Here is a 115,343-nt window from a genome sequence, read left to right as displayed (position 1 = left end):
GGCCTTCCGGGCCGGCTTCGGTGTAGTGGAAGGTCTGGCCGGCCACGGCGATGCGGTCGATCCAGGCTTTGAGCTGAGTCGGGATGGTGAAGTTGTACATCGGCGCGCCCACCACGATGGCGTCGGCGGCAAGAAATTGCGCCAACGACGAGGCACTCAGCTCGGCTTCGTGCTTTTGCGCGGCATCGCGCAGCTCAGCGGCGGTGCCCAATGCACCCAGCGTGGCGCCGGAAAAGTGGTTGATAGCGTCGTCGGCCAGGTCGCGGTAAGTCACTTCCACACCCGGTTCGGCCGCCTGCCAGGCTTTGACAACGCCGGCGCTGAGCTGACGGGAAGCCGAGTTGTCGCCGAGGATGCTGGAATCGATGTGCAACAGTTTCATGGTAGGTCTCCGAATGGGATCGACGGTGGCGATCAGATGGTGGTGATACTACGTATGAAACCAATGTTCGATAAGCCGTCTGAAATGCGATAGTTTGTCCCACTGACAGGACAATAGGCTCCACCATGCAAGACCTTAACGACCTCTACTATTTCGCCAAAGTTGTCGAAGCCGGCGGTTTCGCGGCCGCCGGTCGGCTGTTGGGCATTCCCAAGTCACGGCTGTCGCGGCGCATTGCCGAGCTGGAAGAACGCCTGGGCGCGCGCCTGCTGCAACGCACTACCCGGCAGTTGACCCTGACCGCCGTTGGCGAGCGCTACCTGCGTCACTGCCAGGCAATGCTGCTGGAAGCCGAGATGGCCGATGAGGCCGTGGCGAGTATGTCCAGCGAGCCGCGCGGGCGGTTGCGAGTCACTTGCCCGGTGGGCTTGGCACAAAACATGATGCCCGACGTGGTTGCCGGGTTCCTCGCCGCCCACCCCCAGGTGCAATTGGAAATGACCCTGGTCAATCGCCGTGTCGACCTGGTGGCCGAAGGCATCGACGTGGCCCTGCGCGTGCGCGAATTGGGCGACGAGGACCCGCTGTTGGTCACCAAGCGCCTGCGTCCGGCCCAGACCGTGCTGGTTGCCAGCCCCAACTTTCTAAACGGCCGCCAGGTCAGCACCCTCGACGACCTCAAGCACTTGCCGATACTTGGCGCATTGGAGGCCGACCGCATGGTGCACCAGCGTATGCTCGACCCTCGGGGCAACCCGCACGACCTGGTGATGGAAGCGCGGTTGGGCGTGGATGACTTCAACGTACGCAAGGCCAGCGCGATCATGGGCCTGGGCTTTACCGTGCTGCCGATGATGTATTGCGAGGAAGAGCTGGCCAGCGGTCGCTTGGTGCAACTGCTGCCCGAGTGGTCGTTGCCCGGCGGCTGGCTACAGGCGGTGTACCCCCATCGACGTGGCGTACTGCCGGCCATTCGCGCTTGGATCGATTATCTGGAAGAAGGCTTTAAAAGCTGCGGAGACCGCCTGCTATGAAGATGACCGAAGAACACGTCGCCACGTTCTGCCTGAGCCTGCCCGGCGCGCGGGAGGACTACAAATGGGGTGGCGTGCGGGTGTTTTCGATTGCCGGCAACAAGATGTTCGCGTTACAGAACCTGCGCGGCGACTCGCTGGCGTTCAAGGTCGATAAAGCCTTGTTCCTGGGCCACGTGGACCGCCCCGGCATCCACCCCGCGCCGTACCTGGCGCGTGCGCAGTGGGTGATCATGAACACGCCCTACCCGCTCGGCGCCGAGGAGCTGCGCGGCTTGTTGCGGCGTTCCCACCAACTGGTGGTGAGCAAACTGCCCAAGCGCACGCAGATCGGCTTGCTGCTAGAGGACTGACAGCCAGCTGCCGCCCAGGAACAACTGGTCCAGCCAGAATACTTGATGCAGCAGCACGATCACCCAGAACAGCACCTGGTAAGACACTTTGCGCGTCTTGTGGCGCAACACCTGCTGGGCAATCAACGCGCCTGGCCAACCGCCTGCCAGTTCCACCGCATGCAGGATGTTTTCCGGGGTGCGCCAACTGTCGGTGCGCGCCTTGCGCTTATCGCTCCAGTACAGCAAAAACGCGACCACACTGACCAGGCCGTAGGCCGCCAGCGGGATCACGGTTTCACCGCGCCGCCACACCCCTATCGAGCCCAGCAGCGGCGCCGCGCACAACAGCGCAAAGATCGCCGCCTTCAAGCGCGGATGCTGGATGCTCATGCCTTGGCCGCTGCCCAGTCGATCCAGCCGAACTGCCAGGTCGCCAGGATCAACAGGCCAAACCCGATGCGGTACCAGGCAAACGCCGCATAGCTATGGCTGGCGATGAACTTGAGCAGCCCCTTGACCGCGATCATCGCAAAGATGAACGAGGTCACAAAACCGATGGCGAACACCGGCAGGTCCGCCGGTTGGAACAGGTCGCGGTACTTATAGCCCGAGTACACCGCCGCACCGACCATGGTGGGCATGGCCAGGAAGAATGAGAACTCGGTGGCGGTCTTGCGCGACAGGCCGAACAACAGGCCGCCGATGATGGTGGAGCCGGAGCGGGACGTACCCGGGATCATCGCCAGGCACTGGGCGAAGCCGACCTTGAGTGCGTCTTTCCAGGTGATGTCGTCGACACTCTCGGCGTGCACCTCATGCTCGCGGCGCTCGGCCCACAACATGATGATGCCGCCCACCACCAGCGCCGTGGCCACGGTGATCGGGTTGAACAGGTAATGGTGGATCAGGTCGGCGAAAATCACCCCCAGCACCACGGCGGGCAAAAACGCGATCAACAGGTTGAGTGTGAAACGCTGGGCGTTGCGCTGGGTGGGCAAGCCGGTGACCACATCCAGAATCTTGCGACGGAACTCCCAGACCACCGCCAGGATGGCGCCGAGCTGGATGATGATATTGAACGCCATCGCGCGTTCGCCGCCGAAGTCGAGCAAATCGGCGACGATGATCTGGTGACCGGTGCTGGAAATCGGCAGGAACTCTGTAAGCCCCTCTACTACGCCAAGAATCAATGCCTGAATGGCGGTCCAAAAATCCATGCTTCCCCCAAAGGTCATGCGCGGTGGCATGCCTTATCAATCTTTTTTAATGGTTCACTGACCGAGCGCGCGAAAGGCCCGGCGTTGATGGCGATCAATGCCGGCCTGCAAAATTTCGTGAAAAATCAGACAGTACTCAGGTTTTGCGACTTCAGGCCGAAAGCCTATCAGACAAGGCGTAAAAGTCGATGCGACGCCCACAATTATAAAAAGCCCGGAGTGACAGGACGATGAACAGTTTGCGCAATATGTCGATCAGCCGCCGCCTTTGGCTGATCCTGATAGTCGCCGTGCTGATGCTGCTGGCCTTGGGTTTGCTGATGCTCAAGCAGATTCATGACGATCTTTACCAGGCCAAAAGCCAACAGACCCAGCACGTGGTCCAGACCGCCAGCGGGATACTGACGTTTTATCACAGCCTCGAAACCACCGGCGTGATGACCCGCGAAGCCGCGCAAAAACAAGCCCTGAGCGCAGTGCGTGGGTTGCGTTATAGCCATGATGATTATTTCTGGATCAACGACCTCACGCCCGTGATGATCATGCACCCGACCAACCCCAAGCTCGACGGCCAGAACCTTTCGGCTATCCGCGATCCGGACGGCTTTGCGATCTTCAACGAGTTCGTCAGCCTGGCCAAGGCCAAGGGCGCCGGCATCGTCAACTACCGCTGGCCCAAGCCCGGCTCCGAAGCGCCGGTGGCCAAGACCTCGTATATCCAACTGTTTGAACCCTGGGGCTGGATCATCGGCTCCGGCGTATACGTGGACGATGTGCAAGCCGAGTTCAGCGCCCAAGTGTGGAAAGCGTCGTTCATTGTGCTGGGCATCGCGCTGCTGATGGGTTTGCTGGTGGCGTTGATTGCCCGCAGCATCGTGCAACCGTTGCAGGCCGCAGTGAACGCCATGGGCAATATTGCCAGCGGCGAAAGCGATCTGACCCGCAGCCTCGACACCCACGGCCGCGACGAAGTCACCCAACTGTCCCAGCACTTCAACAGCTTTACCGCGAAGCTGCGCCAGGTGGTGAGCCAGTTGCAGTCGTGCGCCAACGCCCTTGGGCAATCGTCCACGGAGATGGGCAATAACGCCAGCCAGGCCCATGACCGCAGCCAACAGCAGTCGCAGCAGATGGAACTGGTGGCCACCGCCATCAATGAAGTCACCTACGGCGTGCAGGACGTGGCCAAGAACGCCGAACATGCCGCCAGCGAAATGCGCGAAGCCGAAGCACAGGCCCAACAAGGCCAGGTCAATATCGACGGCAGCCTGCAGCAGATCGATCAGCTGTCCCATACCATCAGCCAGGCCGTTGAAGTGATCCGCACCCTGTCCAGCGAAAGCACACAGATCGGTGGCGTGCTGGAAGTGATCCGCTCCATCGCCGACCAAACCAACCTGCTGGCCCTGAACGCCGCCATCGAAGCGGCACGTGCCGGCGAGCAAGGTCGCGGGTTCGCCGTGGTGGCCGACGAAGTGCGCCTGCTTGCCCAGCGCACGCAAAAATCCACCGCCGAAATCCAGGTGATGATCGAGCGCCTGCAAGGCCACTCGGAAGCGGCGGTCAAGGTGATCAGCGACAGCCACAGCGCCTCGCAACTCACCATCGAGCAAGCAGGCCAGGCCGGCGCCAGCCTCACGGCCATCGGCCAGGCCCTGCGCAACCTCAACGGCCTGAACGCCTCGATTGCCAGCGCTACCCTGCAACAAGCGCACGTGGTGGAAGACATCAACCAGAACGTTACCGAGGCTGCGGGCTTGTCTCACAGCACGGCGATAGCCGCAGAGCAGTCGAGCCTGGCCAGTACCCAGTTGCGCGGTTTGAGCGACCAACTCGACGGCCTGCTCCGCCAATTCAAGGTCTGACGTACATATCAAGATGTGGGAGGGGGCTTGCTCCCACATTTGCCCTTCAGTGTTTTGAAGATTGCTTACCTCTGGTTACAATCACCGCCCTCTCCCACTCCCCCAAGGATCCGCCATGTCCGGGCTTGAACTGATCGCCGCCGCCCTGGGGGTGATCGCTGTCTGGCTGACGGTCAAGCAAAACCCGTGGTGCTGGCCCATCGGCCTGGTGATGGTGCTGCTCTATACCTGGGTGTTCTACGACGTGAAACTCTATTCCGACATGCTGCTGCAAGTGGTCTATGCGGCGCTGCAGGTGTATGGCTGGTGGCAATGGACCCGCGCCGGCGAAGTCAAGCACGGCCGCCAGGTCACCCGGCTGGGAGTGCCTGCGGTGATGGCCAGCCTGGCCGTGGGCGCAGTGGGCAGCCTGTTGCTAGGCGCCGCCATGGCCCACTGGACCGACGCCGCGCAACCGTGGCTGGACGCCGCCCTCACCGGCTTCAGCCTGGTCGCCCAAATGTGGATGGCGCAAAAGCGCGTGCAATGCTGGCCGTTGTGGATTGCGGTGGATGTGATCTTCGTCGGGCTGTTCCTCTATAAAGGCCTCTATCTCACCGCCGCGCTCTATGCGCTGTTCACTGTGATCGCCGTGCAAGGCTGGCGTGAATGGCGAGCCGACCCGGCGTTGCAGCCATGAAGGTAGTGGTGCTGGCCGGCCCCGAATCCAGCGGTAAAAGTTGGTTGGCGGCGCAGCTGCACGCGCATTTCGGCGGCTTGATGGTCGGCGAATATGTGCGGCATTTCATCGATGTTCATCAACGCGACACCTGCCTGGCGGATATTCCCGCTATCGCCCACGGCCAACTGGCCTGGGAAGACGCCGCGCGCGCAGCAAAGCCGAGGCTGCTGATCCTCGACACTCACCTGCTCACCAACAAGCTCTGGAGCCAGACCTTGTTCGGCGATTACCCCGCCTGGCTCGATGACGAGTTGCTGGCGCGCCACTACGACCTGCACTTGCTGCTCTCGCCCGAAGATGTCGAATGGACCGCCGACGGCCAACGCTGCCAACCGGAGCTGGCGGACCGCCGCGCGTTTTTCCAGGCCAGCCTGCACTGGATGCAGCAGCATCGCCAGCCCGTAGTGATGATTCGCGGGGATTGGGCCGCGCGGCGTGCCCAGGCGTTCGCCGCCGTGACGCAGTTGCTCGCCACGCCCTCACCCGCCTGACGGCAGGCCGGATGCTGATCGGCGCGGGCATCAGCGCTTTTTACGCGTGCCCAGTTGAATCCAGGTCGGCGCATGGTCACTGGCGTGGGGCTCGTTACGCACCCAGGCGTCCACGCCCGCGTCTTTCAAGTACGGCTTGAGTGCCGGGTTGAGCAGCAGATGGTCGATGCGCAGGCCGGAATTTTTCTGCCAGTGCTGACGGAAATAATCCCAGAACGTATACACACGCTCCTCGGGATACAGGTGCCGCAGGGCGTCGGTCCAGCCTTGGTCGAGCAGCCGCCGGTAACAGGCGCGGCTCTCGGGTTGCAGCAAGGCATCCTTGAGCCAGGAGCGCGGGTTGTAGATGTCCAGGTCAGTGGGCACCACATTGAAATCCCCCGCCAACAGCACGGGATGCTTGCTGGCTTGCAGCGCGCCCGCGTAGTCGATCAAGCGCTCGAACCAGGCCAGTTTGTAGTCGAATTTCGGCCCCGGTTGCGGGTTGCCGTTGGGCAAATACAGGCAGCCAACCAACACGCCGTGCACGGCTGCCTCGATATAGCGGCTTTGGTTGTCGTCGTCATCGCCGGGCAAACCACGTCGGCTTTCCAGCGGCTGGGCGTCCCGCGCCAGGATCGCCACACCGTTCCACGCCGCCTGGCCCAGGCAAATCGCACCGTAGCCGGCGCTTTCGAAGTCGGTGTAGGGGAACAGGCTTTGCGGTGCCTTGAGTTCTTGCAGGCAGACGATGTCGGGCTGCTCGCGCGCCAGCCATTGCAGCAGGTTGGGCAGGCGCGCCCGCAGACCATTGATGTTGAAGGTGGCAATTTTAAGCGCTTTCATGGAACGGGCTCCTTCCAGGGCTCTTTGGGTAGAGCCTGGAAGGTGGGTCGATGTTCCGTCTTAGTAACCCAGCGACAGCCCGGTATTGCGACGCGGGTCATTCGCGCCGTAGAAGCGGTTGTTACCCACCGGTTTGCCCCCCAGGGATGGCGCGCCTACCAGGATCGCCGCCAAGTGGTTGGCATCCTGCGGGCCCGCGAACTGATGGCCCCAGCTTTCGAGGATCTTTTGCGTGTCCGGGCTGACCGCGAAGGTCTCCAGATTGGTGGTTTGCGGCATCCACTGTTGGTGGAAACGCGGCGCGTCGACCGCTTCCTGGATGTTCATCTTGTAGTCAATGACATTCAGGATCGTCAGCAAGGTCGCCGTGATGATACGGCTGCCGCCCGGCGTGCCCACGACCATCACGGCCTTGCCATCCTTGGTAACGATGGTCGGGCTCATCGACGACAGCGGCGCCTTGCCTGGGGCGATGGCGTTGGCTTCACCCTGCACCAGGCCATGCATGTTCGGCACGCCGACCTTGACGGTAAAGTCGTCCATTTCATCGTTGAGGATCACGCCGGTCTTGCTCGCCATCACGCCCGCGCCGAACCAGTCGTTCAAGGTGTACGTGACGGAAACCGCGTTACCCCACTTGTCGACGATGGAGTAATGGGTGGTGTTGTTGCCTTCATGGGGCGACACGCCCGGCTTGATCGCCTGGGAGTCACCGGCCTTTTGCGGCTCAATCGCGTCGCGCAGCTTGGTCGCATAGTTTTTGTCGAGCAGATGCTCGATCGGGTTCTTCACAAAGTCCGGGTCGCCGAGGTAGCTGTTGCGGTCCACGTAGGCGTGGCGCATCGCTTCGATCTGGTAGTGCAGGCCCTGGGCCGAGTGATAGCCCAGGTCGGCCATCGGGTAGCCTTCGAGAATGTTCATGATCTGGCAGATCACTACGCCGCCCGAGCTTGGAGGCGGCGCCGAGACCACGTGGTAGCCACGGTAGTCGCATTCGATGGGCGCCAGTTCGCGGGTCTTGTATTTATCCAGGTCCGCCTGGGTGATGATGCCCTTGCCGGCCTGGCTGGAATCCACCAGCGCCTTGGCGACCCAGCCTTTATAAAAGCCGTCCGCGCCCTTGGCGGAGATTTCCTTGAGGGTCTTGGCCAGGTCTTTCTGTACCAGCTTCTGGCCCACCTGCATCGGTTGGCCGTTGTGCAGGAAGATACCGCGCAGGTCCTTGTCTTTTTCGAACTCGCCGGTGGCGGTGTGCAACAGGTCGATATCCCCTTGCTCCAGGGCGAAGCCGTTTTCCGCCAGTTTGATCGCCGGGGCGATCACCTGGGCGCGCTTGAGCGTGCCGTATTTGCTCAGGGCCAGCTCCATGCCGGAAACCGTGCCGGGTACGCCGACGGCCAGGTGGCCCTTGGCGCTGAGCCCTTCGATGACGTTGCCGTCCTTGTCCAGGTACATATTGGCGGTAGCCGCCAGCGGCGCTTTTTCGCGGAAGTCGAGGAAGGTCTTGCGCCCATCCGCCAGTTGCACGGTCATGAAGCCGCCGCCGCCCAGGTTACCCGCCGCCGGGTAGACCACCGCCAGCGCGTAGCCCACGGCCACCGCCGCATCCACCGCGTTGCCGCCCGCCTTGAGCACATCCACGCCCACATGCGTTGCCAGGTGCTGGGCCGTCACCACCATGCCATTTTCACCGGCCACCGGGGCCTGGGACGCGGCGTGCACGCCACTGACCGTCAACACCAGCGCGGTGGCAATCAAGGTACGGCTGAAGGGTTGGTATTTCATCCATGGCTACTCTGGTTATTGAGATGCACCAAAATAGCCCGTGGCGGGTTTAATCCCCAGCGCAATGGCGTTTTTATTACAGAACTTGTCGGTCACAGAACGGCCATCAAAACACCCATGCTATATTTCGCGCCACTTTCCGCCGCCTCCCAGACACGAGCGCCTCCATGAGCTTTGATTTCGACACGATCCACCCACGCCTCGGCACCGGCAGCACCAAGTGGAACCGTTACCCGGCCGATGTATTGCCGATGTGGATCGCCGACATGGATATCGCCGCGCCGCCCGCCGTGCTGCAAGCTCTGCATGCGCGCCTGGACCAGCAGATCCTCGGCTACAGCGTGGCCGGCCCGGAGGTACGCGACGCCATCGTGGCCGACCTGTGGGCCAAGTACGCCTGGCGCGTGCTGCCTGAAGAACTGCTGTTTTTGCCCGGCGTCGAACCGGGGTTCAACATGGCGCTGCACGCGTTTGTAGCGCCTGGCCAGCCGGTGGTGCTGCAAACCCCGAACTATCGCCCGATTCGCCTGGCGCCCGGGCACTGGAATTTGCCGCGTATTGAAGTGCCGTTTCAATTGGTCGACGACGACTATGTCACGCCGATGTCCACCATGAACGAAGCGCTGAATGGCGCCGGCGCCCTGCTGCTGAGCAATCCGCACAACCCGATAGGCAAAGTGTTCCCGCGTGAAGAACTGCTGGCGCTCGCCAACGCGTGCCTGGAGCAAGGCGCGCTGATCATCAGTGACGAAATCCATGCCGAACTGTGCTTCGATGGCCGCCGCCACATCCCTACCGCCAGCCTCGGCCCAGAGATCGCGCAGCGCACCATCACGCTGATGTCGGCGAGCAAGGCCTACAACGTGGCTGGCTTGAAAACCTGTTTTGCCGTGATCCAGAACGCCGAGATCCGCGAGCGTTTCAACAACGCGCGTTGCGGCATGGTCGACAGCGTCAGCCCACTGGGCCTGGAAGCCACCCGCGCCGCCTACAGCCAGTGCGGCGAATGGCTTGAAGCGCTCAAGCACTACCTGCAAGCCAACCGCGACTACCTGCTCGATGCCGTGAACACTCGCCTGCCCGGTGTGGTGATGCATGCGCCGCAAGGTACCTTCCTGGCCTGGCTCGATTGCACGGCCCTGGGCCTGGAAGACCCGCAGCAGTTCTTTCTGGACCGGGCCAAGGTCGGCTTGAGTGCGGGAATTGAGTTCGGCGATGACAGCCAACAGTTCGTGCGCCTGAACTTCGGCTGCCCGCGGGCGATGCTGGAAGAAGGCTTGCAGCGCTTGGAGCGCAGCTTGCAAAACCGCTAAAGCACGCCCCAAGAACAGCCCCCGCCGGTACGCGGGGGCCTGCGCCTACAACTTGGCGATAGACACTTCGGTCGACTTCACGAAGGCGATCACTTCACTGCCCACTTTCAATTCCAAGTCACGCACCGAACGGGTGGTGATCACCGACGTCACGATGCCGGACGCGGTTTGCACGTCGATTTCCGACACCACTTCCCCCAGCAGAATCTCTTTGATCACGCCCTTGAACTGGTTGCGCACGTTGATCGCTTTAATGGTCATGTCGGCTTTCCTTTTGGCTGTTGGGTCAATCCGCACGAATGCGCAGGCCCCCAAAGTGCGCCATCGGCACACACATTAAAAGAAATATATAACTCTTTATTTATTCATTTTAGATATATGCATGACAACCGATCAAGCCGCTGCCGTCCTCGCCACCCAACAGGTATCACGCCAATTTTTTGCGCAAGCTCACCCAATACCGCGTCCGCGCTTGCACCTCCAGGCCCAGTGTCGAGGCCAGCAGGCTGAGGATGCGGTCGGTGTCGTCCAGGCGGAAACTGCCGGTTACCCGCAAGGTTTCAAGGCCCGGCTCCCAGCGCAACACGCCGGGACGATAGCGCTCCAGTTCGCGCAAAAAGTCGCCGAGCGTTTGGTTCTGAGCGCTCAGCACACCATCGCGCCAACCGAGTTGCAGTACATCAAATGGCGCCGAGGAGCCGAGCCCACTGGCCTTTAACGGCGCTTGCCGCCCTGCCTGCAAGGTCGTGCTGTTGCCGTTCAAATCCCGCACTTGCACCGCGCCCTTGAGCACCGACACCCGACAGCCGGCGGCCAGTTGGCGCACACAGACTTCAGCCTGGCTGACCAGCAACTCGCCATAGCGGGTTTGCAGCGTCATCGGCGCCATGCCGGGTACATTCAACGCCAGTTCGCCATCGACCAACCTGATACGCCGCTGCGCCACGTCTACGTCAGCCGCCGTAGCGGTGTTGAGTTGCAGGCTGGCACCGTCGGCCAGCGGCAGGCGTTTGCGTTCGCCGGTGGCGGTGTGCAGGTCGGCGCGCCAGGTGTCGACGGGCAACTGACGGCTGATCAACCAGGCGGCCGGCAGCAACGCCGCCACACCCAGGGCGCGTTTGAGCACCGCGCGGCGACCGGGTTGCGGGCGATCGAGGCTGGCCATGGCCAAGGCTTGAGGCAAATCGCTGAAACGTCGGCGCAGGGATTGGGCTTTCTGCCAGGTGTGCTCATGCTGGGGATGGCTGTCGCGCCAATGCTGCAACGCGGCGTGGTCACGCTCGGTGGCGGCACCGGATTCCAGCAGCGCCAGCCACTGAGCGGCGGCACGCGCCACCTCGCGGCTCACAGGTCCACCAGCAGGCAGTGTTCGTAGGCTTGGGCCATGTAGCGTTTTACCGTGCGTTCGGAAACCTGCAGGCGCTCGGCAATCTCGCGGTACCCCAGGCCTTCCAACTGGCTCCACAAAAACGCACGGCGTACCAGCACCGGCAAGCCATCGAGCAATTCGTCCAGGGCTTGCAGGGTTTCCAGCACCAGCCAGCGCTGTTCGGGCGATGGCACGCAGGCTTCAGGCAAATTGGCCAGCGCGTTCACGTAGGCCTGTTCCAGGCTGCGGCGCTGATGAAAATTCACCAGCAGACGCTTGCCCACTGTCACCAGGTAAGCGCGGGGTTCGTGCAACTGCGCCAGCGGCTGGGCACTGGCCAACACGCGCAGGAACGTATCCTGGCTCAGGTCCGCCGCGTCCCAGGCGTTGCCCAGGCGCCTGCGTAGCCAGCTTTCCAGCCAACTGCGGTGGTCACGGTACAGGCTCGATAGCGTCGGTTCAGGGGCGTGCGTCGGGGCAACAGCATCATTCATGGCAAGCAACCTGCGCGGCGCGAGTGAGTCTCAAATGAGATTCATTCTATTTAATATCGCGCCGTTGCACCATGGTCTTTTCAACGCTGCGTTTATAAGGTCGTCTCAGCGTCCTTCACAAAATTGAAATGAGCCCGCTTGCTGCCACTGAACAAAAAGCTGGTTTTCAACTCGGCGCCCGGACCGATAATGCAGTGCGCATCCACCCCGCAACCGCCACGCAGCAGTGAGCCGCCGGCAATAAAACAATGGGCGCCGATGATCAGCGGGGTTTGGGCAACGTTGGCGATGTAGTCGGTGAGTCGGATCAAGCTCCAAACCTTCAGTGCTCAGAGACCGCGCTTGCGCAGCCATTGCATAAAGCCCTTCTTCACCGGCACCACCGGCGACTCCTGGGTCAGGGCCTGCGCGGCGTGCAGGCGGAAATCCAGCAGGGTTTTCATCGCGTCGGCGATGTCTTTGCGCGCGTCCAGGCACGGGGTCAGGTATTCCTTTTCGATGCGGTACAACGTGCAGAAGGTCTTGGCGGTAAAGTCCGCCAGGGCCGCCTGCTCCGTCAAAATACCCGCCTCGCCAATCACCTCGCCCGGGCCCATGCGCCCGGCCTCGAACGCGTGCCCGCCCTTGATCAGCATCACCGAGACCACGCCGGACTCGACGATAAACAAGTGGTCGCTCACCTCGCCCGCCGGCAGGATCATCTCGCCGGCGCGGTAGGCATGCAGGGTCATGTTCTGGCTGAAGGTTTCCTTTTCTTCTTGGCGCAACGTGGAGAAAATCGACGAACTGTCCAGCAGCGCCCGTGGCCGTGAAGTCGCTACCGGCGTGGCGCTTTCGACCGCCGACAACAGGCTCACGCCCGCCGCCTGCAAATGCCGGAAGGCCAGGTCATAGAGTTGGTTGCGCACCTCGCGCTTGAGGGGCATGGCGGGCACGAACCCACTGATTTCATACTCCACTCCGCCACTGGCCGAGGTCTTGAATGCCACGCTCGGCGCCGGTTTGGCCAGCAACGGTCGGCAGCCCTGCATCGCGCGCTCCAATGCTTCGATCACGGTTTGCGGGCGCGCGTGGGGGCTGACCTGCAAACTGACGGCCAGGCCGAACATATCCGCCGGGCGCGAAAAGTTGATGATCTTGGCCTTGGCCGCCAGGGAGTTGGGGATCACCGCCATGCTGCCCTGCGAGGTCTGCAAGCGCGTGGCGCGCCAGTCGATATCCGTGACCCGGCCTTCAGTACCATCGATGGAAATCCAGTCATCCAGCTGATAAGGCTTGGTGGTGTTGAGCACGATCCCGGAGAACACATCGCTCAAGGTGCTTTGCAACGCCAGGCCCACAATGATCGCCACCGCCCCGGACGTGGCCAGCACGCCTTTGACCGGCAGGTCGAGTACGTAGGCCAGCGCGGCGATGATCGCAATCAGAAAAATCACCGCGCCGATCAGGTCCTGCAACAACCGCCCGGTATGCCCGACCCGCTGCACCATCAGCGCACCGAGCAACACCGTGAGCGTACGCGCCGCGAACAGCCACCAGCCGATCTGCAAGGCCGTGGCCGCCATATGCAAGGCGGTGTTGTCGGCATACGGCGGGACCAGCATGGGGTTCATGCCGTCGTTGAACAGTACAGCGCTGAACACCGCAAAAATGACCAGGCGTGCGACGAGTTTCCAATTGGCGAGCCTGACCGAAATCAAGCGCCACACAGCGATGTCGATGAGGATCAACGCCAGGGCGCACAGCATCGGGTGATCAGAGATAAATGAGGGCATCCAGGCGACTCCAGGGCGAATGGCGTGAAGATCGCATGAATCGGGGGTGGCGGGTATAGCATGGAAAAAAAAGGCGGACGCTTCCACAGCGATTAAACAACCGCGCCCAGACAGGATGCTTAATGAAGAAGTGCACGTGAGGATAACGTCCTTCAGACAACTCCGAATAAGCGTCGGAATAGGCCCCAAACACCTTGGATAATTCAAGCACTACAAGCCAAGACGCAAACAACCAAAACACCAAAGAAATGTACTACACATTTTTAGGACGTGATTGATTTGAAAAATCTCCGAATTGATATGAGGCTTAACGCAATCGCCTCTATCTAATAGGACACTCATCTTATGAAAGCGATAGATATTATAATTATTGGCGCAGGCCATATGGGTTATGCAATCGCAATGGGCCTAACGAAATCTTCCTCGACGCTTTCGATAGCAGCTATTGACCTCGAACACACATATGAAAAAGAACTGAAAGCTGCAGGCATTCAGGTAATGAATACACTGCCGCAACATACAACCTCAAAGACTATGATCCTAGCTATCCCACCCCAATCTTTTGCAACGCTATTGGAAAGTATTGCACAGATTAAACAGCATGCCGATATAATAATTTCGGTTATGGCCGGAATTAACCTAGCCGAACTAACAGGTCGCCTAAAGACCTCACAAGTATGTCGTTCAATTCCAAATCTGCCTTGCGCAGTCAACCAGGGAATGTGTGTATTGATGTATGCACCACATGCAACACAGAAAAACAGGCGCCTGGTCAACGAATTGTTTTCGAAGCTCGGCAGTTTACTCATCGTGCAAGAGGAGTCCCTCATTGATGACGCCACAGCGCTGGTAGGCGGCGGTCCGGCATATGTTTCTTATTTTGCACAGGCTCTTATTGAATACGCTTTGTTAGCGGGTTTCGATAAGGCTGACGCCGGCGCCATGGTAGTTCAACTACTGCGAGGGTCCCTAGCGCTTCTTGATACCTTTCAGGAGTCGCCAACCCAGCTATGTGAAAAAGTCATGACGCCCAACGGGACAACAGAACAAGCGATAAGGTATTTTAAAAGCCAACAGATGCAAGCAATCATTATTGATGGGCTTAAACGCTCCTGCGCGCGCTCAAGAGAGCTGGGAAGGAGAACGTAGACATGCGTGGATTAATTGACCACGGCATTGCTGGCCGGCTTCTCTCCAAAAATGACTACCAAAACCGTCGTGAGGATACATATAAGATTTATTTTGGCCTCGGTCAAAGCGTGAGCCTGGCTCACGCGCCCGGCGTATTCGAAGTTAGTCTTGCAGGCATAAGGTTTGGCAACCACTTGGTACAACTGTTAACGTCAAATTCAAGCGCCTACAACCGTAGCTTTTTGGATATTGGCACAGGAAGTGGCGTCCACGCTCTATTGTTACGCAAGCTTGGTGGCAAAGACATTACCGCTACCGACGTCTGCGAAAAGTCTATTACACAGGCAAAGATCAACGAAAGCATCAACTTTAAACAGCACGCTATTTCTTTCCTCGTAAGCGATTTATTCGACGGTCTTCCCGAAAGAAAATTCCAAACTATTGTCTTCAACCCTCCTGGCTGGCGAACCCCCTCTCACGCATTGACTAAGCGATTGGAAAGACAAAATCATGAAGACCAACTGCCTATACGCGCCATGTTTTACGGGGAGGAGGTCCTCGGTCGTTTTCTTGAACAGCTCCCAAACTATCTTGACGCAACAGGCATGGCAGTTGTCGGGTTGAATTCACTGGTGGGAATACGTGACGTGCTAAACAGGTACGACCGGAATTACAACAACCAACCTCCATTAACTTACAAACTAGTTGAGCGGCATACATTCCCACTCATTCATTATTCAGAGCAATGGAAATCACTGGACAAATACCTAAAACTAGAATTCGAAAGCTGGAGCGATTTCGACGTGGCTGCCTACTCTATCGATCAAAGCGGAAATATTTACTGGTCATATGAAATAATCGTATTTTCGCTTCGTAACGAATGAACAGTCATGACCTCACTTCAAACACTCCATTCCAACTATGCCTTCCCAATAGTTTTGTCTGGATTGGCAAATTTTCTCCTCGGTATATCCTCCCTTTATTGGAAAGAACTCAGCGACCTCGCAACCTTAACATTGGTTACTTATAGAGTCATTCTATCCGCAGCCATACTCGCGCTTTTCGTTTTTGTTTTTCGCCAAGCAAACCAGCTTAAAAAAATCACGATAAAATCAATTCGTCTACACTGCGTTGCTTCGTTGCTCATCGCGGCAAACTGGGCCGCCTTCATCTGGTCGTCTGTTAATCAGCGGTTTCTGGAGAGCGGGCTTGGCTATCTATTAGCCCCCTTCTTTTCTGTTGCGCTGGGAATAATAATTTTTCATGAGCCCATCAGCCGAAAAAAAGCCGTTTCAACATTGCTTGCATTCGGCGCGGTGATCGCCCTGATCATCTTTTCCAGTCATTTAAACCACTGGACCTACTTTATAATTTCTACCACATGGGGAGCCTACACCTACGTCAAAAAATCCACGTCTTTGGGCGCCGTAAGCGGGCTACTTATAGAAACCCTGTTCTTAACCCTGTGCCTGACAGTAGCCACCCTCGCATTCAATCTTCCAGCCCTATACCCCGGCGAGATTTTCGCCCCTTCCAATAATCTAATCTGGCTAGCGGGCGCAGTGTCCACTGCGCCTTTATTAATGCTGTCTTATTCAGCCGGCAAAATACCGCTATCCCTTACTGGCTTTCTCCAGTTCATATTACCCGCCACACTGATAATACTGTCGTTATTTACGCACGACCAAAAACCATCAGGCACACCACTCGCCTTGACCATCCTAATTATTGCCTTATTAATATCCCTTATTTTTTATGAACTCGTAGACACCCAACGAACCAAAAACAAGAGCACTCATAAATGAACAATCGATACGACGTTATCATTATCGGCCTCGGCATTATGGGTGCAGCTGCCTTGTGGAGGACCGCCCCCAAATGCACTAGATTATTAGGAATTGATGCTTCTGGCCCCAGCCATTGCTATGGCTCCTCACACGGGACCTCGAGAATATTTCGCCGTGCTTATTGGGAAGGCGATAAATATCTTCAACTGCTTAACCACGCTGACGTGCTGTGGAACGAACTGGAATACGTGACCCAAAAACAACTTTTGTTTCGCACAGGTGGAGTCTTTATTGGGGCTCAATCCAGCCGGATAGTGGCCGGAAGCATTGAAACCGCGAGACAGGGAAGAGTCGAACACGAAGTATGGAGCGCTTCCGAGGCTAGAAAGCGTTTACCCGCATTTACCCTGAAGGATGAGATGCAGGTTGTATACGAGCCTGGCGCATATGCGATTTCAGCCAGCGACGCGAGACTGGCGATGCTGAATGAAGCTGTTAGAAATGGTGCTATTACCCAATTTGGCGATACCGTCGTACAGTTGGAAAACGAAGGGACTGGCATGCGCGTGACAACCAAAAGCGGAAGTACGTATTTTGCCGGATCGGTAATAATCACATCAGGACCTTGGATCACAATCAGCTTTATGCCGGAGCTCACCCGCCATCTAGAGCCACGCCGAGTGCCGGTCTATTGGTTCAAGCCCAAAGCGGGTTCCGAAACCCTTTTTACTCAAGAACACTTCCCCGTTTTCCTTTACGAGCGGGAAGACGGTGGGCTTCTATACGGCGTCCCTTCAATTGTTAATAGTGAGCCCGGCGTAAAAATCGGATTCCATAATAGGCAGCAATGTCCTTCGACTCCCGATTGGACAGACGCATCCGTGCCACCCAGCTACATAACCGAAATGCCGCCAATTATTGGCTCCCTATTCCCCAAGCTTGAGCGCACCCCCACGCGAGCAAAGAATTGCTTTTATACGATGAGCCAAGATGATTCTTTCTTGATAGGAAAATCTGAAGCGCTGAAATCAACTTATTTCGCATCTGCCTGCTCGGGACATGGCTTTAAATTTGCGCCGGCTATTGGTGACGCCTTGGCCCACATGGCTACCGGACAGCCAGCAAGCCTTTCGCTATCAGCTTTTTCAGTCGATCGATTCAACTGAACTTCGTCTGGTACCCAAGACGAGGCTTCATGCACCCATACGCCCAAACTTTCCCGACTGGAAGTCCGCAAACGCTTGGTGAATCTCCTGTTCGGTATTCATCACGAACGGCCCATGCCCGACGATGGGTTCGTCGATCGGTTCGCCGCTGAGTAGCAGCACCATGGCGTCATCGTTGGACTCCAACACCAGTTGCCTACCGTCACGTTCGAACAATGCCAGTTGCCCTTGACGTGCCACTTCTTCGCCGTTGACCAGCACGGTGCCGCGCAGGATCACCAGGGCGGTGTTACGTCCGGCGTGCAGGTCTAGCGTGACGGGCTTACCGGCGTTTAGGCGCATGTCCCACACGTCGATTGGCGTGAAGGTCCGTGCAGGCCCTTTGACCCCGGCGAACTCTCCGGCAATCAAGCGCAGGTTGCCGGCGCCATTGGCCAGCGGCAGTGCGGGAATATCACCGTCGACAATCGTCTGGTAGCCGGCCTCGGCCATTTTGGACTTGGCCGGCAGGTTGACCCACAGTTGCACCATCTCCATTGCGCCGCCTTTACGGGCGAAAGCTTCGGAATGGAACTCTTCATGAAGAATGCCTTTGGCGGCGGTCATCCATTGCACATCGCCTGGGCCAATGGTGCCGCCGGCGCCGGTGGAGTCGCGGTGTTCGACTTCACCGGCGTAAACGATGGTCACGGTTTCGAAGCCGCGATGGGGGTGTTGACCGACACCACGACGTTGTTCGGTCGGGGTGAAATCGACCGGGCCGGCGTGGTCCAGCAATAGGAACGGGCTGATGTGTTTGCCAAGGTTGTCGTAGGAAAACAACGTGCGCACCGGGAAACCGTCGCCGACCCAATGGGCGCGAGGGCTGGTGTAGATGCCGATGAGTTTTTTCATGGTAATCCTCCAAAGTGCATACACCTTATAGCTGATACCAATTCAGCGCTAGATGGCATAAACAGCCTTGAGTGTTCCATGCATAGAACGATTAACCGTCGCCTCACGCCGCTGAGACCAGGGCCCCGCGCCGGTTACGCAACAGGTGAAACGCGACAAACGCCATCAGCGCAAAACCCGCCTGGATCATGATCATCGGTGTCGCACTTGCATCACGCAGTTGGCTCAGCAACAGGCCGCTACAGGTGGCGCCGAACATCTGCGCAAAACCCATCAAGCCCGCGGCCAGGCCGGCGCGGTGCGCGTTGGGCATGACCCCGCCGGTGACCGCGCCAGGTAACACCAAGCCGCCGCCCAAGGTGGCCAGGGCAATTGGAATATCCAGGCCCAGCACCGACAAACCAAACAGCGCGTAAATCAGCGCGGCCGATACCCCGCCGATGGCGACCAGCGTCACCCCCATCGCCACAATCCGTTGCGGCCCCAGGCGCAGGATATTGCGTCGGGTGTAAGTAGACCCAACGATCAGCATCGACACGATCAGGCCAAAATTGATGCCGTACTCCAGGCTGCTAAAGCCCAGCAGGTTGATAAAGACCGCCGATGACCCGGCAATTACCGCGAACATCGCGCCATAGGTGCACGCCAACGCCACCGCGAATGCGCGATATTGGCGACCCTTGAGCAAATCCAGATAGTGCCCGCCCAGGGTGCGCCAGTGGCCGGCCTTGGGGTCCAGGTAGTGATTGCTTTCTCGAAAGAACAACAGCGCCAGCAGCAACACCGCGCTGCCGATCGCCAGCGCAAGCATGATCGGCGCGCGCCACCCCACCAGCTTGATCAGCAGGCCGCCGACCATCGGCGCAACCACGATGGCATAGAGCATGCCGATCATGGTCAACGCCAATGCCGGCCCCGCTTCGGCCTTCCACACATCCCGCACCACCGTGCGCGCCAACACCAGCGCCGCGCAGGCGCCCAGGCCTTGCAGTACGCGAGCCGCAATAAACTGATGAATATCGTTGACCAACAGCATCGACAAGGTCGCCACCCCATACAGCACCAACCCGCCGAGCAATACCGGGCGGCGGCCGATGCGATCCGACAGCGGCCCGAACACCAACTGCCCCAGGCCAAAAGCCGCGACAAACGCCGACAACGCCATCAAGGCCGAACCCGGCGGCGCCACCAGCGCCTGCTCGATAACGCCAAGACCGGGGATGATCAATTGGGTCGAGACTTCGCCGAGTGCCGTCAGGGCCACCAATAAACACAACAAGCTGCGTGAGGGCGCCGGGGTATTGAGCATGGGGATCATCCGGGGGGCTGGATTAATTTATATTTCGACCATAATATGCGTAAAAAATTATGTCCATAATTTTTTGCCCACTGGTTACCCCGGAGTCCGCCATGCCCCCTCTCTCCCTGCGTCTTCTCACGCCCCTGGCTTTGTTGATCATCCTCAGTGGCTGCAACAGCAAGGCGGATACCGCCGCCCAAACGCCACAGCCGCGCCCGGTACTTGCCACCCATGTCGAAGCCGCCGGCAGCCAGCAAAGCGCCTATACCGGTGTGGTCGCGGCCCGTACGGAAAGTGACCTGGGCTTTCGCGTCAGCGGCAAGGTGATCGAGCGCAAGGTCGATCCCGGCCAGCATGTGTCCCGTGGCGACACCCTGCTGGTGTTGGATATCGGTGACTTCGAACTGGCCCTGCGCTCGGCCAGGAACCGCATCAACGCTGCCCAGGCGCAATTACGCCAACGCCGCGACGATGCAAACCGCTACCAACGCCTGGCCAGTACCGGCGCCGTGTCGCGGCAGATCTTCGACCAGTCCGCGACCAACCTGCGGGTTGCCGAGGCCGAGTTGGCCGCGGCGCAATCGGACGCCAGCCAAATCGACAACCGCCGCACCTACTCAGTGCTCAAGGCCGATGGCGACGGCATCATCACCGATGTGCGGGTAGATCGCGGCCAGGTGGTCGCCGAAGGGCAAATCGTCGCGCGGCTGGCCCATGACGGGGCCCGTGAAGCCATCGTCAACCTGCCGGAAAACCAACGCGACCTGGCCGCCCAGAAAGCCCTGGCGTTCCCCTTCGGCGCTCCCGACCAAACCGTGACGGCGACCTTGCGCGAGCTGTCCGCCAGCGCCGACCCGACCACCCGCACCTACCGCGCCCGGTATGTACTGCATGGCAATGTCGAGCGTTTCGCCCTCGGCTCCACCATCACCGTGCGCCTGCAAGGCAACGGCCAGGCCCAACAGACCAGCGTGCCCATCGGTGCGTTGCATGACGCCGGGCAGGGAACTGGCGTGTGGCTGATCGGCGAGGACAACAAGGTCAGTTTTGCCCCCGTCAAAGTTGCCGGCCTGGGCCAGGAAGACGCCCTGCTCGACAGCGGCGTGAGCCCGGGCGCTACCGTCGTCGCCCTCGGCGCGCACCTGCTGCACAACGGCGACGTTGTGCGCCTTCAGCCCGCCCAGGCGCTGGCCCTCAACCGCAAACAGGACCAATGATCATGCGCGGCATCAACCTCTCTGAGCTGGCGGTCAAGCATCGCGCGGTCACCTTGTTTTTGATCATCGCGATCCTGGCCGCCGGGATCTTCTCGTTCGGCAAACTGGGCCGCGCCGAAGACCCATCGTTCACCGTCAAGGTCATGACCATTACCGCCGCCTGGCCCGGCGCCACCGCCCAGGAAATGCAGGAACAGGTGGCCGACCGCCTGGAAAAGCGCCTGCAGGAACTGGACTACTACGACCGCGTGGAGACCATCGCCCAACCAGGTTTTGTGTCGATGCGCATGACATTTCTCGAATCCACGCGCCCCAGCGAGATCCAGGACCTGTTCTACCAGACCCGCAAAAAACTCAGCGATGAAGCCGCCAGACTCCCCAAGGGCGTGATCGGGCCGTTCTTCAACGATGAGTATTCCGATGTGTACTTTGCGCTGTATGCCCTGGAAGCCGAACACCTGCCCCATCGCCAACAAGTGCAGATGGCCGAGGAACTGCGCCAGGGTATGCTCAACCTGCCGGGCGTGAAAAAGGTCAATATCCTCGGCGAGCAGGCCCAGCGCATCTTCGTCGAATTTTCCTATGAGCGGCTGGCAACCCTGGGCATCAAGCCCGATCAGATCTTCGCCGCCCTCGCCGCGCAAAACGCGGTGGCGCCGTCGGGCTTTGTGGAAACCGCCGGTGCCCGCGCCTATATCCGTATCGACGGCGCATTTGACAGCCTGGCGCTGATTGAAAACGTGCCGCTGGTGGTCAATGGCCGCGTGCTGCGCATCGCCGACGTGGCCAGCGTGAGCCGTGGCTATGAAGACCCGCCCAGCTACCGCATCCGCCACCAGGGCGACCCGGCGCTGATGCTCGGGGTGATCATGGAAAAACACTGGAACGGCTTGGAGCTGGACAAAAGCCTCCAGGCCCAGGAAGCCAGGATCCAGGCTGACCTGCCTTTGGGCGTGAACTTCGCCAAGGTCTCCGACCAAGCCAAGAACATCAGCCTGGCGGTGAATGAATTCATGCTCAAATTCTTCGTCGCCCTGGCGGTGGTGATGGTCATCAGCCTGCTGGCCCTGGGCTTTCGCGTGGGGTTGGTGGTGGCGGCTGCGGTGCCGCTGACCTTATCCATCGTGTTTGTGATCATGCTGATGACCGGCCGCGAGTTTGACCGCATCACCCTCGGTGCGCTGATCATCTCGCTGGGCTTGCTGGTGGATGACGCGATCATTGCCATTGAAATGATGGTGGTGAAACTCGAAGAAGGTTTTGATCGGATTCACGCCGCCACCTTCGCCTGGAGCTCCACCGCCGCGCCCATGCTCACCGGTACGCTGGTGACCATCATCGGTTTTCTGCCGGTGGGCTTTGCGCGGTCGGGCGCTGGGGAATACGCGGGGAATATTTTCTGGATCGTCGGCTTTGCGCTGATCTCATCCTGGCTGGTGGCGGTGGTGTTCACGCCGTATCTGGGGGTGAAGTTGCTGCCGCAGATCAAACCAGTGCCGGGTGGCCACGACGCAATTTATGCCGGGCGCTATTACCAGAAACTGCGCAGCCTGGTAGACACCTGCGTGCGCCGGCGCTGGCTGGTGACCGGCCTGGTGGTCGCAGCATTTGTGCTGTGCGGGCTGGGCATGGGCGTGGTGAAGAAGCAGTTCTTCCCCAACTCCGACCGTTCCGAACTGATCCTTGAGGTGTACATGCCGCCCGGCAGTGCCTTCAAAAGCACCGAGGCGGTGGCCGCGCAGCTGGAGAAAGCCCTGCTGCAAGAGCCGCAGACATCGATGGTCGACACCTATGTGGGCGGCGGCGCTCCGCGTTTTTTCCTGTCGCTGAACCCTGAGTTGCCCGACCCGGCATTCGCCAAATTGATCGTGCAAACCCCGGACTCCCACGCCCGCGACGCCCTGAAACTGCGGATGCGCGAGCGTATCGCCGCCGGTGAGTTTCCGGCGGCGCGGGTACGTGTGACGCAGTTGTTGTTCGGCCCGCCGGTGCCGTTCCCTGTGGTGTTCCGCGTGTCCGGCCCGAACGTGGACGTGCTGCGCAGCCTGTCCGAAGACGTGCGCAAAGTGGTCGCCGCCAACCCACTGACCAAGGACGCGTTTCTCGATTGGGGCGAGCGCACCAGCAGCTATCGCCTGGTGCTGGACCAAGACCGCCTGCGCCTGCTGGGTTTCACCCCCGATGAGGTCAAGTCCCAGCTCAACGCCTTGCTCAGCGGCAACCCCATCACCGAAGTACGCGAAGGCAACCGCACCGTCTCGGTGGTCGCTCGCGCCCAGGGCAACCAGCGCGAGAACCTCGGCAACCTCAACAACATGACCCTGACCAACAGCGCCGGCACCTCGGTACCGCTGGCCCAGGTCGGGCATTTCCAGGCGGTGATGGAAGAGCCGATCCTCAAACGCCGCGACCGCGCAACCACCGTGGAAGTGCGTGCCGACATCATCGACGGCGTGCAACCACCCGATGTGGAAATGGCCGTGTACAAAGACCTGCAACCGCTGATCGCCAGGCTGCCTGCCGGCTACCAGATCGACATCGGCGGCCCGGTGGAAGAAAGTGCCAAGGCCAACGTGGCCCTGGCGGCGCTGTTCCCGATCATGATCCTGCTGACCCTCACCGTGATCATGTTCCAGGTACGCTCCTTCGGCGTGATGTTCATGGTCTTCGCCACCGCGCCACTGGGCTTGATCGGCGCGGTGCCGACCTTGCTGCTTTTCAACCAGCCCTTTGGGTTCAACGCGATCCTGGGGCTGATCGGCATCGGTGGGATCCTGATGCGCAACACGCTGATCTTTACCGACCAGATCCGCCAGAACCAGGACCACGGCATGCCGATTCGCGAGGCCATCATCGAAGCCACGGTACGGCGCGCACGGCCGGTGATCCTGACCGCGCTGGCGGCCGCGTTGGCGTTCATTCCGCTGACGTTGTCGGTGTTCTGGTCGTCCCTCGCGTTTGTGCTGATCGGCGGCGTGCTGGTGGGCACCGTGTTGACGCTGTTGTTCCTGCCGGCACTGTGCAGCCTGGTACTGGGGCGTGAGAAGACAAAGGTTGTCGAAACCTCCCACGTAAGCGCCGGATAAGCTCTACTCCCCTCCCCTGAGAACCTCTGCAAAGTCCCTCGCCTGAATACACAGCGCGAGGGAGTGCAGATGGTTTTTTTCGTGATGGCCCAGGTTGATGGGGCCGTGTTTTGAACCCGGCCATAGGCCGGTTGGCCCTGACCCCAATGGACGTCAAGACAGTCGATATCGACGGCGTCTTGCGTGATTTTCGTGAATGCCTGAATACGTTTGACGACTGGGCCGCGCGCTTTTGGAGCTTCTCGACACTGGACGTCGAGCAGGTATTCAAGGTGGGCGATCAGGTGGCATTGGCCGCCCCCATCAATCGTTCGATTATTCCCAACAGCACCGTCGCCACGTGCCCGGCCAACGGCACCTTGACCCTGGTGCACCTGTTTCAAAGCACGCAGTTTGTGCCCATCGGCAATACGCCGGTGGTACTGCAACGCATCGACCCAAACGGTGGCCCGCTGGGCGAACCGATCCACAAGACCATCGGCCCCAGCGGCATCCTCGAAGTCACCGAGTGTGATCGCAACCAGCAGTACCGGATCAATTTTTACCCCAACGTTTCCAGGGATCACGTCAAGGCGCTGTATGCGTCTTATCAGTCGGTGATCGCGGGGTTGGACATCCGTCTGCGTGAAGCGTGGACCACTACCTTCCAGGCCCAGTGGCAAGACTATGCCGAGGCCAAGCCACTTGATCGGCGCCGGATGCTGGAAGCGGCGTTTATCAGCGGTCTCGGAAAAGCCCTCTTCAACCTGTGGGACAACGTCACGCAGTTGTATGAGCTGCTGGCGGACCTCAAGGCCAACAGCGAGAAGCTGTTGGCCTACCTCTCCCAGGCAGAACTTGATGCGCTGCTGAAACTGGGCAACGAAAAGATTGCCAACGGCTTACTGGTGCTCAGCGATGAGCCGCTGCTGTTTATCTACCTGTCGGCGATAGTCAGTTGGACGCGCATGTTGCCGCCGCCGCAGATGAATGAACTGTGGGGTGAGATCACCGGCGAGGTGCTGATCAATCTGCTGTTGATGCGTGTAATGGGTGCGATGGGCATCGCAGTGCGGCTGGGGGCTCAGGTGCTGGGCTCGATCAAGTCCGCCCGGGCGCGCGAGTTATTGGAACTGCTGGCCAAGCAGATGGTAGGGCCGGGTCTGGAACCGCATGTCGCAGTGGCCAGGCCATTGCTGCTGGGCAGCGCGCCAACGCCGATCAAGACGATTCCGGTTGCGCCGTTGAAGGCTGGGGATCAGGTGGTTTCGAACCCTGTTCCGTTGGTTCGTAACAAGTCCCAGCGGACGGTATTGGTTCGGCAGGAGCATGTCGATGATGTGCCGGTCGTGGCTACGAATCCCAAGGGTGACGCGGCGACTTCGGCGGACAAAACAGCGACCAATGGCTGCCCGGTGTCGATGGTCACTGGGGAGGAATTGCTCACGCTCACCGACGGCACGTTGGATGGGATTTTGCCGTTTGAGTGGACACGGTTGTACCGCACCAGCGCGGTGGAAGTGGATGTTGGGCTGGGGTTTGGCTGGAGTCATTCGCTGGCGCAGCGGCTTTCTGTTTCGGGCGATTCGGTGGTGTGGACCGACCATGAAAACCGGTCGACTGAGTTTCCGCTGCCTACCGAGGCGCGACCGGCGATCACCAACAGCCTGGCCGAAGCGGCGATCTATTTGGGGGCTTCGCCGGATGAGTTAGTGCTGGCCCAGGCCTCACGGTTTTATCACTTTCGCGACGGGGTGCTGGTCTCGATCAGCGATGCGTATGACAACCGCCTGCGGATTGCGCGGGATGTGTTGGGGCGTATTGCACGGTTGGATAACGGCGTCGGGCGCTCGCTGTTTTTGCGTTATGAACTGGGCCGCATGGTGGCGGTGGATTACCAGGTTCAGCGGGCCAAGGGGTATGAGCCTTACGAATGGGTGACGGAACAGAACGTTGTTTCCTACGCCTATGACGACGTGGGCCGACTGGTTTGCGCGACCAACGCCGTCGGCGAAAGCGAGGTTTATCGGTACGACGAGCAGCACGTCATTCTGGAGCGGGGCTTGGCCGGTGGGGCGAGTTTCTTCTGGGAATGGGAACGCTCCGGCAAGGCGGCCCGCTGTGTCCGGCACTGGGCCAGTTTTTCGCAGATGGATACGCGGTATGTCTGGGAGGACAACGGCCGCGTGGTCGTGCAGAACGCCGATGGCAGTCAGGAAGAGTATGTCCACGATGACCGGGCGCGGTTGGTGCAGCGTATCGACCCGGACGGCGCTCAGCACTTCAAATCCTACGATGACAAGGGTCGACTGACGGTCGAGCAGGATCCGCTCGGGGCGGTGACGGCGTATCAGTACGACGATGCCGGACGCTTGGTGGCGTTGTTTCCGGGAGATGATGAACCGACGTTCTACGAGCATGACAACGGCTTCGTACGGGTTGTGCGGCGTGGTGAAGCGGTCTGGAAGTACGAGCGTAACGACCAGGGCGACCTGACGCGTAGGACCGATCCCGATGGTGAGGTGACGGACTACAGCTACAACAAGTACGGGCAACTAACGGGCGTTTGGTATCCCGACCACAGCTGTCATCGGCTGGTGTGGAATGAACGCGGTCAGCTCATTGAAGAGCAACGGCCCAATGGCGACACCAAGCGTTATCGCTACGACGATCTGGGCCGCCAGATTGCCCGCGAGGATGAACAAGGCGCGCTGACCCAATACCAATGGGACAGCGTCGGCCGATTGATTCGCATCGTGTTGCCAGGCGGTGCCACGCGAGAATACAGCTACAACCCCTACGGAAAAATCACCGCCGAACGCGACGAACTCGGCCACGTCACCCGCTACGAATACGCCAACGGCCTGCACCTGATCAGCCGCCGCCTCAACGCCGATGGCAGCCAGGTCAACTACCGCTACGACAACGCTCGACTGCTGCTGACCGAAATCGAAAACGAAGTCGGCGAAATCTACCGATTGGATTACCACCCCAACGGCCTAATCCAGCAGGAAATCGGCTTCGACGGCCAGCGCACCGCCTACGTCTACGACCTTAACGGCAACCTTCAGGAAAAAACCGAACACGGCGACGATAGCAGTCAGCTAGTGACTTGTTACGAACGCGACCACGCAGGCCGCCTCGTACGAAAAACCCTACCCGACGGCAACATGGTCGATTACGCCTACGACCGCCAAGGCAACCTCCTCAGCGTCGACGACGGCCACTGGGCGCTGGCGTACGAGTACGACGCCCAAAATCGCCTCACCGGTGAACATCAGGGTTGGGGCACCTTGCGCTATGGCTATGACGCGTGCGGCCAGCTGCAACACCTGCGCCTGCCGGACAACAACCGACTGGTTTTTAGTCACGGTAGAGGCGGCGACCTCGCTACCGTCGAACTCAACGGTGCACTACTGACTTCTCACCTCTTCAAATCCGGCCAAGAACACCAACGCCAACAAGGCCAACTCCTCAGCCACTACCACTACGACGACCAACACCGCCTGCACGCCCACACCGTCACCCAGCAGGAAAATTACTTCTACCAACGCCACTACGACTACGACAAATCCGGCAACCTCACCCGCCTCAACGACACCCGCAAAGGCGAACACCACTACCGCTACGACCCGCTCAACCGCCTGACCCGCGCCGATCACTCACAAGACCTGCAGGAACGCTTCGCCCACACCCCCGCCGGCAATCTGCTCATGCAAGACCGCCCCGGCCCTGACATCGTGGCGGGCAATCGGTTGATGATTCAGGGCGACCGACACTACGACTACGACGCCTTCGGTAACCTCATCCGCGAACGGCGCGGCAAAGGCCATCAACTCGTTACCGAATACCGATACGACTGCCAGCATCGGTTGATCGGTATTACCCAGCCCAACGGCCAAACCGCCAGCTACCGCTATGACCCGTTCGGGCGGCGCATCAGCAAAACCGTCAACGACATCACCACTGAATTTTTCTGGCAAGGCGACAAACTGATCGCTGAGCATCACGCGGATCGGCATCGCAGCTATCTCTATGAACCGGACAGTTTCCGGCCGTTGGCGCTGCTGGAAGGCTTTGGCCCAGACGAAACAAAACCCTACCACTACCAACTCGACCACCTCGGCACGCCCCAAGAACTCACCGCTCCAGACGGAGAAATCGTCTGGTCCGCCCATTACCGCGCCTACGGCCAAATCAGCCGACTCGACGTCGGAAAAGTCGACAATCCGCTGCGCTTCCAAGGCCAATACTTCGACCCAGAAAGCGGGCTGCACTACAACCGCCATCGCTACTACAATCCAGATATTGGTCGTTACCTGACGCCGGACCCGGTGAAGCTGGCAGGTGGGATCAACGCCTACCAGTACGTGCCCAACCCTACGGGATGGGTGGATCCATTGGGATTAAGCTCGTGCCCAGGTGAAAATGGATGTAAGACGGTTGTCGAAAGCGAAAATCCGCCTCATACAATTAAAGTTAAATCCAATGACCCTGCCACGCCACAGCCGGGCATCACAGCAAGATCGGCGAGAATTGAAGAGCTAACCGAGGCCAACGCAAAGCGCAGGATTCTAGAGTATGAAAAAAAATACGATATGCATATGGTAGGCAAACATGGTCCAGAAGTAGAAACCGTCAAGGTGCACCGGCGCTCGATTGATGGAACGGACCCAGTAACCGGCAAGACGCCGAAAAACAACAAGGGTGTCCCAAGCTCACAATTTAACAGCTGGAAGTTGCAACTACAGGCATGGACTAAGGCTACAACGAGAACCGAAAGGGGTTTAACCCGCTACACGGGCGTTGATGACAAACAAAACGATATAGTACGTTTAGAGCTCCCTGGGGCAGGTCGTGGTTACAGGCCCAACAAGCACGACAAAAAAAATCCTATTTTCAACCCATCCATGAACGGTGCAGAGATGAAATTTCGGGACGATGGCACACCGTTCACTCTATTCCCTATTAAGGAGTAAAAATGCTATTTCATCCCTCTTCAAGCCACATACCCTTCGACGCCAACCTGATGTACTTCGTAGGCGTTTTTGACATTTACGACAGAGAGGAAACCAAAGGAGAAGAGCTCGCCAAATACAACCCGAACGACCAAAAAGATAGAGAAAACCTTATTCGAAAATATTGCCTAGATCCAAATAACAGGTTTTCTTATCGCCACAAATACAAACTGATGGAAACGTTGTTTCTTGCACTAAACAATGAACACTTCAACTTTAATTATTTTTTCAAAGACGACTCTGAAAGTTACTCATTAATGGCCTGGGATGAAACAGAAATAGACGATCCAAGAGGCTTCTTCGCTGACATCTACCGACTGGCCAATGAGGTCTGGAGAGACGACCTCCAAAAAGCCAGCCTCGAAGATCCAGCAACGTGGTAGCAACACTCCTACACCCACAATCCCCTGTAGTGAGCGAGCTTGCTCGCGCTGGGCCGCGAAGCGGCCCCCGTCAGGGCGATACGGTGTATCGGTTCAATCAGCGATGTCAGGTTTGGGGCTGCTTCGCAGCCCAGCGCAGGGCAAGCCTGCTCACCACAGGGCCTGCTCACTACCCACCGGGCCTGCTCACCACAAAGGCTCACTCATCAGCGTGAGCCCGGCCCAATTTCGAATCACCGCGTCGAAAGCTCCATAATCATCCGGCTAAGCAGGTAAACCCGCGGCACCACGCTCTCCACCTCCGCATACTCTTCGGGCGTGTGAATATTGCCGCCCACAATCCCAAACCCATCCAACGTCGGCGTCCCTACCCCGGCCGACAGGCTCGCATCCGCCGCGCCGCCGCTGCCTTCAATGGTCAATGTCTTGCCCAATTCCCCATAAATCCCTTGGGCAATCGCAACCAATTTGTCCGACTCGGGCGTTTGCGGCATCGGTGGCAGGCCGCGCTTGAGGCTGGTGGTCACTTCGGTGTCCGGGATCAGTTTGTTCGCTGACACGCGCACCAGGTCTTTTTCGATGCGATCAAACTCTTCCGGCAATGCCGCGCGCACATCCGCCTTGACCGTGGCTTGGTCAGGAATCACGTTGGTGCGGTCGCCGGCTTTGATCACGGTGAAGTTGATGGTGGTTTTCTTCTCTTCATCGCCCAACTTGCCCAATTGCAGGATCTGGTGCGCGGCTTCCATGGCGGCGTTGCGCCCCAGTTCCGGGGCGACGCCGGCGTGGGCGGCTTTGCCTTTGACGTCGACCACTGCGGTGGCGCTGCCTTTGCGCCACACCACCAGGCCGTCGGCCGGGCGGCCGGGTTCGAGGTTCAGGGTCACGTCGTGAGCCTTGGCGGTGTTGCGGATCAGTTCGGAGGCGATGTCGGAGCCGGTTTCTTCGCTGGCGTCGAGCAGGAAGGTGATCTGTGCGTAGTCTGTGAAACCCTGGTTTTTCAGGACTTTGAGCGCATAGATGCCGGCAACGATGCCGCCCTTGTCATCCATCACGCCCGGGCCGTAGGCGCGGCCGTCCTTGATATGGAACGGGCGCTCGGCGGCGGAGCCTTCCTTGAATACCGTGTCCATGTGCGCCATCAACAGGATTCTGGCCTTGCCGGTGCCCTTGAGGGTGGCGATCACATGGCTGCTGTTGGCGGCGGCGTCCGGCACGCGTTCGATACTCAAGCCCAACTGCTTCAACTCATCTACGGCGATGTCGCTGACCTGGGTCAGGCCCGGCCCGTAGCCGGAGCCCGAATCGATATTGACCAGGCGCTCCAGCAGTTTCAACGCCTCGGCCTTGTACTGCTCGGCGTGCGCCTGGATCTGCTTGTGGGGTTCGGCGCTGTAGGCCGGGAGTGCGAAGGGCAAGGCCAGGGTGGCGGCCAGAAGGGTACGCGGGAAGATGAAGCGCATAAACCGATCCTTGTTTGGTGTAGGGCCGCCACACCCTACCCCACTAGACAGACCGCAACCAAGCCCCTGGACCGCGCTGACGCGGTTGCGCCCGCTGCTTTTGGCTTCATACAAGGCCAGGTCGGCGTCGTTGAGCCAACCGGTGGAATCGGCGTGCCCGGGTTGATACGGCGCCAGGCCGATGCTCAAACTGGCGCGCAAGGCCGGGTCCTGGGCATAGGCCAACGCGTTGAAGCGATCGCGCAACGCCTCCATCACGTCGGTGGCGTGGTTGAGCGGCATGCCCGGCAGGATCACACAAAACTCATCGCCGCCGTAGCGCCCGGCCAGGTCCGTGACGCGCAGGTTCTGGCGCAGTATTTTGCCCAGTTGACGCAGCACGATGTCGCCGGTGACGTGGCCGTAGGTGTCGTTGATCAGCTTGAAATGGTCGATGTCGATCAGCGCAATCGTCGCGCCCTGATGATCGCGACGGCAGCGTTGGAATTCAATTTCCAGGTGATCTTTCCACGCGCCATGGTTGAGCAGGCCAGACAAACTGTCGGTGCGGCTCAGGGCCAGCAATTCGCGTTTATGGCGCGCCAGGGTCACGGCCTGGCGATAGCAGATCCAGCCGAGCGCCAACGGGTACAGCATTAGAATCGGCAAGCAGGCATACAACTGCGCCTGTGTGGTCAAGGCCATGAACGCCGGAGCGAAGATCAGCAGCGCCGTGCCGATGCCCAGGGTCTGCGCCATTAAGCCGGCGAACATGAAGCGCGGCCCACCGATGGCGACATTGTTCATGGTCATCATCGACAAGGTGGTGACACTCGGCAGCGGGTTGAAATGCATCGCGCCCACCCAGAACCCGCCGCAAAACGAATCGAACAACAGGTTGCGGCGCTCACTGCGCAGTGCCTGGGTGGTGCGCAAAGACAGCTGGAAGGCCAGATGAGGCCAGGCAAAGGCGTTGATCACCATCCACGCCCAGACCCACATGGGAGGATTGAGCGGGTACATGCCAAATACTACGCACACAAAACCGAGCGTCAGCCCCAGGGAGCGGGATTTGTAGAGGCGCAAAGCGAGCGGAAGTCCTTTTCCTCCGTTGGCTGGCATGGTGGGGTGTCATCCAGGAAGAATACTCGGAGTCTATCAGCATACGGGCATATCGCCACCATCGCTCGTGCGCCCTTCGTCCAAAACACTCAGTGGGAAAACCCGCGCGCCAGCATCAACGCCACCCCCAACAGCAACACGGCCGCGATCCGCTGCAACAGCACCCGGCGCCTGGGGGTTTCCAGCACATGCTTGATGCGCTGGCCGAAATAGCAATACAGGCACCCACTGGCGAATTGCAGCAGCAGAAAGGTCGCCCCGAGGATGGCGATGTCGGCCGCCGAACTCTGCTCCCCTGCCCCGGCGAACTGCGGGAACACGGCACTGAACATGATGAGGGCCTTGGGGTTGGAAAACCCGGTCAACAAGCCCTTGCCGAACAGGCTGCGCGAACCCTGTGCGGCAGCGCCCTGGTCGATCGACACACCGCTGCTGGTCCACTGTTTGTAGGCCAGGTACAGAATGTAGGCCACGCCGACGAACTGGATGCCCTGGGCGATGGCGACGTTACCCTTGATCAATTCCGAGAAGCCCACGGCAAAGATCAGGATTGAAATCAGGTACGACACACTGGCGCCGATCTGCGCCGGGATCGACCTGCGCAGGCCGTCCTTCAAACCCAGGCTCAGCAGCAACAGGGTCATGGGGCCGGGGCTGAAGGTCATGGTGGCGCAAAACAGCAGGAAATAGAGAAACGAAGACAGCGTTAACGCACTTGTCATGGCCTGTGACCTAGGGAAACGGAGCGTGCAGTCTAGGCAAGCAGCATTGCGCAAGGCAGGTAAAGTAATGCCTAATCCGGCCATACTTCACCGGTAAAAGCACCGGCAAACACAAGGAAGATTTATGTTTGTATCCGCTATTGCCTTCGTGGAAGGCACGCCGAAGGTGCAGCAGATCGTCGAAGCGTTCAGCCAGGCCATCGAGCACGGCGAATGGGCACCCGGCAGCAAGTTGCCCTCGGTGCGTGAACTGGCCCAGACCCTGGGCGTCAGCAAGTTCACCCTCAACGAAGCGCTGGACCGCCTGCGCGGGCGCAACCTGCTCACCTCAAGCCAGGGCCGTGGTCACTTTGTGACGATGGACAGCCCACGTCCGGCGTCGGTGGCGTGGGTCGACCTGCTGCCCCAGGACCTGCTCAGCGTATTGCGCCGACCACTGGCCACCGCCGATGGCGACCTGCGCCCCGGCGGCGGCCATCTGCCGGAAGCATGGCTGGACGCCGAGCCCCTGCGCCAGGCGATGCGCAGCGTGGTGCGCGCGCCGTCGCTGCGCATCGCCGGGCTGGGCACGCCGGCGGGCTTCCTGCCATTGCGCCAGGCCCTGCAACAGAAGCTGCATGGCGAAGGCTTGTCGGTGCCGGTGGAACAGGTCATCACCACCCCCAACACCGTGCAGGGCCTGGACATGCTGATGCGTCTGCTCGTAAGGCCCGGCGACACGGTACTGCTGGACGCGCCGTGCTATTTCAACTTCCACGCCAACCTGGCCTTGCATGGCGTCAAGGTGGTGAGCATTCAGCGCCGTCCCGACGGCTTGGACTTCGCCGCGCTTGAACACCTGCTGGCCGAGCACCGCCCCGGCCTGTACCTGACCACCAGCGTGCTGCAAAACCCCACGGGCCATTCCTTCAGCCCCAGCCAGGCGTTTCGCCTGTTGCAACTGACCCAGCAGTACCACTGCCATATCGTCGAGGATGACCTCTACGGCGACCTGCACCCCAACCCACCGCCACGCCTGGCCGCCATCGCCGGCCTGGACCACGTCACCTACCTGTCGGGTTTCTCCAAGATCCTCAGCGCCAACACCCGCGTCAGCTACGTGGTGGCCGCGCCACAGTTGGCGGCCAACCTCACCAACATGAAGTTGATGAGCGGCGGCGTGACCTCGGAGCTGTTCGAGCACATTGTGTATCGCATGCTCAGCGAAGGCAGCTACGCCAGGCATCGCAAGCGCATGGTCCAGCGTTTGATGGAGGCTGGCGGGCGCGTCGAACAATGGCTCAGGCGCTGTGGCTGCGAACTGCCGATGGCCTACGAAGGCGGGATGTTTATCTGGGCGCGCCTGCCGCCGGGGGTGGACGGCGAGTGGCTGGCCCAGGAGGCGTTGAAACGCGGCATGGTCCTGGCGCCGGGTGCGCTCTTCGGCTACGACACGGCCCATCGCGATTCGATGCGTTTCAATGTGGCCCATAGTGATGAGCCACGGGTGCAGCAAGTGTTTGAAGCGCTGCTCAAGGCCGCCCGCCTCGCGGGCTGCTCAGCGTCGATGGGCCAATGAATGCACACAACGATCGCCCAGGCTTTGCACGCCTTGCACCAGCAGCACCAGCACGATCACCGTGACCACCATGATCTGGTTATTGAAGCGCTGGTAACCATAGCGAATCGCCAGGTCACCCAGCCCACCGCCGCCGATCACCCCGGCCATGGATGAAAAACCGATCAGCATCACCAGGGTCAAGGTCACCCCGGCGACCAGCGCCGGCAAGGCCTCGGGCAACAACACCTTGAGAATCACATGGCGGATATCCCCGCCCATGGCCACGATGGCTTCGATGCGGCCCTTGTCCACTTCGTCCAGCGCGGTTTCGACAATTCGCGCAAAGAACGGAAAGGCGCCGATGGTGATCGGCACCACGGCGGCGGTGCTGCCCAGGGTGGTGCCGACGATCAAGCGGGTCAGCGGGATCAGTGCGATCAACAGCACCACAAAGGGCAATGAACGCCCCAGGTTGATCACCGCGCCCACCGCCCGATTGAGGCGGGGCAGCGGCAATAAGCCATCGCGTCGACTGATAAACAGCAGCACGCCCAGGGGCAGGCCGATCAGCAAGGTGAAGAGCCCGGCCAGCAGCACCATGTATAAGGTTTCGCCGGTGGCGTTGAGCAGCAATTGCAGGATGTCGTTCCAATCGGTCTTCATACGGCCCTCACCACGTGCAGGCTGTGGCCCAGCGAACGGCCCAGGCGCGACGACGGGTCGCTCTGCAGTTGCAGCAACGTGCCGCTTTCCACTACGCGGCCGTCGGCCAGGGACACCGCGCTGTCGCAGATCGCCTTGACCACCTCCAGCTCGTGGGTGATCAACACGATGGTCACGCCCAGTTGCCGATTGATGTCGCGCAGCAGTTCAAGGATCGACGCCGTCGTCTCCGGGTCCAGCGCGCTGGTGGCTTCATCCGACAGCAGGTACGCGGGCCGCGCGGCCAAGGCGCGGGCGATGCCTACGCGCTGTTTCTGCCCGCCCGATAACTGCGAGGGAAACGCCTGGGCCTTGTCGCTGAGCCCCACCAGTGCCAACAACTGCGACACCCGCGCCGCGCGCTCGGCCTTGGGCACATTGGTGATCTCCAGCGGCACCGCCACGTTATCCGCCACATTGCGCGAATGCAGCAGGTTGAAACCCTGGAAGATCATGCCGATACGCTGGCGGTGCTGGCGCAGCTGTTTGTCGTTCAGCCGGGTCAGGTCCTGGCCATCCAGCAGGATACGCCCGGACGTCGGTCGCTCCAGCAGGTTCAAGCAGCGCAGCAAGGTACTTTTACCCGCGCCGCTGCGCCCGACAATGCCGAAGATCGCCCCATCGGCGATCTGCAACGACACGTTATCCAATGCCGACGGCTGGCCGTTTGCGTAGGTTTTGCTGACGCCCTCGACAACGATCATTCGACCGCCACCGGGATCACAGAGCCGGCGTATTTCTCACTGATGAACTTGGCCAGTTCCGGTGAGCGCAAGTCCTTGGCCAACTGCCGAATACGCGGGTCATCCGCCAGCTTGGGGGTTGTGACGAGGATATTCGCATACGGGTTGCCCTTGGCCTGCTCCAGGCCCAACGCATCCTTGGCCGGTTCGAGCCCGGCTTCCAGGGCGAAGTTGCCGTTGATCACCGCAAGGTCCACATCGTCCAAGGCCCGGGGAATTTGCGGGGATTCAATTTCCAGAATCTTCAGGTGCCTGGGGTTTTCGGCGATGTCCTTGGGCGTGGCCTGTTCCTTGGCGGCGTCATTGAAGCCGGGTTTGAGTTTGATCAAACCGTTGGCTTGCAACAGGTACAGCGCGCGACTGAGGTTGGTGACGTTATTCGGGACGGCGACGGTGCCCTTGTCCGGCACTTGAGCGAAGCGGGTGTGCCGACGCGAATAAATACCCAACGGCTCGATATGCACCGTGGCCGCCACGGCGAACTTCTGGCCGAGGGCCTGTTCCTGGGAGTGAAGGTACGGCAGGTGCTGGAAGTAATTGGCGTCGACATCACCGTGGGCGAGCAACTCGTTGGAATTCACGCCGCTGGGGATCTCGATGATCTTCAGCTTCAGGCTCGGGTCGAGCTTTTGTACGTATTCGAGGATCTGCGCATGGGGAATCGGATCAGCGGCCACGCGCAACGCGTCGGCGGCCGACACGCTGAAGGAGGCCAGCAATGCCGCCAGGGTAAGGGTGGTGGTTTTCAACATCGGTGATCTCCTGATCAGGCGGACAGTGCTTCGGGCAACGTGGCGTCGGCGTAGAAACGTTGAGCCACATCGGGGTGGGAACGCAGGCGCCCCTTGAGGTAGTTCCAGCCCACATCGCGCAGCAATGGGTTGCGCGGGTCGCTCTCGGGGCCATGGGCATCGCGCAGCAACTCGGGCGCCAATTGGTATACCGGCACCACCGCGTCCAGTTGCGCCCCGAGGAAAAACGCCAGCGACAACCGCTCGCTGCCCACCGGCGGCGACACCACGCGGTGAACGGTCGCGCGCAGGTAGCCATTGCTGGCCAGTTCAAGCAGTTCGCCGATATTCACCACCAGCGTGTCGGGGCGCGGCACCGCATCAATCCAACGGCCCTCCTCCACTTCCACCTGCAAACCGGCCTGCTGGTCTTGCAGCAAAAAGCTCAGGAACCCGGAGTCCTTGTGCGCGCCGACGCCCTGGCGACTTTGCTGCGCATGACGGCCGGGGTAGCGGATCAGCTTGATATGTTCGTTGGGTTTGTCGCCATACAGCGCATCAAAGGCGTTTTCCGGCAGGGACAGGGCCTGGGCGAACGCGCGTAGCAGGCGCAGGGCCATTTGCGTCATCGCCTGCTGCCAGCCGAGCACCAGGGGTTTGAGTTGTGGCAGAGCCGGCGGCCATTGGTTGGGGCCTTGCAAGCGTGCCCAGGCGGCCGGGTATTGCGCCGCGGGCAAGGGCTCGCGCTCGGCGCCGACGTCGAATTGTTCGCGCAGGTCGGGCTGGCCTCGGGTGATCTCCGAGGCGGCGCGGTTGTAGCCGCGAAAGTGGGGGAGTTAAGCATGCCCACCGCCCGTTTATCGGCCTCGGGCAAGGCAAAAAACGCGCGTGCCTGTTGCTGCACCTGGGCCAGCAAGTCACGGTCGATGCCATGCCCGGTGAGGTAGAAAAAGCCGATATGGCGCGCCGCCAGACGCAACTCATCGAGAAACTGCCGACGCTGCTGCGGGCTGCCGTCGAGCTGCGCCAGGTCCAACAGCGGCAAGGCGGTAATTGACTGTACGTGGGCCATCGGCGGCTCGCTCCTTGAATAACATCCTGGGGAAGCGTCCAAGCTAAACGATCTTAAAAACTGCTAATAAATACCTTTTTAGCATTAGCTTAGGCATGCACACCCACGCCGCACGCGCTTGGCCCCTGCGACAGTCGAGCCGCTCTTGTGCGTTGACCAGAGGTGTTACACCCCATATAGTGTGCCGACCTACAAGACAGACCACTACATAGTGTGCAGAATCGGTATTTACCGACCACACTCCGCGCAATATTTCAATGCCTAGCAGTCTGCAAAATCACCTATTTTTAGACCGGGTTCACACCCCGCCGAAACAGATCAGGAAGGAGTATTTCAATGCTGAGTTGGGATGAAGTCGACAACGAAGACACCGGTGCAGCGGTAGTCAAGGGCGCCAACGCCGGCCACGCCAGCGAAGCCAACATGGACCGCCTCGACGGTGCCGGCGCCGCTGCCGCCGTCGAAGCCCGCGCCGTCACCGCCAACGACTCCGCCGCCATCATCCGCGCCAAGGCTGCCCTGGACAAACTCGACGTCGCCGAAGGCCTCGCCGAACTCGAAGGCGCCTCCGCCCGCGTCGCCGTTGACGAAAAACGCATGATCAACTGCCGCGCCGACCTCAACCAACTCGTGCCCTTCAAGTACGACTGGGCCTGGCAGAAGTACCTCGACGGCTGCGCCAACCACTGGATGCCGCAAGAGGTCAACATGACCGCCGACATCGCCCTGTGGAAAAACCCCGAAGGCCTCACCGACGACGAACGCCGCATCGTCATGCGCAACCTGGGCTTCTTCTCCACCGCCGACTCGCTGGTCGCCAACAACCTGGTGCTGGCCGTGTACCGCCTGATCACCAACCCGGAGTGCCGCCAGTACATCCTGCGCCAGGCCTTCGAAGAAGCGATCCACACCCACGCCTACCAGTACTGCATCGAATCGCTGGCCATGGATGAAGGCGAGATCTTCAACATGTACCACGAGATCCCATCGGTGGCTAAAAAGGCCGCGTGGGGCCTGAAATACACCCGCTCGATCTCCGACCCCAAGTTCGAAACCGGCACCGTCGACACCGACAAAGAACTGCTGCGCAACTAGGTCGCCTACTACTGCGTACTGGAAGGCATCTTCTTCTACTGCGGCTTCACCCAGATCCTCTCCATGGGCCGCCGCAACAAAATGACCGGCGTGGCCGAGCAGTTCCAGTACATCCTGCGCGATGAGTCGATGCACCTGAACTTCGGTATCGACGTGATCAACCAGATCAAAATCGAAAACCCGCATTTGTGGGATGCCGAGATGAAGGAAGAAGCGACCCAGATGATCCTGCAAGGGACTCAACTGGAGATCGAATATGCGCGCGACACCATGCCGCGTGGGGTGCTGGGGATGAATGCGGCGATGATGGAGGATTACCTCAAGTTCATCGCGAATCGTCGTTTGTCGCAGATTGGGCTGAAGGAAGAGTATCCAGGCACGACCAACCCGTTCCCGTGGATGAGCGAGATTATGGATTTGAAGAAAGAGAAGAATTTCTTTGAGACCCGTGTGATTGAGTACCAGACCGGCGGCGCGCTGAGCTGGGATTGATCAGCATCACACACCACAATGTGGGAGGGGGCTTGCTCCCGATGACGGTAGTTCAGTTAAAGCCTCTGTGACTGATGCGCCGCTATCGGGAGCCCCCTCCCACATTGGGAACGCGGTGTTCCGTAAACTTTGCAAATTGCCCTTTATGCCCAACCAAACCATCAAGACCCCGTGCATCGGTCTGTGTTCCACCGTTTACGGTGACCTGGTCTGCCGGGGCTGCAAGCGTTATCACCATGAAGTCATCCAGTGGAATGGCTACAACGCCGAGGAAAAACAGGCGGTGTGGCTGCGCCTTGAGCAACTGCTGGTGCAGGTAATGACCAGCAAGCTGGAAGTGTTCGACCCGCAACGCCTGCGCCGGCAGTTGGAAGAGCGCAAGATCCGCTTTATGCCGCACCAGTCGCCGTATTGCTGGGCCTACCAACTGATTGCCCGAGGTGCGCGGGTGATTTCCAAGCTGGATGCCTATGGGTTGGCGCTGTTGCCGGAGTTTCGCGAGCGCAACCTCACAGACCTGCGTGACGCGATCGACCGCGAGTTCTTCCTGCTCTCCGAGGCGCATTACGAGCGGTACATCGCCCCCGGCTTTCTGCGTGAGTCCTTTGGCCCAGCCTTGATCGCCACGCTCTGAGCAACAACCGCGCTCGATTGTGTTTAAAATGCCGCCCGCTCAACGACCGACGCTCAACGATGAACCCAGACGCACTCGCTACCCTGCACACCCACCTGCTCACCGCCCTGGCCAGCGCGCCGGCCGAGACCCGGCGCCTGTTTCATGGCCGGGGCCGCTGCTGGCCAGGGCTGGAGCAGGTGACGGTGGACTGGCTGCAAGGCGTCGTGCTGGTCGCCCTGTTCAAGGAAACCGAACATCTGCAAGCCTTGAAGCACCAATTGGCGCAGATCGACTGGGCCGGCTTCGGTGCACGCCGTGGCCCTGCAACACCGTTATCTGCCGCAAAGCACCACCGAATGGCTGGTGGGCGACGCCATCGAGGAACGGGTCATCACCGAAGGCGGCCTGCGCTACCTGATCGACCTGGGTAAAAAACAGAACAGCGGGCTGTTCCTCGACATGCGCTACGGCCGCAACTGGGTGCGCGAACAGGCCCACGGCCAGCGCGTGCTCAACCTGTTTGCCTACACCTGCGGGTTCTCGGTGGCGGCCATCGAAGGCGGTGCCGACCACGTGGTCAACCTGGACATGGCCCGCGGCGCCCTGAGCCGTGGCCGCGACAATCATCGCCTGAATGGCCATGACCTGAGCAAAGTGACCTTCCTGGGCCACGACCTGTTCAAGTCCTGGGCCAAAGTCACCAACAGCGGCCCCTACGACCTGGTGATCATCGACCCGCCGTCCTTCCAGAAAGGCAGCTTCCTGCTGACCAAGGACTACCAACGCGTGCTGCGCCGCCTGCCCGATCTGCTCACGTCCCAGGGCACGGTGCTGGCGTGCATGAACGACCCGGCCTACGGCGAGGACTTCCTGATCGACGGCGTGACCCGCGAGGCCCCCGGCCTGCGCTTTGTCGAGCGCCTGGAAAACCCGCCGGAATTTCCCGATATCGACGCGCAAAGTGGCTTGAAAGCACTGGTGTTCCGTCAGGGTTGATGTCGAAACGTCCTACGCTTGCTACGCTTAGCGATACACCGGGCGGTGAACCTTATAACCCCCTTCCCGGTCGATACCTGCATTCCCCGGCCAGACTCGACCGCGTCACGTTGTCGGCTGCCCCGTTTGACCTTTTGGAGAACCGCCCGTGATATCGACCCTGCATGTAGCCAGAATCAAAGCCTGGGGCGCCCACGGCTTCACCGCCACCGGCGTGGTCCTGGCCTTCTTGGCCACCCTGGCGTTGCTGGAAAACTCACCCAAGGCCTGCCTGCTCTGGCTGGGCTTGGCGCTGGTAGTGGACGGCGTCGACGGTTCACTGGCGCGACGACTGAATGTCAGCACGGTGTTGCCCAGCTTCGACGGTTCGGTGCTGGACCTGGTAATCGACTACCTCACGTATGTGTTCATTCCCGCACTGTTTATCTACCGCTACATCGACCTGCCGGACTTCACTCACCTGTTCACGGTGTCGGTGATCCTGGTGTCGTCGCTGTTCTGTTTCTGCAACGTGAACATGAAGAGCAAGGACAACTACTTCGTCGGCTTCCCCGCCGCCTGGAACGTAGTTGCCTTATGCGTATACATCATCCAGCCGCAGGCCTGGGTGACGCTGCTGACCGTGATCGGCCTGGCGCTGCTGACCGTCACGCCGATGAAGTTCCTGCACCCGTTCCGGGTCAAGCGGTTCATGCCGATCAACATCGCGGTGACCACGATCTGGTTGCTGTGCAGTTTTCTGATGGTGGTCGACTACCCCAACACCAACCCGTGGACATTCGGGTTGTGGTCGCTGATGTCAGCGTACTTCTTGGGGATTTGCGTGTGGCGCACGGCGCTGGAGTGGCTGGGCACCCACAAGTAGCCAAACATACACAGATCAACTGTGGGAGCGGGCTTGCTCCCACAGTTGGTTCTGCGCACATCAGGCAGGTAAGATGGCGACCCTCACCCGCCCCGCCAACAATAAGCCCATCCCATGCCCTTCGAACTCAGCGTTGACCTGACCACCCTCGCCATTCTCGCCTGCGTCGCGTTTATCGCTGGCTTTATCGATGCCATTGCCGGCGGTGGCGGCCTGCTCACCACGCCCGCCCTGCTCACCGCCGGCATGCCGCCGCACCTGGTACTGGGCACCAACAAGCTCAGTTCCACCTTCGGCTCGGCCACCGCCAGCTTTACCTTCTACCGCCGCAAGCTGTTCCACCCGCGCCAGTGGGTGCATGCCATCGTCGGCACGCTGGTCGGCGCCCTCGCCGGTGCGGTGGTGGCGCACTACTTGCCCGCCGAAACCCTGAACAAGATGCTGCCGGTGATCGTATTCGCCTGCGGCGTCTACCTGCTGTTTGGTGGCACGCCCAAGACACCGTTGGACGCCGAGGCGCCGATCAAGAAGAAATGGCAAGCCACCCAGGGCTTCGGCCTGGGCTTCTACGATGGCGTGGCAGGCCCCGGCACCGGGGCGTTCTGGACGGTGAGCACGATGCTGCTGCACCCCATCGATCTGGTCAAAGCGAGCGGCGTGGCGCGCAGCATGAACTTTGTCAGTAACGCGGCGGCCCTGTCGGTGTTTATTTTCAACGGCTCGGTGGACTGGATCGTCGGCCTGGCCATGGGCATATCGGTGATGGGGGGCGCGTTCTTTGGCGCACGCAGCGCGATCAGCGGCGGCGCCAAATTCATTCGCCCGGTGTTTATCACCGTGGTCCTCGGCCTGACGGTGCGCCTAGCCTGGCAACACTGGTTCAGCGTGGCCTAAACGACGGGCCAGGTAGAGGTCGATCAGGTAACGCGCAATCGAGCGTGACGCCGGCAACGGCGGCAGGTCGTGGATGTTGAACCACTGCGCGTCTTCGATCTCGTCGGCCTGGGGCACGATATCGCCGCCGGCATATTCGGCGTGAAAGCCCAGCATCATCGAATGGGGGAACGGCCAGCATTGGCTGCCCATGTACTGGATATTCTTCACGCGCACCTGCACTTCCTCGTGCACTTCACGAATCAGGCAGTCCTCGGCCGACTCGCCCGGCTCGGCAAACCCCGCCAGCGTGCTGTACACGCCGCTGACAAAACGCGGCGAACGGGCCAGCAAAATCTCATCGCCACGGGTCACCAGCACGATCATGCTCGGAGAAATCCGTGGGTAGCTGCGCAGGTCGCAGGCCTCACAGAACATGGCGCGTTCCCGAGGCACCTGAACCATGGCCTGGCCGCAACTGCCGCAAAACCGGTGTTCCCGCGCCCAAGTGCCGATCTGCGCCGCATAACCGAGCACTTTGAACAGGGTGTGATCGCCCTGCAGCATGAAGCCGCGCAGGCCCTGCCAGCTGCACCCCGGTACCTCGCCCGCCGAGTCGAGCTCCAGCAAGTACACCGGCTCGCCATCGAGGTGGCCGAGGCCGTGTTCGGCGAACACCGCGAGGTCCTGGCGCTTGAGCCATTCGCGTGGGAACAGCGGGCCGTTGGAGTCATGTAAAAAACCGTCGCGGCTGCGGGCGACGGCCCAGCCGCCGGGGGTTTCGTTATCCAGCAGCGTTGTGGTGATCCAGCCTGGAGTCATGTCAGTCAATCCACGAATTCGGGTTTCTGCTTATTCATATGGGCCGCGATGGCCACGCGCAGGTCGTTGGATTGCAACATAGCCGAGTTCCAGGTGGCAACGTATTCCAGACCGTCATTGACCGTGTGGTCACGCATGTAGCTGATCATGGCCTTGGTACCGGCGATGGCAATCGGCGACTTGGCGGTGATTTCCTGGGCGATCTCCAGCACCCCGGCCAGCAGGCTCGCGTGATCGGCGTACACCCGATTGACCAGGCCAATGCCGCGAGCCTCTTCGGCGCCGAACTGGCGACCGGTGTACGCGAGTTCACGCAGCATGCCGTCGCCGATAATGCGCGGCAGGCGTTGCAGGGTGCCCACATCGGCGGCCATGCCGATGTCGATTTCCTTGATGGAGAACAGCGCATCTTCGGCGGCGTAGCGCATGTCGCAGGCGCTGATCAGGTCGATGGCGCCACCTATGCAGTAACCCTGGATCGCCGCCAGTACCGGCTTGCGGCAGTTGTCGACGGCGTTGAACGAGGCTTGCAGCTCAAGGATTTTGCGCCGCAACAGGCGTGCGTTGCGGCCCACGTCCTTACCGAATTCGTTGGCCACCGAGGCCAGCATCATCAGGTCGATGCCAGAGGAGAAATGCTTGCCGGCGCCACTGAGCACTACCGCACGCACGGCATCGGTGTCTTCGACCCATTGGAAGATGTCGATGATCTCGGTCCAGAACGCGGCGTTCATCGCGTTGATTTTTTCCGGACGATTGATCTGCACATGGGCAACGTTGCCGCTGAGTTCGACGACGAAAGCTTGGTATTCGGACATGGCAGTGATCCCTGACTGGCGAGTGATAAGGCCCGAACTATAACAAGGGTGCATGACGGCGCATCGGCCAAAAGCGGGACTGGCAAAAAACCTTGCCAGGCGCCATCCTTGGCGCTTTAAGCCGCCCTGAACGCGGCGCTCGATGTTTTAAGGAAATGCCATGCACGCCCAACCCCTCGCCGCCGCCGAATTCGACCTTATCGAAGAAACCCTGCTCAAGTACGGCGATGATCATTCGGTGCTGAACCTGGCCGAACTCGACGGCTACTTCACCGCGCTGGTGTCGAGCCCGACGCAAGTGGATATCGCCCAATGGTTCCCGGCCATCTGGGGCGGGCAGAATCCGGAATGGGAAAACATGGAAGAAGCACAGCGTTTCCTGGAGCTGTGCGTACGCCACATCAACACCCTGGCGGCACAGTTGGCCAACAACGCCCAAGACTTCAAGGCACGCTTTGATGACACCGAGCATCAAGGCCAAATCGTGACCCTGGCTGAAGAGTGGTGCTTTGGCTACATCCGTGGCGCAGCGATCGGCAATTGGCCGCAACTGCCGGTCGAACTGGCCGCGCAGTTGGAGAAAATCTCCTGGTGCGCCGAGCAGGACAACTTCGAGTTACCCGCCGACCTGGACGTGCAGGCCCACCAACAGCGCGTCAGCGAGATCGAGCCGGCCGCGCGGACGCTGCACGATTACTGGCTCTCCCAGCGCTAAACCTCGACAAGCACCGCACCTTTGGCCGATTATTCGGGTCCGCCCGTCGGCCACTCCGTACCACCTTGCCTTGACCAGGAGCCTTGTACCTTGAGTTCGCAGAAAACCGTGACCGTTACACCGCCCAATTTCCCCCTCAATGGCAAGGTCGCACCGCCCGGCTCCAAATCCATTACCAACCGCGCCCTGCTGCTGGCCGCCCTGGCCAAGGGCACCAGCCGCCTGAGCGGCGCACTCAAGAGCGATGACACCCGGCATATGTCGGTGGCCCTGCGCCAAATGGGCGTGACCATCGATGAGCCCGATGACACCACTTTCGTCGTGACCGGTTGCGGCAAGCTGCAATTGCCGACACAACCGCTGTTCCTCGGCAACGCCGGCACCGCGATGCGTTTTCTCACCGCAGCGGTCGCCACCGTCGAGGGCACCGTGGTACTCGATGGCGACGACTATATGCGCAAGCGCCCGATCGGCCCGCTGCTGGCCACCCTCGGCCAGAACGGTATCCAGGTCGACAGCCCAACCGGTTGCCCACCGGTAACCGTGCACGGCGCAGAGCAAGGTCCAGGCCAAACGTTTTGAGATCGACGGCGGGTTGTCCAGCCAGTACGTCTCTGCCCTGCTGATGCTGGCGGCATGCGGTGAAGCGCCGATTGAAGTGGCGCTGACCGGCAAGGACATCGGCGCCCGCGGCTACGTGGACCTGACCCTCGATTGCATGCGAGCGTTCGGCGCGCAAGTCGAAGCGGTCGACGACACCACCTGGCGCGTGGCGCCCACCGGCTACACCGCCCATGACTACCTGATCGAACCGGACGCCTCCGCCGCCACGTACCTGTGGGCCGCCGAAGTGCTGACCGCCGGCCATATCGACATCGGCGTGGCCGCGCAGGATTTCACCCAGCCCGACGCCAAGGCCCAGGCCGTGATCGCGCAGTTCCCGAACATGCAGGCCACGGTCGTCGGCTCGCAAATGCAGGACGCCATCCCGACCCTGGCGGTATTGGCCGCATTCAATAACACCCCCGTGCGCTTCACCGAGCTGGCCAACCTGCGGGTCAAGGAATGTGATCGCGTGCAAGCGCTGCATGACGGCCTCAATGAGATTCGCCCGGGCCTGGCCACCATCGAAGGCGACGACCTGCTGGTGGCCGCCGACCCTGGGCTGGCCGGTACATCGTGCAATGCGCTGATCGACACCCACGCCGACCACCGCATTGCCATGTGCTTTGCCCTGGCCGGGCTGAAAGTGTCGGGTATCCGCATCCAGGACCCGGACTGCGTGGCCAAGACCTATCCGGAATACTGGAAGGCCCTGGGCGGTCTTGGGGTCGCGCTCAGCTACTGAGCCGGCCGCGTCGGTTTGGGGAGGGCCACACATGACAATTCGCCAACCCTGCCCACCCGGCGCCTGCGTCTGTAACCGCGAGCATTTGCTTGCAACCCCAGGCGCCGACCTGCGCATCCTCAACCTGACGCGCCAGGAAGAAAAACGCCTGCTCGAACGCCTTGAAGACCTCAAGAGCCTGCAAGACCTGGAGCGCATGCAACAGCTGATGTACCAGCAATTGGGCATTCGCGTGCATGTCGCGCCGGGTCATACCGAGGTCAAGAGCATGCGCGGGATTCAGATCGTCATCGACGAGTTACCGGGCATGTGTCGCAAGACCCGGCAATCGATTCCGGCGGCGATTCGCCGAGGCATGGAGAAGCGCCCGGAAATCGCCTATCGCCTGCTGGATGCCCACGATCTGTTTCGCGACGGTTGAATCAGCCGGCAACCGTCTCTGCCTTGAACAACCCCCGCCCCACGGTATGTGCAGTTTTCATATGTGCCTGCGCCGCGCCGCCTTCCGAGTCCAGCAGCAGCTCGGACGTCACCACCTGCGCGCCGCAATAATCAAAGATGCCGTAGTCGATCTGCGTGCGCATCGCCTTGGCATAGCCGTGGCGGTCAAACGCGCTGTGATCCGCCGCGCCGAGGGCGAGCAGATGCACCTGCAAGTGGCGCAGCTTTTTCACCACCGGGGTGTCCGGGCCGTAATCGATCGCCCAGCCGTTGACGAATACCCGATCTATCCAGCCCTTGAGCAGGCCCGGCAATGACCACCAGTAGATCGGAAACGCCAGCACCAGCGCATCGGCACGGTCCAGGCGCGCTTGTTCGGCCAGCACATCGGCCGGTGGCGTGGCGTGGGTGCGGTGTACCCGATGGTCGGCAGCGGTATAGCGCGGGTCGAAGCCTTCGGCGGCAAGGTCGGCGATTTCATAGGTGTGCCCCGACGCGCCGAGGCCGGCGGCGACGTGCGCGGCAATGCTGTGCGTAAGGGATTGCGGGTCGTGATGAGCAACAACGATCAGTGCGTGCATGACATTGACACCTTTTCAGTTTAGGCTGGCGTTAAGTTACGATTAGTAAGTTACTTTTGGTATATAAGCATGTCAAGCAGTGAATCCCCTGCCCCACGTCGGCGTTTGTCTCGTGAAGATCGCCTGCGTCAATTATTGGAAGTGGCCTGGCAGCTGGTGCGCGAGGAAGGCACAGACGCCCTGACCCTGGGCCGCCTGGCGGAACTGGCGGGCGTGACCAAGCCGGTGGTGTACGACCATTTCGTCACCCGTGCCGGCTTGCTGGCGGCCTTGTACGAAGATTTCGATGGGCGCCAGAACCAAGTGTTTGCCGACGCCATCGACGCCAGCAGCGCGACATTGGAAGACCGTGCGTGGGTGATTGCCGCGTCGTATGTCGATTGTGTGTTGTTGCAGGGGCGGGAAATCCCGGGAGTGACCGCAGCACTGAGCGGCTCGCCGGAGCTCGAAGCCCTCAAGCGCAAATACGAGGTGATCTTCCTCGACAAATGCCGCGACGCACTGGCGCCCTTCGCGCCCACGGGCACCGTCTCTCAAGCCGGCCTGCGCGCCATGTTGGGCGCGGCAGAGGCGCTGTCTCACGCGGCGGCCAGCGGCGAAATCAGCCGTGAAGAGGCGCAGCAGGAGCTGTTGGCGATGATTCTGGCGATGGTTCTTGGGTACCAACGCCTAAGCAAGTAAGGCAAAGGGGGCAGCATGGGGTTCTTTGATCGTTTGTTCGGCGGCCGTTTTACGATGCCGCCTCCCGATGAAACCAATGCCAGTCATGCGGCAATCATGCGGGAATTTCGCACACCTGAATCCAAGGCTCGCAAGCAAGCGCTCGCAACCCTGACCGAAACGCTGTTAAGCGCCGCACCCGAGCCAGAAAGAGCCAGGCTCGTACGGCGTGTGCTGCGCAAGTACGCCGTCGATCAAGACGCCACCAGCGCCTTGACCGACGGGCTGCTTGACCCGTCAAGAGGCCAGAAACTCGCCTACCTTGCATTGCTCAACGTCGATTGGCGTGGCTTCGACGGGTTCCAATACCTTGCCCCCCACCTGGCTTCGGCCAGTGGCGTGCAGGAACCCTACACCTACCTGCACACCGGCACACGACCGATGCAAGCCGTGTTGGACAGCTATGACCAATGGCTCACCGGCTTCGGCAAGCGCTTTGTGCATCTGGACTCCGGCGGTGACGAATACGTCGGGTTTATCGTGGATGCACAGCGCGTCGAAGCCACCGTTGAGCTGGCACAACAAGCAGGTGTGAAGGTCAGCCTGGAGGGCTTTTGAAGGGCGCCGTTGACGCTCAGCCCTCGGCAACCGCCTCGCGCACAAAAGCTTCGTAGGTGCGCAGCGGGTGCCCGACGATAGCCTCCAGACGCTTTACCGTACCTTCGGCCGCTTGCATGCCGAACGTCTGGATACCCGCCATCATCAAGCGCATGTCATACGCCAGCCAGGCCGGACCGTACGCGGCCAGTTGCGCTTCGAACGCGGCGACATCATCACCGCCATAGGTCACTTCGCGCCCCAGCGCCGTACTCCAGATCCCAGCCACAGACTCACCGCTCAGCGCTTGCGGCCCCACCAGTTCCAATGTCGTACGCGCCAGCGCCGACGGGGCCCGGTCGCGACGCAGCAACTCAGCCACTGCCACATCGGCGATATCGCGCGCATCGATCATCGACACACCCGCCGAGCCGATCGGCATTGGGTACACCGCGTAATCGCGGATAGTCTGCAAAACCATGTGTTCGTTCTGCATGAAGTAGGCCGGGCGCAGAATCGTGGCCGGTATGTCGAGGGTCTCGATCATCCGCTCGACCGTGTGTTTACCGGTAAAGTGCGGGACATTGCTGAACCGATCGGCATGGATCACCGACAGGTAGACAATGCGCTCGATGCCCGCCTCTTGCGCCAGGTTCAGCGCGATCAGGGCTTGCGTCACTTCATCCGGCGTCACCGCATTGAGCAGGAACAGCGTGCGCACCGACGACAACGCGGCACGCATCGACACGACATCGGTCAAGTCTGCAACTACTTCGCTGACACCTGCCGCAAAGTCGCGTTTACCGGGCTGGCGCACAAGAGCCTTGACCTCTGCGCCGGCCTCGCTGAGGCCCTGGATGATAAGAGAACCGATGGTGCCCGTGGCACCGGTAACAAGAATGCTCATGGCTATTGCTCATGTTGAGGAGTGGAGACCAGACGATAGGCCGTTGCACATACAAAACGAAGACGCGACTATGTAGACACTCCGTCTCAAAAGTGGAACAGCATGAACCTCAACGCACTGATTGATTTCGCCCTGGTCGCCAACAACGCCGGGCTGGGAAAAGCCAGCCGTGCCAGCGGCAGGTCAAGGCGACACTTTCCAGGCGCATTGCCGAACTGGAGGAACAACTAGGCGTTAGGCTGATTGAACGCAGCGCGCGGGGCCTGAAGCTCACCGAGGCTGGAGCCACGCTGATGGCTCGCGCCGAGGGGCCGTTGAACGAAGTAGTCGAAGCAATGGCATCCGCTCGCGACGGCGTATCGACGCCGCGCGGACACTTGCGTGTGGCGGCTCCCGTGCTGTTTTCCCAACTGGCGATGGGCCGGATCGGCGCCGATTTTTGTGCGGCCTACCCGCAAATCACGCTGGACGTGGTGGCGGAGGATCGCCTGGTCGATTTGGTCGAGGAGCAATTCGACATAGCCATCCGCATCAACCCCAGCCCCGACAGCAATCTGGTCGGCCGTTGCTTCGCCAGGGACCGATTGGTGGTGGTGGCGGCGCCTGAAGTGCCCAGGCCAATGCCCGGCGCAACCCGACCCGTTCCCGGCATCGTGATGTCGGCTTCCCAGCCCGGCCATTGGACGCTCGATGGCGGCCAGTTGATCCTGGAGCCGGTTCCAACGCTGCGTTTCTCATCTTTCTTGATGATTCGTGATGCCGCTGTCGCAGGTGGTGGAGCTGCCCTCTTGCCGCAGTCCATGGCGTGGGGCCAGCTTGCCCGCGGTGAGCTGGTGCAGTGGGGCGTTGCTTCGGATGTGGAGGCTGAACTGTGGGTCTTGCACACCTCCAGGCGCCTGGCGGCACCCAAGGTGCGCGCTTTTGTCGATTTTATAGGTGCCAGGTACCCGGACATGTCGCTGCTGCTGAACGGATAAGCGCCCCTCTCAGGGCTGCTTGCGATACATCCCGGTGAAGTAATCCGGAAAATCCGGCGCCGAGTTGTGGTTGATCACCGCGAAGTGCTTCACCAGTTGGATGTGGTAAGGCCCCGCGCGTCGCGCCGCCAACGGTTCACGCACGATGATCAGGTTTTCGGTTTCCATCGGCACGGTGTGGTGCGCGCTGACGATAACCTTGCCGGTGCCGGTTTCCTTGAGCGTCACGGTGAACTCGGCCACTTCCCTGCCCTGGGCATCACGCTCGGGGAGAATTCTGAGGTCCAGGTCGCCGTCGCGGTCGAGGAAGTCATCGCGCATCTGGTAATGGCCGTCGCGTTGGTCGCGGGCAACGTCGCCAAACAGCTCGTAGTCGGGTTCACGGTATTCATCGTGCAGTTGGATCACGCGCTCGCGCTTGTCGCCCTTGGCACCGCTGACCCAAGTACCGGTGTAATCCGACTTGATGCGCCAGATGCCGGTTTGATGCCCGTCGTCGGTGTACTCGTGCAGGTAAAGGTAAGTGTCATCGCCATATTCGCCACGGTCCCCCACCAGCTTGATCGGCTTGCCGCTGCCGCTGTTGGTGTAGCGCAACTCGCCAATCACCACCGCGCCCTGCTGCTGGTACCAGATTTGCACCGCGATCTTGCCATCGAGGGTGCCGACCAACCGTTGCGCATCTTCATTGACCGGCCCTTCCAAGCGCGGGGTTTCCAGCCATTGGCCGTCTTTCCACTCGCCGGTGGTGCGCAGCATGTAGCCACTGGGCATGCTGTTGTTGGCGTCGTCGTCCGTCGCGGGCACCTCTTGCTGGGTGTACGAGCTGAGCTGCACCAGTTCGCCATCGCGCATTTGCCAGCGACTCACACGCATCCAGCAGCAGCCGCGATCGGTTTGCGAATGGATGATGCCGTCCTTGGGGTTGACCGAGAACATCCCGCCGGAGGTCTCGTTCGCCAGGGTGCTCAGCGGGCCGTTGAGTACCCACTGCGTGTTGTGCGGGTCTTGCAGGTACACGTCGTAACTGTACTGGAAGTCCTTGGCGGCGCCGGTGTCGTGGCGGATAGCCAAGTCCTGGCGACCGTCGCCATTGATATCGGCGAAGTACAGCAAGCCGGACTCGCCCACCAGGTGCGCCGCATCGGTTTTACCGTCATTGTCCAGCGGCACATTGCCTGCCGGCGTTTCCAGCTGTTGGAGAATCTGCAGGGTGGCGTTGTCGCGCACCGTGACCAACGCCCGCGCCCGCTCGCGCAAGTCCTGGGGGACCTGCGGGAATAGCACCTCAACCAGGAACTGCCCACTGGGGTCATTGACCGAAAACGAACGGGGTTCGGCGATGGCCGAGGTGGCCAGGGACAGAGAAAGCAGCACACCGCTGACGAGCGAACGCATCCAAAGCATCCTTGCTGAAATTCGGGGGCGGCAGTGTAGCGGTTGTTTTCGAACAAATCGCTGTTTGGGTGCGCACATTGGCTGATATGTTTCGTGCCTCGCCCGCCAAGGAAAGTGCCATGCAACCATTAGCCGCAACCGCCGCGTTATTGATCATCGACATGCAGCAAGGCATGCACCAACCGGCGCTTGGGCGGCGCAACAACCCCGACGCCGAGCGGCACATGCAGCGCCTGCTGGGCGCGTGGCGGCAGGCGGGCGGGCCGGTCGTACACGTGCGGCATATTTCCCGCACGCCTGGCTCCGTCTTTTGGCCGGGACAGCCAGGCTGTGAGTTCCAGGCCACGCTGCAACCGCTTGCGCACGAACATGTCGTCGAAAAAAACGTCCCGGATGCGTTCACACACACCGGGCTGGAGCGCTGGCTGCATACCCGTTCGATCAGGCAACTGGTGATCGTCGGGGTGATCACCAACAACTCCGTCGAGGCCACCGCGCGCTCGGGTGGCAACCTGGGGTTTGAGGTGATTGTGGCGTCGGACGCCTGTTATACGTTCGATCAGACAGACCTGTCGGGGCGCCTGTGGCCGGCTGAGGATGTACACGCGTTGTCGTTGAGCAACCTGGCGATGGACTACGCCAGGGTGGCCGCGACCGATGAGATCCTGATATCGAGTTAAAACACCGCCGCTTTCACGCGGGCCAGCGCGACTGTTGGCGCAGCAACAGTGGCCGGGCAGCTTGTGCTGAATCCACACACGCCATTGCGCCGCAAGACGCTCATATCCCTTTGAAATAAAAGCAATTTCCTCTCTGGCATGACGCGTGCAATCACCCTTGCATTAACCCCGAAGGATGCTCCCATGCCCCACACCCTGCCCCAGGCGCTGTTGCGCCAAGCACACACGCGCGGTTCAGCGGTTGCCTTGCGCTACAAGCGTCTGGGCATCTGGCAGGTGCGCACCTGGAGTGAACTGGCCGGCGATGTCGGCGAGCTCGCCGCCGCACTGCACCAGCGGGGTTTGAGTGGCAACGACAACCTGTTGATCATCAGCCAGGCACGCCCCGAAGCCTTGCTGCTGGCATTGGCCGCGCAGTGGTTGGGCGCCAGCGTTACCTTGCTGGACCCCGAGCACGACAACCGCGCGGTGTTGGCCGAACGGCGGCCCAGCTTCGTGCTGGCGGAAGATCTGCAGGCGGTGCAGCAAATCGGTGAATACCGCGTGCTGATATACCTCGACGGGCGCGGTTTGAATCATCCGCACGCCGCCGGTTTGATCGCCTATGCCGACTTGAGCGCAAACGCTCCCGCCCCCGCCTGCGCCACGCAATCAAGCGCCCTCGCCTTTGTGTTTCACGCAGGCACCCCCGTGCAATTAAGCCATGCCCAATTGTTGGCCGGCGCCCGCACCCTGATCGCCCGAGAACACCTGACCTGCGATGAAGAAGCCCTCGCCGCGCGGGTATTCGCCGCCAGCGGCCAGGCGCGTTACCTGCTGGCGCCCTGGCTGCACGCCGGCTTCCGCCTGAATTTTCCCGAAGCGCTGGCCACCCGCGACACCGACCGTCGTGAGTTGGGCCCGACCCTGGTGCTGGGCACCCGCGAATCCTATGGGCGCCTGGAACAGTGGGTGGCTGAACGCCTGCCGTTGCCGGGTACGTTCAGTCATCGCCTGTACCGCTGGGCCATGCAACCCACCCCGTCGCCCGTTCGGCGTTGGCTGGGCCGCTGGCTGGTGCGCCGCCCATTGCTCGATGTGCTGGGCATGAGCCGCCTGCGCGTGCCGTTACTGGTGGGGCCGCCACTGGCCCCGCGGAGCGCGGCATTCTTTGGCGCGCTGGGTGTTCACCCCGGACATTGGCACGAGCCTTCCCCCCGCCACGCACCTACCGACCCCTTGCTGTCCCGGACTGCCTGAAGAGCCCTCCATGCGCGCACCCACTGACTCGGTTTTACTGCGGCTCGATGATATTTCCCTGTCGTTCAAGGGTATCAAGGCCATTACCTCTATCAGCTTCGACGTCAAGGCCGGCGACATTTGCGGGCTGATCGGCCCCAATGGCGCCGGTAAAAGCTCGCTGCTCAACGTGATCAACGGCGTCTACCATCCCCAGAGCGGCAGCATCCGCTATGCCGGCCGAACCCGCCGACGCATGCGCGCGCACCAGGCCGCCGAAGGTGGGATCGCGCGTACCTTCCAGAACATCGCGCTGTTCAAGGGCATGAGCGTGCTCGACAACGTGCTCACCGGGCGCAACCTCAAGCGCCGCAGCAGTTGGGTCGAACAGATGTTGCGCGTGGGCCGCGCCCCTCGCGAGGACGACGCCCACCGCCTGCATGCGGAACAGATCATCGCCTTTTTGCAAATTCATCCCTGGCGTCACGTGCTGGTAGGCACCCTGCCCTACGGCCTGCAAAAACGTGTGGAACTGGCCCGCGCCCTGGCCTCTGAACCGACCCTGTTGCTGCTGGATGAACCCATGGCCGGCATGAACGCCCAGGAAAAGGCGCAGATGAGCCAGTTCATCCGCGACATCAACCATGCGTTCGGCACCACCGTGGTGTTGATCGAACACGATATCGGCGTGGTCATGGGCTTGTGCGACCACGTGGTGGTGCTCGACTACGGTCGCAAGATCGGCGACGGCACGCCCGAACAGGTGCGCGCCAACCCGGCTGTCATCACCGCCTACCTGGGTACCTGAGCATGCAATTTTTTTTCGAAGTGCTGATCGGCGGCCTGTTGGCGGGGGTGATGTATGCGCTGGTGGCGATTGGTTTTGTGCTGATCTACAAGGCCTCCGGCGTATTCAATTTTGCCCAGGGCGCCATGGTGCTGTTCGCCGCGCTGACCTTTGTCAGCCTGCTGGAACGCGGCTTTCCGTTTGCCTGGGCGTTCCTCGCCACCCTGGCGAGCATGGTGGCGCTGGCCTTGCTGATCGAGAAAGTGGTGCTGCGGCCGCTGGTCAATCGCCCGCCGATCATCCTGTTCATGGTGACCCTGGGCTTGTCGTACCTGATCGAAGGGTTGGCGCAATTTCTATGGGGCGCCCAGGTACACGGGCTGGACCTGGGCATCGCCGATGAACCGCTGGAAATCCGCGGCATGCTGCTCTCGCAATTCGACCTGTTTGCCGCCGCTACCGCCGCCGGGCTGGTACTGGCCCTGTCACTGCTGTTCAACAAGACACGCATCGGCCTGTCGTTGCGTGCGGTGGCCGATGATCCGCTGGCATCGATGGCGGTGGGCATTCGCCTGCCGCGTATCTGGGCGCTGGTGTGGGCGGTGGCCGGATTTGTCGGGCTGGTGGCGGGCCTGCTCTGGGGCGCGCGCCTGGGCGTGCAGTTCTCGCTGTCGCTGGTGGTGCTCAAGGCGCTGCCGGTGCTGATCATCGGCGGATTCTCGTCCATCGGCGGCGCGATTGTCGGCGGCCTGATCATCGGCGCGGCAGAGAAAATCGCCGAGATCTACCTCGGGCCAATCATCGGCAGCGGCATTGAAAACTGGGTGCCTTATGTCCTGGCCCTGGTGTTTTTGTTGGTGCGACCGGCCGGGTTGTTCGGCGAGCGCGCAATCGAACGGGTTTGATGGTTTTTTGAGGAACTGCCTGCATGCTGTATCAAGAAGTCGGTCAAATCAGCACCTCCTACGCGGCCGAGCGCCGCACCTTTCGCCTGCGCCAGGACCGCATCGGGTTGTGGCTGCTGCTGGGCTTTGCCTTCGTGGCGATGCCCTGGCTGGGCAACGACTATTGGTTCAGCGCGATTCTGGTGCCGTTGCTGGTGCTGTCCCTGGCCGGGTTGGGCCTGAACCTGCTGACCGGCTACGCGGGGCAATTGTCGCTGGGCTCGGCGGCGTTCATGGCGGTGGGCGCGTTTGCCGCCTACAACCTGCAACTGCGCGTACCGGGTTTGCCCCTGCTGGTGAGCTTCGCCCTGGGCGGTGTGATCGCCGCGCTGGTGGCGGTGTTCTTTGGTCTGCCGAGCCTGCGTATCAAAGGGTTCTATTTGCTGGTGGCAACCCTGGCCGCGCAGTTCGTGGTGGAGTGGGTACTCACCCGCTTCAGTTGGTTTACCAACGACAACGCCTCGGGTGTGATCACTTCGCCGCCGCTGCGGGTTGCCGGGCTGGATTTCAGCTCGCCGCGTGGCCGTTATGTGCTGACGCTGGCGGTGGTGGTCGCGTTGTTCTGGCTCGGCAAAAACCTGGTGCGCAGCGAACTGGGCCGCAACTGGATGGCGGTGCGCGACATGGACACTGCCGCGGCCGTCATCGGCATCCGCCTGCTCAAAGCCAAGCTGCTTGCCTTTGCCATCAGCGGCTTTTACCTGGGCGTCGCCGGTTCGCTGTGGGCCTTCACCTACCTGGGCACCGTGGAGCCCCACGGCTTTGACCTGAGCCGCTCGTTCCAGGTGCTGTTCATCATCATTATCGGCGGCCTGGGCAGCGTGCTCGGCAATGTGCTGGGCGCGGCGTTCATCGTGTTGTTCCCGATCCTGCTGGGCAACCTCTTCGCGTGGTTGCCCGCTGGGTTGATGGACGCGGGCCAGCTGGAAAACATCCAGAAAATGCTCTTCGGCGCGCTGATCATCACCTTCCTGATCAAGGAACCTGAAGGGCTGGCCCGGCTGTGGCAGCGCTTTCGCCAACGGGCCAGGGTCTGGCCGCTGCGTTACTGAACTCCCCCTACCGCTCTCGAGGAATTGCCTTCATGACACACCGCTTATCGCTGCGCCGCCTGGCACTGAGCCTGGCCTTGATGACCGCCGGGCTTGCCAGCGGCGCCCAGGCCGCCAACGAACAGTACTTCCCGCTGCAAAGCTACCGGGTCGGGCCTTACGCGGCCGGCGGTACGGGGTTCTTCGGCGGGTTTATAGACTACCTGCAATACATCAATGCCAAGGGCGGGGTGAATGGGGTCAAGTTGACCTGGAGCGAATGCGAGACCGAGTACGTGGTAGAAAAAGGCGTCGAATGCTACGAGCGCCTCAAGGGTGGGCTCAACGGCGCAGCGGCGGCGGCCACCAACCCACTGTCGGTGGGCATCGCCTACGCCACGCTGGACCGCTCGACCGCCGACAAACTGCCGCTGATCACCATCAACCACGGCCGTACCGACTCCACCGACGGCAGTGTGTTCCCCTACGTGTTTCCGCTGCAACTGAACCCGTATTCGGAAGTCTCGGCGATCATCAACTACATCGGCCAGCGCGAAGGCGGTGCCGACCAGCTCAAGGGCAAGAAAATCGCCGTGCTCTATCACGGTTCGCCCTACGGCAAAGAAACCAACGGCGTGCTGGAAACCCTCGCGAAAAACGCCGGCTTCGAACTGACGTTGCTGGAAGTGCCACACCCCGGCAACGAACAGCAATCGCAATGGCTGAACATCCGCCGCCTCAAGCCGGACTGGGTAATCCTGCGCGGCTGGGGGGTAATGAACCCGGTGGCGCTCAAGTCCGCGCAGAAAGTCGGCTACCCGGCCGATCACATCATCGGCAATATCTGGAGCAACTCGGAAGAAGACGTAGTGCCGGCCGGCAACGCGGCGAAGGGCTATATCGCGATCACCACGCACCCGTCGGGCACCGACTTTCCGGTGCTGCAAGGCATCAAGCAAAGCGTCGTCGACGCCGGCAAAGGCAACCTGGCCGACCCGAAACGCTTCGGCACGGTGTACTACAACCTCGGCGTGGTAAACGGCATTCTCAACGTCGAAGCCGTACGCCTGGCCCAGCAAAAATACGGTGACAAGCCCTTGACCGGCGAGCAGGTCCGCTGGGGCTTCGAACACCTCAACCTCGACGACGCACGCCTGCAAGCCCTGGGCGCCAAAGGCCTGGTGCAACCGCTGAAACTGTCCTGCGCCGACCACGAAGGCGGCGGCGCGGTGCGCTTTCAGCAATGGGATGGGCAACGCTGGAACCTGATCAGCGACTGGGTACAGGCCGACCGAGCCTTGTTGCGGCCGATCATCGAAGCATCGGCGGCGCAGTATGCGAAGGAGAAAGGCATCACGCCGAGGGATTGCAGCAAGGAACAGTAGGATTACTCAGCTGCAACGCAATTCAAACGTGGGAGGGAGCAAGTCGAACCGTCGCACCGCCCCTCCCACCTTTAGACCGCAGTGCTTCAGTTGACTCCCAGCTCCACCACCCCGCCATTCAACCGCACCGGCCACACCCGCAAGCGCTGGTTCGGCGCCTCCAGGCACTGGCCGTCCTGCAAACGGTAATGCTGTTTGTAGATCGGCGCAGCCACCACCAGCTCCCCCTTGATACTGCCCACCAAACCGCGCCCGATCACGTTCGCGCCGGATTCCGGGTCGTGGTTGTCGATGGCGTACAGCGTCTGGTCCTGCGCGCCGGGCAGGTAGAACAGCGCCACCTGCGCGCCGTCGAGCCACACCACCACGCCGGAGTTGCTCACCAGATCGGTCTCGTTGCACACGCTTTTCCAGGCGGCCAGGTGTCGCTGAGTGTTGGGCTGGCTCATCAGGCAATCTCCTCGATGACGGGAATCAGGTTGAGTTCGGCGGCCATGATCGGCCGGCGCTGGCCACGTTCCTGGACAAAGTGGATGTCCGGATCGGGGCGCTTGTCGTTGACGAAGGTGCGAAAGCGCTTGAGTTTTTCCGGGTCTTTAAGGGCATTGGCCCATTCGCATTCGTAGCGGTCGACCACAAGCTGCATCTGCGCTTCCAGCTCGGCACCCAGGCCCAGGCTGTCGTGCACGATCACATCCTTGAGGAAATCCAGGCCACCTTCCAGGCTTTCGCGCCACACCGAGGTGCGCTGCAGCTTGTCGGCGGTGCGGATGTAGAACATCAGGAAACGGTCGATGTACTGGATAAGCGTGGCGTCGTCGAGGTCGGTGGCGAACAGTTCGGCATGGCGTGGGCGCATGCCGCCATTGCCGGCGATGTAAAGGTTCCAGCCCTTCTCGGTGGCAATCACGCCCACATCCTTGCTCTGCGCTTCGGCGCACTCACGGGTGCAACCCGACACCGCGAACTTGAGCTTGTGCGGCGAACGCAGGCCCTTGTAGCGGTCCTCGATCAGCAAGGCCATTTTCACGCTGTCCTGCACGCCATAACGGCACCAGGTGCTGCCCACGCAAGACTTTACCGTACGCGTGGATTTGCCATAGGCGTGCCCGGTTTCAAAGCCGGCGGCGATCAGTTCGGCCCAGATGTCCGGCAGCTCGTGCAGTTGCGCGCCAAACAGGTCGATGCGCTGGCCGCCGGTGATCTTGGTGTAGAGGTCGTATTTCTTCGCCACTTCGCCGATCACAATCAGCTTGTCGGCGGTGATCTCGCCGCCCGGAATGCGCGGCACCACAGAGTAGGTGCCGTTCTTTTGCATGTTGGCCATGAAGGTGTCGTTGGTGTCCTGCAACGGCACCAGGGAGGCGTCCATGATCGGTTGGTTCCAGCAGGAAGCCAGGATCGAGCCCACCGCCGGTTTGCACACGTCGCAGCCGGTATGGCCGCGCCCGTGTTTGGCCAGCAGTTCTTCGAAGGTGATCACCCCTTCCACACGCACCAGGGCATACAACTCCTGACGGGTATAGGCAAAGTGTTCGCACAGGCTCTTGTCGACGCTGACGCCACGGGCAATCAACTCATGCTCGAAGACCTGCTTGAGCAAGCCGGCGCAACCACCGCAACCGGTGCAGGCCTTGGTCTGCGCCTTGAGCTGGCCGAGGTCGCTGCAGCCGGCATCGATGGCCGAGCAGATCGCGCCCTTGTTGACGTTGTGGCACGAGCAAACAGTGGCCGACTCCGGCAACGCGCCTGGCCCAAGGGTGGGCGCGCCGGCGGACGACGGCAGGATCAGGCTGGCCGGTTCGGCGGGCAGCGCAATCGCGTTCTGCATGTATTGCAGCAAGGTGTCGTAGTAGCTGTTGTCGCCGACCAGCACCGCGCCGATCACATGCTTGCCACTTGCGTCCACCACCAGGCGGCGGTAGCTGGCGCTCGCCTCGTCGACGAACTGATAGCTGCGCGCACCCGGCGTGTGGGCGTGGGCGTCGCCAATGGAGCCCACGTCGACGCCGAGCAACTTGAGCTTGGTCGACATATCGGCCCCTACGAACGGCTCGGCGGCCTGCCCGCACAACAGCGCGGCAACCCCTCGGGCCATCTGGTACCCCGGCGCGACGAGGCCGAACAGGCTGCCGTTCCACGAGGCGCACTCGCCAATCGCGTAGATGTGCGGGTCGCAGCTCAGGCATTCGTCGTTGATCACCACACCGCCACGCGGGCCGATTTCCAGGCCGGCCTGGCGTGCCAGCGCGTCCTGGGCACGGATACCGGCCGAGAACACGATCAGGTCGGTTTCGAGAAACTCGTCATTGGCAAAGTTCATGCGGTAGCGGTACTGCTCGCCCGCGCTGATCGACTGAGTGGCGCGGGACAGGTGCACACCCACGCCCAACCGCTCGATCTGGGCCTTGAGCGCCAGGCCGCCAAAGTCATCCAGTTGCACCGGCATCAAGCGCGGCGCGAATTCCACTACGTGGGCTTCCAGGCCGAGGCTTTTCAAGGCATTGGCGGCTTCCAGGCCGAGCAGGCCACCGCCGACCACCACGCCACGCCGGGCATTGGCCGCCGCCGCGCGAATGGCATCGAGGTCTTGCAGGGTGCGATACACCAGCCGCGAATCGCCTTCGGCGCCTTCAATCGGCGGCACGAACGGGTAAGAGCCGGTGGCCAGCACCAAGCTGTCGTAGGCCACACAGCCTTGCGCGGTGATCACCTCGCGGCGTGCGCGATCAATTTCCAACACCGGTACACCCAAGTGCAAGGTCACGCCCGGCGTCTGGTACAGCGACGCCTCGGACAGCGCCAACGACTCGGCGTCGCGGCCGGTGAAGTATTCGGACAGGTGCACACGGTCATAGGCACGCATCGGCTCTTCGCTGAACACATGCAACTGGTAGTGCTCCAGCGCCCCGCGCTGGATCAACTGCTCCACGCAATGGTGGCCGACCATGCCATTGCCGACGACGATCAGGGTTTTCAGCTCTTTCAGATTGGCGATCTTGGAATTCATATCAGCACCCGACGACGCTCATCACGGTTAAAAAAGCAAAAAAAAAAACGCCTGAAACCTTACGGTTCCAGGCGTCTTTGCCTGTTCTTTTGCGGGATCGGTTCGGACGACATCGCCGGATCCATCGCTTTATGCCCATGACCTTTTATGGCCTGTCGATCGTCGTTGACCGAGTGGGGTTGAAGGGGAGCTTGCAGGCTCTGTGCCAATCCGGCGCAAGCCTGTTGTCACGGCTGCGCAAGGCCTTCAACCGCGCCCAACACCTGCGATTGCGCCTCCAAGTGGTGCGCCTCGCCTCAAAACAGCGCACCTGCCCCCGCCGGTTTACCGATGCGGCGTGTGGCGAGCGAGCTTGCCCCGCGCAGTACAGCAAGCCCCGCGCCTCACCAAAAGCCGCTTATGCCACGGGTTGGAAAAGCTGGCGCGTGACTTGCTAGGAACACCTCAAGAGCAATCAACGCTGATTGCCCACACACGACAAAGGCGCCGTGCAGCCCCCGTTTTCAAACGGAGGGTTGCAGGGCGCTTTTTTGTTGTCGGGCAAAAAAAGTTTCGAGGGTTACGGATGGCAAACCAGAACGTACACAGCGTCTGTCCTTATTGTGGCGTGGGCTGCGGCATCGTCATGCAGGTCCAGAACAATAAAGTGGTCAAGGTCGTCGGCGACAAGGACCACCCCACCAACTTCGGCCGCCTGTGCACCAAGGGCACCACCTGCGGGCAAGCCATCGCCGAGTCCGGGCGCATGGAAAACGCTTACCTGCGGGAGAACCGCGAGCACGACCCAGTGCGTATCGCCATGGATACCGCCATCGACGAAACCGCCGGGCGCTTGCGCCACATCCTCGACCGCGATGGCCCCGATGCGCTGGCGTTCTACGTGTCCGGGCAGATGTCGCTGGAAGCCCAGTACCTGATCAATAAGCTGGCCAAGGGTTTTGTACGCACCCGCAATATCGAATCCAACTCGCGCCTGTGCATGGCCAGCGCGGGCAGCGGCTACAAACTCTCGTTGGGCTCCGACGGCCCGCCGGGTTCCTATGAAGATTTCGACCGCGCCGACCTGTTCTTTGTGATCGGCGCCAATATGGCTGACTGTCACCCGATCCTGTTCCTGCGCATGATGGACCGGGTCAAGGCCGGGGCGAAGCTGATCGTGGTTGACCCACGGCGCAGCGCCACCGCCGATAAGGCCAACCTTTATCTGCCGGTCAAACCGGGCACCGATCTCGCCCTGCTCAATGGTTTGCTGCACCTGCTGGTTAAAAACGGCCATACCGACCCGGCCTTTATTGCCGCGTTCACCGAAGGCTGGGAGGCCATGCCGGGTTTCCTCGAGGATTACCCGCCGCATACCGTCGCCCAGATCACCGGCCTTGCCGAAGCGGATATCCGCCAAGCCGCCGAGTGGATCGGCCACGCCGCCGAATGGATGAGTTGCTGGACCATGGGCCTCAACCAGAGCACCCATGGCACGTGGAATACCAACGCCCTGTGCAACCTGCACCTGGCCACCGGCGCAATCTGCCGCCCCGGCAGCGGGCCGTTTTCCCTCACCGGCCAACCCAATGCCATGGGTGGCCGCGAGATGGGCTACATGGGCCCGGGCCTGCCGGGGCAACGCTCGGTGCTGGTGGCAGCCGACCGCGCCTTTATCGAGGACCTGTGGCAAATCCCCCACGACAGCCTGCCGCGCGAAGCAGGCACCGGCACCGTGGCGCTGTTCGAGCAGATGGCCGCCGGGCAGATCAAGGCGTGCTGGATCATCTGCACCAACCCGGTCGCCAGCGTGCCGAACCGTCAGACCGTGATCGATGGCCTGCGCGCCGCCGAGTTGGTGATCACCCAGGACGCGTTCCTCGACACCGAGACCAACCGCTACGCCGACATCCTGCTGCCCGGCGCGCTGTGGGCCGAAGCCGAAGGGGTGATGATCAACTCCGAGCGCAACCTGACCTTGATGCAAAAAGCCGTCGAGCCTCCCGGCGAGACCTTGCCCGACTGGCAAATCATCGCCCAGGTCGCCTGCGCGATGGGGTTTGCCGAGGCCTTCACCTACGCATCCGCCAGCGAAGTGTTTGAAGAAATCAAACGCGCCTGGAACCCCAAGACCGGCTACGACATCCGCGGCGCCAGTTACGCGCGCCTGCGCCAACAACCGCTGCAATGGCCGCTCGCCACGGCGGATGCGCCGGCTCGCAACCCGATCCGCTACCGTGATCACGGCACCCTCGCCTTCGCGACCGACAGCGGCAAAGGTCAGTTTTTCCCGCGCCCGCACATGCCGCCGGCGGAAATGCCCGATGACGCCTTCCCCTTCGTGCTCAACACCGGTCGCGTGCAGCACCAGTGGCACACCCTGACCAAGACCGGCAAGGTCGCCACCCTGAACAAACTGAACCCCGGCCCGTTCGTGGAAATCCACCCCGACGATGCCGCGCGGCTGGGCATCAGGGCCAAGGACCGGGTGCAGGTGCGCTCCCTGCGCGGCCACGCGGTGCTGCCCGCCGTGATCACCGAGCGGGTACGCCCCGGCAGCTGTTTCGCGCCGTTTCACTGGAACGATGTGTTTGGCGAGCACCTGGCGATCAACGCGGTGACCCACGACGCGGTCGACCCGATTTCGCTGCAGCCCGAATTCAAGTGTTGCGCGGTTGCCCTGGCGCGGGTCGAGTTGATCGATCACCAGTTCCTCGACCAACCGGCCTCCACCCATCCTGACCTTGCAGAGGACCTCGCCATGTCGCGCGCCGACGCTTTCGCCGAACTCGCCGGTATTCGCAATGTGCCTGCACCGTCACTCAGTGATAGCGAGCGCAGCTACCTCGCCGGGTTCCTCAGCGGCCTGCAATCCGTTGCCGGGCGCCAAGCCCACGGGGTACCGGTGATGCCGGCGAGCGCGCCGTTGGCCGAGCAAACGCGGCTGTGGCTGGACGGTATGCTCGCGGGGTTATTCAGTCGCGCGCACACCACCCCGGCGCCCTCCCCGGACGTCACCCTGTTGTGGGCCTCGCAAACCGGCAACGCCGAAGCCCTGGCTGAACGGTTCGCCAAGCGCCTGCGCGAAGGCGGCATCAGCGTCGAACTGAGCGCGATGGCGGACTTCCCGGCCAGCAGGTTGGCCAACACGCAGAACCTGGCGCTGATCAGCAGCACTTTTGGCGACGGCGACGCGCCGGACAATGGCGAAGCCTTCTGGCACAGCCTCAGCACCGTCGAAACACGCCTGGAGTCGCTGCGTTTTGCAGTGCTGGCCTTGGGCGATCCGAATTACGACCAGTTCTGCAAACACGGCAAACGCCTCGACCAGCGCCTGCTGGAACTGGGCGCCACGCGCCTGTTGGAACAGGTGGACTGCGACACCGAATTTGAAGAACGCGCCGATGCCTGGCTGACGCGCTTGCAGCAAACGCTGCACCCGACAAAATCCGTTATCCAAGCCACGCCCGCCGGCAAAACCAAGCTGCACGGCTCACGGCTGCTGCTCAACCGGCACCTGAACCCCCACAGCCAACACAAGGAAACCCGCCAGTTCGCCCTCGACCTCGCGGACTCGGGGCTGACCTATGAAGCCGGTGACGCCCTTGGCGTGCGGCCGCGTAACTGCCCGGAATTGGTCAGCGAACTGCTCGACCTGACGCGCCTTGGCGCCAACACCACGGTAAACATCGACACCTTCGGCGATGTGCCGCTGCAACAGGCCCTGACCCAGCATTTCGAAATCGCCCGGCCCAGCAGCGAGACCCTTGCCTCTATCGCCGAGCGCAGCGCCAACCCAGGCCTTGAGCAATTATTGCGGCCCGAGCACAAGGCCCAACTGAACGAGTGGCTGTGGGGCCGGCAACTGGTGGATGTGCTGCAACACTACCCCATCGACTGTTCGGCGGACGAGTTGCTCGGCACCCTCAGGCGCCTGCAACCGCGCCTGTACTCGATCGCTTCCAGCGCCAAGGCGCACCCGCAGGAAGTGCACCTCACCGTGGCGGCCGTGCGGTATGGCAAGCGCAAGGGCGTGTCGTCGACCTTCCTCGCCGACCGTGTCGGTGACGGCGAGGTGCCGGTGTTTGTGCAACCGTCCAAGCACTTTCGCACGCCCCGCGACGGCGATGTGCCCATGATCATGATTGGCCCGGGAACCGGCGTGGCGCCGTTCCGCGCGTTTTTGCAGGAACGCCGCGCCCTCGGGCACCCGGGGCGCAACTGGTTGTTCTTTGGCGAACAGCACGCCGCCAGCGACTTCTATTACCAGGACGAACTGCAAGGCATGCAACGCGACGGTTTGCTTACCCATCTGAGCCTGGCGTTCTCGCGCGACCAGGCGCAGAAGATCTATGTGCAGGACCGCATCCGCGAACAGGGCGCCGAGCTGTGGCGCTGGTTGCAGGACGGCGCCAGGCTGTACATCTGCGGCGACGCCAGCCATATGGCCAAGGATGTCGACCAGGCACTGCGTCAGGTGGCGCAAACCCACGGCGGGCTTGGTGCGCAGAGCGCCGTGGAGTATTGGCGCCAACTGAGCGAGCAGAAACGTTATCTGCGTGATGTGTATTGATTGGATACAGAACAATCGCGTTTTGTATTGTGTACAAAAAACCCTAAAGATTTACCTTGGCCGGGCCGAAACATCAGTGATAGCAAATCGCCGTGGTTCTTTTTCTGGAACCTGACGATTTGGCCGCCCTCTACGCTGATGGTCGTCTCGATGAAAATTAAAAATAAGCTTGTACTGGCTTTTGTCTCCGTTGCGTTTATCCCGGTAAGCCTGGTGGCGGTGATCTCTGTGATGAATACACGGACCCAGGCGGTCGATCAGTTCATCGACGGCAGTACCCGCGAAATCCGCCAGATCGACGGTAACATCCGTCAGTTCTTCGACGGCACGCAGCAAAACGTCGATCAGATGGCCACCGATCCTGTATACACGTCCATCGACACGCTGAAGAACTACCAACCCGCCGACGCCGCGAGCCAGCCGATGCCGGCGGCCGCGCAGGCGGTTATCGAGCGCTTCGCGCGTTTCGGCGCGACCCACCCGGCGGCGGCGATCCTGTCCATCGGCCTGGAAGACGGTACCTACGTCAAATGGCCGGATGACCCGCAACTGGCTAAATACGATCCCCGCGCGCGCCCTGGTACAAGGCGGCAATGGCCAGCCCCGGCAAAACCGTGCGCACCCCGGCGTATTACTACGACAAAGACGACGTGGCCCTGGTCGGCACCGCGCGCGCGTTGCTGGACAACGCCGGCAAAGCCAAAGGCGTCTTCGTGGTCAGCGTGTCGCTGAAAAACCTCACCGAGCTGGTCAAGAGCATCAAGCTCGGCGAAAGCGGCTACGTGATGCTGATCGAAGACGGCGTGGTGCTGGTCGACCTGCGCGACGCCGCCCACAGCTTCAAACCGCTCAAGGATCTCGGTGCGGCCTATGCGCAGCTGGCGAATACCGCCCAAGGCTCTACCGATGTGGAGATCGACGGCGTGCGTTACATGGCCAACGTGTGGACCTCCCCCGGCCTGGGCTGGCGTTATATCGGGCTGATCGAACACAACGAAGTGATGGCCGAAGCCACGCGCATGACCTACCTCACCGTGGCCATCGTCGGCGTGCTGGTGCTGATCTTCGGGTTGCTCGCGGCGGCGTTTTCCAAGGTCATCGTCAAGCCCATCGGCCAGGTCAGCACCGGTTTGCAGTCCATCGCCCAAGGCGAGGGCGACCTGCGTCATGAATTGCAGGTGCAGGGCAAGGATGAAACCGCCGAACTGGCGGGCTGGTTCAACAAGTTTCTCGCGGCCATTCGCCAATTGATCCAGCACATCGGCGCGGCCTCGGCCAATTTGCAGAACGCCTCGAAGGTCAACAGCGAGGTGGCGCATAACATGAACGAGGCCGCCGGGCGCCAACGCGAGGCAGTGGAACTGGTGTCGACGGCATTCAACGAAATGGTCGCCACCGCCAACGAAGTCGCCCGTTCGTGCAGCGGCGCCGCCGAGTCCGCCGAAAATGGCCACCGCCGCGTCGCCGAAGGCAAGCAGCAGATCGAGCTGACGACCGAAAACGTCAACCGCCTGGGCCGCCGCCTCACCGAATCGTCCCAGGCCATGGTCGAGCTGGAGGCCGGCAGCCGCAGCATCAACCAGATCCTCGGCACCATCCGCGCGATTGCCGAACAGACCAACCTGCTGGCGCTCAACGCCGCGATTGAAGCCGCGCGGGCCGGCGACCAGGGCCGGGGGTTTGCGGTGGTTGCAGACGAAGTCCGCGCACTGGCCAAGCGCACCTCCGATTCCACCAGTGAGATCGAGCAACTGCTCGGCACCCTGGGCAGCAAGACCGAAGAAGTCACGCAGAAAATGGGCAGTTGCCTGGACCTGTCAAAGGCCAGCGTGTCGTCCATCGAAAGCGCGCGGGACAGCTTTGAGGGTATCCAGTTATCGGTGAATGAAATCCGCGACCAAAACCTGCAAATCTCCGCCGCCGCCGAGGAGCAACACAGCGTCGCCGAAGAGATCAACCGGCACATCCAGCAGATCTACGACGAAGCACGGCTGGTGGAAAGCCTGGCCAACTCCGCACAGGACGACTCGGGACGGTTGTCGAACCTGTCGGATGAGCTGAATGGATTGGTGGGGCGGTTCAAATCGTAAAGGGCTGGATGCCGGCCCGGCGGTGAACACCGATGTCGGTAACAACAGAGATCAAATGTGTGGGGGCTTGCTTCCGATAGCGGTGTGCCAGCCACCCCACCAGCCAGCCCTGCCGCCGCCATCGAAGCCTCGCTGAAGCTCGACATCTCCCGCAGGGGGATTGGCGGCGGCTGCAGTTCTCATGTGCGATGCACCTCAATCACCACCCCCTCCTCCTCACTCGGCACACAGAAATGGCGTGTGATCAGATCAAACTCGGCATCCGTCGCGGCGAAATCATGGTCACCGCGCGCATTGCGCGCATGCAGCCGTGCACGGCACGTGTCGTCGTCGAGCTCGAGGTAGTGCAGGCGGTGCGGCACCTGGGCTGCCTGGGCCAGGCCAACCAGCCATTCGCGTTGGCTCAGGGTATTGGCCGGAAAATCCAGCACCACGTTATTGCCTGACGCCAGCAGGTTGATAACCAGCGGCCCCAACACCCCACGAATGCGCTGGGCGCAGCGCAGGTAGTCGCTGATCGACAGGATTTCGCCGGGGTACAACTGCGCAAGCCACTGGTCTTCGCTCAGCAGTATCGCGCCGTGTTCAACGGTGAGGCGGTGGGCAAGCGTTGACTTGCCCGAGGCGATCTTGCCGCACAGCAGGTGCAGGGTTGGCATGGGGATGCTTCCTTTGTGTGGCACTGAAGCATGCCATCTTTGACGCTGTTTCCTAACATTTCAGCGTCAATTGCCCTGAACTTTCCTACTTGCGCTGCGTTCACTTCCTATGTGCTGCCCCGACCTGGGGCGTTGATAACGTTGGAAAGCAACAAGGAGTCGCCGCCACCATGACTACCCTCTCCACCTACCGCCCTACGCCAGGCCCGCTGCACGCGACCTTGCTCGCCGGCACCGTGCCGTTGTTCCTTGGCGCCCTGCTCAGTGACATTGCCTACGGCAAGACCTACCAGATTCAGTGGGCCAACTTCGCCTCGTGGTTGATTGCCGGCGCGCTGGTGTTTGCCGGGCTTGCGCTGTTGTTTGCGCTGGTCAACCTGGTGCGCGCCGAACACAAGGCCGGGCAGCCGCTTGCGTACTTCCTGTTGTTATTGGCGACGTGGGTGCTCGGCTTGGTCAACGCGTTCCAGCATGCCAAGGACGCCTACGCGATGATGCCCACCGGCCTGGTGCTGTCGGCGATCGTTGCCGTACTGACGCTTGCGGCGACCTGGATCGGGCTGCGTTCGGGAGGTGCCCGATGAAAACGTCCAGCACATTGACCCTGTTGAGCGCCGCCCTGTTGCTGAGTGCCTGCGGTGGTGAAGGCGACAAGACCCAGGCCCACGGCCCCGATCCCAAACTGGCCGAGCAACAAAGCAGCCTGATACCAAGCATGAAAATCGCCGAACCGACCCCCTGGGGCGAGCAGAAACCCAAGGTACCCGAAGGCTACAGCGTCACGGCCATCGCCACCGACCTGGCGATCCCGCGACAGACGCTGGTGCTGCCCAACGGTGACGTCCTCGTCGCAGAAGGCCGTGGCGGCAGTGCGGCCAAGCTCAAGCCCAAGGATGTGATCGCCAGCCTGATCAAGGCCCAGGGCAACACCCAGGTCAAGGGCGGCAACCGCCTGACGCTGCTGCGCGATGCCGATGGTGACGGCACCTACGAACTGAAGACGGTGTTTGCCGAGAACCTCAACGCGCCCTACGGCCTGGCGTTTGCCGACGGCAAACTCTATGTGGCCAACCAGGACGCGCTGGTGCGCTTCGATTACACCGACGGCCAGACCAAAGCCGCCGGCGCGCCGACCAAAGTCACCGACCTGCCGGCGCAGATCAACCATCACTGGACCAAATCCCTGGCCATCAGCGCCGACGGGCGCCAGCTGTATGTGGGCATCGGTTCCAACAGCAACGTCACCGAACGCGGCATGGAAGTGGAAATCGACCGTGCCATGGTCTGGCAGATCGACGCCGCCACCGGCGCGCATAAACCCTACGCCACCGGCCTGCGCAACCCCACGGCACTGACCATGCAACCCGGCACCGGGCAACTGTGGACAGTGGTCAACGAACGTGACGAACTCGGCCCCGACCTGGTGCCCGACTACCTGACGTCGGTGCGTGAAGGCGCCTTCTACGGCTGGCCCTACAGCTACTGGGGCCAGAACGTCGACCCGCGCGCCCAACCGCAGGACCCGGCCAAAGTCGCCGCCGCGATCAAACCGGATTACAGCCTGGGCTCCCACGTGGCCGCGCTGGGCGTGGACTTTTCCATCCCGGCCATGGGCGACACGTTTGCCGACGGGGTGTTTGTGGGTGAACACGGCAGTTGGAACCGCCCGAACCCGGTGGGCTACAAGGTGATCTTCGTGCCGTTCAGCAACGGCAAGCCATCCGGCGAGCCGATTGATTTTGCGACCGGTTTTCACGGGGACGACGGCAAGACCCGCGGGCGCCCGGTGGGGGTGACGGTGGACCCAAAAGGTGCGCTGATCATCGCCGATGACCTGGCCAATACCGTGTGGCGGGTGACGCGGACTCAGTAACCGCTGATACCTGTCTGCCTGATGGAGATCCAAATGTGGGAGGGCTGTGCCCCTCCCACATTAAACTGCGCAGTTTGTAAGATTTTTATACGATCAATATTGATTTTTCGACTGGCGTTCGCGGGGGACGATGGCCCCCAAAGGTGCTCAGCTGTCGCCTTCACTCTGCAACTGCGCCTCCAGCCAGCCGAGCAACGCCGCTACCTCTGCCCGGCTGCCCGCCTCTTGATGCCGGTAAATCGAAATCGCCTCGGGCAGGTACACCCGCTCGGCGCATGGCCGCACCAGCGCACCACTTTCAATCAACCGGCCCGCCGTACGCTGCCAACCCATGGCGACTCCGTGCCCCTCCACTGCTGCCTGCAACATCAGCGGGTAGCTATCGGAACGTGACACTGCGCGCATCCTCGGCCAATGCCTGACCGAACACTTGCAACCAGCTTTCCCACTCCATCAGGTGCGGAGGCTCGGAGCTGTGGTGCAAAAACGTGCATGACTGCAATTGGGCCAGCGACAGCGGTTTTGGCGCGGCGAGATAGGCCGGGCTGCACACTGGAAATACCTCGTCGGAGGCGGTGAACATCAACGGATGCGCGCCACTGGCGCGCCGCGTGCTTTGTAGGGCGACGTCGAAGGGGTCATTGAATTCCGTCAAAGGGCGGGTGGAGGTCACTACCTGGATTTCGATCTGTGGGTATTGCTGGTGGAAGCTCGACAGACGCGGCATCAGCCAATAAAACGCTTCGCACAACTGACAGAGCAACACCACCCGGTTGCTGTGTGGTGAGGCTCGCAAGCGGGCGGCGCTGTCACGGATGCTGTGCAATGCGTCGCTGACCACGCGCGCCAGGTCCTGCCCTTGCGGGGTGAGGAACACCGCACGGTTGCGCCGATAAAACAGCTTCACCCCGAGGTTGTCCTCTAGCCCGCGTATCTGGCGGCTGATGGCGGCCTGAGTAATGTGCAGCTCATCACCCGCCTTGGAAAAACTACCCAGGCGCGCCGCCGCTTCAAACGGCAACAAACTGGCCAGGGGCGGTAGGGTTTTGCCGAGCGTATTCATAATGGGAGGTTATGCATCCAGGGCCGAGAACTCGTTTGTAGCACAGCGGCAGGCCTGGGCACCATGCACCCATTCCCAGATGGATAACCCTGATGAACTCAATGCAAACATCGATGCTCGCCGGCGTGATGCTGGCGGTGGTGGCGACCCTGGGCTGGGCGCTGAACTTCATCACCCCTTACGTCAGTGGCGCCTATAGCCTCTACGACCTGATGGTGGTGCGGTTTCTGATTGCAGGAATAGTGGGCCTGATGGGTACCCTGCTGTACCGTGCCCACCTGCGTGTGCTCGGGCCAGGCCAATGGTGCGTCGCCGCAGCGCTCGGCGCACTCGGTTGCCTGGGGTACGGCGTGTGCATCGCTGCGGGTGTGGTATTCGGCGGCCCGGTACTGACGCCCACGTTGGTCGGCCTGGTTCCGGTGTTGCTGGCGCTGGTGGGCAATGCCAGCGACAAGACCGTGCAGTGGCGTCGGCTGGCGACGCCGCTGGCCAGCGTAACGGCAGGGTTGTTGCTGTCGAATCTCAGCAGCGCGCATCAGCCGTCATTGGGCATCGTCGCCTGGCTGGCCGGGTTGTTTTTTTCGGTGGGTGCAGTGGCCTTGTGGGTTGGCTTCAGTGTGATCAACCAACGGCAATTGATGAAACTGCCGGCGTCAGCCACCGGGCTCTGGAGCGCGCTGATGCTGCTGGGCGCAGGGCTCGCGACGCTGTGCCTGCTGCCTGTTGCGCTGGCGCTGGGCTTGCTCGAACTGCCAACCGCAGGTTTCAGCCTGCCCCAGGCAGGACCGTTGTATGCCTGGGGTTTGATCATCGCGGTGATGTCCACCGTGGTGGGCGCCTGGGCCTGGAACGCCGCAACCCGGCGCCTGCCCATGGTACTGAGCGGGCAATTGATTGCCCTCGAGTCGCTCTTCGCCACGCTGCTCGGCCTAGGGTTTCACGGGCGCTGGCCAACGCCGACGGAAACGGCAGGCCTGGCCGCCGTGCTGATGGGCGTGGTAATGGCGGTGCGGATCATCCTGAGCGGGGCAAGCGTCCCTGTAAAACGGGGCTTGATCGACTCAAGCCCCGGCCGCTTTACAGATCAGTGATTTCCTTGTGGCGCGGCACCAGCGTCTTCATCACGCTCCAGGCCACCAGATACGCCAGCGCGCAGATGGCGAACATGATCATGTAGCCGGTGTGGATGTCGTTGATCGACTTGTAGTAGTCGAACACCCAGCCGCCGATCTTGGTCATCACCACGCCGCCCAGACCACCGGCCATGCCGCCAATGCCCACCACCGAGGCCACGGTTTTCTGCGGGAACATGTCGGACACGGTGGTGAAGATATTGCACGACCACGCCTGGTGCGCGGAGGCGCCCACGCCGATCAACACCACCGGTACCCAGAAGCTGATATAGCCCAGCGGTTGGGCCAGCAACACCACCAGCGGGAACAATGCGATCACCAGCATGGCCTTCATGCGGCCGTCATACGGCGCATCGCCACGCGCCATAAAGTAGCTGGGGAACCAGCCGCCGCCGATACTGCCGACCATGGTCATGCTGTACAGCACGGCCAGCGGCATCACGATATCGGCGCCTTTCATGCCGTACTGCGCCGACAGGTAAGTGGGCAGCCAGAACAGGAAGAACCACCATACGCCGTCGGTCATGAACTTGCCGAAGGCAAAGGCCCAGGTCTGGCGGTAGGTCAGCAGCTTGAACCACGAGACTTTTTTCTCGGCCATGCCGACGGGCGCCTTGGCAAACGGCTGCACGGTCTGGTCGCTGCGGATGTAGGCCAGTTCTTCGGCCGAAAGACGTTTTTGCTGCTCGGGTTTTTCATACACCGCCGCCCACACCGCCACCCACACGAAGCCGAGCATGCCGATGACCATAAAAGCCGCTTCCCAGCCCCACATGCCGGCAATCAAGGGCACGCAAATCGGCGCCAGGATCGCGCCGACGTTGGCGCCGGAGTTGAAGATACCGGTGGCCAGTGAGCGTTCTTTCTTGGGGAAATATTCGGCGGTGGCCTTGATCGCAATCGGGAAGTTACCCGCTTCGCCAATCGCCAGCACAGCGCGCGACAGCATGAAACCGGCAATCGACACCGGAATCACCGCCAGCCCGATGGCCCCGCTGACGGCGGCGATGCCCTCGCCCATCGGCACCGAGAACGCATGCATGATTGCGCCGGTGGACCAGATCGCAATCGCGATGACATAGGCGGCCTTGGTGCCGATCTTGTCGACAAAGCGCCCGGCGAACAGCATGGAAATCGCATACACAAACTGGAACACCGCCGCGATGTTGGCGTAGTCGGTGTTGCTCCAGCCAAATTGCGTGGACAACTGCGGGGCCAGCAGGCTGAGTACCTGGCGGTCGAGGTAGTTGACGGTGGTGGCGAAAAACAGCATCGCGCAGATGGTCCAGCGATAGTTGCCGACCGCCTGGCCAACACGATGGGCACTGATGGGCTCGTTCAGATTCATGGCATCACTTTTATTTTTGTTAGGTAGGACATATGTAACGTCATATGTCGTCGTACAACTGTGGCTTTTATATCGGGCCGCTCACGGGGTGTCAATCTGAAAAATCGCGAATTGTCGAGGTATCACGTGGTTACTAAACGTTTCAGGAAAGCCAGGTTGTAGGATGACAAACGGTTTTAATCCTCAATTGAGAAAAAACACGCTTAAAGGTGAATTATTTCATGTGCGCTTGTATCTGAACTGACAGAGCGGTGCTGTCGCAGTGATAGCACTCCCCTTGTTCAGTTTTAGAGTGGTTCGCATGAAATTACGTAAGAAGAGCGTCAAACCCATCGGGTTGAATGACATCACCATTGTCGACGACACCAAGGTGCGCAAGGCGATCACCGCCGCCGCCCTGGGTAACGCCATGGAATGGTTCGACTTTGGCGTGTATGGGTTTGTCGCCTATGTGCTGGGCAAGGTGTTCTTCCCGGACGCCTCGCCCAGCGTACAAATGATCGCCGCACTCGGCACGTTCTCGGTGCCCTTCCTGATTCGCCCGCTCGGCGGCCTGTTCTTCGGCGCGCTGGGCGACAAATACGGGCGGCAGAAAGTCCTTGCCGCGACCATCGTGATCATGTCGCTCAGTACCTTCGCCATCGGCCTGATCCCCGGCTATGCCTCGATCGGCATCTGGGCGCCGATCCTGTTGCTGCTGTGCAAGATGGCCCAGGGCTTCTCGGTGGGCGGTGAATACACCGGCGCGTCGATTTTCGTCGCCGAATATGCGCCGGACCGCAAGCGCGGTTTCCTCGGCAGCTGGCTGGACTTCGGCTCGATTGCCGGTTTCGTGCTCGGTGCCGGTGTGGTGGTGCTGATCTCCAGCGTGCTGGGCGAAGCCGAATTTGAAGCGTGGGGCTGGCGCCTGCCGTTCTTCCTCGCCCTGCCCCTGGGCATCATCGGCCTGTACCTGCGCCACGCGCTGGAAGAAACCCCAGCGTTCCAACAGCACATGGACAAGCTCGAACAAGGCGACCGCGAAGGCCTGAGCCAAGGCCCCAAAGTCTCGTTCAAGGAAGTTGCCACGCAACATTGGCGCAGCCTGCTGACCTGCATCGGGATTGTCGCGGCCACCAACGTGACGTACTACATGCTGCTCACCTACATGCCCAGCTACCTGTCGCACAACCTGCACTACAAAGAAAACAGCGGCGTGCTGATCATCATCGCGATCATGGTGGGCATGCTGTTCGTGCAGCCGTTCATTGGTTTTGTCAGCGACAAGATCGGGCGCAAGCCATTCATTATCGCCGGCAGCATTGGCCTGCTGTTTCTGTCGATCCCGGCGTTCATGCTGATCACCAGCGGCAAGATCGGCCTGATCTTCGCCGGCCTGTTGATCCTGGCGGTGATCCTCAACTTCTTTATCGGCGTGATGGCCTCGACGTTGCCGGCGATGTTCCCTACCCACCTGCGCTACAGCGCGCTGGCGAGTGCGTTCAACGTTTCGGTATTGATCGCCGGTGTCACCCCGACCGCCGTGGCCTGGTTGGTGGAAAGCACCAACGACCTGTACATGCCCGCCTATTACCTGATGGTGTTTGCGCTGGTCGGCCTGGTCACCGGCCTGACCATGAAGGAAACCGCCAACAAGCCCCTGCGCGGCGCGGCACCGGCGGCGTCGGACATGGAAGAGGCCAAGGAGTTGCTGCAGGAACACCACGACAATATCGAGCAGAAGATCGAAGACATCGATGCGCAGATTGCCGAATTGGAAGCCAAGCGCAAGAGCCTGGTGCAGCAGCATCCCCGTATCAACTAAACCCTTACCCCGCGTGGTGGCCGAGGCCACCACGTTGCCGGAGTGTTCAGCATGCTTTCGAGCGTCACCGCCCCACAATCGCTGCTCAGCCCGGAAGAGCGCGCTGCGATTGCCGAAATAGAAGCCACCACCAGCATCCTGCAACTGGTCACGCGCCTGACCAACATGCGATTTGCCGGCATCGCCAAGTTCACGGACCAGGACTGGATCGTGTGCTCGGCCTACGACCCCATGGAAATGGGCATCAACGTAGACGATGTACTCGACCTGGAAACCACCCTGTGCAGCGAGTTCTGCGTCAACCCGCAGACCTTGTTCATCCCCCAAGTCAGTGCAGACGGCCGCTTTGCCACGCGGCCCGTGGTCAAGCAATACGCCATCGAAAGTTACGCGGGAGCGCCGATCTTCCTGCCTGACGGTCGCCTGTTCGGCGCGCTGTGCGCGCTGGATTCGCGCGCGATGCTGTTCGACGACCCCAACCTGCCGGAAACCCTCAGCCTGTTCGCCCGGCTGATCGGCTGCATCTTCTTCGCTAATTTAACGGCGAATGATTGCTAGGCGCCGATTGGCCACGCAGGTCGGCGATATCGCGCTTGGGCGGCACACCGTGTCAGTGGCCGCGCCGTGCGCTGCCGCAGCGCCTGAACCTCTAAATATTTCGCCGGGGCCGCCGATAGCCTGTCATACCACTGACTTGCAGCGAGGCCCTGCGCAAAATAATGCCCAACTCTCTCGCCCCTATCGTCCGCTCGCTCTCCTCTCGCACCAGCTTGTCGCTGACGCGCACCTCACTGTTCAACTTCATGATCCTGCTGGCCGGTGTGTTTGCGGCCGCGGCGTACTCGCTGATCTACCTTGCCCACGACATGGACCGGTCAGAGCAAGCCGAGAGTGCATTTCATACGCGTAAAGCCATGCAGGCGATGGAAAAGTCCATGCGTTTGAACGTCAAGGACTACGCCTTCTGGAGCGATGCCTATCGGTATCTTCACCTGCATGTCGATGAAGACTGGGCCTATACGCGCGGCAATGTCGGGGCGACGTTGTACCAGGATTTCGGTTTCCAAGGCGTGTTTGTGGTCAACGATGCCGACCGCACGGTGTATGCAGTGGTCGAGGGCGAACAGCAACCCTTTGAGATCAGCGAGTGGCTCGACCAGCCCCTCACCGCCCTTCTCGAACAGGCGCGGGCGGGGGTTGAAAACGAAACATCGGTGAGCACCCTCATCAACGTGCGCGGCAACCCTGCGCTCGTGGCCGCCGCCGCCATCACGCCAGGCACCGACCCCACGGTGGTCGCCGATGAGCGGCGGGCCTCGGTGCTGGTGTTCGTCAATATTCTTGACGGCGCCAAACTGGGCGTGATCGGCGATGACTTCGGCGTGGCCAACCTGCACATCGCCACAGCCGCCGACATCGCCAAGGGTGTGTCGCTGCCCCTCGGCGACAACGGCAGCGCGGGCAGCCTGTATTGGCAGCCGGAGCAGCCCGGCAAGCGTTTGATGGGCGTCGCCCTGCCGCTGCTGGGCCTGGCGGCGTTGCTGGTGTGCCTGATGACCTGGATGATTTTGCGGCGCAGCACTGCGGCTGCCCTTGCCCTTGATGCCAGCCATGACTCGTTGCAAAACAGCCAGAACGCCTTGGCCACCAGCGAAGCGCGCTTTCGCGATGTGGTGGAGGCCAGTTCCGATTGGGTGTGGGAGATCGATGCCGAGTGGCGCTTTACGTATTTGTCGGAGCGTTTCGAAAGCGTCACCGGCTTGGCCCGTGATACGTGGATCGGCGCGGCGATGAACGACCTGCTGGAGACCGAAGACGGCTTGCTGTCGCAGTGGTTGTGCACGCCGGGGCGCCGCCCCGACCTCAGCGTGCAATGCCTGTACCTGGATGCTAAGGGGCAAGAGCGCACCACCCGGTTGTCGGCGCGGCAAATGCCCTGTGGCGGGTTTCGTGGCACGGCCACCGACGTGACCGAAGAAGTCGAGGCGCGCCGGCGTATTGAGTTTCTGTCCCTGCATGACGCCCTCACCGGGTTGCCCAACCGTACGCGCCTGCAAGCCTTCCTCGACAGCAAACTCAAAGCGCTGCCGCCGCCGGAACGCCCGCTGGTCATGCTCAGCCTGGACCTGGACCGCTTCAAGCCGGTCAACGACTTGCTCGGGCATGCCGCCGGCGACCGCGTGCTCAATGAAGTGTCGAGCCGCCTGAGCGCTTGCGTGCGCCATGGCGACCTGGTGGCGCGGGTCGGTGGCGATGAGTTTGTGCTGATCCTGACCGATGCCGGCACGCAGGACGACGTCGAAAACCTGTGTCGGCGCTTGATCGGGTCGATCGAGCAGGCCATCCGCATCGATGACCAGGACGTGTTTATCAGCGCCAGCATCGGCATCACACTGGCGCCCAATGACGCCAGCGAGGTCACCGAGCTGCTGCGTTACGCCGATATCGCGCTGTACGAGGCCAAGGCGGCCGGGCGCAATACCTGGCGGTTCTACTCGGGTGAGATGAACGCGAAAATCATCGAACGCCGCCGCCTGGAAAGCGACCTGCGCTATGCGATCAAACATGAGGAATTGCGCCTGCACTTCCAGCCACGCTATCGCATCGCCGATGGGCAGATGGTCGGGGCCGAAGCGCTGGTGCGCTGGCAGCACCCGGTGCGCGGGCTGATCGCCCCGGACACCTTCATCCCGATTGCCGAAGAGTCGGGGTTGATCCTGTCCCTCAGCGATTGGGTGCTGGCCACCGCCTGCGCCTGTGCCGCCAAATGGCCGGACAACCTGTTCGTGTCGGTGAACCTCTCGCCCATCGAATTCAAGCGCGGCCACCTGGTACAACGCGTACGCCAGGCGCTGAATACCGCGGGCATCGACCCGGCGCGGGTTGAGCTGGAAATTACCGAGAGTGTCATGCTCGAAGATGCCGTTGTCGCGCTTGAGGTGATGCACACCCTCAAGCAGTTGGGCATTCGCATCGCCATGGATGATTTCGGCACCGGGTATTCATCCCTCAGCTACCTGCGCGCCTTCCCGTTCGATGGGCTGAAAATCGACCGCAGCTTCCTGACCCGGCTCGAAGACAGCGAGGGTGACATGGCCATTGTCCAGGCCATCATCGGCCTCGGGCGCGCCCTGACACTCACGGTGACCGCCGAAGGCATCGAAACCGCCGAGCACCTGGCCATGCTCAAGGCCGTGGCCTGTGACGAGGGCCAGGGTTACTTCCTCAGTCGCCCCATGGATATCGATGCGTTCACCAACCTGCTGATGGATGATCACCAGCGAACCCATCAGGCATAACGCACGTGGGTCAGTAGGACAGTTCTACGCGCGAGGCGTGATGCGCTATTTGAAAAAGTGACTCGGCGTCTTGCCGAACTGCTTCTTGAACATGCTGGTAAAAGCGCTCGGGCTGTCATAGCCGAGCGCCAGGGCCACGTCGATGATCTTCTCGCCCAGCGCGATGCGCTCCAGTGCCAGCAGCAAGCGTGCCTGCTGACGCCATTGGCCGAAGGTCATGCCGGTTTCCCTGCGGAACAAGCGCTGGATGGTTTTCTGGTCCAGGCCCAGGCGTTCGCTCCAGTGCGCGACGGTGGAGGCGTCGCCGGGGTCCTGTTGCAGCGCCAGGCAGATTTGCCGGATACGCGGGTCGCCAGGCTGCGGCAGGGACAACGGCAGGGCCGGCAACAGGGCAAGCTCATCGAGGATCAGGTGCATGATCCGGGCGTCCCGCGAGTCCTCGGCATAGGGCGGCTTCAAACTGACCGAGGCCTTGATCAGCTCGCTCAGCAGGGGCGAGATGCTCACCGCCTTGGTCTCGGTGGGCAAGTTGGGGAAGCTGTCGGCGCGGACAAACACGCTGCGCATCTTCAGCGGCCCCACGCACCGCAAGGAATGCACATGCCCGCAGGGCATCCAGAAACCGCGATGGGGAGGCACCGTCCATTGGTTCTGCGCCGAATGCACGACCATCACGCCTTCAGTGGCATAGAGCAGTTGATGCTTATCGTGGCTGTGGTCGGGGATCACCCAGTTTTCCGGGTAATCGGTGGCCGAACTGATCACGGCCCAATCGCCCTCGTCGATCTCTTGCAGGAATTTATCCAGGGATTTGATCATTTCGCCCTTTTTGCGACAGTTGTTGCCCCGATTTCGCGAGACAGGCATTTTTCAGGAATCTAGCATAAACCCCGAAACAATTTGAAATGGGCAGCCGGCTCAAGTACTGGCTGCCCCTGTTCGCTGCCTTGTATGGAATGCCTGCATGTCGACACTCACCGCGTCACCCGCTGCTGCAACCAGTACACCCCACGCCAGCCCCTTGGTTATGCGCATCCTTGGCGCGTGCGCCCTGGCGCATCTGATCAATGACCTGATCCAGGCCGTGCTGCCGTCGATCTATCCGATGCTCAAGGCCAACTACGGGCTGACATTCACCCAGGTGGGAATGATTACCCTGACGTTCCAACTGACCGCCTCACTGCTGCAACCGTGGATCGGTTACCACACCGACCGCTATCCCAAGCCCTGGCTATTGCCGGCCGGCATGGTGTGCACCTTGATCGGTATTTTGATGCTGGCATTTGTCGGCAGCTTCCCGGCGATTCTGCTGGCGGCCGGGCTGGTGGGCGTTGGCTCGTCGACCTTCCACCCGGAAACGTCCCGCGTGGCACGCCTGGCTTCCGGTGGCCGCTACGGCCTGGCGCAGTCGACGTTCCAGGTCGGCGGCAACACCGGGAGTGCCTTGGGGCCCCTGCTGGCAGCGGCGATCATCATCCCGTACGGCCAGGGCAATATCGCCTGGTTCGGCCTGTTTGCGGTGTTCGCGATTCTGGTTTTGTACGGCCTGAGCCGCTGGTATCGCAACCACCTCAACCTGTTCAAGCTCAAGCAGGGCGGCAAGGCTACCCACGGGCTGTCCAAAGGCCGCGTGACCTTTGCTCTGGTGGTGTTGGCCGTGCTGGTGTTTTCCAAGTACTTCTACATGTCCAGCCTCACCAGCTATTTCACCTTCTACCTGATCGAAAAATTCAACCTGTCGGTGGCCAACTCGCAGTTGTACCTGTTCCTGTTTCTGGGCGCGGTGGCGGCGGGCACCTTCTTTGGCGGGCCGATCGGCGACCGGATCGGGCGCAAGAAGGTCATTTGGTTCTCCATCCTCGGCGCCGCGCCGTTCACCCTCGCCCTGCCCTACGTCGACCTGTTCTGGACCGCCGTGCTCAGCGTGGTGATCGGCTTTATCCTGGCCTCGGCGTTCTCGGCCATCGTGGTATTCGCCCAGGAGCTGGTGCCAGGCAACGTGGGAATGATCGCGGGCGTGTTCTTCGGCCTGATGTTCGGCTTCAGCGGGATCGGCGCGGCTTTGCTGGGTTTGCTCGCCGATAGCCATGGCATCGAGTATGTCTACACGCTGTGCTCTTTCTTGCCGCTGGTAGGCATCCTGACGATCCTGCTGCCGTCGACCAAAGGCGTGTGACCGACCCGTTGCGCAGTGCCTTTGCACTGCGCAGCGTCATGCAGGCTAAATCGTGCTTAAATCCCCGTTTGGCAGCCCCGTGCGCTTCTCTGCGTATCGCCACTCGCTAGGATTACCGCATGCGCCTGTCAGACTTCATCCTTAGCAACCTCGAACCCATCCTGCAGGACTGGGAAGACTTCGCCAGCACGATCCAGACACCCGGCGCGGCACTGGACCAGGACGGCCTGCGCGATCATGCCGCGCAGATGTTGCACGCCATCGTCCAGGACCTGCGCACCACGCAGACCGTGCAGGAGCAGTTGGACAAGGCCCAGGGCCTGGCCCCCCAGGGAGACGCGGAAACCCCCGCCGAAACCCACGCGGTCACACGCTTGATGGCGGGGTTTTCCATCGACCAGATGGTGTCCGAATACCGTGCGCTGCGTACCAGTGTGCTTCGCCAATGGCTCAAGCGTGTCAAGGGCGGTACAGCGCTGGATGTCGATGACATGAACCGTTTTCATGAAGCTATCGACCAGGCCCTCGCCGAATCCATCGCCAGTTATTCGCGGGCAGTGGAAGCCTCGCGCAACGTGTTCCTCGGCATCCTCGGTCATGACCTGCGCACACCACTGGGCGCTATCTTGCTTGGTGCCGATAGCCTCAGACGCTCACAACTGGGGGGCGAACGCGACAGCCGCGTGGCCACCCAGATCTACACCAGCGTCCAGCGTGCCAGCCAAATTGTCGGCGACCTGTTGGACCTGACACGCTGCCAGATGGGCCCCGGTATTCCGGTAAGACGCACCCAGGTCGACCTCGTGCCGATCTGCGAGCGTATCGTTGCCGAGATCCAGGCATTTGATCCGCACGCCCAGCTACGATTCGAGTCGGCCCCATCGGCGGCGGGACTGTTCGACGGCGCGCGCATGGAGCAGGTGTTTTCCAACATCATCAGTAACGCCGTGCATCACGGCGACTTGCATTCGCCCATTGCGGTGGCGCTGACGGTCACGCCAGACCACTGTGTGTTCAGCGTGCATAACCAGGGCCCGCCGATCCCGAATGACGTGCTGCCCTTCATTTTCAACCCCATGGGGCGCTTTTCCCAACGCTCGGTGATTGAGCATGGCCCGACGGAAGGCCTGGGGCTGGGTCTGTTTATCGCCTCCGAAATCGTCGCCTCCCACCAGGGTTTGATTGAGGTCGAATCCGACAGCCGGCACGGCACGGTGTTTCGTGTGACGGTGCCCCTCAACGGCGCTGGAGCAGCTTGATAGCCGATTGCCACTAATGCTCCGAAATGCCTGTGAAACGCTTACAATCGCGTTTGTCCACGCACCTCAGGCAGACCCGGCAACACATGACACTCGACCCTCCTACCATTTTGGCCCTCACCGTCGCCCTGGCCGCCGCGGCCGCCCTGTACCTCGCGGTGGAATGGCGCAGCGTGCGCGAACCGTCGCTGCTGTTGTGGAGCGCCGGTTTCGCCACCATTAGCCTTGGCTCCACGCTGGCGCTGCTGCGCATCAACGGTTTTTTAGTCATCGGCATCTGGTTCGCCAACGGCTTGCTGGTGAGCGCACATTTTCTGTTTTTGCTCGGCGTGGCACGGTTTACCCAGGTGCGCGTGTCGCGGGCGTGGTTGCTGATGGTCGCCGTCTGGTTTGGCATGCTGGCCCTGCCGGCCGACCCGTCATGGTCCAAAGCCATGCTGGTGGTGCAGTCGCTGCTGGTCGCCCTGCCCACCTTACGTGCCAGCTTGCTGCTGCGGCCCCATGGCCGGTCCTTGAGCGTGGGTGCGGTGCAACTGCGTTTCGTGCTGCTGATCCATGGGCTGTTCTACGTGATCAAGGCCCTCTCGGTGGTGGTCCCCGGCACGCTGATCGACCTTGCCGCGTTCAAGGGCGAAATCATCCAGGTTTCCCTGGTGGAAGGCGCGATGGCGATCATGTTGATTGCCTTGTCCATGACCGGCTCCGAGCGCTACCGCCGCGAACAACAGATCGCCCGCCTCGCCGCCCGCGACCCACTCACCGCCCTCTACAACCGCCGCGCCCTCGACCTGCGCGCCCCGCGCCTGCTGGCCCAGATCTCGCCGGCCCAACCCGGCGCCCTGCTGCTGATCGACATCGACAACTTCAAAGGGGTCAACGATCTCCACGGCCACACGGCGGGCGACCGTCTGTTGATCGCCCTGAGCGAGATGATCCGCAGCGTCGTGCCCAAGGGCGCACTGGCGGCACGCTTGGGCGGCGATGAATTTGTGATCCTGCTGAGCCCGGCGTCTACCGAGCAGATTGTTGAGCTGGGCAGCGACTTGCGCGGGCAATTCCAGCAATTGGCCGCGCAGAGTTTCAGCACGCCGCAACCGGTGACGTTGAGCATTGGCGCGAATCTGTTCGATCAGCCGGAGAGCCTGGCGGTGTTGATTGAACAAGGGGATTGGACGTTGTATGAGTCCAAGCGGGGTGGGCGCGACAGTATTCGGTTGGTGGATAGGACCGGGCCGGGGGCCTGATGCGGATGAGGGAGCGGCGGTCTTGGAGGCCGTTCATAGCAACCGGGCAATGCTCACGCCGCCGAGTCCGAACAAATTAACGCCCAGCACCCGCACACACAGGGCGTAGAGCTTAATCGGGTCAGTCATCCCGCCGCCCATTCACCACGATGTAAAGCAATGGCCCCACCGACACGAACACGGCGGTCAGCAGAAAATACGGTAGCACCGACATCAGCCTGCGCCCTCGCCGACGCGCATCCCGATACATCCATACGCACGCCAGTACCGCCATCAGGTACAGATCAATCACCACCTGCGCGGTGTCGGGCCGCGACAGCAGTTCCCGTCCAAAGGCCGGCAGCGATTGCTCGGCGGTGAGCATCGTCACCAGGGTATACAGCGAAAACCCGAGCAAAGCGGCCAGGGCGAGAAAGGGTCTGGGCATGGTCTGTTCCTTGACGTGATCGAGCCTCACCTTAGTGATAAGGTTTGGCCCCTCGCAATGACCTCGGAGGTCATCAATACGCCATGGACAACCCTGCCACCGCCGGCGAACACCTGCGCCAGTTACGCAAACAGGCCAAGCTCAGCCAACTCGACCTGGCCTTGATCACCGGCGTGTCCCAGCGCCACCTCAGTTGCCTCGAAACCGGCCGCGCCAGGCCCAGCCCGGTTACGTTGCATGCATTGCTGACCGCACTGGATGCGCCGTTGGAACGCGCCAACCGCGTGTTCCTCGCCGCCGGTTACGCCCCGCGCTATAGCGCCACCCCGCTCGCGTCCCCGGCCATGGCCGCGATTCGTGAAGCGGTCAGCCATGTACTGCATGCCAACAACCCGGCGCCGGCGATTCTGCTGGGCAGTGAGTGGCAAGTGTTGGCGGCGAATGCCAGCGCCGCCGTGCTGTTTGCGCTGCTGGGCATCGAGCCCCGGGCGGCCGACGACCTCAACCTGTTGACCACCCTGCTGCAACCCGGCGGCCTGGGTGACCACCTGCTCAACGCCGAAGAGATCCGCACCCTGGCCTGGCAACGGGCAGCTCGCGAGGCGCTGGGCAACCCGGCGTTGGCCACGTTGCTGGCGCGCCTGCCGCCGCCCACCCACACCCAACTGCCCAACGAAATGCCACCGCTGGTGCTGACGCGCGTGCGTTCAAGCCGGGGTGAGCTGAGCTTTCTGTCGACGTTCACCACTTTCGGCATGCCCCAGGACATCACCCTGACGTCACTGCGTATCGAGCATCTGATTCCTGCGGACGACGCGACCTGGCAGGTGATGCGCGGCGCCTACGCCGATTATGCCGCGCTGGTTTTGTGAAATATCTGTACGTAGACTGCGGCGATACCACAACTGAAGGCGGCGAAGAAAACGTCATGCAAGTTACCGAAGTCTCCATTGCCCAATTGCGCGCTGCGCTTGAATCCGGCCAGACCACTGCGGTGGAACTGGTCAAGGCTTACCTGGCCCGGATCGAGGCCTACGACGGCCCGCAGACCGCCACCGCGTTGAACGCCGTGGTGGTGCGCAACCCGCAAGCCCTGGAAGAAGCCGAGGCGTCCGATGCGCGCCGCGCCAAGGGCCAAACCCTGGGGCCATTGGATGGCATCCCCTACACCGCCAAAGACAGCTACCTGGTAAAAGGCCTGACCGCGGCCTCCGGCAACCCGGCGTTCGCCAAACTCGTTGCGCATCGCGACGCCTTCACCATCGAACGCCTGCGCGCCGGTGGCGCGATCTGCCTGGGCAAGACCAATATGCCGCCGATGGCCAATGGCGGCATGCAACGCGGCGTGTATGGCCGCGCAGAAAGCCCCTATAACGCCGGCTACCTCACCGCGCCGTTTGCCTCCGGCTCGTCCAATGGCGCCGGCACCGCAACGGCGGCCAGCTTCGCCGCGTTCGGCCTGGCCGAAGAAACCTGGTCGAGCGGACGCGGCCCGGCGTCCAACAACGGCTTGTGCGCCTATACCCCATCGCGCGGCGTAATTTCGGTGCGCGGCAACTGGCCGTTGACCCCGACCATGGACGTGGTGGTGCCGTTCGCGCGCACCATGGCCGACCTGCTCGAAGTGCTCGACGTGGTGGTGGCAGAAGACCCGGACACCCGTGGCGATTTGTGGCGCCTGCAACCCTGGGTACCCATCCCCAGCGTCGCCTCGGTGCGCCCAGCCTTCTATGCCGAACTGGCCGCTCCAGCCGAAGCCCTCGCCGGTAAACGCTTCGGCGTGCCGCGCATGTACATCAATGCCGACCCCGACGCCGGCACCAGCGAAAAACCCGGCATCGGCGGCCCGACCGGGCAGAAAATCAACACCCGTGCCAGCGTGATCGACTTATGGAAAGCTGCACGCGCGGCGCTGGAAGCCGCCGGCGCCGAAGTCATCGAAGTGGATTTCCCACTGGTCTCCAACTGCGAAGGCGACCGCCCCGGCGCGCCGACGGTGTTTACCCGTGGGCTGGTCTCCAAAGAATTCCTGCACGACGAGTTATGGGAGCTGTCGGCCTGGGCGTTCGACGATTTCCTGCGCGCCAACAACGACCCAGCGCTCAACCGCCTGGCGGAGGTAGACGGCCCGCAGATTTTCCCCACGACCCCGGCACCCTGCCCAACCGCGAAGACGACCTCGCCGCCGGTATGGACGAGTACGTGCGCATGGCGCAACGCGGTATCACGCCGTGGGACCAGATCACCAGCGTGCCCGACGGCCTGCGCGGCCTGGAGCAAACCCGGCGCATCGACCTGGAAGACTGGATGGACACACTGGGCCTGGATGCGGTGCTGTTCCCCACCGTGGCCGATGTGGCCCCGGCCGACGCCGACGTGAACGAAGCCAGCGCCGACATCGCCTGGAGCAACGGTATCTGGGTGGCCAACGGCAACCTCGCCATCCGCCACCTGGGCGTACCCACCGTCACCGTGCCGATGGGCGTGATGGCGGATATCGGCATGCCGGTGGGGCTGACGTTTGCCGGGCGTGCTTATGATGATTCGGCGCTGTTGCGTTTCGCGGCGGCGTATGAGGCGACGGGCAGCAAGCGCCTGGTACCGCCGCGTACGCCGCCGTTGGCGAGTTGAGTAAACGCGGCCCGGGTGCGAGATAAGCCCGTTTGATTGCAGTTCAAATCAGCGGGTATAGGGCACGGCAATCAACAGGATTGCCGTGCCGTGGGTCAACGTCGCCGCCAGCACGCCGTAGCGCATACGCACCAAGGCGCAGGCCAAGCCTTCCAACAAGGTAAACAACAACACCGGCCAACCCAGCCGGGTCACGCTCAAAGCCAGGAACGCATGGCAGGCTGCAAACGCCACACCGCTGATCAAGGCAGCACGCAATGGCGTCACCTGCTGCTCCAGATACCCCTGCAAAAAACCGCGAAACAGCAGCTCTTCCAACGCATTGGCGCAATAGGCAAGCACCACCATGCCGGGCAACCACGCCCAGTAACCGGGGATCGCCGCGCCATCGATGGCTTGATAAAGCCGCAGCGGCATGCCAATCAGGCAGCCGACGGCAAGGCCAACCACCACGCCGGCCAAGCCACTGCCTTTGACCCACACAACCAGTCGCCACAACTCGGGCGCCGCCCGTGCAAGCAACATAATCAGTAGCAGCGACAGGCAACCCAGTGCCCCCAACACGAGTGTATTGGCCGAAAAGGCGATCTGTACATCGCTGCCGAGCGCCCACAGGTCTAACGGCGTCATCGCATCTCGCATCAGCACAAACGCCGCCAGCAAGATCAGGATACGCATCGCCACCAGTGAGCGTGGCGTAGCCGCCCACCACACGCCAAATAGCAGCAGGCCAGGCAGCAGATGGAAGAGGTAGTTGACCAGCACGCCGAAGGCGGACGTCATCACCCCCGTGGGCCCGCATTGCGGCGTAACCACTCATCCACCACGTCACCCAGGGTCTGGGGCGTTTCGTCGCGAATCCAGGCCATGAACGGGCGGTCGAATTTGAACGCAGGGCCACAGTGCAACAGCATGAAGCGGCGTACGTTCTGGGTGTTTTTATAGCCAGGCGTCACCGGCGTGGCGCGGGTGAGAGGGTTGCTGTGCCAGTCAAAATCCATTTTTGTTCCCGGGCAGTTTTTGATGTCCGCAGTAGCATAGCTATCTGCCAGCCATCTAGGAAGCAACCGGGTATTCCGAGTAAAACTGATAGATGTGTTGAGACGTCGTATAAGGGCTTCCTATGCTCAACTGCCCATCTTTTCTGAATATTTCAGATTTCACTTCCCCTCCCCCTAAAAAATATTGCATGGTTGTACGACGACTCAAACTGTCGTAAACATCAACAACAATAAGGAACCCCCATGCAAAACATCAAAGTGCTGATCGGTTTTCTGTGCCTGTTCAGCGGCTACGTCACGGCTGCCCCGGCCGATCAGGATGTCGCCCAAGCGGTCGACCACCTGACCCAAGCCATGCTGCACAAAGACATCAAGCAGTTGCAGGCGCTCACCGCCGAGAAACTCACGTACGGCCACTCCAGCGGCAAGATCCAGAACAAACAGGAGTTCATCGCCGATATCGAGACCGGTCGCAGCGGCTTCAAGACCCTGGAAATGCAGAAGCAGACCATCACCCTGCAAGGCGATACCGCCCTGGTGCGCAACCACTTTCACGCCCAGGCAGTGAACAGCGGCGTTGAAGTACCCACCGACATCGAGAACTTCCAGGTGTGGCAGAAACAGAAAGGCCACTGGTTGCTGATTGGTCGTCAGGCGTTCAAATTCTGATCGCCCGCGGGCTCACCACGCCACCACCTGGCGCACCTTGAGCAACGCCCCGCGCAGCGCCGGCATATCCACCGAGCCCAAGGCCAGGCGCAGCGCGTGGGGCACTTGGGCCGAGACGGCAAATGGCTCGGCGGTCGACACCGAGATGCCCTCGCGCAGTAGGGTCATGGCGACTTGATCGGCGCGGGCCTCCTCTGCCAATGGCAACCACAAAAAGTACGATGACGGGTGACTGCTATACGCCAGCCCCTGCAACACGTGCGCCGCCAGGGCTTGGCGCGCCTGGGCGTCATGGCGTTTTTGCGTTTCCAACTGCGCCACCGTGCCATCTTCGAGCCAGGCCACGGCAATGGCGCTCATCACACCGGGCACGTTCCAGGTGGTCGCCATGACGGCGCGTTCCAGCTGTTTCGCCCAGGCCGGCGGTGCGGCGACAAACCCCACGCGCAGCCCGGTGGCGACACTCTTCGACAACCCACCCACGTACACCGTGCGCTCCGGCGCCAGGCTCGCCAGCGGGGGTGGTGCGTGTTCGGCCAGAAATGCGTAGGCCGCGTCCTCAATGATCATCAGGTTGTGCTGACGGGCGACAGCAACCAGCCGTTCGCGTTGCGGCAGGTCCATCACCCAGCCCAATGGATTGTGCAAGGTCGGCATGCTGTACACCGCGCGGACCGGGCGCTTGCGACACAGGGCGTGGAGGTAATCCAGGTCCGGGCCATGGGGGGTCACCGGGATGGCGACGATTTCCAGGTGCAGGGTTTCGGCCAACACCTTGAACCCCGAATACGTCAACGCGTCCACGGCGATCACATCCCCAGGCTTGAGCAGCGCCATCATCGTTACCGCCAGACCATGCTGCGCACCGCTGACCATCAGCACCTGCTCGGCTTCCACCGTCAGGCCCCGGCGCAGCAAGTGCCGCGCCATCGCTGCACGCTCATGCAGGCGTCCGGCATGGGGTTGGTAACGCAGCAGCGCCTCCAGGTCGCCGGACAACGCCAATTGGCGCAACGCGGTGCGCAGCAGTTCGGCCTGGCCCGGCAACGACGGGTAGTTGAAGTTGAGGTCGAGCAGGCCGGTCGCTACCGTCATTTGCCCACTGCCCTGCCCCGGCGGCAACGAAATCTCGCGCACGAAGGTGCCGCGCCCGGTTTCGCCGCTGACCAGGCCCATGGCCGCAAGCTCCGAGTACACACGGCTGGCGGTGACCAGGGCAAGGCCATGCTCGGCCGCCAGTTGGCGATGGGTGGGCAGGCGCGTGCCGGGGAGCATGTGCCCCGAGCGAATGGCTTCGGCGAAGGAGTCGACCAGCAGCTTGTAGCGGGCACGGGGCATTGGCGATGTATCCATGACAATTTTTTGATTGTCTTGATCTTCGATCCTAGGATGGCTCTCACGCAACCTTTCTTTGTTTCGGACGCCGCCCATGGAACGCACCTCCCCGCTCGACACCCCGGACAGCAATACCCAGGGCTGGATCAACGGCTTTATCGGCGTGCTGATTTTCAGCGGCTCGTTGCCCGCCACGCGCCTGGCCGTGCTGGAGTTCGACCCGGTGTTCCTCACCCTGATCCGCGCCACCATTGCGGCGCTGCTGGGGCTGCTTTTGCTGTGGCTATTCAAGGAAAAACGCCCCATGCGCAGCCAATGGGTACCGCTGGTCATCGTTGCGCTGGGCGTGGTGATCGGCTTTCCTTTGCTCACCGCCCTGGCGCTGCAATACGTGACCTCCGCGCACTCCATCGTATTCATCGGCCTGCTCCCCCTGGCCACCGCGATCTTCGGTGTGCTGCGCGGCGGCGAGCGACCGCGCCCGGCGTTCTGGCTGTTTTCGGTGCTGGGCAGCGCCCTGGTGATGGGTTACGCCTTGGCCCAAGGCTTGAGTGCCGCGCCTGCCGGTGACGTGTTGATGCTATTGGCGGTGCTGGTGTGCGGCCTGGGATACGCCGAAGGCGCCAAGCTGTCGCGCAGCCTGGGCGGCTGGCAGGTGATCTGCTGGGCGCTGGTCGTGTCGCTGCCGGTGGTGCTGCCGTTGAGCCTGGCCCTGGCGCCATCCAGCTTCACCGGCATCAGCTTGCCAGCGTGGCTGAGCCTGGCGTATGTGTCGTTGTTCAGCATGTTGATCGGCTTTGTGTTCTGGTACCGCGGGCTGGCCCAGGGTGGCATCGCCGCCGTCGGCCAGTTGCAGTTGCTGCAGCCGTTCTTCGGCCTGGCACTGGCGGCGGGCCTGCTGCATGAACAGGTAAGCCTGGGCATGGTACTGGTGACGGTTGCCGTGATCGGCTGCGTGGCCGGCGCCAAGGAGTTCGCCCGCTAGCGCTGCGGCGCGACCATCTTGAACTTGATACGGATGTCGTTGGACACCACGCTGTTGCCGGCCCACTCCCCCTCGCCGATCTTGAAGTCACCTCGCTTGAGGGTGAATTCGCCGTCGAATATGCCAATGCCATCCAGCTCCTTGAGCAGCACCTGCACGTCAACCGGGCGGGTGGTGCCCTTGATGGTCAGGTTGCCGCTGATCTTGAAGCGGTTGTCGCCCAGGGCCTTGACCGCCGTGGACTCATACACGCCCACCGGATAGGTGGCGGTATCAAACCAGGACGCGCGTTGCAGGGTGTCATTGGCATCGTCGCTCCCGGCGTTGATGCTGGCGAGCTGAATCTTCAGCAACGCGTGCCCCGCCTCAGGTTTGCGGGTATCGAAGGTCAACGTACCCTCGAACTGGCCGAAGGTGCCGTAGACCTGCTGCCCCAACTGTTTGTAGGTAAAGGTGATCTGGCTGGCGGTGGGGTTGACGTCCTCGTACTCCACGGCCTGGGCGCTGGCGATGCAGCCCAGCACAAGGGTAAGCCCCAACAGTCGACGTTTCATGCACCGCTCCGCAAAAAATTGGCTGTATTCCCATCAGGCGCGGGTCCTGCTAAACAGAGTAACCGCCCATTACAACAAGGAGTTTGCATGCACTTCCCTTCTCTGCAAGACATCACGGCCCCGGAAGGCATTTGCTACGGTTGCGGCAGCAGCAACCCCCACGGCCTGCACATCAAGAGCCGCTGGGACGAGGACCGCATCCACGTCATCGCCGAGCACCAACCCGAGCCTCAATACAGCGGCTGGCCCGACCTGGTCTACGGCGGCCTGATCGCCATGCTGGTGGACTGTCATTCCAACTGGACCGCCATGGCCTACCACTACCTGGCCGAACACCGCGAACCCGGCAGCCTGCCGCGCATCGACTGCGTCACCGGCAACCTGGGCATCAAATTTATCAAGCCCACCCCCATGGGCGTCCCGCTGACCCTGCGCGCACGGGTCGAAGGCGACGTGGGGCGCAAAAGCCGCGTGGTCTGCGAGGTATACGCGGGCGACGTGCTCACCGCAATCGGTGATTCAGTGTTCGTGCGTGTCGACACCGGCCATCTGGCCGCCGCCGCCCATGGCCGCGAGTTGAACCTGGTCTACATTGATTGCCACCACCCCTCGAGGATTGCACCGATGGCTCGTCTCACCGCGCAGGACTTTGCCCCCGAACTGCTGGAACTCTACGACGGCTACGCACATGGCAAGCTCAACCGCCGCGAGTTTCTCGACCGCGCCGCGCTGTTCACCTTCGGCGGCCTCACGGCATCGGCCCTGCTCGCCGCCCTGAGCCCCAACTACGCGCTGGCCGAACAAGTCAAATTCACCGACCCTGACATCGTCGCCGACTACATCACCTACCCCTCGCCCAAGGGCAACGGCACGGTGCGCGGCTACCGGGTGCGCCCGGCCAAGGCGGCAGGCAAGTTGCCCGCCGTGGTGGTGGTTCACGAAAACCGTGGCTTGAACCCTTATATCGAAGACGTCGCCCGACGCCTGGCCAAAGCCGGGTTTATCGCACTGGCGCCGGACGGCCTGAGCTCCGTCGGCGGCTACCCCGGCAATGACGAAAAAGGCGTGGCGCTGCAACAGACCGTCGACCCTACCAAACTGATGAACGACTTTTTCGCGGCCATCGAATGGCTGATGCACCACGACGACAGCACCGGCAAGGTCGGCATCACCGGCTTCTGCTACGGCGGCGGCGTGACCAACGCAGCGGCGGTGGCCTACCCTGAACTGGGCGCGGCGGTATCGTTCTACGGGCGTCAGCCGCAAGCCCAGGACGTGCCGCGCATCAAGGCGCCGATCATGTTGCATTTCGGTGAGTTGGACACGCGGATCAACGAAGGCTGGCCGGCGTATGAGCAGGCGTTGAAGGCGGCGGGCACGACCTACGAGGCATTTATCTACAAGGGCGCCAATCACGGTTTTCACAATGATTCGACGCCACGCTATGACGAGGCCGCGGCGAATCTGGCGTGGGAACGCACCCTGGGATGGTTTCGCAAATACCTGGTTTAACCCGCGGCAGCCTGCAATAGCCAGCCCTTGAACGCCGCCATCGCCGAGGTCTCGCTGCGCGACTGCAAGCGCGTCAGCCAATAGCTGCCGGTGGTGATGCCCACGTCGAACGGCTGGCGGATCACACCCCTCCAGCTGTCGCGCAAACATCATCGCTGGCGCCAACGCCACGCCGGTACCTTGCAGGGCCGCTTCCATCATCGCCAGCGACGAGTCAAACATGATGCTGCGCGGCACCAGGGTGTCGGCCGGCAAGCCGGCGGCGTGGAACCACAGGCTCCATTCATCGGCGCGGTAGGAACGCAGCAAGGTGTGTTTCAACAGGTCACGCGGGGCGTGCAATTGCTCGGCAAACTGCGGCACGCACAACACGGTCAGCGGCGCTTCCAGCAATGGGCAGGCGTGCGTGCCGTGCCAGGCGCCGGCACCGAAGCGAATCGCGTAATCCAGGCCTTCGGCGGCAACATCGACGCGGTTGTTATGGGTGGACAGGCGCAAGTCAATAAACGGGTAGCGTGCGTGAAAGTCCGGCAGACGCGGCAGCAGCCATCCCACGGCAAAGGTACCGACCGCGCCGACCGTAAGCACCTCACGGTAGTGGCCGCCTTCGAACTGGCCCAAGGTGGTGGCGATGCGGTCGAAGGATTCGCGCAGCACCGGCAGCAGCGTTTCGCCTTCGCGGGTGAGCATGAGCCCCCTCGGCAGCCGCTTGAACAAGGTGACATTCAACTGCGCTTCCAGGCTTTTGACCTGATGGCTGACGGCCGCCTGGGTCACGCATAACTCAATGGCCGCGCGGGTAAAGCTCAAGTGCCGGGCTGAAGCCTCGAATGCACGCAGTGCGTTGAGGGGCAGGTGGGAACGCAGCATGGTTGACCCTAAATTTTCTAATGGCTGGTGCGAAATATGATCGGTTGCCTCCAGGCGCCAAACTGCCTAGATTTGCGGCGCCTGCTCAGGCTTTGACCGCCAATGCTTCACCTACATGGAAGCGAAACATCATGCACGAAAAGTCTCATCTCAACGTACGAAACATCTTTATTTGCGCCTTACTGCTCGGTTCCGGCACTTGCATGGCCGCCCCCGATTTGCGCAAGGTCGTGGACGATAACGTCGAACCACTGATGCGACAAGAACAGATCGCCGGCCTGTCGGTGGCCGTGGTGAGCCGAGGCCAGGTGCAATACTTTAACTACGGTGTCGCCTCCAAAGAACAACAGCAACCCATCACCCAAGACACCCTGTTCGAAATCGGCTCGGTGAGCAAAACCTTCACCGCCACCCTCGGCGGTTACGCCCAGGCCACCGGCAAGCTCAAGCTCGCGGACAAGGCCAGCCAACACCTGCCGACCCTCAAGGGCAGCGCCTTCGACCACATCAGCCTGCTGCAACTGGCAACCTACACCCCAGGCGGCTTGACCCTGCAGTTTCCGCCGTCGGCCGACAGTGCCCAGACCATGCTCAGCTACTTCCAACACTGGCAACCGACTTACGCCCCCGGCGCCCAACGCCTTTATTCCAACCCGAGCATCGGCCTGTTCGGCTACCTCGCCGCACAAAGCCTGGGCCAGCCGTTCAATACAGCCATGGAAAACACGCTGCTGCCCAAACTGGGCCTGAACAACACCTACGTCCACGTACGGGCCGACAAGGCCGCGCTGTATGCCCAGGGTTATGACAAACAGCACAAACCGGTGCGCGTCGGCCCCGGCGCACTGGACAGCGAAGCCTACGGCATCAAGACCAGCGCCCACGACCTGGCGCGCTACGTGATGGTCAACATGCACCCCGACACCCTGGAAAAACCCCTGCAACAAGCCATCGCCACCACCCATACCGGCTACTACACGGTAAACGGCACCACCCAGGCCCTGGGCTGGGAGTACTATCCCTACCCGATCACGCTGCAAGCCTTGATCGACGGCAACTCCACGCCCATGGCAATGGAGCCGCACACGGCCAATTGGCTGGCGACACCGCACGTACAACCCGCCAACGTCCTGTTCAACAAAACCGGTTCAACCAGCGGCTTTGGTGCCTATGTGGCGTATGTGCCGAGCAAGGACATCGGCGTGGTGATCCTGGCAAACAAGAACTACCCGAATGCCGAGCGGGTGAAAGTGGCGCATGCAATTCTGAGTGCGGTGGATCAATAACGCCACTACCTGAGCACGCGCTTGTAGTAATCATCATCAGCAGCAGGTTGGAAGTGAATATCACGAATAAACGCTTCCAGCCTTTTGTTTTTTCGCTGGGTACAGGAGTGTCCAATAACGGCCAGACCGTTGAGGATCCGGCAGTAAGTTTCTTCCATCACGACTATTGCAAGATCGAGCACACCCGCGTCGCCAAATGCTCGGATGATTTCATTCTTTTGGTCAAAGGAGCGCTTTTCCTTAGATAACGGCTGCCCGGCCAGGATCATTAAAAATGACTTTGGCCCTCCTTCGAGATCCGTCGCGAAGCCTTTCTTCGCAAAATGCGGAATATGATTCACATCGCAATAATCATTAACGTATCGATAGTAGACGGCCAGGTCATACAGCAACGCTTTCAACGCCAAGTACGTGTCCTCATCCACAGGCTTCAAACACTGGCAGGCATTCAATAAAAAAACGAAAAAACAGCCCGTATTGGCCTGAGCGATCAACCTGTAGTCGTCCAGCGAAGGCAATGCCGTGCCTTCACTGGCACACACGTCAAGGTGCTGCCCAATATGCAGGGCTTCGAGGCTTTCGAGACCGGTGGTGATGACGCCCTCGTTACCCAGGGAAGCAAGACGTTGGAGACCAGCCAGGTACCCGTGCATTCCTGAAATAATCGCCACCGTCGCACCGTAGGTTTTCCATACCGATGGTTGCCCCCGACGTAGGCAGTCCGCATCGAACACATCGTCATGTATCAACGAAGCGGTGTTCATCAGTTCAACCGACTCACACAACACATGCGCCTGCGCTGCTGGCACACCAAACAGCATGGCAAGCGCCCAGCCAAGCTCAGTGCGGATCAACTTTCCCTGGAAGCGGGACTGGTAGGCGAACGGCTCGATCCACCGAGACTTAGCGCGTGCATAGCCCGTGTTATCAAAGCCGTAGAAAGAGCTGTTCATAGGGCAGGCCTTATTCGTGCAATGTGTTTACTCGCCAGTAAAAGACCCTCACACTGCCAGGCCACCGCTTTACCCAGATATTGATTCCTGCACTTAACCTTAGCGACGTGCACGTCAAACATGCTTTTTTTAGCAATTAAGAACACTCAACATATAACGCAGAGGCTTATCCCGCCCTGATAGGTAAATAACTGGCTTCGCCAGCAAATCCTAACTTCATTCAAAAACCTCTAACGCTCGTTCCCAGGCTCATCTATCTTACATACCAAGTTCCTTTCAAACACCACTGGATACATAAGATGACCGGGTTACTGTCTGCCGGGACGACTTTTCCACTGAGCCCCTACACGGACGAAGCGCAACAACATACTCGTCAGTGGCTCAGCCGCATGGGACTTGGAACCACGCCCCATGCGGCCCATCAATTAGATATCTACGTACCGGGCACTTATGCCGGTTACATGTGGAGTGATGCGCCTGCGGACATACTGATGATTCTGTCAGACCTGGTGGGTTGGTTCAGTTGCCAGGATGACCTCGCCGACGAGGACTGCAGAGACCCTGAAGTCCTCGAACGCCTGATTCGTGGCGTATATACCCACGCGTTCACCGCAAATACGGTGAGCCGCGAACCGCTCGCCTGTGCACTCGCAGATATCATGCGCAGAGCTGCTCGGCTGATGCCACCTATCTGGAAGCAGCGCGTCGCAGAGCAATATGCAACTTACCTCGCTCCATGCGCCATCGCCCTGATGCATCGCTTGCACCACACCCAGCCGGGTAACGAAGGTTATGGACACCTTTGGCAAAATGCCGGTGGGTTCCAGGTGTGCCTGGAGTTCACCTACTTGGCGCAAAACATCAACTTGTCATCAGACCTTTACTACAGTGCTCCCTGGCAGGAACTGCGCAGCGTGGCGCTGAACTTGTTCAAGGCGGTTAACGATGTGTTGTCGTTTCCCATCATGGAAAACCCCGACGAGGATGTATTCAACCTGCTGACTCATCTCAGGCACGCCCATGGAAATTCCGTACACCAAGCAACCCAGAACGTTTCCCAGCGTATTGAGCAGTGGGCTGAGCGCTTTGCGCCCAGAGCCGTGCTACCCGCACAACTGGCAATCCTGGGGTTTGACGAGCGCAGCCAGGAACAAGCGAAAATCTGCGCCCAGGCCCTGCATAATCAATGGCGCGGCAATATCGCCTGGCATCTGGTAGCGCCGCGCTACCAGACAGTACGCTTCAATGGCGAATGAAAAACACCGGGGACCTCTCCGGCCTGGAAAAAGGCCGATACACGGAGGGCCGCTTCACCGGCACGCAAGACGTGGAAAACGCCATCAACCCACATAGCACGGTGATTCATTCGCCAGCACTGAATGCGCTTCGACCTGGCCCGTTAACAGTCTTTGACAGTTTCTCGACAAAGCAGTCAAAGACCTTCAAGTCGCCCACCAATAGCATTCGAGCCTCCAAACCCTCTGTTGGAGGCTCCTCATGCTTGGCACATTGCGCAGTATTACGCTGCTTGGCTGCCTGTTGGGCAGTGTCGGCTGTCATCGCCAGCCGCCTGCCCCGCCGCCGATTCCCAAGGGCGACTACAGCGCGATCATTCGCTACCTGCAAACCCGCATTGTGCAGGACATGGCCCGGGAGCACATACCCGGGCTGTCCATCGCGCTGGTCAACGGCCAGGAGTTGCTCTGGGCCCGTGGCTTCGGCATGGCCGACACGGCCATGGGCATTGCGGTGACACCCAATACCGCGTTCCGGGCGGGCGCAATCTCCAAGCTGTTGACTGCCGGCGCGGCGCTGCAATTGGTGGAGCAGCGGCGCCTGGCGCTGGATGCGCCGATCCAGCAGACCCTGCGCGAATTCCATGTGCGCTCGCGGTTCCACCAGGACCCGCACGACGCTGACCGCGATATCACCCTGCGCCGCCTGCTCAGCCATCAATCCGGCCTGCCCAGCGAACATCTGCGCGACCTGCGCACCACCTTCGCCATGGGCCAGATGCCGATGCGCGTGTCGGGTGCATGGCTGAGCGCGCCGCCCGGCACCCAGGTGGCCTATTCCAACCTGGGCTACACACTGGTCGGAGCGGCCATCGAACGCAGCAGCGGCAAGGACTTCGAAACGCAACTGCAACAGGGCCTGCTCACCCCTCTGCAGATGAACCACGCGAGCTTTGTGGGCACCGCCGCGCAATCGAGTTATCGCGCCGTGGGGTATGAGGACGGGGTCGCGAGTGCCGACGCTCAAGTGCGCGACCTCGCCGCCGAGGGCTTGTGGGCCAGCCCCAGAGACCTCAGCCATTACGTGCAAATGCTCTTCGCCGACGGGCTCTACAAGGGCCAGCGGCTGCTGCACAACCAATCGATCGATGAGATGTTCCGCCAGCAAAACACCGGCAATGCCCTGGACTTCGATTGCCAGATGGGCCTGGCCTGGTTTCTCGCGCCGTGCGGTGACGAGCCCATCGGCCCTGGCGTGCGAACCTTCCAGCACAGTGGCGGCGGCGATGCGTTTGCCGCGCAATTGAGCCTGCTGCCCGATCAGCAACTGGCCGTGATCATTATGGCCAACGACAGCAACGCCGAAGACCTGGTCGCCCGGCTGAGCACCGATACCCTGCGCCTGATGTTCCAGGCCGCCACCGGCGCACCCGCGTGCAGCGCAGACTGCCAGCCGCCGAGCCACGGGCTCAAGCTGCGCCAGGTACCGACAGCCACCGACCGCAAGCGCCTGGCCGGCTTCTACGCCACGGCCTGGGGCGTATTGCGCATCAAGGACGACAACACGCGGTTGGCCGTTGAATGGGCTGGCGACACCTTCGAACTGGTACGCGATGAAGAGGGCTGGCTACGCGCGCAGAAAAAGCTGCTGGGCTGGTGGCCCAGAGACCTCGGCGAACTGGGCCGCGTGCAATTGGATGTGGTCACAGTGCTGGGCAGGCGGATGCTTACCGCGCGCAGTTACGGCCAGCGCATTGCCGTGGGCGAACGCATCGAGGCACCGCCCCTGCCCATGGCCTGGGCCAACACCGTCGGCACCTATCAAGTACTCAATACCCACGAACCCAACGCGCCGTTGAGCGGCATCAGCGTGCGCCTGGAAGACGGCTTCCTGGTGATACGCGGCCAACTGCACAGCGAGCCCCTGACCGACTACATCCTGCTGCCGGTGGACAACGCCCATGCCGTACTCGCCGGCAGCGGTTATGGCCTGGGTGACACCGTCAGCCGCCAGATCAACGGCCTCAGCGCTTCGGGCTATGCCTTCAAACGTACCGACTCCCCGCACCCACCCTTGAGTTTCCGGCAAAAATAAAACCGGGGGGGGGGGGGGGGGGGGGGGCGGCTGGACGCCGACCGGCTCGAAGGCAGGGTGAGATCAGGTCATGTGCGCAGATGGGGTGCTGGGCTACACGTTCCGATCGTCCGCGGCTTTAGACATGTTGTTCAGCATAGGCCCAGGTCATTCGAAACGAGGCCCCGCCCCATTCCGAATCCAACACATGCACCTGCCCGCCATGCCACTGCGACACCCGCTGCACCAGCGCCAGGCCGAGGCCGAAGCCGCCGGTACGGCGGTCGCGGCTGGCATCCAGGCGCATAAAGGGCTGGAAGATTTTCGCCCGGCCCTCTTCGGGCACGCCAGGACCGTCGTCGCACACCCGCACTTCATAGCCGCTGCCGAATGTGATCAGCGACACCTCCACGCGGCGCTCGGCGTAACGGATGGCATTGCGCAGCAGGTTGATCACCGCCCGCGCCATAAAGCGCGGTTCGATCTCGATCACGTCCACCTCGCAGGTGCGCAACGACAACTGAATACCCGCCGCCTCAGCCTCCAGGGCCACGCTGCCGATCACGCTGTCGAGCCAGCTATGGGCTTCGATGCGTTCGCGAGTGACCTGGGTCGCGCCGCGCTCCAGGCTGGCGTAAGTGAGCAGCTCGGAGACCATTTCTTCCAGCTCACCCAGGTCGGAATACATATCAGCGATCAGTTCGCCGCGCTGGCGCGGATCGGCCTGTTGCTTGAGCTGATCAAGCTCGAACGACAAGCGCGCAATCGGCGTGCGCAATTCGTGGGATACCGCGTTGGTCAGTTCGCGCTGGTTGGCAATCAGGCTTTCGATGCGTTCCGCCATCTGGTTGAAGTGCCCGGCCAGCTCACGCACCGTGGAACGGCGCGGCAGCAGGATGCGTGACCCCAGGTCGTTGTCGCCGAAACGCTGGGCGGCCAGGCGGATATGCTCCAGGTCGCGCCAATGCGGGCGTACCCAAAAATACAGCACGATCGCCAGGCACACTCCGAGAAACCCATAGGCCCACAGGTACAGCCACTTCGGCTCTTCCGGCAGCTTGATTTCCAGCAACTGCGGGCCGCCATCGATAGTCGCCAGAAACTCCATGAAGTCGCCGCGCACCACCAGCAGGCCGTCGTTGAGCAGCGCCTGTTCGCGGGCTGTGAGGCTAAGGCTGTCTTTGGGCACCAGTTTCAGGCGCAGCCCGTAATGGGCTTGCAGGTCGGCCAGGCGGGCCTGGCGCGCATCGCCAAGCACCGGGCGCAATTGCTCCACCAAACCATAGGCGGGGCCACGCATGGCTTCGCGGTTATAGGTTTCGTTGGCTTCGGGCAGCAGTTCGTCGAAGGTGTAATTGACCAACCAGATCGCCCCCGCCAGGCCGAAAGCCAGAATCACATACAGGCGCAGAAACAGGCGCAGCATCTAAACCTCCCACGCAAACGGATTGAACAGGTAGCCCTTGCCCCAGATCGTCTTGATGCACACCGGCTCGCGCGGGTTGTCGTTGAGTTTGCCGCGTAGCTTGCTGATGTACACGTCGACGCTGCGGTTGAGGCCGTCAAACGCGATGCCCCGCATGCGGTTAAGAATGTCATCGCGGGACAGGATGGTGCCCGCGTTACTGGCCAGCAGCCACAGCAGTTCGAACTCCATGGTGGTCAGGTCGATGTTGTCGTTCCCCAGGCTGACCACCCGGCAACTGCGGTCGATCGTCAACCGGCCGAATTCCACCGCACCGCGCACCGTTGGCTCCGGCGCCTGGCGGCGTTGCAGCGCACGCAGGCGTGCCAGCAGCACCGGCGGCTTGATCGGTTTGATCACATAGTCATCGGCGCCGGACTCCAGGCCGAGGATGTGGTCCAGGTCATCTTCCTTGGCGGTGAGGATCACGATAGGCGTGTCGGACACCGCGCGAATCCCACGGCAGACGTGCAAACCGCTCTGGCCGGGCAGCATCAGGTCGAGCACGACAATCTTGGGCTTGAAATCGAGGAACGCGGCCAACGCCTCGTCGCCCCGGTGCACCACCCGCACCTCGAAACCATGCTGCGCCAGAAAATGCGCGACCAGCCCTGCCAGCTTCTCATCGTCCTCAACGAGCAAGACCTTGCCCAGACCCAGGTTTTCCATAAGTTCTCAGTGTGCAAACGCCGATTGAAGAGGCGGCATTATAGGTGGCAAGCTGCGCAACTGAATCAACTGGCCAGCAGCGCCCGATGAAGCTTCATCCTTTTAAGAGTTTTTAACAAATAGCCTGCAATTTTTAACGCCATTCACAGGGAGTTGTATGCGCAAGGATTACCTGGCGTTCTTTGTCTCGCTGTTTCTGTCACGGCTGGCCGATCAGATTCTGCTGTTCATCGTGCCGCTGATGGTGTTCCAGAGCACCCGCAGTGTGTCGTGGGCCGGGCTGGCATTTTTTGTCGAGTCACTGCCGCGCTACCTGGCGTTTCCCGTGTGCGGGGCGTTGTGCGACAGGTTTTCGCCGGTGCGTATTCTGCATATCAGCCAGGTTTACCGCGCCGTGGCCTGTGGTGTGGCGGTGGCACTGTACGGGATGTTCGAAGGTATTTACTGGCTGGTGATGCTGTCGGCACTGTGCGGGGTGTTGACCACCCAGGGCATCATGGCGCGGGAAGTGCTGATGCCGCATATCTTCAAGCACTACACCTATGCCAAGACCTTGTCCTATTCCCAAATCGCCGACCAGAGCGGCCTGGTGCTCGGCCCGCTGGTCGCGGCGCTGTTGCTTGAGGTGTGGGCCTGGCAGTGGGTGGTGCTGGGCATCGGTGGGCTGTTTGGGCTGGCGGACCTGGCCATGCTGACCTGGCAACGCCACACCACGGTGAACCTGCAACGCCACGCCCAGCAACATGATATCGGGCTGCAACCGCTGCGCATCGCCTGGGGGCATATTCGTAGCCTGGTGGAGCTCAAGCGGGTCATTACCCTGGCCATCGGTGTGAACCTGTTGATCGGCGTGACGCTGGCCACTTCGGCGGCAATGGTCACGGGCCAATACGCGGCCAGCAAGGATGCCTACGCCCTGCTGCAAGGCGCGGGGGCGATGGTTACCCTCGTGATTCTGTTTTACCTGGCGCGCTCATCATTAGGCTTGAAGACCATGGGCGGGTTGTCGTATTCGATGATTGCCGCCGGGGCATTGATTATGGCGATCAGCTCCAATGTGTGGGGCTATGCGCTGGGTTTCCTGCTGGTCAGCGGTTTCGACAAAATGTTCAACGTGTACCTGCGCAGCACACGCCAGCGGGTGATTCCGGTGCAGGACTTCGGCAAGACGGTAGGCGTGATCACCCTGCTCAACAACCTGCCGCAACCGCTGGCGGGCTTGATGGTTGCCGTGCTGGCCGCACCGCTGGGCGCGCAAACGGTGATGCTGCTGCTCACAGCGATCACCCTCTTGATCGGCGTGGCGGTGGCCTCAGGCTGGCACGCCACTGTGAAAGCGGAACTCGATGTCGGGTGACTCGATCAGTTCCTGCTCGGCCGCCCTCACCCGCTCGATCACCTGCGCGACGTCCTTGGCGTCGCCGGTACTGGTAGGCCAGCTTCAGGTAACCCTGGAAGTGCCGCGCCTCGCTTTTCAGCAGGCCGAAGTAGAACTTGCCGAGTTCTTCGTCCAAATGCGGCACCAGCGCTTCGAAACGCTCGCAACTGCGCGCTTCGATAAAGGCGCCGACCACCAGGGTATCCACCAGCTTCACCGGCTCATGGCTGCGCACCACTTTGCGCAAACCCGAGGCATAACGGCTGGCGTGCAGTTGGCGCAGCTCAATCTTGCGCTTTTTCATCAGGCGCATGACCTGCTCGTGGTGCACCAGTTCTTCACGGGCCAGGCGCGACATCATATTGATCAGGTCGACATGGCCGTGGTACTTGGCGATCAGGCTCAGCGCCGTGCTGGCGGCCTTGAATTCGCAATTCTTATGGTCGATCAGCAGCGTTTCCTGGTCGGCCAGCGCCGCCTGGACCCAAGCGTCGGGGGTGCGGCAACCGAGGAATTCGTGGATGTCTGGCAGGTTCATCGGGCTCACGGGCAAAAGGATCACAAAAGGTCGGCGATTATACCGACCACGCCGAAGACCACCAGCCACTGGCCTTGATGTGCATCAACATGACGTGCCGCGCCAGGCAACTATAGTTATTCCAACGCCCGCCCCTTTTGGAGATCCCGACCATGCAAGCCATCCGCAGCATCCTGGTGGTCATCGAGCCCGAGCATTCGGAAAGCCTGGCCCTCAAGCGCGCCAAGCTGATCGCCGGGGTGACCGATGCACACCTGCATTTGCTGGTCTGCGACAAAAAGCATGAGCATTCGGCGCTGTTGAGCCTGCTCAAGGCCGGCTTGCAGGAGGCCGGCTACAGCGTCACCACCGAACAGGCGTGGAACGACAGCCTGCATGAAACCATCATCGACGTGCAGCAGGCCGAAGGCTGTGGCCTGGTGATCAAGCAGCACTTCCCCGACAGCCCGTTGAAAAAAGCACTGCTGACCCCGGCGGATTGGAAGCTGTTGCGTTATTGCCCGACGGCGGTGCTGCTGGTCAAGACCGCCACGCCCTGGGCGGGCCGCGTGATCCTGGCGGCGATTGACGTGGGCAATACCGACGGCGAGCATCGGTCGCTGCATAACTCGATCATTGATCACGGTTTTGACATCGCCAGCCTCGCCAAGGCGCAGTTACATGTGATCAGTGCCCATCCGTCGCCGATGCTGTCGGCCGCGGACCCGACGTTTCAGCTTAAAGAAACCATCGAGGCGCGCTATCGCGAGCAATGCAAGGCATTCCAAGCCGAGTTCGACGTGGATGACAGCCACTTGCATATCGAAGAAGGCCCGGCGGATGTGTTGATTCCTTTTGCAGCGCACAAATACCAGGCAGCCGTCACCATCATCGGCACCGTGGCGCGCAAGGGCTTTCCGGCGCGCTCATCGGCAATACGGCGGAAGTGATCCTCGATGCCGTGGAAAGCGACGTACTGGTGCTCAAACCGCAGACGCTGATGGATCACCTGCAGGAGCTCGCAACCGAGCCCTGACGCTGATCTCCAAAACAATGAAGATCAATAGGTGGGAGCAAGCCCCCACATTCTGGACTTGTGTTGTCAGTCGGCGAGCGCATCTCTCAGGAAACCGGGCGCGATATAGCGCTGGTAATGCGCCTCGGACAGGATAAAAAACTCGCGGTCGATGGCATCGCGCAAGTCCGGCAAGGGCCAGTCGCGAAACTCCGGCAACAGCACCATGCCATAGGCTTGCAGATTGGAAATCACCCGCGCGCCCCGAGCGATCAGTTGGTAGGCCCAGCAGTAAGGCGACTGGTGCGGCACGAAGCGGATCTTGCGCTGCTCCAATTGGCCACGCAGGGTGCCGGGGTCAAAAATTTCCACTTTGCCGGCCATGACCTGCACCAGCAGTTGCTCCAGGCGCAGCCATACTGCGCGCTTTTCTTCTTCGTCATAGCCGTTCCACTGGATCACTTCGTGGTGGAAGCGCTTGCAGCCGCGGCACACCAGATCGCCGTAAACCGTGGAGCACAGGCCGACGCAGGGGGTCTTGATGGTTTGGTTGGGCATAGGGCAACGACACGCAAATCAGCGAAACAGTGCGCCATGTTAGCCCTTTGTCTAAGGTTGATCACCCAGCAAACTTGCCGTGGCAACTTACCTTTAGAAATTTTTTGCCGTAGAATCACCCGGCCTTGTAAGGCGCCAATAATCCGCTGGAAGCTGTTTTCAAAGCGTCACGAGCACAGTCGTTCCTTCAGAACGGTGTTGGCGATGGTTATTACCCGGTAGGTCAATAGCCAACGCCAACCCTCATCAGCTCCGTTCTGCAGGCGTAAAACTTTGAAAGCAGCTTCTGTAAGGAATGCCGGCAGCGCTGGCTTTGCGGCCCAAAAAAGCCCCCGAGCGCATGCGTGCCGTTCATTTCTGGATGAGCGTCCCGTGGGACCACTGATGAGGGTAATAACTGTGCTTGAAGCCTACCGCAAACATATCGAAGAGCGCGCAGCCCTGGGTATCGTTCCCCAGCCGCTTAACGCCGAACAAACCGCAGGCCTGGTCGAGCTGCTGAAAAATCCTCCGGCTGGCGAAGAAGAATTCCTCGTTGACCTGATTACCAACCGCATTCCACCAGGTGTTGACGAAGCTGCCTACGTCAAGGCCGGTTTCCTGTCTGCCCTGGCCAAGGGCGAAGCCACTTCCCCCCTGATCGACAAGAAACGCGCCGTTGAACTGCTTGGCACCATGCAAGGCGGCTACAACATCGTGACCCTGGTCGAGCTGCTGGACGACGCCACGCTTGCGCCTGTCGCCGCCGCCCAACTCAAGCACACCCTGCTGATGTTCGATGCGTTCCACGACGTGGCTGAAAAAGCCCGCAACGGCAACGCACACGCCAAAGCCGTGATCCAGTCCTGGGCTGACGGCGAGTGGTTCCGCAACCGCCCTACCCTGGCCGACAAGATCAGCCTGCGCGTGTTCAAGGTCACCGGCGAAACCAACACCGACGACCTGTCCCCTGCCCCGGACGCCTGGTCCCGCCCTGACATCCCGCTGCACGCCCTCGCCATGCTGAAAATGGCGCGCGAAGGCATCGTGCCGGACGAGCAAGGCAAGACCGGCCCGATGAAGCAGATCGAAGAAATGCGTGGCCAAGGCTTCCCGATCGCCTACGTCGGTGACGTGGTCGGTACGGGTTCGTCGCGTAAATCGGCGACCAACTCGGTACTGTGGTTCTTCGGCGACGACGTGCCTTACGTGCCGAACAAGCGTGCCGGCGGCTTCTGCTTCGGCAGCAAAATCGCTCCGATCTTCTACAACACCATGGAAGATGCGGGCGCTCTGCCGATCGAATTCGACGTGACCAACATGAACATGGGCGACGTGATCGACCTGTACCCACATGCTGGCAAAGTCTGCAAACACGGCACCGATGAAGTCCTGACCACCTTCGAAATGAAGACGCCGGTGCTGCTGGACGAAGTCCGCGCCGGCGGCCGTATCCCGCTGATCATCGGCCGTGGCCTGACCGACAAGGCTCGCGCTGAGCTGGGCCTTGGCCCTACCGACCTGTTCAAGCTGCCTGAAGCGCCTGTCGACACCGGCAAAGGCTTCACCCTGGCGCAGAAAATGGTCGGCAAGGCCTGCGGTCTGCCGGAAGGCAAAGGCGTTCGCCCAGGTACTTACTGCGAACCGAAGATGACCACCGTGGGTTCCCAGGACACCACAGGTCCCATGACCCGTGATGAACTCAAAGACCTGGCGTGCCTGGGCTTCTCGACCGATCTGGTGATGCAGTCCTTCTGCCACACCGCGGCCTATCCAAAGCCGATCGACGTAACCACCCACCACACCCTGCCTGACTTCATCATGACCCGTGGCGGTGTATCGCTGCGTCCAGGCGACGGCATCATCCACAGCTGGCTGAACCGCATGCTGCTGCCGGACACCGTCGGCACCGGTGGTGACTCCCACACCCGCTTCCCGATGGGCATCTCGTTCCCGGCCGGTTCCGGTCTGGTCGCGTTTGCCGCAGCCACTGGCGTGATGCCACTGGACATGCCGGAATCGATCCTGGTTCGCTTCAAAGGCAAGATGAAACCTGGCATCACCCTGCGTGACCTGGTTCATGCGATTCCTTACTACGCGATCCAATCGGGCCTGCTGACCGTAGAGAAAAAGGCAAGAAAAACGCCTTCTCCGGCCGCATCCTGGAAATCGAAGGCCTGAACGACCTGACGCTGGAACAGGCTTTCGAGCTGTCCGACGCCTCGGCCGAACGTTCGGCTGCCGGTTGCACCATCAAGCTGTCCAAAGAGTCCGTCACCGAGTACCTGAACTCCAACATCACCCTGCTGCGCTGGATGATCGGTGAAGGCTACGGCGATGCACGCACCCTGGAACGTCGCGCCCAAGCGATCGAAGCCTGGGTGGCCAACCCTGAGCTGATGGAAGCCGATGCCGACGCCGAATACGCCGAAATCATCGAGATCGACCTGTCGGAAATCAACGAGCCGATCCTCTGCGCACCAAACGACCCGGACGACGCTCGTCTGCTGTCCAGCGTTGCCGGCGAGAAGATCGACGAAGTGTTCATCGGCTCGTGCATGACCAACATCGGTCACTTCCGCGCTGCCGGCAAGTTGCTGGAACAGGTCAAGGGGCAGCTGCCAACCCGTCTGTGGCTGTCGCCGCCGACCAAGATGGACGCTCACCAATTGACCGAAGAAGGCTACTACGGCATCTACGGCAAGGCCGGCGCGCGCATGGAAATGCCGGGCTGCTCGCTGTGCATGGGTAACCAGGCACGTGTTGAGCCGAATTCGACCGTGGTGTCGACATCGACCCGTAACTTCCCGAACCGCCTGGGTGACGGCGCGAACGTCTACCTGGCCTCGGCTGAGCTGGCGGCAGTGGCGTCTACCCTGGGTCGCTTGCCGACTGTCGAAGAGTACATGGGCTACGCAGCGAAACTGGACACCATGGCCAGTGACGTCTACCGCTACCTGAACTTCGACCAGATCGCCGAGTTCCGCAAGATCGCAGCAAGCGCCAATATCCCGGTGATTCAAGCCCTAAGGTGTTGATGTAAAAAAACGCCGCGTATCGCAAGGTACGCGGCGTTTTTTATGCCCGGAATACGGTGTTCACAACACTGAAAGGCAAATGTGGGAGGGGGCTTGCTCCCGATGGCGGTGATTCAGTCATTCATATGTGACTGATACACCGCTATCGGGAGCAAGCCCCCTCCACATTTGGACCTGAACAGTCCTTGAGAACTGTCTCAGACTTCAAGCCATAAACGAATACACCAACGCCGTAATCGCCACCAACCCTACCGCCGTGACAAACACATTGGACGCTTGCCCACGGTACTTGGCCATGGCCGGCACTTTCCGGATGGCGTACATCGGCATCAGGAACAGGATCGAAGCGATAATCGGCCCGCCCAGGGTCTCGATCATCCCCAGGATGCTCGGGTTCAACGTGGCGACAATCCAGCACACCACGAGCATGAAGGCAGCGGTCATGCGGTCCAACGCCTTCGGTGCGGGGCGACGGCCGCTCTTGAGCACCAGGCCCTTGAGGCCTTCGCTGGCACCGATGTAGTGGCCCAGGAACGACTTGGCAATCGCCACGAACGCGATCAACGGCGCAGCAAATGCGATGGTCGGGTTGTTGAAGTGGTTGGCCAGGTACGACAGGATCGACAGGTTCTGCGCCTTCGCTTCGGCCAGTTGCGCGGGCGACAGGGTCAGCACGCAACTGAACACGAAGAACAGCACCATCACCACCATCAGCAGGTGCGCGCGGGACAGGATCTGCGAGCTGCGCTCATCGGCGTGGGCACCGTACTGGCGCTTCTGGTCGACCGCAAAGGCGGAGATGATCGGCGAATGGTTGAACGAAAACACCATCACCGGAATCGCCAGCCACAGCGTATTGAGCAAGGCCGAGGGCGCCGGCACGACACTGGCCGTGCTGAGGATGCCGCCGTTCCAATGCGGCACCAGGTAAACCGCCAGGAACAACAGCGCAACGATAAACGGGTACACCATCAGGCTCATGGCCTTGACGATCACCTGCTCACCGCACCGCACCACGGCCAGCAGGCCGAGGATCAGCACGAACGACAGGATCGCCCGTGGCGGCGGCAGGATGTGCAACTGGTGCTCCATGAAGCTACTGACCGTGTTGGTCAACGCCACGCTGTAGATCAGCAGAATCGGGAAAATGGCGAAGAAGTACAGCAAGGTGATCAATGCACCGGCCTTGATGCCAAAGTGCTCCTCTACCACGTCGGTAATGTCGGAACCTTCGCGGCCCGACAGCACGAAACGGGTCAGGCCACGGTGGGCAAAGAACGTCATCGGGAACGCCAGCAGCGCCAGGATCACCAGTGGCCAGAAGCCCCCCAGGCCAGCGTTGATCGGCAGAAACAAGGTACCGGCGCCGATGGCGGTGCCGAACAGGCCGAGCATCCAGGTGGTGTCCTGGCGGCTCCAGCTCGAAAGGGTTGCAGGTGTCGTTGCATAGCGTTCGTCGACGCTATTGGCCTGATCATTCATCCGGTCGGATCTCCGCATTTACACGGCCGGGACGAGTCAGAAAAACCTGACAGGCAGCGCCCCGACCATAGAAGGGGCCGGATTGTCCGGGATTCTCGTGAATAAGCAAAGACTTAGCTGAGGAACGGTTAGCCGGTGCAGATGTCGGAATAAGCCATGCGTGACACTGGAAAGCGTCGCCGTAGCCCGTAGGAAATGCCCTTACTGCTGTTGACAGTCACTTCTGCGCGCCCGCATGATCGGCCCATGATGCCTATTCAGTTGAACCTCACCCGTACCACCACCACGACCGCTTATGGCGGGTCTCGCGGTGGCTGTGGGTGCTTGAGCTAAACACTTCACGGATACACCCCAAGGCCCCGCCAGCAATGGACGGGGCCTTTTTATTGCTCCGTCCACCTGGCCTTCGCAAGGAGCAACACCATGGCTGACGCCCTGCTTATCATCGACATGCAAACCGGCTTGTACGATGGCCCGGACAAACCCTTCGAACGCGAACGCGTGCTGGGCGCCATCAACGGCTTGATCCAGCGTGCCCGTGCAGCCGCCGCGCCGATCTTCGTGGCGCGCCATACCGGCCCTGTCGGGTCACCGCTTGAGGCCGGCAGCCGGCCGTGGCAGCTGTGGCACGAACTGGACGTTGATGCAGCCCGCGACCACCTGTTCAATAAAACCCGCCCCGGCTGCTTCCTGGGCACCGATCTGGCACGGCAACTTCACACCGCAAACGTGAAGGAGCTGGTGATCGCAGGCATGAAAACCCAGTTCTGCATCGACACCACGTGCCGCGTAGCGGTAGAGCTGGGCTTTTCGGTGGTCCTTGCCGAAGATGCCCACACTTGCATGGACACGCCGACGCTGAAGGCAGAGGCGATTGTCGAGCATCACAACGCCACGTTGGCCGGCGCGTTTGTGAAGCGAGTAAGGGCGGCGAACGTAGCGTTCCGATGAACTGGGCGGGGTGGAAATTTTCCACCCCAACTAAACGATTCAGCCTACACATCCCGCATACTCTCTCCTCCAACCCCAAGGAAGATCCGTCCGATGACCCCTACCGTCCTGGTCCTGGTTGAAACCATCAACGACTACCTGCCGATCATCGAGAGCAATGACTTTCATGTGATCCTGGCACCGACGCCCGCCGAACGCGCCCAGGCCATCAAGGCCCACGGCGGCCAGATCAAGGCCGTGCTGACCCGCGGCCCCCTGGGTTTATACGCCGAGGAAATCGCCGCGCTGCCGCTGCTGGAGATCATCTGCGTGATCGGTGCCGGGTATGAACACGTAGACCTGCAGGCCGCCAGCAATCGCGGGATCGTGGTCACCAACGGTGCCGGAGTGAACGCGCCATCGGTGGCGGACCACGCGATGGCGCTGTTGCTGGCGCTGGTACGTGGTATCCCGCAGACCGACGCAGCCGTACGGCGCAGCGAATGGCCCAAAGTGATGCGCCCGTCCCTGGGCGGCAAGCAACTGGGCATTCTGGGCTTGGGCGCCGTGGGCCTGGAGATCGCCAAGCGCGCGGCCCTCGGGTTCGGCATGCAGGTGAGTTATCACAACCGCCAGCCACGCGATGACGTGGACTACACCTACTGCGCCACCGCCGTGGAACTGGCACGCACCTCGGACTTCCTGATCCTGGCCACGCCCGGCGGCGCCGGCACGCGCCACCTGATTGATCGCAACGCCCTCGACGCGCTGGGACCGAACGGTTACCTGGTCAATATCGGCCGTGGCAGCGTCGTGGTCACCGCCGACCTGATCACCGCCCTTGAGCAACGCCGCATCGGTGGCGCCGCACTGGATGTGTTCGACGACGAGCCGAAGGTGCCCGACGCCCTCAAGCGCCTCCCCAACACCGTACTCACCTCGCACGTTGCCGGGCTGTCGCCCGAAGCCGCCCATGACACCGTGCAGCGCGTGGCCGACAACCTGGTGGAGTTCTTCGCCGGTCGCGCGGTGCTTACGCCGGTCACCCTGCCCCCGCCCGCAAAATGACCGATCAGGCACGCTGATCATCATTTAACACGCTAACCTATTAAGCCGCCCCGACCTTGTCGGTGGGCGGTTGTGCGCATTAGATTAGCCAATAGTCCAAGGCCTTAAAAATAAGCAGAAGGGATAAGCATGGCGCTGAACGACCAATCGACCCAGATTCGACCCGGTGAAGAACTGGCTGCCAGCCTGATCGATCCCTACCTCAAGGCCCATATCCCCGGCCTGAGCGGCACGCCGACCATCAGCCAATTCCCTGGCGGCGCGTCCAACCTGACTTACCTGCTGGAATACCCCGGCCAGGAATTCGTGCTGCGCCGCCCGCCCTTCGGCCACAAGGCCAAGTCCGCCCACGACATGGGCCGCGAATACCGCATTCTCAACCAGCTCAAAGATGGCTTCCCGTATTGCCCCAAAGCCTATGTGCACTGCACCGACGAGTCGGTGATCGGCGCCGAGTTTTATGTGATGGAGCGCGTCAATGGCATCATCCTGCGCTCCGACCTCCCGGCCGAACTGGGACTTGATGCCACCAGGACCGAGGCGCTGTGCAAGAGCTTTATCGACAAATTCGTCGAACTGCATCGGGTCGACTACAGCGCCTGCGGCCTAGCCGACCTGGGCAAGCCCGAGGGCTACGTGGCGCGCCAGATCCGTGGCTGGAGCGAGCGCTATGAAAAAGCCCTGACCCCCGACGCGCCGAAATGGGAGGCGGTACGCGCCTGGCTCCACGACAAGATGCCGGCCGATCACCCCACCTCCAGCATCGTGCACAACGACTACCGCTTCGACAACGTGATCCTCGACCCGCACAACCCGATGCAGATCATCGGCGTACTGGACTGGGAACTCACCACCCTCGGCGATCCGCTGATGGACCTGGGTAACACCCTCGCCTACTGGATCGAGGCAGCGGACCCCGCGCCGGTGCAACTGATGCGTCGCCAACCGAGCAACGCCCCCGGCATGCTCACCCGCCGCGAATTTGTCGACTATTACGCCGAACGCTCGGGCATCCGGGTCGACAACTTCGACTTCTACTACACCTACGGCCTGTTCCGCCTGGCGGGCATCGTGCAGCAGATCTACTACCGCTTCTTCCATGGCCAGACCCAGGACAAACGCTTTGCGCAGTTCATTCAGATGAACAAGCTGCTGGAGCAGATGAGCCTGAACGTTATCGGTAAATCAGCCCTTTAAGGAATTCCCATGTCCAAGACTCACTTGTTCGATCTCGACGGCAAAATTGCATTCGTGTCCGGCGCCAGCCGTGGCATCGGTGAGGCCATCGCCAAGTTGCTGGCCCAGCAAGGCGCCCATGTGATCGTCTCCAGCCGCAAGCTGGAAGGCTGCCAACACGTCGCCGACGCGATCATCGCCGCTGGCGGCAAGGCCACGGCCGTGGCCTGCCATATCGGTGAAATGGAGCAGATCAGCCAAGTGTTCGCCGGCATCCGCGAGCAATTCGGCCGCCTGGATATCCTGGTCAACAACGCCGCCACCAACCCGCAGTTCTGCAACGTGCTGGACACCGACCTGGGTGCGTTCCAGAAGACCGTCGACGTGAACATCCGCGGCTACTTCTTCATGTCGGTGGAAGCCGGCAAGCTGATGCGCGAGAACGGCGGCGGCAGCATCATCAACGTGGCCTCAATCAACGGCATCTCGCCGGGCGTATTCCAGGGCATCTACTCGGTGACCAAGGCCGCCGTGATCAACATGACCAAGGTGTTCGCCAAGGAATGCGCCGAGTTCGGTATTCGTTGCAACGCCCTGCTGCCGGGCCTGACCGATACCAAGTTCGCCTCGGCGTTGGTGAAGAACGACGCGATCCTGAAAATGGCCCTGGCGCAGATCCCGCTCAAGCGCGTGGCCGACCCAAGCGAGATGGCCGGTGCGGTGCTGTTCCTGGCCAGTGATGCGTCCAGCTACACCACCGGCGTGTCGCTGAATGTGGACGGTGGTTTCCTGTCCTGACAGCGCCTGGGTTTGCTCAGATCGATTTGCGGGTAACCTTGGCGCAGATCGATCTGCCTCAGGATGAAACATGGAATTGCACATCGTCATCAGCGGCCGCAAGGACCTGGCTGCCCAGCTTTATCAACAGTTGCGCGAAGCCATCGCCACCGGGCGACTGTGTGCGGGCGCGCAACTGCCGCCGAGCCGGCTGCTCGCCGAGCAATTGGGCATCTCGCGCAAAACCGTATCCGATACCTACGCCACCTTGACTTACGAAGGCCTGCTGGTTGGCAGGATCGGCCGCGGCACCTTCGTCAATGCGTGGGCGCCGCAGCCTGGTCGCGTGCAAACCGCCACCGACCTGGCCTGCGCCGATAACCTGGCGAAATGGGCCGCACTGCCCTCGCCCATGCGCCACCCCACCCGCGACAGCATCTTGCGCTACGAATTTATCGGCGGCGCCACCAGCCGCCACCAGTTCCCCCAGGATGAATGGCGCCGCTGCACCCAGGACGCGCTGCGCCGTATCGCGCAAAACAGCGGTTTCTACAGCCAGCCCGAAGGCCTGCCGGCGCTGCGCAGTGCGATTGCCGGGCATATCGCGTTTTCCCGGGGAGTCAAATGCCGCGACAGCGACATCGTGGTCACCAACGGCGCGCAGCAGGCATTGGACCTGCTCGCCCGCGTCGTGCTTGAGCCGGGCAGCATCGTCGCCATGGAAGACCCCGGCTACAGCCCGGCGCGTCAGTTGTTCATGGCAATGGGCGCCCGCGTTGCCAGCGTGCCGGTGGATGCCCAGGGCATCCGGGTCGAGCAGATTCCCGAGGGCGCGCGGCTGATCTACGTGACACCGTCCCACCAGTTCCCCCTCGGCATGCCCATGAGCCCGGCGCGCCGCGAAGCGTTGCTGGCGCGTGCGTTCGAACTGGGGGCGATCATCATTGAGGACGATTACGACAGCGAATTTCGCTACGAAGGCCGGCCCACCGACTCCCTGCAAAGCATGGACACGCGCGGCGCAGTTGCATACGTGGGCACTTTCTCCAAGACCCTGCTGCCCGAGTTGCGCCTGGGCTACCTGGTACTGCCACCGGCGATATACCCCGCGGTGCTCAAGGCCAAGCAATTGACCGACCAACACAGCTCTACCCTGGCGCAGTGGGCGCTGGCCAAGTTCATCAGCGAGGGCTACCTGCTCAAGCACATCCGGCGCTGCCACACGGTGTATGCCGGGCGCCGCGAACGCATCCTGCAACGCCTGGCGGGCGATTTGTCGCCGTGGTTCGAAGCGGTGCCCAGCGTGGCCGGGTTCCACATGGCGGCCTTGTGCAAGGTGCCGGTGAATATCCCGCTGCTCAGAGAACGGGCGCGCCAAGTGGACGTCGGCTTGTACCCGCTGGATGTGTTCTTCCAGGACGCGCCGGTGCGCCAGGGTTTGATCATCGGGTTTGGGGCCATCGAGACCCTCGATATCGACCCGGCGCTGGACAAGGTGCGCGATATCCTCCAGCAGATTGGCTAGGGGTTTTTTCAGAAATGTGGGTGGGGGCTAAATGCGGGAGCAAGCCCCCTCCCACAGTTTTAACCGCCTTCAGTCACCGACTCACGGGCGTTTGAACTGGCGCCGCAGGTCTTCAATGACTGGCCGGCACACGCAGCCTTGCAAGTGATCATTGACCATCCCCATCGCCTGCATCAGCGCATACATCGTGGTTGGCCCCACATAAGTCCAGCCGCGCTTCTTCAAGGCCTTCGACAACCGCACCGACGCCGGCGACGTCGGGTTTGCCGCCCAATAAGCCAGGTCCACCACCGCCGGGCGCTCATCCTCAGCGGGTTCGAACGCCCACAACCACCGCGCCAGCGAGCCGGTTTCAGCCACCAACTCACAGGCACGGCGCGCATTGTTGACGGCGGACACGATCTTCGCCCGATTGCGCACAATGCCCGGGTCTTGCATCAGCCGCTCGATATCCGCCTCGCCATACTGCGCTACCTGGCGAAAATCAAAGCCATCGAATGCACGTCGAAAACGCTCGCGCTTGCGCAGGATGGTGATCCACGCCATGCCCGCCTGGAAACCTTCCAGGCAAATCTTCTCGTACAGCTGGATATCGTCCGCCACCGGCACGCCCCACTCGTGGTCGTGGTAGTGCGGGTATTCGGGCGCCGAGGTGCGCCAGGTGCAATGGCTGCGTCCTGCCGCGTCGGTAGTCAGTCCTGGTGTGTCCATCCCTCACCTCATGAGCCGAGGGGCGGATGATAAGCGAAAATTTTTGCACCCCGCCAACCGCTCAAGCATCGCCCTCGGCGAACCACTGGTCAGACCGGGACCCGCCAGCCGACGAATAATCGCTTG

Annotated in this window: 90 protein-coding genes and 14 pseudogenes (1 of these 104 cut by a window edge); 61 read left to right on the top strand and 43 right to left on the bottom strand. The window is 61.4% G+C overall.

The features are described from left to right. A protein-coding gene (locus AB4O25_RS04215; protein WP_017528994.1) for an FMN-dependent NADH-azoreductase crosses the window boundary here: on the bottom strand, positions 1-382 show its 5' portion. 230 nt of this gene lie to the left of the window's left edge; 382 of the gene's 612 nt are visible here — the first part of the coding sequence; its start codon is at positions 380-382; its stop codon lies off the left edge, out of view. 125 nt (positions 383-507) lie between these two features. Here AB4O25_RS04215 and AB4O25_RS04210 point away from each other — a divergent pair, with 125 nt between their 5' ends. Both AB4O25_RS04210 and AB4O25_RS04205 read left to right on the top strand, forming a co-directional pair. Then, positions 508-1,416, top strand: a complete 909-nt coding sequence (locus AB4O25_RS04210; RefSeq protein WP_017528993.1) for a LysR substrate-binding domain-containing protein — start codon at positions 508-510, stop codon at positions 1,414-1,416. Then, positions 1,413-1,769 (top strand): MmcQ/YjbR family DNA-binding protein, encoded by a 357-nt coding sequence (locus tag AB4O25_RS04205; protein ID WP_017528992.1) that lies wholly within the window; start codon positions 1,413-1,415, stop codon positions 1,767-1,769. The genes AB4O25_RS04210 and AB4O25_RS04205 overlap by 4 nt, the downstream gene beginning before the upstream one ends. Here AB4O25_RS04205 and AB4O25_RS04200 read toward each other — a convergent pair. Both AB4O25_RS04200 and AB4O25_RS04195 read right to left on the bottom strand, forming a co-directional pair. After that, positions 1,758-2,141 (bottom strand): DUF1294 domain-containing protein, encoded by a 384-nt coding sequence (locus AB4O25_RS04200; RefSeq protein WP_017528991.1) that lies wholly within the window; start codon positions 2,139-2,141, stop codon positions 1,758-1,760. The genes AB4O25_RS04205 and AB4O25_RS04200 overlap by 12 nt on opposite strands. Beyond that, complete coding sequence (locus tag AB4O25_RS04195) at positions 2,138-2,968, bottom strand: undecaprenyl-diphosphate phosphatase (protein ID WP_017528990.1); 831 nt, start codon at positions 2,966-2,968, stop codon at positions 2,138-2,140. The genes AB4O25_RS04200 and AB4O25_RS04195 overlap by 4 nt, the downstream gene beginning before the upstream one ends. Before the next feature lie 230 nt (positions 2,969-3,198). Between AB4O25_RS04195 and AB4O25_RS04190 the strand changes: the two genes are divergently transcribed. The 3 genes from AB4O25_RS04190 (at position 3,199) to AB4O25_RS04180 (ending at position 6,045) form a co-directional block, all read left to right on the top strand. Next, a complete protein-coding gene (locus AB4O25_RS04190) occupies positions 3,199-4,833 on the top strand; it encodes a methyl-accepting chemotaxis protein (RefSeq protein ID WP_017528989.1) in 1,635 nt (544 codons plus the stop codon). A 115-nt stretch (positions 4,834-4,948) separates the two neighbouring features. Continuing rightward, complete coding sequence (gene pnuC / locus AB4O25_RS04185) at positions 4,949-5,512, top strand: nicotinamide riboside transporter PnuC (protein WP_017528988.1); 564 nt, start codon at positions 4,949-4,951, stop codon at positions 5,510-5,512. Continuing rightward, positions 5,509-6,045 carry an AAA family ATPase gene (locus AB4O25_RS04180; protein WP_116078902.1) on the top strand — a complete coding sequence of 179 codons (537 nt, stop codon included), beginning with the start codon at positions 5,509-5,511 and terminating at the stop codon, positions 6,043-6,045. Before pnuC ends, AB4O25_RS04180 begins: the two co-directional genes overlap by 4 nt. Before the next feature lie 30 nt (positions 6,046-6,075). Here AB4O25_RS04180 and xth read toward each other — a convergent pair whose 3' ends face one another. Then, positions 6,076-6,870 carry an exodeoxyribonuclease III gene (gene xth, locus AB4O25_RS04175; protein WP_017528986.1) on the bottom strand — a complete coding sequence of 265 codons (795 nt, stop codon included), beginning with the start codon at positions 6,868-6,870 and terminating at the stop codon, positions 6,076-6,078. 60 nt (positions 6,871-6,930) lie between these two features. Then, positions 6,931-8,655, bottom strand: coding sequence for a gamma-glutamyltransferase (gene ggt / locus AB4O25_RS04170; RefSeq protein ID WP_460150552.1), 1,725 nt, complete (start codon positions 8,653-8,655; stop codon positions 6,931-6,933). A gap of 167 nt (positions 8,656-8,822) precedes the next feature. Between ggt and AB4O25_RS04165 the strand changes: the two genes are divergently transcribed. Continuing rightward, positions 8,823-9,968 carry a PatB family C-S lyase gene (locus AB4O25_RS04165; protein WP_116078904.1) on the top strand — a complete coding sequence of 382 codons (1,146 nt, stop codon included), beginning with the start codon at positions 8,823-8,825 and terminating at the stop codon, positions 9,966-9,968. Positions 9,969-10,013: 45 nt separating this feature from the next. Here the strand turns inward: AB4O25_RS04165 and AB4O25_RS04160 are convergent, their stop codons facing one another. From AB4O25_RS04160 to AB4O25_RS04140, 5 genes and pseudogenes are all read right to left on the bottom strand, one after another. Next, positions 10,014-10,229, bottom strand: a complete 216-nt coding sequence (locus tag AB4O25_RS04160; RefSeq protein WP_003173733.1) for a TOBE domain-containing protein — start codon at positions 10,227-10,229, stop codon at positions 10,014-10,016. Between the two features lie 166 nt (positions 10,230-10,395). After that, entirely contained in the window at positions 10,396-11,316 is a 921-nt protein-coding gene (locus AB4O25_RS04155; protein WP_116078905.1) for a FecR domain-containing protein, read from the bottom strand. After that, positions 11,313-11,831: a sigma-70 family RNA polymerase sigma factor gene (locus tag AB4O25_RS04150; RefSeq protein WP_017528982.1), complete on the bottom strand. Its 519-nt coding sequence runs from the start codon at positions 11,829-11,831 to the stop codon at positions 11,313-11,315. Before AB4O25_RS04150 ends, AB4O25_RS04155 begins: the two co-directional genes overlap by 4 nt. 107 nt (positions 11,832-11,938) lie before the next feature. Continuing rightward, a pseudogene (locus tag AB4O25_RS04145) lies at positions 11,939-12,100 on the bottom strand (LpxA family transferase); the annotation flags it as partial. Between the two features lie 60 nt (positions 12,101-12,160). After that, positions 12,161-13,606, bottom strand: coding sequence for a mechanosensitive ion channel family protein (locus AB4O25_RS04140; RefSeq protein WP_116078907.1), 1,446 nt, complete (start codon positions 13,604-13,606; stop codon positions 12,161-12,163). Between the two features lie 345 nt (positions 13,607-13,951). Here AB4O25_RS04140 and proC point away from each other — a divergent pair, with 345 nt between their 5' ends. Genes proC through solA form a run of 4 tightly spaced genes read left to right on the top strand, consistent with a single transcriptional unit; the run spans position 13,952 to position 17,690 of the window. Then, a complete protein-coding gene (gene proC, locus AB4O25_RS04135; RefSeq protein ID WP_460150551.1) occupies positions 13,952-14,755 on the top strand; it encodes a pyrroline-5-carboxylate reductase in 804 nt (267 codons plus the stop codon). A gap of 2 nt (positions 14,756-14,757) precedes the next feature. Beyond that, positions 14,758-15,621 carry a methyltransferase gene (locus AB4O25_RS04130; protein ID WP_460150550.1) on the top strand — a complete coding sequence of 288 codons (864 nt, stop codon included), beginning with the start codon at positions 14,758-14,760 and terminating at the stop codon, positions 15,619-15,621. A gap of 6 nt (positions 15,622-15,627) precedes the next feature. Further along, positions 15,628-16,542, top strand: a complete 915-nt coding sequence (locus tag AB4O25_RS04125; RefSeq protein WP_460150549.1) for an EamA family transporter — start codon at positions 15,628-15,630, stop codon at positions 16,540-16,542. Further along, on the top strand, positions 16,539-17,690 hold the full coding sequence (gene solA / locus AB4O25_RS04120; RefSeq protein WP_460150548.1) for an N-methyl-L-tryptophan oxidase: 1,152 nt from the start codon (positions 16,539-16,541) through the stop codon (positions 17,688-17,690). Before AB4O25_RS04125 ends, solA begins: the two co-directional genes overlap by 4 nt. Before the next feature lie 27 nt (positions 17,691-17,717). Here the strand turns inward: solA and AB4O25_RS04115 are convergent, their stop codons facing one another. Both AB4O25_RS04115 and AB4O25_RS04110 read right to left on the bottom strand, forming a co-directional pair. Beyond that, positions 17,718-18,584, bottom strand: a complete 867-nt coding sequence (locus tag AB4O25_RS04115; RefSeq protein ID WP_460150547.1) for a pirin family protein — start codon at positions 18,582-18,584, stop codon at positions 17,718-17,720. 103 nt (positions 18,585-18,687) lie between these two features. Beyond that, complete coding sequence (locus tag AB4O25_RS04110) at positions 18,688-19,893, bottom strand: MFS transporter (protein WP_017528974.1); 1,206 nt, start codon at positions 19,891-19,893, stop codon at positions 18,688-18,690. 101 nt (positions 19,894-19,994) lie between these two features. Here AB4O25_RS04110 and AB4O25_RS04105 point away from each other — a divergent pair, with 101 nt between their 5' ends. The 4 genes from AB4O25_RS04105 (at position 19,995) to AB4O25_RS04090 (ending at position 29,567) form a co-directional block, all read left to right on the top strand. Beyond that, positions 19,995-21,101 carry an efflux RND transporter periplasmic adaptor subunit gene (locus AB4O25_RS04105; RefSeq protein WP_460150546.1) on the top strand — a complete coding sequence of 369 codons (1,107 nt, stop codon included), beginning with the start codon at positions 19,995-19,997 and terminating at the stop codon, positions 21,099-21,101. Between the two features lie 2 nt (positions 21,102-21,103). Continuing rightward, the gene (locus tag AB4O25_RS04100; protein WP_460150545.1) at positions 21,104-24,187 is read left to right on the top strand and encodes an efflux RND transporter permease subunit; all 3,084 of its coding nucleotides are present in this window, start codon (positions 21,104-21,106) and stop codon (positions 24,185-24,187) included. Between the two features lie 146 nt (positions 24,188-24,333). Beyond that, positions 24,334-29,145 carry an RHS repeat-associated core domain-containing protein gene (locus AB4O25_RS04095; RefSeq protein ID WP_460150544.1) on the top strand — a complete coding sequence of 1,604 codons (4,812 nt, stop codon included), beginning with the start codon at positions 24,334-24,336 and terminating at the stop codon, positions 29,143-29,145. 2 nt (positions 29,146-29,147) lie between these two features. Beyond that, the gene (locus tag AB4O25_RS04090) at positions 29,148-29,567 is read left to right on the top strand and encodes a hypothetical protein (protein ID WP_460150543.1); all 420 of its coding nucleotides are present in this window, start codon (positions 29,148-29,150) and stop codon (positions 29,565-29,567) included. A 233-nt stretch (positions 29,568-29,800) separates the two neighbouring features. Here the strand turns inward: AB4O25_RS04090 and AB4O25_RS04085 are convergent, their stop codons facing one another. The 3 genes and pseudogenes from AB4O25_RS04085 to AB4O25_RS04075 form a co-directional block, all read right to left on the bottom strand. Continuing rightward, positions 29,801-31,030 (bottom strand): M20/M25/M40 family metallo-hydrolase, encoded by a 1,230-nt coding sequence (locus tag AB4O25_RS04085; protein ID WP_460150542.1) that lies wholly within the window; start codon positions 31,028-31,030, stop codon positions 29,801-29,803. 43 nt (positions 31,031-31,073) lie between these two features. Beyond that, positions 31,074-32,131, bottom strand: a pseudogene (locus tag AB4O25_RS04080) (diguanylate cyclase). 89 nt (positions 32,132-32,220) lie between these two features. Beyond that, on the bottom strand, positions 32,221-32,853 hold the full coding sequence (locus tag AB4O25_RS04075; RefSeq protein ID WP_017530715.1) for a LysE family translocator: 633 nt from the start codon (positions 32,851-32,853) through the stop codon (positions 32,221-32,223). 124 nt (positions 32,854-32,977) lie between these two features. Between AB4O25_RS04075 and AB4O25_RS04070 the strand changes: the two genes are divergently transcribed. Then, positions 32,978-34,411, top strand: a complete 1,434-nt coding sequence (locus AB4O25_RS04070; protein WP_460150541.1) for an aminotransferase-like domain-containing protein — start codon at positions 32,978-32,980, stop codon at positions 34,409-34,411. Here AB4O25_RS04070 and AB4O25_RS04065 read toward each other — a convergent pair. The 4 genes and pseudogenes from AB4O25_RS04065 to AB4O25_RS04050 all read right to left on the bottom strand — a co-directional run bounded on the left by AB4O25_RS04065 (position 34,391) and on the right by AB4O25_RS04050 (position 37,641). Continuing rightward, positions 34,391-35,056 carry a methionine ABC transporter permease gene (locus AB4O25_RS04065; RefSeq protein WP_017530713.1) on the bottom strand — a complete coding sequence of 222 codons (666 nt, stop codon included), beginning with the start codon at positions 35,054-35,056 and terminating at the stop codon, positions 34,391-34,393. The two genes, AB4O25_RS04070 and AB4O25_RS04065, sit on opposite strands and share 21 nt — an antisense overlap. Next, positions 35,053-35,799 carry a methionine ABC transporter ATP-binding protein gene (locus tag AB4O25_RS04060; RefSeq protein WP_460150540.1) on the bottom strand — a complete coding sequence of 249 codons (747 nt, stop codon included), beginning with the start codon at positions 35,797-35,799 and terminating at the stop codon, positions 35,053-35,055. The genes AB4O25_RS04065 and AB4O25_RS04060 overlap by 4 nt, the downstream gene beginning before the upstream one ends. Next, positions 35,796-36,590, bottom strand: coding sequence for a MetQ/NlpA family ABC transporter substrate-binding protein (locus tag AB4O25_RS04055; RefSeq protein ID WP_017530711.1), 795 nt, complete (start codon positions 36,588-36,590; stop codon positions 35,796-35,798). The genes AB4O25_RS04060 and AB4O25_RS04055 overlap by 4 nt, the downstream gene beginning before the upstream one ends. A 14-nt stretch (positions 36,591-36,604) precedes the next feature. Then, a pseudogene (locus AB4O25_RS04050) lies at positions 36,605-37,641 on the bottom strand (isopenicillin N synthase family dioxygenase). Positions 37,642-37,977: 336 nt separating this feature from the next. Here AB4O25_RS04050 and AB4O25_RS04045 point away from each other — a divergent pair. The 5 genes and pseudogenes from AB4O25_RS04045 (at position 37,978) to AB4O25_RS04025 (ending at position 42,599) form a co-directional block, all read left to right on the top strand. Beyond that, positions 37,978-39,228: pseudogene (locus tag AB4O25_RS04045) on the top strand (ribonucleotide-diphosphate reductase subunit beta). Positions 39,229-39,373: 145 nt separating this feature from the next. Next, entirely contained in the window at positions 39,374-39,862 is a 489-nt protein-coding gene (locus AB4O25_RS04040; protein WP_017530391.1) for a DUF1289 domain-containing protein, read from the top strand. Positions 39,863-39,921: 59 nt separating this feature from the next. Then, positions 39,922-40,840 (top strand): annotated as a pseudogene (locus tag AB4O25_RS04035) (class I SAM-dependent methyltransferase). Positions 40,841-40,988: 148 nt separating this feature from the next. Then, positions 40,989-41,705 (top strand): phosphatidylcholine synthase, encoded by a 717-nt coding sequence (pcsA, locus tag AB4O25_RS04030; RefSeq protein ID WP_017530393.1) that lies wholly within the window; start codon positions 40,989-40,991, stop codon positions 41,703-41,705. 114 nt (positions 41,706-41,819) lie between these two features. Continuing rightward, positions 41,820-42,599, top strand: coding sequence for a TSUP family transporter (locus AB4O25_RS04025; protein ID WP_017530394.1), 780 nt, complete (start codon positions 41,820-41,822; stop codon positions 42,597-42,599). On the opposite strand, the gene nudC is transcribed toward AB4O25_RS04025, so the two are convergent. Then, the gene (nudC, locus tag AB4O25_RS04020) at positions 42,567-43,400 is read right to left on the bottom strand and encodes an NAD(+) diphosphatase (RefSeq protein WP_065878510.1); all 834 of its coding nucleotides are present in this window, start codon (positions 43,398-43,400) and stop codon (positions 42,567-42,569) included. The genes AB4O25_RS04025 and nudC overlap by 33 nt on opposite strands. 5 nt (positions 43,401-43,405) lie before the next feature. Then, positions 43,406-44,218 carry a crotonase/enoyl-CoA hydratase family protein gene (locus AB4O25_RS04015; protein ID WP_460150537.1) on the bottom strand — a complete coding sequence of 271 codons (813 nt, stop codon included), beginning with the start codon at positions 44,216-44,218 and terminating at the stop codon, positions 43,406-43,408. Positions 44,219-44,378: 160 nt separating this feature from the next. Here AB4O25_RS04015 and AB4O25_RS04010 point away from each other — a divergent pair, with 160 nt between their 5' ends. From AB4O25_RS04010 to AB4O25_RS04000, 3 genes and pseudogenes are all read left to right on the top strand, one after another. Next, a complete protein-coding gene (locus AB4O25_RS04010; protein ID WP_460150535.1) occupies positions 44,379-44,933 on the top strand; it encodes a UPF0149 family protein in 555 nt (184 codons plus the stop codon). 90 nt (positions 44,934-45,023) lie between these two features. After that, positions 45,024-46,281 (top strand): annotated as a pseudogene (locus AB4O25_RS04005) (3-phosphoshikimate 1-carboxyvinyltransferase). A gap of 31 nt (positions 46,282-46,312) precedes the next feature. Then, positions 46,313-46,702: a hypothetical protein gene (locus AB4O25_RS04000; RefSeq protein ID WP_017530399.1), complete on the top strand. Its 390-nt coding sequence runs from the start codon at positions 46,313-46,315 to the stop codon at positions 46,700-46,702. Position 46,703: 1 nt separating this feature from the next. Here AB4O25_RS04000 and AB4O25_RS03995 read toward each other — a convergent pair whose 3' ends face one another. Further along, entirely contained in the window at positions 46,704-47,303 is a 600-nt protein-coding gene (locus AB4O25_RS03995) for an NAD(P)H-dependent oxidoreductase (RefSeq protein ID WP_116079785.1), read from the bottom strand. Positions 47,304-47,372: 69 nt separating this feature from the next. Here AB4O25_RS03995 and AB4O25_RS03990 point away from each other — a divergent pair, with 69 nt between their 5' ends. Together AB4O25_RS03990 and AB4O25_RS03985 are read left to right on the top strand one after the other, a co-directional pair. Next, entirely contained in the window at positions 47,373-47,984 is a 612-nt protein-coding gene (locus tag AB4O25_RS03990; protein WP_017530401.1) for a TetR/AcrR family transcriptional regulator, read from the top strand. Between the two features lie 15 nt (positions 47,985-47,999). Continuing rightward, a complete protein-coding gene (locus AB4O25_RS03985) occupies positions 48,000-48,581 on the top strand; it encodes a DUF6630 family protein (RefSeq protein WP_116079786.1) in 582 nt (193 codons plus the stop codon). Between the two features lie 16 nt (positions 48,582-48,597). Here AB4O25_RS03985 and AB4O25_RS03980 read toward each other — a convergent pair whose 3' ends face one another. Beyond that, a complete protein-coding gene (locus AB4O25_RS03980) occupies positions 48,598-49,467 on the bottom strand; it encodes an NmrA/HSCARG family protein (protein ID WP_017530403.1) in 870 nt (289 codons plus the stop codon). A 102-nt stretch (positions 49,468-49,569) separates the two neighbouring features. Here AB4O25_RS03980 and AB4O25_RS03975 point away from each other — a divergent pair. Further along, a pseudogene (locus AB4O25_RS03975) lies at positions 49,570-50,444 on the top strand (LysR family transcriptional regulator). A gap of 9 nt (positions 50,445-50,453) precedes the next feature. On the opposite strand, the gene AB4O25_RS03970 reads toward AB4O25_RS03975, so the two are convergent. Further along, a complete protein-coding gene (locus tag AB4O25_RS03970; RefSeq protein WP_017530405.1) occupies positions 50,454-51,842 on the bottom strand; it encodes an XAC2610-related protein in 1,389 nt (462 codons plus the stop codon). A 119-nt stretch (positions 51,843-51,961) separates the two neighbouring features. On the opposite strand from AB4O25_RS03970, the gene AB4O25_RS03965 reads away from it, so the two are divergent. From AB4O25_RS03965 to AB4O25_RS03940, 6 genes are all read left to right on the top strand, one after another. Then, positions 51,962-52,522 carry a cysteine hydrolase family protein gene (locus AB4O25_RS03965; protein WP_065878499.1) on the top strand — a complete coding sequence of 187 codons (561 nt, stop codon included), beginning with the start codon at positions 51,962-51,964 and terminating at the stop codon, positions 52,520-52,522. 183 nt (positions 52,523-52,705) lie between these two features. Continuing rightward, positions 52,706-53,761, top strand: coding sequence for an AMP-binding protein (locus tag AB4O25_RS03960; protein WP_017530407.1), 1,056 nt, complete (start codon positions 52,706-52,708; stop codon positions 53,759-53,761). 10 nt (positions 53,762-53,771) lie between these two features. Further along, the gene (locus AB4O25_RS03955; RefSeq protein ID WP_217854948.1) at positions 53,772-54,548 is read left to right on the top strand and encodes an ABC transporter ATP-binding protein; all 777 of its coding nucleotides are present in this window, start codon (positions 53,772-53,774) and stop codon (positions 54,546-54,548) included. A 2-nt stretch (positions 54,549-54,550) separates the two neighbouring features. Beyond that, positions 54,551-55,432: a branched-chain amino acid ABC transporter permease gene (locus AB4O25_RS03950; RefSeq protein ID WP_460150533.1), complete on the top strand. Its 882-nt coding sequence runs from the start codon at positions 54,551-54,553 to the stop codon at positions 55,430-55,432. Between the two features lie 23 nt (positions 55,433-55,455). Beyond that, complete coding sequence (locus AB4O25_RS03945) at positions 55,456-56,523, top strand: branched-chain amino acid ABC transporter permease (RefSeq protein WP_068934841.1); 1,068 nt, start codon at positions 55,456-55,458, stop codon at positions 56,521-56,523. Positions 56,524-56,555: 32 nt separating this feature from the next. Next, on the top strand, positions 56,556-57,887 hold the full coding sequence (locus AB4O25_RS03940; RefSeq protein ID WP_065878489.1) for an ABC transporter substrate-binding protein: 1,332 nt from the start codon (positions 56,556-56,558) through the stop codon (positions 57,885-57,887). A gap of 86 nt (positions 57,888-57,973) precedes the next feature. On the opposite strand, the gene nirD is transcribed toward AB4O25_RS03940, so the two are convergent. Continuing rightward, entirely contained in the window at positions 57,974-58,336 is a 363-nt protein-coding gene (gene nirD, locus AB4O25_RS03935) for a nitrite reductase small subunit NirD (RefSeq protein ID WP_017530412.1), read from the bottom strand. Next, positions 58,336-60,897, bottom strand: a complete 2,562-nt coding sequence (gene nirB, locus AB4O25_RS03930) for a nitrite reductase large subunit NirB (RefSeq protein WP_065878487.1) — start codon at positions 60,895-60,897, stop codon at positions 58,336-58,338. Before nirB ends, nirD begins: the two co-directional genes overlap by 1 nt. A 565-nt stretch (positions 60,898-61,462) precedes the next feature. Here nirB and AB4O25_RS03925 point away from each other — a divergent pair. Genes AB4O25_RS03925 through AB4O25_RS03915 form a run of 3 tightly spaced genes read left to right on the top strand, consistent with a single transcriptional unit; the run spans position 61,463 to position 67,539 of the window. Continuing rightward, complete coding sequence (locus AB4O25_RS03925; RefSeq protein WP_460150531.1) at positions 61,463-65,449, top strand: molybdopterin-dependent oxidoreductase; 3,987 nt, start codon at positions 61,463-61,465, stop codon at positions 65,447-65,449. Continuing rightward, a complete protein-coding gene (locus AB4O25_RS03920) occupies positions 65,450-66,181 on the top strand; it encodes a hypothetical protein (protein WP_460150530.1) in 732 nt (243 codons plus the stop codon). Beyond that, complete coding sequence (locus AB4O25_RS03915) at positions 66,064-67,539, top strand: methyl-accepting chemotaxis protein (RefSeq protein ID WP_460150939.1); 1,476 nt, start codon at positions 66,064-66,066, stop codon at positions 67,537-67,539. The genes AB4O25_RS03920 and AB4O25_RS03915 overlap by 118 nt, the downstream gene beginning before the upstream one ends. Positions 67,540-67,718: 179 nt before the next feature. Here the strand turns inward: AB4O25_RS03915 and AB4O25_RS03910 are convergent, their stop codons facing one another. Beyond that, positions 67,719-68,198 carry a P-loop nucleotide/nucleoside kinase family protein gene (locus AB4O25_RS03910; protein ID WP_017530417.1) on the bottom strand — a complete coding sequence of 160 codons (480 nt, stop codon included), beginning with the start codon at positions 68,196-68,198 and terminating at the stop codon, positions 67,719-67,721. A gap of 170 nt (positions 68,199-68,368) precedes the next feature. Between AB4O25_RS03910 and AB4O25_RS03905 the strand changes: the two genes are divergently transcribed. Both AB4O25_RS03905 and AB4O25_RS03900 read left to right on the top strand, forming a co-directional pair. After that, positions 68,369-68,782: a DUF2231 domain-containing protein gene (locus tag AB4O25_RS03905; protein ID WP_017530418.1), complete on the top strand. Its 414-nt coding sequence runs from the start codon at positions 68,369-68,371 to the stop codon at positions 68,780-68,782. After that, positions 68,779-70,071, top strand: coding sequence for a PQQ-dependent sugar dehydrogenase (locus AB4O25_RS03900; RefSeq protein ID WP_135196560.1), 1,293 nt, complete (start codon positions 68,779-68,781; stop codon positions 70,069-70,071). Before AB4O25_RS03905 ends, AB4O25_RS03900 begins: the two co-directional genes overlap by 4 nt. A gap of 147 nt (positions 70,072-70,218) precedes the next feature. Here the strand turns inward: AB4O25_RS03900 and AB4O25_RS03895 are convergent. Continuing rightward, positions 70,219-71,134: pseudogene (locus tag AB4O25_RS03895) on the bottom strand (LysR substrate-binding domain-containing protein). A 92-nt stretch (positions 71,135-71,226) separates the two neighbouring features. Here AB4O25_RS03895 and AB4O25_RS03890 point away from each other — a divergent pair. Continuing rightward, entirely contained in the window at positions 71,227-72,225 is a 999-nt protein-coding gene (locus AB4O25_RS03890; RefSeq protein WP_460150528.1) for a DMT family transporter, read from the top strand. Here the strand turns inward: AB4O25_RS03890 and AB4O25_RS03885 are convergent. Next, positions 72,212-73,615 carry an MFS transporter gene (locus tag AB4O25_RS03885; RefSeq protein ID WP_460060311.1) on the bottom strand — a complete coding sequence of 468 codons (1,404 nt, stop codon included), beginning with the start codon at positions 73,613-73,615 and terminating at the stop codon, positions 72,212-72,214. The two genes, AB4O25_RS03890 and AB4O25_RS03885, sit on opposite strands and share 14 nt — an antisense overlap. A 301-nt stretch (positions 73,616-73,916) precedes the next feature. Between AB4O25_RS03885 and proP the strand changes: the two genes are divergently transcribed. The 3 genes from proP to AB4O25_RS03870 all read left to right on the top strand — a co-directional run bounded on the left by proP (position 73,917) and on the right by AB4O25_RS03870 (position 78,718). Beyond that, positions 73,917-75,419, top strand: a complete 1,503-nt coding sequence (gene proP / locus AB4O25_RS03880; protein WP_068934837.1) for a glycine betaine/L-proline transporter ProP — start codon at positions 73,917-73,919, stop codon at positions 75,417-75,419. Between the two features lie 51 nt (positions 75,420-75,470). Then, positions 75,471-75,977, top strand: coding sequence for a GAF domain-containing protein (locus tag AB4O25_RS03875; RefSeq protein WP_017530424.1), 507 nt, complete (start codon positions 75,471-75,473; stop codon positions 75,975-75,977). Positions 75,978-76,138: 161 nt separating this feature from the next. Next, the gene (locus AB4O25_RS03870) at positions 76,139-78,718 is read left to right on the top strand and encodes a bifunctional diguanylate cyclase/phosphodiesterase (RefSeq protein ID WP_460150526.1); all 2,580 of its coding nucleotides are present in this window, start codon (positions 76,139-76,141) and stop codon (positions 78,716-78,718) included. Positions 78,719-78,763: 45 nt separating this feature from the next. Here AB4O25_RS03870 and AB4O25_RS03865 read toward each other — a convergent pair whose 3' ends face one another. Next, on the bottom strand, positions 78,764-79,585 hold the full coding sequence (locus AB4O25_RS03865; RefSeq protein ID WP_116079798.1) for an AraC family transcriptional regulator: 822 nt from the start codon (positions 79,583-79,585) through the stop codon (positions 78,764-78,766). A gap of 97 nt (positions 79,586-79,682) precedes the next feature. Here AB4O25_RS03865 and AB4O25_RS03860 point away from each other — a divergent pair, with 97 nt between their 5' ends. The 3 genes from AB4O25_RS03860 to AB4O25_RS03850 all read left to right on the top strand — a co-directional run bounded on the left by AB4O25_RS03860 (position 79,683) and on the right by AB4O25_RS03850 (position 83,397). Next, complete coding sequence (locus AB4O25_RS03860) at positions 79,683-80,894, top strand: MFS transporter (protein WP_017530427.1); 1,212 nt, start codon at positions 79,683-79,685, stop codon at positions 80,892-80,894. Positions 80,895-81,013: 119 nt separating this feature from the next. Next, the gene (locus AB4O25_RS03855) at positions 81,014-82,153 is read left to right on the top strand and encodes a sensor histidine kinase (RefSeq protein WP_116079799.1); all 1,140 of its coding nucleotides are present in this window, start codon (positions 81,014-81,016) and stop codon (positions 82,151-82,153) included. An 86-nt stretch (positions 82,154-82,239) separates the two neighbouring features. Continuing rightward, a complete protein-coding gene (locus AB4O25_RS03850) occupies positions 82,240-83,397 on the top strand; it encodes a GGDEF domain-containing protein (RefSeq protein WP_223496570.1) in 1,158 nt (385 codons plus the stop codon). 121 nt (positions 83,398-83,518) lie between these two features. Here the strand turns inward: AB4O25_RS03850 and AB4O25_RS03845 are convergent, their stop codons facing one another. Then, the gene (locus AB4O25_RS03845) at positions 83,519-83,824 is read right to left on the bottom strand and encodes a DUF2834 domain-containing protein (protein ID WP_065878468.1); all 306 of its coding nucleotides are present in this window, start codon (positions 83,822-83,824) and stop codon (positions 83,519-83,521) included. An 83-nt stretch (positions 83,825-83,907) separates the two neighbouring features. On the opposite strand from AB4O25_RS03845, the gene AB4O25_RS03840 reads away from it, so the two are divergent. Together AB4O25_RS03840 and AB4O25_RS03835 are read left to right on the top strand one after the other, a co-directional pair. Beyond that, positions 83,908-84,696: a helix-turn-helix domain-containing protein gene (locus tag AB4O25_RS03840; protein WP_017530431.1), complete on the top strand. Its 789-nt coding sequence runs from the start codon at positions 83,908-83,910 to the stop codon at positions 84,694-84,696. A gap of 56 nt (positions 84,697-84,752) precedes the next feature. Beyond that, positions 84,753-86,455 (top strand): annotated as a pseudogene (locus AB4O25_RS03835) (amidase). Positions 86,456-86,503: 48 nt separating this feature from the next. Here AB4O25_RS03835 and AB4O25_RS03830 read toward each other — a convergent pair. Beyond that, positions 86,504-87,238: a CPBP family glutamic-type intramembrane protease gene (locus AB4O25_RS03830; protein WP_460150523.1), complete on the bottom strand. Its 735-nt coding sequence runs from the start codon at positions 87,236-87,238 to the stop codon at positions 86,504-86,506. Continuing rightward, positions 87,238-87,456, bottom strand: a complete 219-nt coding sequence (locus AB4O25_RS03825) for a DUF6434 domain-containing protein (RefSeq protein WP_460150521.1) — start codon at positions 87,454-87,456, stop codon at positions 87,238-87,240. Before AB4O25_RS03825 ends, AB4O25_RS03830 begins: the two co-directional genes overlap by 1 nt. A gap of 243 nt (positions 87,457-87,699) precedes the next feature. On the opposite strand from AB4O25_RS03825, the gene AB4O25_RS03820 reads away from it, so the two are divergent. Continuing rightward, a complete protein-coding gene (locus AB4O25_RS03820) occupies positions 87,700-88,125 on the top strand; it encodes a nuclear transport factor 2 family protein (protein WP_017530434.1) in 426 nt (141 codons plus the stop codon). A 12-nt stretch (positions 88,126-88,137) separates the two neighbouring features. On the opposite strand, the gene AB4O25_RS03815 is transcribed toward AB4O25_RS03820, so the two are convergent. After that, positions 88,138-89,463 carry an aminotransferase-like domain-containing protein gene (locus AB4O25_RS03815; RefSeq protein WP_017530435.1) on the bottom strand — a complete coding sequence of 442 codons (1,326 nt, stop codon included), beginning with the start codon at positions 89,461-89,463 and terminating at the stop codon, positions 88,138-88,140. Positions 89,464-89,554: 91 nt separating this feature from the next. Here AB4O25_RS03815 and AB4O25_RS03810 point away from each other — a divergent pair, with 91 nt between their 5' ends. Then, positions 89,555-90,445: a DMT family transporter gene (locus AB4O25_RS03810; RefSeq protein ID WP_065878461.1), complete on the top strand. Its 891-nt coding sequence runs from the start codon at positions 89,555-89,557 to the stop codon at positions 90,443-90,445. Here the strand turns inward: AB4O25_RS03810 and AB4O25_RS03805 are convergent. Beyond that, a complete protein-coding gene (locus AB4O25_RS03805) occupies positions 90,442-90,999 on the bottom strand; it encodes a YceI family protein (RefSeq protein WP_460150519.1) in 558 nt (185 codons plus the stop codon). The genes AB4O25_RS03810 and AB4O25_RS03805 overlap by 4 nt on opposite strands. 87 nt (positions 91,000-91,086) lie before the next feature. Between AB4O25_RS03805 and AB4O25_RS03800 the strand changes: the two are divergent. Further along, positions 91,087-91,575, top strand: a pseudogene (locus tag AB4O25_RS03800) (PaaI family thioesterase); the annotation flags it as partial. Positions 91,576-91,623: 48 nt separating this feature from the next. Next, on the top strand, positions 91,624-92,511 hold the full coding sequence (yghX, locus tag AB4O25_RS03795; RefSeq protein WP_267864454.1) for a YghX family hydrolase: 888 nt from the start codon (positions 91,624-91,626) through the stop codon (positions 92,509-92,511). Here the strand turns inward: yghX and AB4O25_RS03790 are convergent. Beyond that, positions 92,508-93,381, bottom strand: a pseudogene (locus AB4O25_RS03790) (LysR family transcriptional regulator). The gene yghX and the pseudogene AB4O25_RS03790 overlap by 4 nt on opposite strands. 131 nt (positions 93,382-93,512) lie before the next feature. Between AB4O25_RS03790 and ampC the strand changes: the two are divergent. Further along, positions 93,513-94,667, top strand: a complete 1,155-nt coding sequence (gene ampC, locus AB4O25_RS03785) for a class C beta-lactamase (RefSeq protein WP_068934821.1) — start codon at positions 93,513-93,515, stop codon at positions 94,665-94,667. 5 nt (positions 94,668-94,672) lie between these two features. Here the strand turns inward: ampC and AB4O25_RS03780 are convergent, their stop codons facing one another. Continuing rightward, positions 94,673-95,620: a polyprenyl synthetase family protein gene (locus AB4O25_RS03780; RefSeq protein WP_065878449.1), complete on the bottom strand. Its 948-nt coding sequence runs from the start codon at positions 95,618-95,620 to the stop codon at positions 94,673-94,675. Positions 95,621-95,919: 299 nt separating this feature from the next. On the opposite strand from AB4O25_RS03780, the gene AB4O25_RS03775 reads away from it, so the two are divergent. Together AB4O25_RS03775 and AB4O25_RS03770 are read left to right on the top strand one after the other, a co-directional pair. Beyond that, complete coding sequence (locus AB4O25_RS03775) at positions 95,920-96,876, top strand: terpene synthase family protein (RefSeq protein ID WP_460150518.1); 957 nt, start codon at positions 95,920-95,922, stop codon at positions 96,874-96,876. Between the two features lie 241 nt (positions 96,877-97,117). Continuing rightward, positions 97,118-98,950: a serine hydrolase domain-containing protein gene (locus AB4O25_RS03770; protein WP_460150516.1), complete on the top strand. Its 1,833-nt coding sequence runs from the start codon at positions 97,118-97,120 to the stop codon at positions 98,948-98,950. A 118-nt stretch (positions 98,951-99,068) separates the two neighbouring features. Here the strand turns inward: AB4O25_RS03770 and AB4O25_RS03765 are convergent, their stop codons facing one another. Then, positions 99,069-100,355, bottom strand: coding sequence for an ATP-binding protein (locus AB4O25_RS03765; RefSeq protein ID WP_460150514.1), 1,287 nt, complete (start codon positions 100,353-100,355; stop codon positions 99,069-99,071). After that, a complete protein-coding gene (locus tag AB4O25_RS03760; RefSeq protein WP_017527912.1) occupies positions 100,356-101,063 on the bottom strand; it encodes a winged helix-turn-helix domain-containing protein in 708 nt (235 codons plus the stop codon). Positions 101,064-101,220: 157 nt separating this feature from the next. Between AB4O25_RS03760 and AB4O25_RS03755 the strand changes: the two genes are divergently transcribed. Further along, positions 101,221-102,420: an MFS transporter gene (locus tag AB4O25_RS03755; RefSeq protein ID WP_017527913.1), complete on the top strand. Its 1,200-nt coding sequence runs from the start codon at positions 101,221-101,223 to the stop codon at positions 102,418-102,420. Here AB4O25_RS03755 and AB4O25_RS03750 read toward each other — a convergent pair. Beyond that, positions 102,376-102,979: pseudogene (locus tag AB4O25_RS03750) on the bottom strand (MiaE family protein). The gene AB4O25_RS03755 and the pseudogene AB4O25_RS03750 sit on opposite strands and share 45 nt — an antisense overlap. Positions 102,980-103,131: 152 nt before the next feature. Between AB4O25_RS03750 and AB4O25_RS03745 the strand changes: the two are divergent. Continuing rightward, positions 103,132-103,994, top strand: a pseudogene (locus tag AB4O25_RS03745) (universal stress protein). 66 nt (positions 103,995-104,060) lie between these two features. Here AB4O25_RS03745 and AB4O25_RS03740 read toward each other — a convergent pair. Further along, complete coding sequence (locus AB4O25_RS03740; protein ID WP_017527916.1) at positions 104,061-104,531, bottom strand: DUF1289 domain-containing protein; 471 nt, start codon at positions 104,529-104,531, stop codon at positions 104,061-104,063. Positions 104,532-104,930: 399 nt separating this feature from the next. On the opposite strand from AB4O25_RS03740, the pseudogene acnB reads away from it, so the two are divergent. Beyond that, positions 104,931-107,548, top strand: a pseudogene (gene acnB, locus AB4O25_RS03735) (bifunctional aconitate hydratase 2/2-methylisocitrate dehydratase). A gap of 204 nt (positions 107,549-107,752) precedes the next feature. Here the strand turns inward: acnB and AB4O25_RS03730 are convergent. After that, the gene (locus AB4O25_RS03730) at positions 107,753-109,030 is read right to left on the bottom strand and encodes a serine/threonine transporter (RefSeq protein WP_017527918.1); all 1,278 of its coding nucleotides are present in this window, start codon (positions 109,028-109,030) and stop codon (positions 107,753-107,755) included. A gap of 423 nt (positions 109,031-109,453) precedes the next feature. On the opposite strand from AB4O25_RS03730, the gene AB4O25_RS03725 reads away from it, so the two are divergent. From AB4O25_RS03725 to pdxR, 5 genes are all read left to right on the top strand, one after another. Continuing rightward, complete coding sequence (locus AB4O25_RS03725; protein WP_135196553.1) at positions 109,454-109,981, top strand: cysteine hydrolase family protein; 528 nt, start codon at positions 109,454-109,456, stop codon at positions 109,979-109,981. 93 nt (positions 109,982-110,074) lie between these two features. Beyond that, positions 110,075-111,028 carry a 2-hydroxyacid dehydrogenase gene (locus tag AB4O25_RS03720; protein ID WP_017527920.1) on the top strand — a complete coding sequence of 318 codons (954 nt, stop codon included), beginning with the start codon at positions 110,075-110,077 and terminating at the stop codon, positions 111,026-111,028. Positions 111,029-111,157: 129 nt separating this feature from the next. Further along, on the top strand, positions 111,158-112,225 hold the full coding sequence (locus AB4O25_RS03715) for a phosphotransferase family protein (RefSeq protein WP_460150511.1): 1,068 nt from the start codon (positions 111,158-111,160) through the stop codon (positions 112,223-112,225). A 9-nt stretch (positions 112,226-112,234) separates the two neighbouring features. Further along, a complete protein-coding gene (locus tag AB4O25_RS03710; protein ID WP_017527922.1) occupies positions 112,235-113,002 on the top strand; it encodes an SDR family oxidoreductase in 768 nt (255 codons plus the stop codon). A 70-nt stretch (positions 113,003-113,072) separates the two neighbouring features. Then, positions 113,073-114,506, top strand: a complete 1,434-nt coding sequence (gene pdxR, locus AB4O25_RS03705; protein ID WP_460150509.1) for a MocR-like pyridoxine biosynthesis transcription factor PdxR — start codon at positions 113,073-113,075, stop codon at positions 114,504-114,506. A gap of 81 nt (positions 114,507-114,587) precedes the next feature. Here the strand turns inward: pdxR and AB4O25_RS03700 are convergent, their stop codons facing one another. Continuing rightward, on the bottom strand, positions 114,588-115,217 hold the full coding sequence (locus AB4O25_RS03700; protein ID WP_460150507.1) for a DNA-3-methyladenine glycosylase I: 630 nt from the start codon (positions 115,215-115,217) through the stop codon (positions 114,588-114,590). Positions 115,218-115,343 lie beyond the last annotated feature (126 nt).

The organism is Pseudomonas sp. S3_A03, from assembly GCF_054668275.1.
The sequence above is the reverse complement of the archived record's forward strand: the minus strand, read 5'-3'. Positions and strand labels throughout refer to the sequence as shown.

Excerpts from the sequence above, each read along its gene's own strand:
- AB4O25_RS04210 (WP_017528993.1), top strand. The coding sequence starts at position 508 with ATGCAAGACCTTAACGACCTCTACTATTTCGCCAAAGTTGTCGAAGCC.
- AB4O25_RS04205 (WP_017528992.1), top strand. The coding sequence starts at position 1,413 with ATGAAGATGACCGAAGAACACGTCGCCACGTTCTGCCTGAGCCTGCCC.
- AB4O25_RS04200 (WP_017528991.1), bottom strand. The coding sequence starts at position 2,141 with ATGAGCATCCAGCATCCGCGCTTGAAGGCGGCGATCTTTGCGCTGTTG.
- AB4O25_RS04195 (WP_017528990.1), bottom strand. The coding sequence starts at position 2,968 with ATGGATTTTTGGACCGCCATTCAGGCATTGATTCTTGGCGTAGTAGAG.
- AB4O25_RS04190 (WP_017528989.1), top strand. The coding sequence starts at position 3,199 with ATGAACAGTTTGCGCAATATGTCGATCAGCCGCCGCCTTTGGCTGATC.
- pnuC (WP_017528988.1), top strand. The coding sequence starts at position 4,949 with ATGTCCGGGCTTGAACTGATCGCCGCCGCCCTGGGGGTGATCGCTGTC.
- AB4O25_RS04180 (WP_116078902.1), top strand. The coding sequence starts at position 5,509 with ATGAAGGTAGTGGTGCTGGCCGGCCCCGAATCCAGCGGTAAAAGTTGG.
- xth (WP_017528986.1), bottom strand. The coding sequence starts at position 6,870 with ATGAAAGCGCTTAAAATTGCCACCTTCAACATCAATGGTCTGCGGGCG.
- ggt (WP_460150552.1), bottom strand. The coding sequence starts at position 8,655 with ATGAAATACCAACCCTTCAGCCGTACCTTGATTGCCACCGCGCTGGTG.
- AB4O25_RS04165 (WP_116078904.1), top strand. The coding sequence starts at position 8,823 with ATGAGCTTTGATTTCGACACGATCCACCCACGCCTCGGCACCGGCAGC.
- AB4O25_RS04160 (WP_003173733.1), bottom strand. The coding sequence starts at position 10,229 with ATGACCATTAAAGCGATCAACGTGCGCAACCAGTTCAAGGGCGTGATC.
- AB4O25_RS04150 (WP_017528982.1), bottom strand. The coding sequence starts at position 11,831 with ATGAATGATGCTGTTGCCCCGACGCACGCCCCTGAACCGACGCTATCG.
- AB4O25_RS04140 (WP_116078907.1), bottom strand. The coding sequence starts at position 13,606 with ATGCCCTCATTTATCTCTGATCACCCGATGCTGTGCGCCCTGGCGTTG.
- proC (WP_460150551.1), top strand. The coding sequence starts at position 13,952 with ATGAAAGCGATAGATATTATAATTATTGGCGCAGGCCATATGGGTTAT.
- AB4O25_RS04130 (WP_460150550.1), top strand. The coding sequence starts at position 14,758 with ATGCGTGGATTAATTGACCACGGCATTGCTGGCCGGCTTCTCTCCAAA.
- AB4O25_RS04125 (WP_460150549.1), top strand. The coding sequence starts at position 15,628 with ATGACCTCACTTCAAACACTCCATTCCAACTATGCCTTCCCAATAGTT.
- solA (WP_460150548.1), top strand. The coding sequence starts at position 16,539 with ATGAACAATCGATACGACGTTATCATTATCGGCCTCGGCATTATGGGT.
- AB4O25_RS04115 (WP_460150547.1), bottom strand. The coding sequence starts at position 18,584 with ATGAAAAAACTCATCGGCATCTACACCAGCCCTCGCGCCCATTGGGTC.
- AB4O25_RS04110 (WP_017528974.1), bottom strand. The coding sequence starts at position 19,893 with ATGCTCAATACCCCGGCGCCCTCACGCAGCTTGTTGTGTTTATTGGTG.
- AB4O25_RS04105 (WP_460150546.1), top strand. The coding sequence starts at position 19,995 with ATGCCCCCTCTCTCCCTGCGTCTTCTCACGCCCCTGGCTTTGTTGATC.
- AB4O25_RS04100 (WP_460150545.1), top strand. The coding sequence starts at position 21,104 with ATGCGCGGCATCAACCTCTCTGAGCTGGCGGTCAAGCATCGCGCGGTC.
- AB4O25_RS04095 (WP_460150544.1), top strand. The coding sequence starts at position 24,334 with ATGGACGTCAAGACAGTCGATATCGACGGCGTCTTGCGTGATTTTCGT.
- AB4O25_RS04090 (WP_460150543.1), top strand. The coding sequence starts at position 29,148 with ATGCTATTTCATCCCTCTTCAAGCCACATACCCTTCGACGCCAACCTG.
- AB4O25_RS04085 (WP_460150542.1), bottom strand. The coding sequence starts at position 31,030 with ATGCGCTTCATCTTCCCGCGTACCCTTCTGGCCGCCACCCTGGCCTTG.
- AB4O25_RS04075 (WP_017530715.1), bottom strand. The coding sequence starts at position 32,853 with ATGACAAGTGCGTTAACGCTGTCTTCGTTTCTCTATTTCCTGCTGTTT.
- AB4O25_RS04070 (WP_460150541.1), top strand. The coding sequence starts at position 32,978 with ATGTTTGTATCCGCTATTGCCTTCGTGGAAGGCACGCCGAAGGTGCAG.
- AB4O25_RS04065 (WP_017530713.1), bottom strand. The coding sequence starts at position 35,056 with ATGAAGACCGATTGGAACGACATCCTGCAATTGCTGCTCAACGCCACC.
- AB4O25_RS04060 (WP_460150540.1), bottom strand. The coding sequence starts at position 35,799 with ATGATCGTTGTCGAGGGCGTCAGCAAAACCTACGCAAACGGCCAGCCG.
- AB4O25_RS04055 (WP_017530711.1), bottom strand. The coding sequence starts at position 36,590 with ATGTTGAAAACCACCACCCTTACCCTGGCGGCATTGCTGGCCTCCTTC.
- AB4O25_RS04040 (WP_017530391.1), top strand. The coding sequence starts at position 39,374 with ATGCCCAACCAAACCATCAAGACCCCGTGCATCGGTCTGTGTTCCACC.
- AB4O25_RS04025 (WP_017530394.1), top strand. The coding sequence starts at position 41,820 with ATGCCCTTCGAACTCAGCGTTGACCTGACCACCCTCGCCATTCTCGCC.
- nudC (WP_065878510.1), bottom strand. The coding sequence starts at position 43,400 with ATGACTCCAGGCTGGATCACCACAACGCTGCTGGATAACGAAACCCCC.
- AB4O25_RS04015 (WP_460150537.1), bottom strand. The coding sequence starts at position 44,218 with ATGTCCGAATACCAAGCTTTCGTCGTCGAACTCAGCGGCAACGTTGCC.
- AB4O25_RS04010 (WP_460150535.1), top strand. The coding sequence starts at position 44,379 with ATGCACGCCCAACCCCTCGCCGCCGCCGAATTCGACCTTATCGAAGAA.
- AB4O25_RS04000 (WP_017530399.1), top strand. The coding sequence starts at position 46,313 with ATGACAATTCGCCAACCCTGCCCACCCGGCGCCTGCGTCTGTAACCGC.
- AB4O25_RS03995 (WP_116079785.1), bottom strand. The coding sequence starts at position 47,303 with ATGCACGCACTGATCGTTGTTGCTCATCACGACCCGCAATCCCTTACG.
- AB4O25_RS03990 (WP_017530401.1), top strand. The coding sequence starts at position 47,373 with ATGTCAAGCAGTGAATCCCCTGCCCCACGTCGGCGTTTGTCTCGTGAA.
- AB4O25_RS03985 (WP_116079786.1), top strand. The coding sequence starts at position 48,000 with ATGGGGTTCTTTGATCGTTTGTTCGGCGGCCGTTTTACGATGCCGCCT.
- AB4O25_RS03980 (WP_017530403.1), bottom strand. The coding sequence starts at position 49,467 with ATGAGCATTCTTGTTACCGGTGCCACGGGCACCATCGGTTCTCTTATC.
- AB4O25_RS03970 (WP_017530405.1), bottom strand. The coding sequence starts at position 51,842 with ATGCGTTCGCTCGTCAGCGGTGTGCTGCTTTCTCTGTCCCTGGCCACC.
- AB4O25_RS03965 (WP_065878499.1), top strand. The coding sequence starts at position 51,962 with ATGCAACCATTAGCCGCAACCGCCGCGTTATTGATCATCGACATGCAG.
- AB4O25_RS03960 (WP_017530407.1), top strand. The coding sequence starts at position 52,706 with ATGCCCCACACCCTGCCCCAGGCGCTGTTGCGCCAAGCACACACGCGC.
- AB4O25_RS03955 (WP_217854948.1), top strand. The coding sequence starts at position 53,772 with ATGCGCGCACCCACTGACTCGGTTTTACTGCGGCTCGATGATATTTCC.
- AB4O25_RS03950 (WP_460150533.1), top strand. The coding sequence starts at position 54,551 with ATGCAATTTTTTTTCGAAGTGCTGATCGGCGGCCTGTTGGCGGGGGTG.
- AB4O25_RS03945 (WP_068934841.1), top strand. The coding sequence starts at position 55,456 with ATGCTGTATCAAGAAGTCGGTCAAATCAGCACCTCCTACGCGGCCGAG.
- AB4O25_RS03940 (WP_065878489.1), top strand. The coding sequence starts at position 56,556 with ATGACACACCGCTTATCGCTGCGCCGCCTGGCACTGAGCCTGGCCTTG.
- nirD (WP_017530412.1), bottom strand. The coding sequence starts at position 58,336 with ATGAGCCAGCCCAACACTCAGCGACACCTGGCCGCCTGGAAAAGCGTG.
- nirB (WP_065878487.1), bottom strand. The coding sequence starts at position 60,897 with ATGAATTCCAAGATCGCCAATCTGAAAGAGCTGAAAACCCTGATCGTC.
- AB4O25_RS03925 (WP_460150531.1), top strand. The coding sequence starts at position 61,463 with ATGGCAAACCAGAACGTACACAGCGTCTGTCCTTATTGTGGCGTGGGC.
- AB4O25_RS03910 (WP_017530417.1), bottom strand. The coding sequence starts at position 68,198 with ATGCCAACCCTGCACCTGCTGTGCGGCAAGATCGCCTCGGGCAAGTCA.
- AB4O25_RS03905 (WP_017530418.1), top strand. The coding sequence starts at position 68,369 with ATGACTACCCTCTCCACCTACCGCCCTACGCCAGGCCCGCTGCACGCG.
- AB4O25_RS03900 (WP_135196560.1), top strand. The coding sequence starts at position 68,779 with ATGAAAACGTCCAGCACATTGACCCTGTTGAGCGCCGCCCTGTTGCTG.
- AB4O25_RS03890 (WP_460150528.1), top strand. The coding sequence starts at position 71,227 with ATGAACTCAATGCAAACATCGATGCTCGCCGGCGTGATGCTGGCGGTG.
- AB4O25_RS03885 (WP_460060311.1), bottom strand. The coding sequence starts at position 73,615 with ATGAATCTGAACGAGCCCATCAGTGCCCATCGTGTTGGCCAGGCGGTC.
- proP (WP_068934837.1), top strand. The coding sequence starts at position 73,917 with ATGAAATTACGTAAGAAGAGCGTCAAACCCATCGGGTTGAATGACATC.
- AB4O25_RS03875 (WP_017530424.1), top strand. The coding sequence starts at position 75,471 with ATGCTTTCGAGCGTCACCGCCCCACAATCGCTGCTCAGCCCGGAAGAG.
- AB4O25_RS03870 (WP_460150526.1), top strand. The coding sequence starts at position 76,139 with ATGCCCAACTCTCTCGCCCCTATCGTCCGCTCGCTCTCCTCTCGCACC.
- AB4O25_RS03865 (WP_116079798.1), bottom strand. The coding sequence starts at position 79,585 with ATGCCTGTCTCGCGAAATCGGGGCAACAACTGTCGCAAAAAGGGCGAA.
- AB4O25_RS03860 (WP_017530427.1), top strand. The coding sequence starts at position 79,683 with ATGTCGACACTCACCGCGTCACCCGCTGCTGCAACCAGTACACCCCAC.
- AB4O25_RS03855 (WP_116079799.1), top strand. The coding sequence starts at position 81,014 with ATGCGCCTGTCAGACTTCATCCTTAGCAACCTCGAACCCATCCTGCAG.
- AB4O25_RS03850 (WP_223496570.1), top strand. The coding sequence starts at position 82,240 with ATGACACTCGACCCTCCTACCATTTTGGCCCTCACCGTCGCCCTGGCC.
- AB4O25_RS03845 (WP_065878468.1), bottom strand. The coding sequence starts at position 83,824 with ATGCCCAGACCCTTTCTCGCCCTGGCCGCTTTGCTCGGGTTTTCGCTG.
- AB4O25_RS03840 (WP_017530431.1), top strand. The coding sequence starts at position 83,908 with ATGGACAACCCTGCCACCGCCGGCGAACACCTGCGCCAGTTACGCAAA.
- AB4O25_RS03830 (WP_460150523.1), bottom strand. The coding sequence starts at position 87,238 with ATGACGTCCGCCTTCGGCGTGCTGGTCAACTACCTCTTCCATCTGCTG.
- AB4O25_RS03825 (WP_460150521.1), bottom strand. The coding sequence starts at position 87,456 with ATGGATTTTGACTGGCACAGCAACCCTCTCACCCGCGCCACGCCGGTG.
- AB4O25_RS03820 (WP_017530434.1), top strand. The coding sequence starts at position 87,700 with ATGCAAAACATCAAAGTGCTGATCGGTTTTCTGTGCCTGTTCAGCGGC.
- AB4O25_RS03815 (WP_017530435.1), bottom strand. The coding sequence starts at position 89,463 with ATGCCCCGTGCCCGCTACAAGCTGCTGGTCGACTCCTTCGCCGAAGCC.
- AB4O25_RS03810 (WP_065878461.1), top strand. The coding sequence starts at position 89,555 with ATGGAACGCACCTCCCCGCTCGACACCCCGGACAGCAATACCCAGGGC.
- AB4O25_RS03805 (WP_460150519.1), bottom strand. The coding sequence starts at position 90,999 with ATGAAACGTCGACTGTTGGGGCTTACCCTTGTGCTGGGCTGCATCGCC.
- yghX (WP_267864454.1), top strand. The coding sequence starts at position 91,624 with ATGGCTCGTCTCACCGCGCAGGACTTTGCCCCCGAACTGCTGGAACTC.
- ampC (WP_068934821.1), top strand. The coding sequence starts at position 93,513 with ATGCACGAAAAGTCTCATCTCAACGTACGAAACATCTTTATTTGCGCC.
- AB4O25_RS03780 (WP_065878449.1), bottom strand. The coding sequence starts at position 95,620 with ATGAACAGCTCTTTCTACGGCTTTGATAACACGGGCTATGCACGCGCT.
- AB4O25_RS03775 (WP_460150518.1), top strand. The coding sequence starts at position 95,920 with ATGACCGGGTTACTGTCTGCCGGGACGACTTTTCCACTGAGCCCCTAC.
- AB4O25_RS03770 (WP_460150516.1), top strand. The coding sequence starts at position 97,118 with ATGCTTGGCACATTGCGCAGTATTACGCTGCTTGGCTGCCTGTTGGGC.
- AB4O25_RS03765 (WP_460150514.1), bottom strand. The coding sequence starts at position 100,355 with ATGCTGCGCCTGTTTCTGCGCCTGTATGTGATTCTGGCTTTCGGCCTG.
- AB4O25_RS03760 (WP_017527912.1), bottom strand. The coding sequence starts at position 101,063 with ATGGAAAACCTGGGTCTGGGCAAGGTCTTGCTCGTTGAGGACGATGAG.
- AB4O25_RS03755 (WP_017527913.1), top strand. The coding sequence starts at position 101,221 with ATGCGCAAGGATTACCTGGCGTTCTTTGTCTCGCTGTTTCTGTCACGG.
- AB4O25_RS03740 (WP_017527916.1), bottom strand. The coding sequence starts at position 104,531 with ATGCCCAACCAAACCATCAAGACCCCCTGCGTCGGCCTGTGCTCCACG.
- AB4O25_RS03730 (WP_017527918.1), bottom strand. The coding sequence starts at position 109,030 with ATGAATGATCAGGCCAATAGCGTCGACGAACGCTATGCAACGACACCT.
- AB4O25_RS03725 (WP_135196553.1), top strand. The coding sequence starts at position 109,454 with ATGGCTGACGCCCTGCTTATCATCGACATGCAAACCGGCTTGTACGAT.
- AB4O25_RS03720 (WP_017527920.1), top strand. The coding sequence starts at position 110,075 with ATGACCCCTACCGTCCTGGTCCTGGTTGAAACCATCAACGACTACCTG.
- AB4O25_RS03715 (WP_460150511.1), top strand. The coding sequence starts at position 111,158 with ATGGCGCTGAACGACCAATCGACCCAGATTCGACCCGGTGAAGAACTG.
- AB4O25_RS03710 (WP_017527922.1), top strand. The coding sequence starts at position 112,235 with ATGTCCAAGACTCACTTGTTCGATCTCGACGGCAAAATTGCATTCGTG.
- pdxR (WP_460150509.1), top strand. The coding sequence starts at position 113,073 with ATGGAATTGCACATCGTCATCAGCGGCCGCAAGGACCTGGCTGCCCAG.
- AB4O25_RS03700 (WP_460150507.1), bottom strand. The coding sequence starts at position 115,217 with ATGGACACACCAGGACTGACTACCGACGCGGCAGGACGCAGCCATTGC.